Origin of the sequence: Streptomyces sp. I05A-00742, assembly GCF_013055795.1 — a bacterium.
Taxonomy (GTDB): Bacteria; Actinomycetota; Actinomycetes; order Streptomycetales; family Streptomycetaceae; genus Streptomyces.
This window is the reverse complement of sequence record NZ_JABETO010000027.1, coordinates 1-87,160: the sequence shown is the minus strand read 5'-3', so window position 1 is coordinate 87,160 and position 87,160 is coordinate 1. Positions and strand designations below refer to the sequence as shown.

General features: G+C 73.4%; 72 protein-coding genes and 5 pseudogenes. 44 read left to right on the top strand and 33 right to left on the bottom strand.

The annotated features are described in order from the left end of the window. The 16 genes and pseudogenes from HN013_RS23125 to HN013_RS23055 all read left to right on the top strand — a co-directional run. Positions 1 to 1,009: pseudogene (locus tag HN013_RS23125) on the top strand (bifunctional ornithine acetyltransferase/N-acetylglutamate synthase); the annotation flags it as partial. After that, entirely contained in the window at positions 1,006 to 1,950 is a 945-nt protein-coding gene (argB, locus tag HN013_RS23120; protein WP_171169278.1) for an acetylglutamate kinase, read from the top strand. The pseudogene HN013_RS23125 and the gene argB, both read left to right, overlap by 4 nt. Further along, positions 1,947 to 3,137 (top strand): acetylornithine transaminase, encoded by a 1,191-nt coding sequence (locus HN013_RS23115; RefSeq protein ID WP_171169276.1) that lies wholly within the window; start codon positions 1,947 to 1,949, stop codon positions 3,135 to 3,137. The genes argB and HN013_RS23115 overlap by 4 nt, the downstream gene beginning before the upstream one ends. Positions 3,138 to 3,397: 260 nt before the next feature. Next, entirely contained in the window at positions 3,398 to 4,795 is a 1,398-nt protein-coding gene (locus tag HN013_RS23110) for a lysine N(6)-hydroxylase/L-ornithine N(5)-oxygenase family protein (protein ID WP_171169274.1), read from the top strand. A gap of 70 nt (positions 4,796 to 4,865) precedes the next feature. Beyond that, positions 4,866 to 5,105, top strand: coding sequence for a phosphopantetheine-binding protein (locus tag HN013_RS23105; RefSeq protein WP_171169272.1), 240 nt, complete (start codon positions 4,866 to 4,868; stop codon positions 5,103 to 5,105). A 111-nt stretch (positions 5,106 to 5,216) separates the two neighbouring features. Beyond that, entirely contained in the window at positions 5,217 to 6,212 is a 996-nt protein-coding gene (locus HN013_RS23100) for an ABC transporter substrate-binding protein (protein WP_171169270.1), read from the top strand. A 131-nt stretch (positions 6,213 to 6,343) separates the two neighbouring features. Continuing rightward, positions 6,344 to 18,940 carry a non-ribosomal peptide synthetase gene (locus HN013_RS23095; protein WP_171169269.1) on the top strand — a complete coding sequence of 4,199 codons (12,597 nt, stop codon included), beginning with the start codon at positions 6,344 to 6,346 and terminating at the stop codon, positions 18,938 to 18,940. Beyond that, positions 18,937 to 27,033, top strand: coding sequence for a non-ribosomal peptide synthetase (locus HN013_RS23090; protein WP_171169267.1), 8,097 nt, complete (start codon positions 18,937 to 18,939; stop codon positions 27,031 to 27,033). The genes HN013_RS23095 and HN013_RS23090 overlap by 4 nt, the downstream gene beginning before the upstream one ends. After that, a pseudogene (locus HN013_RS23085) lies at positions 27,003 to 28,412 on the top strand (amino acid adenylation domain-containing protein); the annotation flags it as partial. The gene HN013_RS23090 and the pseudogene HN013_RS23085, both read left to right, overlap by 31 nt. 3 nt (positions 28,413 to 28,415) lie before the next feature. Beyond that, positions 28,416 to 28,802 (top strand): phosphopantetheine-binding protein, encoded by a 387-nt coding sequence (locus tag HN013_RS34215; protein WP_398980558.1) that lies wholly within the window; start codon positions 28,416 to 28,418, stop codon positions 28,800 to 28,802. A gap of 77 nt (positions 28,803 to 28,879) precedes the next feature. Beyond that, entirely contained in the window at positions 28,880 to 29,089 is a 210-nt protein-coding gene (locus tag HN013_RS23080; protein ID WP_171169265.1) for an MbtH family protein, read from the top strand. Positions 29,090 to 29,707: 618 nt separating this feature from the next. Then, the gene (locus HN013_RS23075; RefSeq protein ID WP_171169263.1) at positions 29,708 to 31,144 is read left to right on the top strand and encodes an ABC transporter ATP-binding protein; all 1,437 of its coding nucleotides are present in this window, start codon (positions 29,708 to 29,710) and stop codon (positions 31,142 to 31,144) included. After that, positions 31,137 to 32,852, top strand: coding sequence for an ABC transporter ATP-binding protein (locus HN013_RS23070; RefSeq protein WP_171169261.1), 1,716 nt, complete (start codon positions 31,137 to 31,139; stop codon positions 32,850 to 32,852). Before HN013_RS23075 ends, HN013_RS23070 begins: the two co-directional genes overlap by 8 nt. Before the next feature lie 138 nt (positions 32,853 to 32,990). After that, the gene (locus HN013_RS23065) at positions 32,991 to 33,824 is read left to right on the top strand and encodes a siderophore-interacting protein (protein WP_171169259.1); all 834 of its coding nucleotides are present in this window, start codon (positions 32,991 to 32,993) and stop codon (positions 33,822 to 33,824) included. Then, positions 33,821 to 34,897, top strand: a complete 1,077-nt coding sequence (locus HN013_RS23060) for an iron ABC transporter permease (protein WP_171169257.1) — start codon at positions 33,821 to 33,823, stop codon at positions 34,895 to 34,897. The genes HN013_RS23065 and HN013_RS23060 overlap by 4 nt, the downstream gene beginning before the upstream one ends. After that, positions 34,894 to 35,988, top strand: coding sequence for an iron chelate uptake ABC transporter family permease subunit (locus tag HN013_RS23055; RefSeq protein WP_171169255.1), 1,095 nt, complete (start codon positions 34,894 to 34,896; stop codon positions 35,986 to 35,988). Before HN013_RS23060 ends, HN013_RS23055 begins: the two co-directional genes overlap by 4 nt. Here HN013_RS23055 and HN013_RS23050 read toward each other — a convergent pair. After that, positions 35,940 to 36,491, bottom strand: a complete 552-nt coding sequence (locus HN013_RS23050) for a GNAT family N-acetyltransferase (protein ID WP_249375280.1) — start codon at positions 36,489 to 36,491, stop codon at positions 35,940 to 35,942. The genes HN013_RS23055 and HN013_RS23050 overlap by 49 nt on opposite strands. A 271-nt stretch (positions 36,492 to 36,762) precedes the next feature. After that, positions 36,763 to 36,927 carry a hypothetical protein gene (locus HN013_RS23045; RefSeq protein WP_171169253.1) on the bottom strand — a complete coding sequence of 55 codons (165 nt, stop codon included), beginning with the start codon at positions 36,925 to 36,927 and terminating at the stop codon, positions 36,763 to 36,765. A gap of 144 nt (positions 36,928 to 37,071) precedes the next feature. On the opposite strand from HN013_RS23045, the gene HN013_RS23040 reads away from it, so the two are divergent. Next, positions 37,072 to 38,031, top strand: coding sequence for an aminoglycoside phosphotransferase family protein (locus HN013_RS23040; protein WP_171169251.1), 960 nt, complete (start codon positions 37,072 to 37,074; stop codon positions 38,029 to 38,031). Between the two features lie 18 nt (positions 38,032 to 38,049). On the opposite strand, the gene HN013_RS23035 is transcribed toward HN013_RS23040, so the two are convergent. Further along, on the bottom strand, positions 38,050 to 39,099 hold the full coding sequence (locus tag HN013_RS23035) for a chitinase (protein ID WP_171169289.1): 1,050 nt from the start codon (positions 39,097 to 39,099) through the stop codon (positions 38,050 to 38,052). Positions 39,100 to 39,310: 211 nt separating this feature from the next. On the opposite strand from HN013_RS23035, the gene HN013_RS23030 reads away from it, so the two are divergent. After that, positions 39,311 to 40,054: a helix-turn-helix domain-containing protein gene (locus tag HN013_RS23030; protein WP_171169249.1), complete on the top strand. Its 744-nt coding sequence runs from the start codon at positions 39,311 to 39,313 to the stop codon at positions 40,052 to 40,054. Positions 40,055 to 40,091: 37 nt separating this feature from the next. Here HN013_RS23030 and HN013_RS23025 read toward each other — a convergent pair whose 3' ends face one another. After that, positions 40,092 to 41,165 carry an ABC transporter permease gene (locus HN013_RS23025; protein WP_171169247.1) on the bottom strand — a complete coding sequence of 358 codons (1,074 nt, stop codon included), beginning with the start codon at positions 41,163 to 41,165 and terminating at the stop codon, positions 40,092 to 40,094. A gap of 196 nt (positions 41,166 to 41,361) precedes the next feature. Between HN013_RS23025 and HN013_RS23020 the strand changes: the two genes are divergently transcribed. Beyond that, positions 41,362 to 42,168 carry an SDR family oxidoreductase gene (locus HN013_RS23020; protein WP_171169244.1) on the top strand — a complete coding sequence of 269 codons (807 nt, stop codon included), beginning with the start codon at positions 41,362 to 41,364 and terminating at the stop codon, positions 42,166 to 42,168. 49 nt (positions 42,169 to 42,217) lie between these two features. Here the strand turns inward: HN013_RS23020 and HN013_RS23015 are convergent, their stop codons facing one another. The 3 genes from HN013_RS23015 to HN013_RS23005 form a co-directional block, all read right to left on the bottom strand. Then, positions 42,218 to 42,697, bottom strand: coding sequence for a DUF5709 domain-containing protein (locus HN013_RS23015; RefSeq protein ID WP_171169242.1), 480 nt, complete (start codon positions 42,695 to 42,697; stop codon positions 42,218 to 42,220). Between the two features lie 183 nt (positions 42,698 to 42,880). Next, complete coding sequence (locus tag HN013_RS23010) at positions 42,881 to 43,084, bottom strand: hypothetical protein (RefSeq protein ID WP_171169240.1); 204 nt, start codon at positions 43,082 to 43,084, stop codon at positions 42,881 to 42,883. A 251-nt stretch (positions 43,085 to 43,335) separates the two neighbouring features. After that, positions 43,336 to 44,421, bottom strand: a complete 1,086-nt coding sequence (locus tag HN013_RS23005) for a YihY/virulence factor BrkB family protein (RefSeq protein WP_171169238.1) — start codon at positions 44,419 to 44,421, stop codon at positions 43,336 to 43,338. Here HN013_RS23005 and HN013_RS23000 point away from each other — a divergent pair. Continuing rightward, a complete protein-coding gene (locus tag HN013_RS23000; RefSeq protein ID WP_171169236.1) occupies positions 44,420 to 45,298 on the top strand; it encodes a DUF72 domain-containing protein in 879 nt (292 codons plus the stop codon). The genes HN013_RS23005 and HN013_RS23000 overlap by 2 nt on opposite strands. 15 nt (positions 45,299 to 45,313) lie before the next feature. Here HN013_RS23000 and HN013_RS22995 read toward each other — a convergent pair. Beyond that, positions 45,314 to 45,553: pseudogene (locus tag HN013_RS22995) on the bottom strand (LysR family transcriptional regulator); the annotation flags it as partial. Positions 45,554 to 45,557: 4 nt separating this feature from the next. Between HN013_RS22995 and HN013_RS22990 the strand changes: the two are divergent. After that, positions 45,558 to 45,764, top strand: a pseudogene (locus HN013_RS22990) (HEAT repeat domain-containing protein); the annotation flags it as partial. 182 nt (positions 45,765 to 45,946) lie between these two features. Here HN013_RS22990 and HN013_RS22985 read toward each other — a convergent pair. The 4 genes from HN013_RS22985 to HN013_RS22970 all read right to left on the bottom strand — a co-directional run bounded on the left by HN013_RS22985 (position 45,947) and on the right by HN013_RS22970 (position 48,570). Next, positions 45,947 to 46,399, bottom strand: coding sequence for a hypothetical protein (locus tag HN013_RS22985; protein WP_171169235.1), 453 nt, complete (start codon positions 46,397 to 46,399; stop codon positions 45,947 to 45,949). Positions 46,400 to 46,723: 324 nt separating this feature from the next. Beyond that, a complete protein-coding gene (locus HN013_RS22980) occupies positions 46,724 to 47,827 on the bottom strand; it encodes a glycosyltransferase (RefSeq protein WP_312018692.1) in 1,104 nt (367 codons plus the stop codon). Between the two features lie 144 nt (positions 47,828 to 47,971). Then, a complete protein-coding gene (locus tag HN013_RS22975) occupies positions 47,972 to 48,316 on the bottom strand; it encodes a hypothetical protein (protein WP_171169231.1) in 345 nt (114 codons plus the stop codon). A gap of 20 nt (positions 48,317 to 48,336) precedes the next feature. Continuing rightward, positions 48,337 to 48,570 (bottom strand): DUF5133 domain-containing protein, encoded by a 234-nt coding sequence (locus HN013_RS22970; protein WP_171169229.1) that lies wholly within the window; start codon positions 48,568 to 48,570, stop codon positions 48,337 to 48,339. Between the two features lie 321 nt (positions 48,571 to 48,891). Between HN013_RS22970 and HN013_RS32445 the strand changes: the two genes are divergently transcribed. Then, positions 48,892 to 49,038: a hypothetical protein gene (locus HN013_RS32445; RefSeq protein ID WP_212764689.1), complete on the top strand. Its 147-nt coding sequence runs from the start codon at positions 48,892 to 48,894 to the stop codon at positions 49,036 to 49,038. Between the two features lie 169 nt (positions 49,039 to 49,207). Here HN013_RS32445 and HN013_RS22965 read toward each other — a convergent pair whose 3' ends face one another. Both HN013_RS22965 and HN013_RS22960 read right to left on the bottom strand, forming a co-directional pair. Further along, the gene (locus HN013_RS22965; protein ID WP_171169227.1) at positions 49,208 to 49,699 is read right to left on the bottom strand and encodes a hypothetical protein; all 492 of its coding nucleotides are present in this window, start codon (positions 49,697 to 49,699) and stop codon (positions 49,208 to 49,210) included. A 71-nt stretch (positions 49,700 to 49,770) separates the two neighbouring features. After that, positions 49,771 to 50,283: a hypothetical protein gene (locus HN013_RS22960; RefSeq protein WP_171169225.1), complete on the bottom strand. Its 513-nt coding sequence runs from the start codon at positions 50,281 to 50,283 to the stop codon at positions 49,771 to 49,773. A gap of 99 nt (positions 50,284 to 50,382) precedes the next feature. Here HN013_RS22960 and HN013_RS22955 point away from each other — a divergent pair, with 99 nt between their 5' ends. Beyond that, positions 50,383 to 52,641 (top strand): hypothetical protein, encoded by a 2,259-nt coding sequence (locus tag HN013_RS22955; RefSeq protein ID WP_171169223.1) that lies wholly within the window; start codon positions 50,383 to 50,385, stop codon positions 52,639 to 52,641. Further along, entirely contained in the window at positions 52,638 to 53,564 is a 927-nt protein-coding gene (locus tag HN013_RS22950; protein ID WP_171169221.1) for a hypothetical protein, read from the top strand. Before HN013_RS22955 ends, HN013_RS22950 begins: the two co-directional genes overlap by 4 nt. Before the next feature lie 192 nt (positions 53,565 to 53,756). On the opposite strand, the gene HN013_RS22945 is transcribed toward HN013_RS22950, so the two are convergent. After that, positions 53,757 to 54,197: a MerR family transcriptional regulator gene (locus HN013_RS22945; protein ID WP_171169219.1), complete on the bottom strand. Its 441-nt coding sequence runs from the start codon at positions 54,195 to 54,197 to the stop codon at positions 53,757 to 53,759. 54 nt (positions 54,198 to 54,251) lie between these two features. Between HN013_RS22945 and HN013_RS22940 the strand changes: the two genes are divergently transcribed. The 3 genes from HN013_RS22940 (at position 54,252) to HN013_RS22930 (ending at position 57,062) form a co-directional block, all read left to right on the top strand. Next, positions 54,252 to 55,253 (top strand): oxidoreductase, encoded by a 1,002-nt coding sequence (locus tag HN013_RS22940; protein ID WP_171169217.1) that lies wholly within the window; start codon positions 54,252 to 54,254, stop codon positions 55,251 to 55,253. 102 nt (positions 55,254 to 55,355) lie between these two features. Then, positions 55,356 to 56,144: a 3-hydroxybutyrate dehydrogenase gene (locus tag HN013_RS22935; RefSeq protein WP_171169215.1), complete on the top strand. Its 789-nt coding sequence runs from the start codon at positions 55,356 to 55,358 to the stop codon at positions 56,142 to 56,144. 561 nt (positions 56,145 to 56,705) lie between these two features. Next, positions 56,706 to 57,062: a DUF6355 family natural product biosynthesis protein gene (locus HN013_RS22930; protein ID WP_171169213.1), complete on the top strand. Its 357-nt coding sequence runs from the start codon at positions 56,706 to 56,708 to the stop codon at positions 57,060 to 57,062. A gap of 85 nt (positions 57,063 to 57,147) precedes the next feature. Here HN013_RS22930 and HN013_RS22925 read toward each other — a convergent pair whose 3' ends face one another. Then, on the bottom strand, positions 57,148 to 57,339 hold the full coding sequence (locus tag HN013_RS22925) for a TauD/TfdA family dioxygenase (protein ID WP_171169211.1): 192 nt from the start codon (positions 57,337 to 57,339) through the stop codon (positions 57,148 to 57,150). A gap of 163 nt (positions 57,340 to 57,502) precedes the next feature. Between HN013_RS22925 and HN013_RS22920 the strand changes: the two genes are divergently transcribed. From HN013_RS22920 to HN013_RS22900, 5 genes and pseudogenes are all read left to right on the top strand, one after another. After that, positions 57,503 to 58,612: a dispase autolysis-inducing protein gene (locus HN013_RS22920; protein ID WP_171169287.1), complete on the top strand. Its 1,110-nt coding sequence runs from the start codon at positions 57,503 to 57,505 to the stop codon at positions 58,610 to 58,612. A 93-nt stretch (positions 58,613 to 58,705) separates the two neighbouring features. Further along, positions 58,706 to 58,852: pseudogene (locus HN013_RS22915) on the top strand (phosphotransferase); the annotation flags it as partial. Continuing rightward, positions 58,849 to 59,454 (top strand): HD domain-containing protein, encoded by a 606-nt coding sequence (locus HN013_RS22910; protein WP_312018691.1) that lies wholly within the window; start codon positions 58,849 to 58,851, stop codon positions 59,452 to 59,454. The pseudogene HN013_RS22915 and the gene HN013_RS22910, both read left to right, overlap by 4 nt. 93 nt (positions 59,455 to 59,547) lie before the next feature. Continuing rightward, the gene (locus HN013_RS33200) at positions 59,548 to 60,627 is read left to right on the top strand and encodes a hypothetical protein (protein WP_249375276.1); all 1,080 of its coding nucleotides are present in this window, start codon (positions 59,548 to 59,550) and stop codon (positions 60,625 to 60,627) included. Further along, positions 60,624 to 61,274, top strand: coding sequence for an HAD family phosphatase (locus tag HN013_RS22900; protein ID WP_171169209.1), 651 nt, complete (start codon positions 60,624 to 60,626; stop codon positions 61,272 to 61,274). The genes HN013_RS33200 and HN013_RS22900 overlap by 4 nt, the downstream gene beginning before the upstream one ends. 16 nt (positions 61,275 to 61,290) lie before the next feature. On the opposite strand, the gene HN013_RS22895 is transcribed toward HN013_RS22900, so the two are convergent. From HN013_RS22895 to HN013_RS22880, 4 genes are all read right to left on the bottom strand, one after another. After that, entirely contained in the window at positions 61,291 to 61,965 is a 675-nt protein-coding gene (locus tag HN013_RS22895; RefSeq protein WP_171169207.1) for a polysaccharide deacetylase family protein, read from the bottom strand. 55 nt (positions 61,966 to 62,020) lie between these two features. Next, positions 62,021 to 62,233, bottom strand: coding sequence for a DUF4190 domain-containing protein (locus HN013_RS22890; RefSeq protein WP_171169205.1), 213 nt, complete (start codon positions 62,231 to 62,233; stop codon positions 62,021 to 62,023). A gap of 136 nt (positions 62,234 to 62,369) precedes the next feature. Next, on the bottom strand, positions 62,370 to 62,534 hold the full coding sequence (locus tag HN013_RS22885; protein ID WP_171169203.1) for a hypothetical protein: 165 nt from the start codon (positions 62,532 to 62,534) through the stop codon (positions 62,370 to 62,372). 229 nt (positions 62,535 to 62,763) lie between these two features. Further along, on the bottom strand, positions 62,764 to 64,209 hold the full coding sequence (locus tag HN013_RS22880) for an amino acid permease (RefSeq protein WP_171169202.1): 1,446 nt from the start codon (positions 64,207 to 64,209) through the stop codon (positions 62,764 to 62,766). 192 nt (positions 64,210 to 64,401) lie between these two features. Between HN013_RS22880 and HN013_RS22875 the strand changes: the two genes are divergently transcribed. After that, positions 64,402 to 65,502 (top strand): calcium:proton antiporter, encoded by a 1,101-nt coding sequence (locus tag HN013_RS22875; protein WP_171169200.1) that lies wholly within the window; start codon positions 64,402 to 64,404, stop codon positions 65,500 to 65,502. A 36-nt stretch (positions 65,503 to 65,538) separates the two neighbouring features. Here the strand turns inward: HN013_RS22875 and HN013_RS22870 are convergent, their stop codons facing one another. Next, positions 65,539 to 66,903, bottom strand: coding sequence for a PLP-dependent aminotransferase family protein (locus HN013_RS22870; RefSeq protein WP_312018690.1), 1,365 nt, complete (start codon positions 66,901 to 66,903; stop codon positions 65,539 to 65,541). A gap of 85 nt (positions 66,904 to 66,988) precedes the next feature. On the opposite strand from HN013_RS22870, the gene HN013_RS22865 reads away from it, so the two are divergent. Together HN013_RS22865 and HN013_RS22860 are read left to right on the top strand one after the other, a co-directional pair. Beyond that, on the top strand, positions 66,989 to 68,371 hold the full coding sequence (locus HN013_RS22865; RefSeq protein WP_171169196.1) for a pyridoxal-dependent decarboxylase: 1,383 nt from the start codon (positions 66,989 to 66,991) through the stop codon (positions 68,369 to 68,371). A gap of 121 nt (positions 68,372 to 68,492) precedes the next feature. Beyond that, positions 68,493 to 69,374: a universal stress protein gene (locus tag HN013_RS22860; RefSeq protein WP_171169194.1), complete on the top strand. Its 882-nt coding sequence runs from the start codon at positions 68,493 to 68,495 to the stop codon at positions 69,372 to 69,374. A gap of 100 nt (positions 69,375 to 69,474) precedes the next feature. Here HN013_RS22860 and HN013_RS22855 read toward each other — a convergent pair whose 3' ends face one another. The 5 genes from HN013_RS22855 to hpaB all read right to left on the bottom strand — a co-directional run bounded on the left by HN013_RS22855 (position 69,475) and on the right by hpaB (position 75,579). Beyond that, the gene (locus HN013_RS22855) at positions 69,475 to 70,683 is read right to left on the bottom strand and encodes a serine hydrolase (protein ID WP_171169192.1); all 1,209 of its coding nucleotides are present in this window, start codon (positions 70,681 to 70,683) and stop codon (positions 69,475 to 69,477) included. Positions 70,684 to 71,006: 323 nt separating this feature from the next. Then, on the bottom strand, positions 71,007 to 71,315 hold the full coding sequence (locus HN013_RS22850) for a hypothetical protein (RefSeq protein ID WP_171169190.1): 309 nt from the start codon (positions 71,313 to 71,315) through the stop codon (positions 71,007 to 71,009). 273 nt (positions 71,316 to 71,588) lie between these two features. Then, positions 71,589 to 72,599, bottom strand: a complete 1,011-nt coding sequence (gene hpaD, locus HN013_RS22845; protein ID WP_171169188.1) for a 3,4-dihydroxyphenylacetate 2,3-dioxygenase — start codon at positions 72,597 to 72,599, stop codon at positions 71,589 to 71,591. Continuing rightward, entirely contained in the window at positions 72,596 to 74,095 is a 1,500-nt protein-coding gene (locus HN013_RS22840; protein WP_171169186.1) for an aldehyde dehydrogenase, read from the bottom strand. The genes hpaD and HN013_RS22840 overlap by 4 nt, the downstream gene beginning before the upstream one ends. Continuing rightward, complete coding sequence (gene hpaB / locus HN013_RS22835) at positions 74,092 to 75,579, bottom strand: 4-hydroxyphenylacetate 3-monooxygenase, oxygenase component (protein ID WP_171169184.1); 1,488 nt, start codon at positions 75,577 to 75,579, stop codon at positions 74,092 to 74,094. Before hpaB ends, HN013_RS22840 begins: the two co-directional genes overlap by 4 nt. Before the next feature lie 152 nt (positions 75,580 to 75,731). Here hpaB and HN013_RS22830 point away from each other — a divergent pair, with 152 nt between their 5' ends. Together HN013_RS22830 and HN013_RS22825 are read left to right on the top strand one after the other, a co-directional pair. Beyond that, positions 75,732 to 76,547: a phosphotransferase family protein gene (locus HN013_RS22830; RefSeq protein WP_171169181.1), complete on the top strand. Its 816-nt coding sequence runs from the start codon at positions 75,732 to 75,734 to the stop codon at positions 76,545 to 76,547. A gap of 52 nt (positions 76,548 to 76,599) precedes the next feature. Further along, positions 76,600 to 77,079: a macro domain-containing protein gene (locus HN013_RS22825; RefSeq protein WP_171169179.1), complete on the top strand. Its 480-nt coding sequence runs from the start codon at positions 76,600 to 76,602 to the stop codon at positions 77,077 to 77,079. Between the two features lie 156 nt (positions 77,080 to 77,235). Here HN013_RS22825 and HN013_RS22820 read toward each other — a convergent pair whose 3' ends face one another. Together HN013_RS22820 and HN013_RS22815 are read right to left on the bottom strand one after the other, a co-directional pair. Further along, positions 77,236 to 77,811: a TerD family protein gene (locus HN013_RS22820; RefSeq protein ID WP_171169177.1), complete on the bottom strand. Its 576-nt coding sequence runs from the start codon at positions 77,809 to 77,811 to the stop codon at positions 77,236 to 77,238. A gap of 180 nt (positions 77,812 to 77,991) precedes the next feature. Next, positions 77,992 to 78,573, bottom strand: coding sequence for a hypothetical protein (locus HN013_RS22815; protein ID WP_171169175.1), 582 nt, complete (start codon positions 78,571 to 78,573; stop codon positions 77,992 to 77,994). Positions 78,574 to 78,866: 293 nt separating this feature from the next. Between HN013_RS22815 and HN013_RS22810 the strand changes: the two genes are divergently transcribed. From HN013_RS22810 to HN013_RS22800, 3 genes are all read left to right on the top strand, one after another. After that, positions 78,867 to 80,372: an LCP family protein gene (locus tag HN013_RS22810; RefSeq protein ID WP_171169173.1), complete on the top strand. Its 1,506-nt coding sequence runs from the start codon at positions 78,867 to 78,869 to the stop codon at positions 80,370 to 80,372. A gap of 492 nt (positions 80,373 to 80,864) precedes the next feature. Then, positions 80,865 to 81,002, top strand: coding sequence for a hypothetical protein (locus tag HN013_RS22805; RefSeq protein WP_212764687.1), 138 nt, complete (start codon positions 80,865 to 80,867; stop codon positions 81,000 to 81,002). Between the two features lie 73 nt (positions 81,003 to 81,075). Then, positions 81,076 to 82,281 carry a serpin family protein gene (locus tag HN013_RS22800; protein WP_171169171.1) on the top strand — a complete coding sequence of 402 codons (1,206 nt, stop codon included), beginning with the start codon at positions 81,076 to 81,078 and terminating at the stop codon, positions 82,279 to 82,281. A 17-nt stretch (positions 82,282 to 82,298) separates the two neighbouring features. Here the strand turns inward: HN013_RS22800 and HN013_RS22795 are convergent, their stop codons facing one another. Next, the gene (locus tag HN013_RS22795; RefSeq protein WP_171169168.1) at positions 82,299 to 82,910 is read right to left on the bottom strand and encodes a GNAT family N-acetyltransferase; all 612 of its coding nucleotides are present in this window, start codon (positions 82,908 to 82,910) and stop codon (positions 82,299 to 82,301) included. A 218-nt stretch (positions 82,911 to 83,128) separates the two neighbouring features. On the opposite strand from HN013_RS22795, the gene HN013_RS22790 reads away from it, so the two are divergent. Next, positions 83,129 to 83,350, top strand: a complete 222-nt coding sequence (locus tag HN013_RS22790; RefSeq protein WP_171169167.1) for a hypothetical protein — start codon at positions 83,129 to 83,131, stop codon at positions 83,348 to 83,350. Between the two features lie 89 nt (positions 83,351 to 83,439). Then, the gene (locus HN013_RS22785; protein WP_312018689.1) at positions 83,440 to 84,234 is read left to right on the top strand and encodes a 2OG-Fe dioxygenase family protein; all 795 of its coding nucleotides are present in this window, start codon (positions 83,440 to 83,442) and stop codon (positions 84,232 to 84,234) included. A 21-nt stretch (positions 84,235 to 84,255) separates the two neighbouring features. Here the strand turns inward: HN013_RS22785 and HN013_RS22780 are convergent, their stop codons facing one another. Next, positions 84,256 to 84,606 carry a hypothetical protein gene (locus tag HN013_RS22780; RefSeq protein WP_212764686.1) on the bottom strand — a complete coding sequence of 117 codons (351 nt, stop codon included), beginning with the start codon at positions 84,604 to 84,606 and terminating at the stop codon, positions 84,256 to 84,258. Positions 84,607 to 84,772: 166 nt separating this feature from the next. Between HN013_RS22780 and HN013_RS22775 the strand changes: the two genes are divergently transcribed. Beyond that, positions 84,773 to 85,111, top strand: a complete 339-nt coding sequence (locus HN013_RS22775) for a DUF5133 domain-containing protein (RefSeq protein ID WP_171169165.1) — start codon at positions 84,773 to 84,775, stop codon at positions 85,109 to 85,111. 8 nt (positions 85,112 to 85,119) lie between these two features. Here HN013_RS22775 and HN013_RS22770 read toward each other — a convergent pair whose 3' ends face one another. From HN013_RS22770 to HN013_RS22760, 3 genes are read right to left on the bottom strand one after another with little or no spacing between them, the layout of a single operon-like run. Beyond that, entirely contained in the window at positions 85,120 to 85,548 is a 429-nt protein-coding gene (locus tag HN013_RS22770) for a PRC-barrel domain-containing protein (protein WP_171169163.1), read from the bottom strand. Continuing rightward, on the bottom strand, positions 85,548 to 86,174 hold the full coding sequence (locus tag HN013_RS22765; RefSeq protein WP_171169161.1) for a PRC-barrel domain-containing protein: 627 nt from the start codon (positions 86,172 to 86,174) through the stop codon (positions 85,548 to 85,550). The genes HN013_RS22770 and HN013_RS22765 overlap by 1 nt, the downstream gene beginning before the upstream one ends. Continuing rightward, the gene (locus tag HN013_RS22760) at positions 86,171 to 86,317 is read right to left on the bottom strand and encodes a hypothetical protein (protein ID WP_171169159.1); all 147 of its coding nucleotides are present in this window, start codon (positions 86,315 to 86,317) and stop codon (positions 86,171 to 86,173) included. Before HN013_RS22760 ends, HN013_RS22765 begins: the two co-directional genes overlap by 4 nt. Before the next feature lie 332 nt (positions 86,318 to 86,649). Between HN013_RS22760 and HN013_RS34000 the strand changes: the two genes are divergently transcribed. Further along, positions 86,650 to 86,847, top strand: coding sequence for a 4-oxalocrotonate tautomerase family protein (locus HN013_RS34000; RefSeq protein ID WP_171169157.1), 198 nt, complete (start codon positions 86,650 to 86,652; stop codon positions 86,845 to 86,847). The last annotated feature ends 313 nt before the right edge of the window (positions 86,848 to 87,160 follow it).

Below are 87,160 nucleotides of genomic sequence, written 5' to 3'. Positions count from 1 at the left end.
GCGCCGGATGTGGCGCTGGTGGTCAATGAGGGACCATCGCGTGCGGCGGCGGGGGTGTTCACGTCCAACCGGGTCAAGGCCGCCCCTGTGCTGTGGTCGCAGCAGGTCCTGCAATCGGGCCATGTCACGGCGGTGGTTCTCAATTCGGGTGGGGCCAATGCGTGTACGGGGCCGGAGGGGTTCCAGGACACTCACGCGACGGCGGAGAAGGCCGCCGAGGCCCTCGGCTGCGGTGCCGGGGAGATCGCCGTTGCCTCCACCGGGCTGATCGGGGTGCGGCTGCCGATGGACAAGCTCCTGCCCGGCATCGGCCGGGCCGCCGCGGGTCTGTCGGCGCATGGTGGTGAGAAGGCCGCGATCGCGATCAAGACCACCGACACCGTGCACAAGACGGCGGTGGCCGAGGGCGGTGGCTGGGTGGTCGGCGGGATGGCCAAGGGCGCCGGGATGCTGGCCCCGGGGCTGGCGACGATGCTCGTCGTCCTGACCACCGACGCCGACGTCGACGCCCCCGGTCTGGACGAGGCGTTGCGGGCGGCGACGCGCACGACCTTCGACCGCGTCGACTCCGACGGCTGCATGTCCACCAACGACACCGTCCTGCTCCTCGCCTCCGGCGCCTCCGGGATCACACCTGACCCCGACACGTTCGCGGAGGCGGTCCGCGAGGTCTGTGACGACCTGGCCCGTCANGGAGGTGGGCCGTTCCATCGCCCGCAACAACCTCCTCAAGTGCGCGATCCACGGCGAGGACCCGAACTGGGGCCGCGTGCTCTCCGCGATCGGCACGACATCCGCCGCCTTCGACCCGGACCGGCTGAACGTGGCGATCAACGACGTGTGGGTCTGCCGCAACGGCTCGGTCGGCGACGACCGCGACCTCGTCGACATGCGGAACCGGGAGGTGCGGATCACCGCTGATCTGGCGGAGGGCAAGGAGTCCGCCGTCATCCGGTCCAACGACCTCACCGCCGACTACGTCCACGAGAACAGCGCCTACTCCTCATGAACCACATTCACTCCCCCCGGCGGGCCGTCATGCCCAAGGCCCGTACCGTCATCGAGGCGCTGCCGTGGCTGCGGCGCTTCCACGGCAGAACCGTCGTCGTCAAGTTCGGCGGCAACGCCATGGTCGACGACGAGCTGAAGGCCGCCTTCGCCGAGGACATGGTGTCGCTCCGGTACGCCGGGCTGCGGCCTGTCGTCGTGCACGGTGGTGGCCCGCAGATCAGCGCGCAGCTCGAACGGCACGGCATCGCGACCGAGTTCAGGGCCGGGCTGCGGGTCACCACGCCCGAGGCGATGGACGTCGTGCGGATGGTCCTCGCGGGTCAGGTCCAGCGCGAGCTCGTCGGGCTGATCAACCGGCACGGTCCGTTCGCCGTCGGGATGACCGGTGAGGACGCCCACACCATGACCGCCGTCCGGCGGGTGATCGAGGTGGGCGGCGAGGCGGTGGACATCGGTATGGTCGGTGACATCGTCGCCGTCGACCCGGCCACGGTGGAGGCGCTGCTCGACTGCGGCCGGATCCCCGTGGTCTCCCCGATCGCCCGTGGCGCCGACGGTGAGATCTACAACATCAACGCCGATCTGGCGGCCGCCGCGCTCGCCGGGGCGCTGGGTGCCGAGAAGCTGGTCGTCCTGACGGACGTCGAGGGCCTCTACGCGGACTGGCCGAACAGCGAAGACGTGATACGTCATTTGACGGTGAGTCAGCTGGAGGTGCTGCTGCCCGGGCTGGCGAGCGGCATGGTGCCCAAGATGGAGGGCTGTCTCCGGGCGGTCCGGGGCGGTGTGGGCATGGCCCACGTCCTGGACGGCCGGGTGCCGCACTCGCTGCTGCTCGAGGTCTTCACGGACGAGACCGTCGGGACCGCCGTCGTCCCGGATCCGCCGCCCGGGGAGCCCGAGGGCCTTGCTCCGGGGCGTGGGGGAGTACCCGTATGAGCAGCGAGGTGGAGGCCCGTCCGCGCGGGGAGCGGTTGGCGGAGCGGTGGCGGGGTGCCCTGATGGACACCTATGGCACGCCTCCGCTGGCGCTGGTGAGCGGGGAGGGGGTCACGGTCCGGGACGCCGACGGCAGGACGTACACCGACTTCACCGGCGGCATCGCCGTCAACTCCCTCGGCCATGCCCACCCGGCCGTGGTGGAGGCGGTCGGCCGGCAGATCGCCCGGCTCGGGCACGTCTCCAACCTGTACATCGCCGAGCCGCCGGTGGCCCTGGCGGAACGGCTGCTGGAACTGAGCGGCCGGGACGGCAGGGTGTTCCTCTGCAACTCCGGTGCCGAGGCGGTCGAGGCGGCCTTCAAGATCGCCCGGCGGACCGGCCGCCCACACCTGGTCGCCGCGCAGGGCGGCTTCCACGGACGCACCATGGGTGCTCTGGCCCTGACGGGACAGCCCGCGAAACAGGAGCCGTTCCTTCCGTTGCCGGGTGATATCACTCACGTTCCCTACGGGGATGCCGAGGCGCTGCGGGCGGCGGTGACGGAACGGACCGCCGCCGTGGTGCTGGAGCCGGTCCAGGGCGAGAACGGCGTGGTGCCCGCGCCGCCCGGATATCTGCGGGCGGCCCGGGAGATCACGGAGGAGGCCGGCGCCCTGCTGGTGCTGGACGAGGTCCAGACGGGCATCGGGCGCACCGGGCACTGGTTCGCCCACCAGGCGGAGGGCGTGGCGCCCGACGTCATGACGCTGGCGAAGGGGCTCGGGGGAGGGCTGCCGATCGGTGCCACCGTCGCCTTCGGCCGGGCGGCCGGGCTGCTGACGCCCGGTCAGCACGGGTCGACGTTCGGGGGCAGCCCGGTGTCCTGTGCGGCCGCCCTGGCGGTGCTCGACACCCTGGAGAAAGAGGACGTCCTCGCCCATGTCCGGCGCATGGGCGACCGGTTGCGCGCCGGGGCCGAGGCGGCCGGTCATCCGCTGCTGCGCGCGGTGCGCGGTGCGGGACTGCTGCTCGGGCTGGTGCTGGAGCGGCCGGTCGCGGCACGGGTGCAACAGGCGGCGCTGGAGGCCGGGTTCCTGGTGAACGCGGCGGCCCCCGACGTCGTCCGGCTGGCGCCGCCGCTCATCGTCGGAGAGGAGCATGTGGACGCCTTCGTCCGGGCGTTGCCCCAGATGCTGGACGTCTGATCCCCGTAGCGGAACGGGCCGGGCGGAGGGCGCGAGGGCGCCTGCCGCCCGGCCCGTTCGTCATGTCGCGGCCGATTCGCGGTGATTGTTAGGAGTCCAGTGTGACGGGGGATGTGTTGGGTGGACTTGACACCTGACCTGCTGAGAAAGTTAGGTTAGGCATACCTAATCACCATGTACGCGGTTGCCCTTCCCGGCCCATGGTCCGGCCTCGTGGCCGAGGGGGGTCCGGGACCGAGCAGTACAACGAGAGGACGAGCATGTCGGCACGGCGCGGGGACAGCGCGAATTCGGCGGGTGCCCCCATCGAGGATCTGGTCGGCATAGGCTTCGGTCCCGCCAACCTCGCCCTCGCCATCGCGATCGACGAGCACAACCGCCGGGCTCCGGGCAGCGCGATCCGCGCCGGATTCCTGGAGCGCCAGGAGAACTTCGGCTGGCACCGGGGCATGCTCCTCGAAGGCGCCACCATGCAGGTGTCGTTCCTCAAGGACCTGGTCACGATGCGGGACCCGAGCAGCCGCTTCTCCTTCCTGTGCTACCTCCAGGACCGCGGCCGGCTCGCCGACTTCATCAACCAGAAGACCTTCTTCCCCACCCGGATCGAGTTCCACGACTACCTGGAGTGGTGTGCCGCCGAGTTCACCTCCGCGGTCGACTACGGCCGCACGGCGACCGCCGTGCGCGCGGTGGAGGACGGCGGGACCGTGGAGAGCGTGGACGTCGTCTCCCGCGCCGTCCGGAACCCGGCCGACGAGTCCGTCCGGCGGACCCGCAACCTCTCCGTCGGCACCGGGCTCACACCGCGCCTCCCCGAGGGCATCACCCTCGGACCGCACCGGTGGCACAACCGCGACCTGCTGTTCCGCGCCGCCGCCCCGGCGGCCCGCCACCACCGCCGGTTCGTGGTCGTGGGCGCGGGCCAGTCCGCCGCCGAGAGCGCCGAGTACCTGCACCGCACCTTCCCCGACGCCGAGGTCTGCGCGGTCTTCTCCCGTTACGGCTACAGCCCGGCCGACGACAGCCCCTTCGCCAACCGGATCTTCGACCCGGCCGCGGTCGACCACTTCTACGACGCCCCCGAGGACGTCAAGCGGGCGCTGCTGGGCTACCACGGCAACACCAACTACTCCGTGGTCGACGGCGAGCTCATCGAACAGCTCTACCGCACCGCCTACCAGGAGAAGGTCCAGGGGCGCGAGCGGCTGCGGATCCTCAACGCGACCCGGCTCACCGCCGTCGAGGACATCGTGGACGGCGCCCGCGCGGTCGTTCGCTCCCTGACCTCCGGAGAAACGTTCACGCTGGACTGCGACGCCGTGGTGTTCGCGACCGGCTACCACGCGGCCGACCCGCGCGAACTCCTCGGCGACCTGGCCGCCGAGTGCCTCACCGACGCGCAGGGCCGGCTGCGGGTGGACCGGGACCACCGGGTGCTGACCACCGACCGGGTCCGCGTCGGCATCTACCTCCAGGGCGGCACCGAGCACACCCACGGCATCACATCCTCCCTGCTGTCCACCCTGGCCGTCCGCTCCGGCGAGATCTGCGACTCGCTGCTGCTGCGCCGCACCGAGCGGGACGTCCTCGCGGGCCGCGCCAGGAGGCGTGCCGCCGGCTCCGGCGCCGACGACACCATCGCCGCGCCCGTCGGCTGAACCGGCCCGCACCTGCCGGCCACCCCTCACCCTCCCCCCACCCCCCACTGCGTTCTGAAGGAACTTCCGCATGCCCGCGACACCCGTCTCGCTCGACTCCCTCCGGCTCGACGTGGCCGATGTCCTCGGCGAGGACCCCGCAGACCTCCCGGCCGACGAGGACCTGCGCGACCTCGGAGTCGACTCGATCCGGCTGATGACCCTGGTGGAACGCTGGCGGGCCCGCGGGCTGACCGTCGACTTCGCCGAACTCGCCGAGGCCGCGCCCACGCTGGACGACTGGCACGCCCTGCTGGCCGCCCGCGCCTGAACCCCTTCCGCACGTCCGATGCCGGACCGCGCCGCCGCCCCGGCCGCGGCGCGCTCCCGGCACCCCGAGCCATGCCCTTCGGCTCCGTACCGCACCCGCTCAAGGAGAACCATGAACACCCGTGCCGTCCGAGGCGTCCGCAAGGCCGGACGCACCCGCGTCGCGGCCGTCCTTGCCGCCGCCGCACTGCTGACCGTCAGCGCCTGCGGCAGCGACGACAAGTCCGACGACGCCAAGCCCGCGGCCGGTGACGGCAAGGAGCGGGTGATCGAGGCGACCAACGGCAAGATCAAGGTGCCCACCAAGGCCGAACGGATCGTCAGCATCTCGTACGCCACCGGCGCCCTGCTGGACCTCGGCGTCGAGCCGGTCGGCACCACCGCCCTCGACGGGAACAACCCCGTGGAGCTGCTGCCCTCGCAGGCCGCGCAGGCCAAGAAGATCACCTCGATCGGCTCCGGTATCGAGACCAACATCGAGAAGGTCGCGTCGCTCAAGCCCGACCTCATCATCGTCGAGGGCGCCGCCGCCTTCGACTGGAAGGTCGAGCGCCTCAAGGGCATCGCCCCCACGCTGTATTTCGGCATCAAGACCCCGACCGACCTCTCCAACGCCCAGGAGAAGATCGCCCAGGCCGTCGGCAAGGAGGACGCCCTCGCCAAGCTGAAGGCGACCTACAAGGAGAAGGCCGACCGGATCAAGACCACCTACGCGAACAAGCTCAAGTCCGTGAAGTGGTCCCTCGCCTCCTCCTACGGCAACGGCGAGTTCCTGGTCGACACGCGCTCCTCCTGGGTGGGCCGCATCCTGGCCGACGCCGGCGCCACGTTCTCCAAGGCGTCCGAGGACGGCAAGGAGCACGAGGTCACCTACTCGCAGGAGAAGATCAACGTCCTCTCGGACGCCGACGTCATCCTCGTGCCGCGGACGGCCGCCACCGGTGAGGTGACCAAGGAGGTCAAGGAGCTCCAGGACAAGCCCTCCTGGAAGCTGCTGAAGGCCGCGAAGGACGACCACGTGCTGCCGGTCACCTACGCCACCAGCGACCGGTACGGGACCTCGATCGACGTCCTCGACCAGATCGAGAAGATCCTCAAGGGCCTGTAGGCCGTAGGCCCCGGCCCGCCGGTGACACCCCGCGGCGGGCCCGGACGCCCCCTTGGCGTCCCCGCCTCCCCCCGCCGCGCAGGCGGGCCTCCCACCCCCCCACGAACGACCCGGAAGGCGCCATGCCAGAGGTGACCAGCGACGCAGGACGGACCCTGGAGCTCACGCGAGCCCAGGAGGGTGTGCTGTCGGCGCAGCGGATCGACCCGGAGAACCCCGGCTACAACGTCGGCCAGTACGTGGAACTCCGGGGCGAACTCGACGTCGACGCCCTGGAGGAGGCCCTCTGTCGCACCCTCGCCGAGGCCGACGGCCTGCACGTCCGGCTGGTCGAGCGGGACGGCCGCACCGCGCAGGTCCCCGTCCCGTTCGACGCCGCCGCCTGGCACCTGCCCCGGCTGGACACCACGGGCGCCGCCGCCCCGTTCGACGCCGCCGTCGACCTGGTCCGCGCCCAACTCGCCTGCCCGCCCCGGCTGGACGCCCCGGACACCGACGGCGCCCCGGCGCTGACCGGCTCGGTGCTGGTGACCGTCGCCCCCGGTCACCACCTGTGGTTCCAGTACTTCCACCACCTCGTCGTCGACGGCTACGGCGTCGCCCTGTTCACCCGCCGCGTCGCCGCCGTCTACACCGCCCTGGTGCAGGGCCAGTCCGTGCCCGCCTCGCCGTTCGTCTCCGTGGCCCGGCTCGTCGAGGCCGACCGCGACTACCTCGCCTCCGACCGGCCCGCCGCCGACCGCGCCTACTGGACCGGACGGCACGCCGGACGCGGGCGCGTCACCGGTCTCACCGAGCAGACCGCGCAGGCGTCCTTCACCTCGCTGCGGCACCGGGTGAGCCTCGGGGCCGACCGGTCGGCCGCCGTGCTGGCCTGCGCCGACGCCGTCCGCGCCACCTGGGCCGAGGCCGCGACGGCCGCCGTCGCCGGCTACCTGCACCGGATGACCGGCACCACCGACGCCGTCCTCGGCATGCACTTCATGGCCCGCAGCGCGCCCGGCACGCTGCGGGTGCCCGGCATGGCCGTCAACGTGCTGCCCGTCCGGCTCGCCGTCGAGGGCACCGACACCTACCACGACCTGATCCGGCGCGCCGCCGGGGAGCTCAAGGGCGCCCGCCGCCACCAGCACTACCGCGGCGAGGACATCCGGCGCGACCTCGGCCTCGTCGGCAGCGACGAGCGGCTGTACGGGCCGATGCTCAACATCAAGCCCTTCGACCTCGACCTCGACTTCGCCGGCATCCCCGGCCGCACGGTCAACCTCGCCTCCGGGCCCGTCGAGGACCTGTCGGTCTCGGTCACCAAGAGCCCCGACGACGTCCTCCACCTGGAGTTCGACGCCAACCCCGCGCTCTACGACGCCGCCTCGCTCGCCGGCCACGCCGAGCGCTGCGCCGACCTCATGGCCCGGCTCGCCGCCGACCCCGCCCTCGCCCTCGACCGCGCCGAACTCCTCGCCGACGGCGAGCGGGAGGCGGTCCTGCACACCTGGAACGCCACGGCCCGGCCCGTCGCCGCGACCACCCTCGTCGAGCGCGTCGCCGAGCGCACCGCGGCCACCCCCGACGCCACCGCCGTCGTCTTCGAGGACACCACCCTCACCTACCGCGAACTGGACGCCCGCGCCGAGGCCCTGGCCCGCCGGCTCACCGCGGCCGGCGCCGGCCGCGACACGGTCGTCGCCGTCGCCGTGCCGCGCTCGGCCGAGCTGATGGTCGCCCTGCTCGGCGTCCTCAAGTCCGGCGCCGCCTACCTCCCGCTGGACACCGACCACCCCGCCGACCGGCTCGCCGCCATGGCCGAGGACGCCGCCCCGGTCCGCGTCGTCACCCTGCGGACCGTCCTCGGCCGGCTGCCCGCCGCCGTTCAGGACGTCGCGCTGCTGCTGGACGACGCGGCGGACGAGGCACCCGGGGCCGCCGCCCCGGCCGGCCCCGAGCTCGACGACGCCGCGTACGTCATCTACACCTCGGGCTCCACCGGGCGCCCCAAGGGCGTTGTCGTCACCCACCGCGCCATCGGCAACCGCCTCGCCTGGATGCAGCACACCTACCGGCTGCGCCGGGACGACCGGGTGCTCCAGAAGACGCCCGCCGGCTTCGACGTCTCCGTCTGGGAGTTCTTCTGGGCCCTGTGCGAGGGCGCCACTGTCGTCCTCGCCCGCCCCGAGGGCCACAAGGACCCCGCCTACCTCGCCCGGCTGATCGCCGGTCAGCGGATCACCACCCTGCACTTCGTGCCCTCCATGCTCCGCGCCTTCCTGGAGGAGCCGTCCGCCGCATCCTCCTGCGCGGGGCTGCGCCGGGCCTTCTGCTCCGGCGAGGCCCTGCCCGCTGACGTCGTCGAGCGCTGGTACGAGGCGCTGCCCGCGGTGCCGCTGCACAACCTCTACGGGCCGACCGAGGCCGCCGTCGACGTCACCTACCACCGCACCCGGCCGGGCGCGGGTGCCGTCCCGATCGGCCGTCCGGTGTGGAACACCCGGCTGTACGTCCTGGACGCGGCGCTGCGGCCGGTGCCGGTGGGCGTGCCCGGCGAGCTGTACCTCGCCGGTGTCCAGCTGGCGCGCGGCTATCTGAACCGGCCGGGGCTCACGGCGTCCCGTTTTGTCGCCGACCCGTACCGACCGGACGGTACGCGTATGTACCGCACCGGAGACCTCGTCCGGTGGACCGTCGACGGCGACGGCGAGGGCGTCGTCGAATACCTCGGGCGCACCGACGACCAGGTCAAGATCCGCGGCTTCCGCATCGAACCCGGCGAGATCGAGGCCGCGCTGGAGGCCCTGCCGGGCGTCGCCCGGGCCGCCGTCACCGCCCGCGAGCTCACCGCCGGCGGCGCCCGCCGCCTCGTCGGCTACGCCGTGCCCGCCCCCGGGGCGGCCCTGGACCCGGAGGCACTGCGCACCGGCCTGGCCGCCACCCTCCCCGAGCACATGGTCCCGTCCGCGCTGGTCGTCCTCGACGCCCTCCCGCTCAGCCTCAACGGCAAGCTCGACCGCAAGGCCCTTCCGGAGCCCGCCGCGGCGCCGGCGACCGCCTCCCGGGCGCCCCGCACCGACGCCGAGCGCGTGCTCGCCGGCATCGTCACCGACCTCCTCGGCCTGGACGCCGTCGGCGTCGACGACAACTTCTTCTCCCTCGGCGGCGACAGCATCTCCGCCATCCAGCTCGGCAGCCGTGCCCGCCGGGCCGGCTGGGGCATCACCCCCCGGACCGTCTTCGAGCGCAAGACGATCGCCGCCGTGGCCGCCGTCGCGGAACGCCTCGACGGCGACGGCCCGGCCACCGCCGAGGACCCGCGCGAGGACGCCACCGGCCCGCTGCCCGCGACACCCATCACCGAGTGGCTGCGCGAACGCGGCGGCCCGGTGCGGCGTTTCGCCCAGACCACGGTGGTCACCGTGCCGGCCGGGCTCGACCCGGAGCGGCTGGCGTCCGCCCTCGACGAGCTGACGCGTCATCATGACGCGCTGCGGCTGCGGTGGGTGCCGGGTGACGTCACCTCGTCCGGCGGCTACGGCGCCGTCACCGGCACCCCCGGTCCCTCGGCCGCCGCCTGGACCACCGAGATCCGTCCCGCCCACGCCGTCCCCGGCGTCACCCTCCACCGCGTGGACCTCACCCGCACCGCCGACGGCGAGGCGCTCGACGCCGCCGTCGAGCGGGAACGGACCGCCGCCGTCGACCGGCTCGACCCCGCCGCGGGCACCGTCATGGCCGCCACCTGGTGCGACCTCGGCCCCGACACCCCCGGCCGGCTCGTCCTGGCCGTGCACCACCTCGCCGTCGACGGTGTCTCCTGGCGCATCCTGCTGCCCGATCTGCGGGCCGCGTACGAGGGCGAGGAGCTCGCCCCCGCGGGAACGCCGCTGCGGCGCTGGGCGCTCGGTCTGCACACCGCCGCCACCGGCGAGGCCGTCCGGGCCCAACTCCCGCTCTGGCGGGAGGTGCTGGCGCCCGGCGCGGGGCCCCTCCTCGGGGACCGGGCCGTGGACCCGGCCCGGGACACGGCTGCCACCAGCCGCACACTGCGGCTGACCCTGCCCGCCGACCGCACGGCGCCCCTGCTCACGGACGTTCCCGCGGCCCGCCGGGCCGGTGTCGACCACGTCCTGCTCACCGGTCTGGCCCTGGCCGTCGTCGGCCGTCGGCGCGACCGGCAGGGGACGGCGGCCCGCACCGACCTGCTGCTGCGGCTGGAGGGTCACGGCCGGCAGGACCACCTCGTCCCCGGTGCGGACACCGCGCGCACCGTCGGCTGGCTCACCAGCGAGTTCCCGGCCCGGCTCGACCTCGACGGTATCGACCCGGCCGACGCCGCGGCCGGCGGGGAGGCCGCCGGGCGTGCCCTGGGCCTGGTCAAGGAGCAGCTGCGCGCTCTGCCCGACGACGGCACCGGCTACGGCCTGCTGCGTCACCTCGACCCGGAGGCGCGCGCCGAACTGGCGGCCGCCCCGGCGCCGCAACTGCTCTTCAACTACCTCGGCCGGTTCGCGGCCGGTGACGCGCTCTGGAGCCCGGCGGGCGACGCCTTCGCCGCGGCCTGCGACCCGGAGCTGCCCGCCCTCCACGCCCTGGAGATCGGCGCGTTCGTCCACGACCGGGCCGAGGGGCCCGAGCTGACGACCGTGCTGACCTGGCCGGAAGGCGTCCTCACCGAGGAGGCCGTCCACGACCTCGCCGACCGCTGGTTCCGGGCCCTCGACGCCCTCACCGCCTGGGCAAGGACCGGGGACGTCCGCCCGACCCCCTCCGACGTGCCGCTCGCCGGACTCGACCAGGCCGCCCTGGACCGCGTCCTGGACGCCAGGCCCGGCACCGAGGACGTGCTGCCGCTCTCCCCGCTCCAGGACGGGCTGCTCTTCCACGCCCTCTACGAGACCGGCGCCGACGACCTCTACACCTCCGTCACCGGCCTGGACCTGACCGGCCCGTGCGACGAGGCCGCGCTGCGCCGCTCCGTCGAGGCCGTCGTCCACCGCCACCCGGCGCTGCGCGCCGCCTTCGACCACACCGCCGCGGGACGGCCGGTGCAGACCGTCGCGTCCGCGGTCACCGTCCCGTGGACCGTCCACGACCTCACGGACACCCCGGCGGACACCCTCGACACCGCCGTGGAGGCCGTCGAGACCGCCGAGGCCACCACTCCCTTCGACCTGACCCGGCCGCCGCTGCTGCGCTGCGCCCTGCTGCGCCTCGGCGCGGAGCGGCACCGGCTGGTGCTGACCCGTCACCACATCGTCATGGACGGCTGGTCGACCCCCGTCCTGCTGCGCGAGATCGTCGCCGCGTACGCAGCCGGCGGCGACGCCACGGCCCTGCCGCCGGCCGCGTCCTACGCCGACCACCTGGCCTGGCTCGCCGGCCGGGACGGCGCCGCGCACACCGCCGCCTGGCGCACCGCCCTCGACGGCCTGACGGCGCCCACCCTGCTCGCCGACGTCCTCGCCGACGGCGGGGACGGCCCGGCGGACGGCGCGCGGGCGGGCGAGGTGGACCTGCCGCTGCCCGCCACGACCGCCGCGGCGCTCACCGCGCTGGCCCGCAGCCACGGACTGACCCTCAACACCCTGGTGCAGGGCGCCTGGGCGATCCTCCTGAGCCGGCTCACCGGCCGCACGGACGTGGTGTTCGGCGCCACCGTCTCCGGCCGTCCGGCCGACATCCCGGGCGTCGAGTCCATCGTCGGTCTCTTCAGCAACACCATCCCCGTCCGCTTCGCCGTGGACGAGGACGAGACCGTCGCCGACGCCCTGGCCCGCCTCCAGGACCACCAGTCGCGGCTGCTCGACCACCAGTACGCCGGACTCGCCGACATCCAGGCACAGGCCGGGCTCGGCACCCTCTTCGACACCCTGCTGGTCTTCGAGAACTACCCCGTCGACCCGGATGAGTTGACCGCCCCCGACCCGGCGGGACGCCCCGGCGGGCTCCGGGTCACCGGCATCGGCAACCGGGGCGCCACCCACTACCCACTGACCGTCCTCACCCTGCCCGGCGACGCCCCGCGCATCACCGTCGAGTACCGGCCCGACACCTTCTCCGCCGAGCGCGCCGCCGAACTGGGCGGCCGCCTGCTGCGGCTGCTCACCGCCATGGCCGCCCGCCCGGAGGCGCCCGTCGGCAGTCTCGACATCCTCGCCCCGGCCGAGCGCGACACCCTGCTGCACACCTGGAACGCCACCGCGCGCGCCGTCCCGGACGGCACCGTCGTCGACGCCTTCGAGCGGCAGGCCGCCGCCACGCCCGATGTCACCGCCGTGGTCTGCGGCGCACAGCGCCTGACCTACGCGGAACTCGACGCCCGCGCCGACACCGTCGCCCGCCGCCTGGCCGCCCTCGGCGCGGGACCGGACACGGTCGTGGCGCTCGCCCTGCCCCGTTCGGCCGACCTCGTCGCCGCCCTGCTCAGCGTGCTGAAGTCCGGCGCCGCCTACCTGCCCGTCGACCTCGACCACCCGGCCGGGCGCGTCGCCCTCATGCTGGAGGACGCCGCCCCGCTCGCCGTCCTGACGGACCGTCAGGTCGCTGCGCGCCTGCCCGTCCTGGAGCGGGACGGCCGGGCCGTGTTCCTGGAGGACGCCCCCGAGGCCGCCGCGGACGCCGCCCTCCGCCGCCCGCACCCCGACGACCTCGCGTACGTCATCCACACCTCCGGCTCCACCGGCCGCCCCAAGGGCGTCCAGGTGCCGCACCGCGGCCTGGTCAACATGCTCGACCACCACCGCTCCACCGTCTTCGCCCGCGCCGTGGAGGCCGCCGGCGGACGCCGGCTCCGGGCCGCGCACACCGCCTCGTTCTCCTTCGACTCCTCCTGGGAACAGCTCCTCTGGCTCATCTGCGGCCACGAACTGCACGTCTACACCGAGGAATCACGCCGCGACCCGCAGGCCCTGGCGGCCCGGCTGCGCGCCGACCGCATCGACACCCTCGACGTGACCCCGTCCTTCGGCCGCCAGCTCGTCGAGTGGGGCCTGCTCGACGGCGACGGCCACCGCCCGGTGCTGTTCCTGCTCGGCGGCGAGGCCGTCGACGACGCCCTGTGGACCCGGATCCGGGGGACCGACGGCGTCATCGGCCACAACTTCTACGGCCCCACCGAGTACACCGTCGACACCCTCGGCGCCGCCCTCGACGACAGCCCCGCGCCGTCCGTCGGCCGGCCCATCGCCAACACCCGCGTGTACGTGCTCGACGCACGGCTGCGCCCGGTCCCGGCCGGCGTCCCCGGCGAGCTCTACATCGCGGGCCCCGGCCTGGCCCGCGGCTACGGCAACCGGCCCGGTCTCACGGCGTCCCGCTTCGTGGCCGATCCATTCCGGCCGGACGGTACGCGCATGTACCGCACCGGGGACCTCGTCCGGTGGCGCGCCGACGGCTCGCTGGACTACCTCGGCCGCGACGACGACCAGGTGAAGATCCGCGGCTTCCGCGTCGAGACCGGCGAGGTCGAGGCCGCCCTCGGCGACCACCCGGCCGTCGCACAGGCCGCCGTCCTGGCCCGCGCCACCGGCTCCGGCGTCAGGCGGCTCGTCGCCTACGCCGTCCCCGCGCCCGGCGCGACCGCCGACCCGGCCGCCCTGCGCGCCGCGCTCGCCGCCCGGCTGCCCGAGTACATGGTCCCGTCCGCGATCGTCGTCCTCGACGCCCTCCCGCTGAACGTCAACGGCAAGCTCGACCGGCAGGCCCTGCCCGAGCCGGACGCCGACGCCTTCGCCGGGTCCGCCGCCGGCCGGGCGCCGCGCGACGAGCGCGAGGCCCTGGTGTGCGGCGTGTTCGCCGATGTCCTCGGCCTGCCCGCCGTCGGCGCCGACGACGACTTCTTCGCCCTCGGCGGCCACTCCCTGCTCGCCACCCGGCTCATCGGCCGCGTCCGTGCCGCGCTGGGCGTCCCCGTCACCGTCCGCGACCTGTTCGAGGCCCGCACCCCGGCCGCCCTCGCCGGCCGGCTCGACGGCGGCGGCACCGACCGGCCGGGCCCGACCGCCCGGGTCCGCCCCGACGTGATCCCGCTGTCGCCCGCCCAGACCCGGCTGTGGTTCCTCCACCGGCTCCAGGGCCCCGGCACCGCCTACACCATCTCCTGCTCGCTGCGCGTCGACGGCCCGCTCGACGCCGAGGCCCTGCGCGCCGCCTTCGCGGACGTCGTCGCCCGCCACGAGGCCCTGCGTACGGCCTTCCCCGACACCGACGGCCGCCCCCACCAGCGGGTGCTGTCGCCCGAGGAGGCCCGGATCCCGTTCGAGGTGCGGCAGGTGGAGCCGGACCGGCTCGACGAGGCCGTGGCCGAGGCCGGTGCCCGCGCCTTCGACCTGGCCCCCACCCCGCCCGTCCACGCCACGCTGATCAGCGGCGGCCCCGAGACCCACGTCCTGTGCGTGGCCCTGCACCACATCGTCGGCGACGAGTGGTCCGAGGGCGTGCTGCTGCGCGACCTCGACACCGCGTACGCCGCCCGGCGGCGGGGCGCGGCCCCCGCCTGGACACCGCCGCTCCAGTTCGCCGACCACACGCTGTGGCAGCGGGACCTGCTGGACGACACGGCCGACGGCGACCGGCTCACCGCCTACTGGGCGGAGCGCCTGGCCGGGCTCCCCGACGAACTCACCCTGCCCACCGACCGTCCCCGTCCCGCCGAGCCGAGCGGCCGCGGCGGCGTCGTCCGGCTGCGCCTGCCCGACGCCCTGCACCGGGCGCTGCGGGAGTACGCGCACCGCGCCGGTGTCACCCCGTTCATGGTCACCCAGGCGGCCGGCGCGCTGCTGCTGGGCACCCTCGCCGGCAGCACCGACGTTCCCCTCGGCACCCCGGTCGCCGGCCGCGCCGACGAGGCCGTCGAGAACGCCGTCGGGTTCTTCGTCAACACCCTCGTCCTGCGCTACGACCTGACCGCCCCCGAGGGCGCCGCCGCCCCCACCTTCGGCCAGTTGGTCGAGCGGGCCCGGGAGACCGCCCTGGGCGCACTCGCCCACCAGGACCTGCCCTTCGACCGCATGATGGAGATCGTCCGTCCCGAGCGCGTACTCGGCCGGCACCCGCTGTTCCAGGTGATGGTCCAGCACCGCAAGGAGGCCGCAGGACTGGACGCCCTGTTCGGCGCCCGGACCGAACTGCTGCCCGACCCCGTGCACGCCGCCCGCTTCGACCTCGCGTTCACCTTCGTGGAGTCCGCCGACGGCGCGCACACCGACCTGACCGTCATCCACGCCGCCGACCTCTACGACCGCGGGACCGCCGAACTGCTCGCCGACCGCCTGCTGCACGTCCTGGAGCAGGGCCTCGCCGCACCCGGCCGCACCGTGGACCGCCTCACCATGCTGAGCCCGCGGGAGAGCCGGGCCCTGGCGGGGGAGTGGAACGCCACCGGGCGGGCGGTGCCGGACGGCACGCTCGTCACCCGGTTCGCGGAGCACCTGGCCGCGACGCCGGACGCCGTCGCCGTCGTCTTCGAGGACCATGAGCTGACGTACTGTCAACTCAATGCCCGTGCAACCGCGTTGGCCGCCCGCCTGGCCGCCGCCGGCGCCGGGCCCGACCGGATCGTCGCCGTAGCCGTGCCCCGCTCGGCCGAGCTGATGACCGCCCTGCTCGGCGTCCTGAAGGCCGGCGCCGCCTACCTGCCCCTGGACCTCGACCACCCCGCCGAACGCCTGGCGGACATGGTCGCGGACGCCGCGCCGGTGTGCGTGGTGACCGTCGCGTCCGAGCGTGACCGGCTGCCGGACCTGCCCGGCGTGCCCGTCGTCCCCGTAGTCCCCGTAGTTCTCGCGGATGAGACCGCTCCGGTGGCGGACGGCACACCGCTGCCGGTGGCAGTCCCCGCGCAGGCGGCCTACGTCATCTACACCTCCGGCTCCACCGGCCGCCCCAAGGGCGTCGTGGTCACCCACGAGGCGATCGTCAACCGCCTGGACTGGATGCGGGACACCTACGGCATCCGCCCCGGGGACCGGATCCTGCAGAAGACCCCGGCCGGCTTCGACGTCTCCGTCTGGGAGTTCTTCCTCCCGCTGGTCAGCGGTGCCGCCGTGGTCCTCGCCCGGCCCGGCGGACACCGCGAACCCGACTACCTGGCCGGCCTCGCCGCCCGCACCTCGGTCACCACCGCGCACTTCGTCCCCTCCATGCTCACCGCCTTCACCCTGGCGGCCGAGCAGGACGAGGCGATCCGCACCGGCTTCCACGGCGTCCGCCGCGTCTTCTGCTCCGGCGAGGCACTGCCCCCCGCCGCCGTCGACCGGTTCGCCGCGCTGTGGCCGCACATCGAGCTGCACAACCTCTACGGGCCCACCGAGGCAGCCGTCGACGTCACCCACCACCGGACCGAACCCGGCGCCGACACCGTCCCGATCGGCCGTCCGGTCTGGAACACCCGCCTGCACGTCCTGGACGCCGCCCTGCGCCCGGTCCCGGTGGGCGTCCCCGGCGAGCTGTACCTCGCCGGCGTCCAGCTCGCCCGCGGCTACCTGAACCGCCCGGGGCTCACCGCGTCGCGGTTCGTCGCCGACCCGTACGGTCCGGCGGGCGGCCGCCTGTACCGCACCGGCGACCTCGTCCGCCGCCGCGCCGACGGCTCCGTCGAATACCTCGGCCGCACCGACGACCAGGTGAAGATCCGCGGGTTCCGCATCGAACTCGGCGAGATCGAGGCCGCGTTGGAGGCGCTGCCCACCGTCGACCGGGCCGCCGTCGTCGCCCGTCCGCTGGTACCCGGCGGCGCCCGGCAGCTCGTCGGCTACGCCGTCCCGGCCGCCGGCGCCGCACCCGACCCCCAGGAACTGCGCGACGCCCTCGCCGCACGGCTCCCCGAGCACATGGTGCCCGCCGTCATCGGCCTCCTGGACGCGCTGCCGCTGAGCGTCAACGGCAAGCTCGACCGCAAGGCCCTGCCCGAGCCCGGCCGTGCCGCCCGCCCGGCGGCCACCCGTGACCGGCGCGCCCCCGCGGCCGTCATGGCCGGCGTGTTCGCGGAGGTGCTGGGCCTGCCCGAGGTCGGGGAGGACGAGAACTTCTTCGCCCTCGGCGGCGACAGCATCGTCTCCATCCAGCTCGTCGGCGCCGCCCGCAAGGCCGGCTTCACCATCGCCGCCAAGGACGTCTTCCAGCACCCCACCCCTGCCGGCCTCGCCGCCGCGGGCGGAACACCGGAGGCCACCCCCGAGCCGGCCGCGGCCGCCGTCGCCCAGGACGGCGAACTGCCCCTGCTGCCCGTCGTCCACTGGCTGCGCGAACGCGGCGGCCCCGTCGACCGGTTCAACCAGTCGGTGCTGCTCACCGTCCCGGCGGGACTCCGCCCGGAGCCCCTGCGCGAAGCCCTCGCGGACCTCGCCCGCAACCACCCGGCCCTGCGCCTGCGCCTGGACCGCGCCGACGGCCTGTGGACCCAGGAGATCCTGCCCGCGGACACGGCCCCCGCCGTGACGGACCCGGGGACGCTGCGCCACGCCGACATCACCGGCCTGGACGCCGCCGCCCTCCGGGACCTGCTCGTCAAGGAGGCCGACACCTCGGCCGCCGCGCTCGACCCCGCCACCGGCACCGTCCTGCGGGCCGTCCATTGCGACGCCGGCCAGGACACCGACGGACGCCTGCTGCTGACGATCCATCACCTCGCCGTGGACGGCGTCTCCTGGCGCGTCCTGCTCCCCGAACTCACCGACGCCTACGCGGCCCGCGCCGCCGGGCGCGCCCCCGCCCTCGAACCCGAGGCCACCGGACTGCGCGCCTGGACAGCGGAGTTGCTGGCCCACGCCCACACCCGGGCCCGCACCGCCGAGACCGCCCACTGGCGCACCGCGCTCGCCGGACCGCAGGCCCCGCTGTCCCGTACCCCCGCCGACCCGCGCCGCGACACCACGGCCACCCTGCGGACACTCCGCCGCACCCTGCCCGCCGACCGCACCGCACCCCTGCTGACCGCCGTTCCGCAGGCGTTCTCCGCCGGTGTGGACGACGTCCTGCTGACCGGCCTCGCCCTGGCCGCCGCCGACTGGCGCCGGGCCGCGAACCCGGCCCTGCCCGCCGCGTACACCGGCGCCCTCCAGATCGACCTGGAGGGCCACGGCCGCGGCGGCGGTGACGAGGCCGGGCTCACCCCCGACCTGTCCCGTACCGTCGGCTGGTTCACCACCGTCCACCCCGTCCGCCTGGACGTCTCCACGCTCGACGTGGCCGCCGCCCTGGCCGGCGGCAAGGCGGCCGGGACCGCGCTCAAGCAGGTCAAGGAGCAGCTGCGGTCGGCCCCCGACCGCGGCCTCGGCCACGGTCTGCTGCGCCACCTCAACGCCCAGACCGCACCCGTCCTCGCCGCGCTCCCGGCGTCGCAGCTGCTGTTCAACTACCGCGGCCGCACGGACCACCGGGGCGGACCGCGCGACGGCCGCTGGCCGTTCGCCCCCGACGCGGAGCGGGCCGCCGTGGCCGAGGGCGCCGCCCCCGACGCGGGCATGCCGGTGCCGTACCCGCTGGAACTCGACGCCGTCGTACGGCAGGGCGCCGACGGACGGCCCGAACTGGCCGTCGAATGGAGCTGGCCGCAGGCCCTCTTCACCGACGAGCAGGTCGCTGCCCTCGCCGACCGCCTCTTCGACGCCCTCGACGCCCTCGCCCGGCACACCGCCGACCCCGAGGCCGGCGGCATCACCCCCTCGGACGTCCGCCTGGTCTCCCTCGACCAGAAGCGCATCGACCGACTCGAAGCCCGGCTGCGCAGGCGCCGATGACCGGCCCGCAGCCCACCGCCCCCACCGCCCGGACCGAGAGCACCCCCATGACCCACGCCGCCGCACCCCTCCCGGCCGACGACGACCCCGCCGCGGGATCCGCGCTGGAGGACGTCTACCCCCTGTCCTCCCTCCAGGAGGGCCTCCTCTTCCACGCCGTCTACGACGAGGACGCCCGCGACGTCTACGTCGTCCAGTCCCACCTCGACCTCCACGGCCCCCTCGCCACCGCCGACCTCGCCGCCGCCACCGACGCCCTGCTGCGCCGCCACGCCAACCTGCGCGCCGGCTTCTGGTACGACGACGGCGAGGAGCCCGTCCAGTTCGTCCAGCGGCAGGTCGACACCCCGCTGCGGGAACGCGACCTCACCGCCCTGGCCGCCGACCCCGCGGCACAGGACCGGGCCGTCGAGGCCGCCATGGCGGAGGACTGGGACCACCGCTTCGACCTCGCCGAACCCCCGCTGCTGCGGCTGACCCTGCTGCGCCTGGGCGACGGGCGCGGCCGCCTGGTCATCACCTGCCACCACCTGCTCGTCGACGGCTGGTCCATGCCGATCCTCGTGCGGGAACTGCTCACCCTCGTCGGCTCCCGGGGCGACCTCTCCGCCCTGCCGCCCGTCCGCCCCTACCGCGACCACCTCGAACTCCTCGCGTCCCGCGACACCGACGCGGCGCGGCGGGCCTGGGCCGCGGCGCTCGACGGCTTCACGGAAGCGCACCCGGTGGTCCCCGGCGCCACTCCCGGCACACCGGTCGTACCGGCCGACGTCGAGGCCGAAGCTGGACCGGAACTGACCGCGGCCCTCGCCTCCGCGGTCCGCGACCGGGGCCTGACCCTCGGCAACGTCCTGCACACGCTGTGGGGCGTCCTCGTGGGCTCCCTGACCGGAGCCACCGACGTCGTCAGCGGCACCACCGTCTCCGGCCGTCCCGCCGACCTGCCGGGCGCCGACACCATGGTCGGCCTGTTCATCAACACCCTCCCGGTCCGCGTCCGACTCGCCCCCGGCACGACCCTCGCCGCCACCGCCGCGGCCGTCCAGGCCGAACAGGCCGCCCTGATGGACCACCAGCACCTCGGCCTCGGCGGCATCCAGCGCCTCACCCCCGTCGAGGGCCCCCTCTTCGACACCCTGCTGGTCGTCGAGAACTACAGCGGCAGCGGCGACGTCTCCGGCACCCTCGGCGCGGCCGCCGCCGGCAGCGGGCTGCGCGTCACCGGCCTCGGCGCCCGTGACGCCACCCACTACCCGCTGACCCTGCGCGTCCTGCCCGGCGACACCCTGCGCCTGGAACTCGGCTACCGCCCCCACATCTTCGACCGGCAGGCCGCCGAGCGCATCACCGACCGCTTCCTGCACCTGCTCACCCGCTTCGCCGAGGCCCCCGACACCCCGCTGGCCCGGCTCGGCCTGCTGCTCCCCGACGAGAGCCGGGCCCTGGCGGGGGAGTGGAACGCGACCGAACGGCCCGTCGCCGAGGGCACGCTGGTGACCCGGTTCGCGGAACGGCTGGCCGCGGCGCCGGAGGCGACGGCCGTGGTGTACGAGGGCCAGGAGCTGACGTACCGTCAACTTGACGAGCACGCTGAGGCCTTGGCTGCCGATCTGGTGGAGGCGGGTGCCGGGCCGGACCGGATCGTGGCGGTCGCCGTGCCGCGTTCGGCCGAGCTGATGGTCGCGCTGCTGGCCGTGCTGAAGTCCGGTGCCGCCTACCTGCCGCTGGACCTCGACCACCCCGCCGAGCGGCTGTCGGGCATGGTCGCGGACGCCGCGCCCGTGTGCGTGGTGACCGTCGGGGCCGAGCGCGACCGACTGCCCCTGCCCGGTGACGTCCCCGTCGTCCTCGCCGACGGGCCCCGCACGGCCACCTCGCCCCGGCCGCCCGCCGCCGGACCGCACCACACCGCGTACGTGATCTACACCTCGGGCTCGACCGGCCGTCCCAAGGGCGTCGCGGTCACGCACGAGGCGATCGTCAACCGTCTGGAGTGGATGCGGGAGACGTACGGAATCGGTGCGGGGGACCGGATCCTTCAGAAGACCCCCGCGAGCTTCGACGTGTCGGTGTGGGAGTTCTTCCTGCCGCTGATCAGCGGCGCGACCGTGGTGCTCGCCCGGCCCGGCGACCACCGCGAACCCGACCGCCTGGCGGCGGTCGCGGCCGGCGCGGCGGTCACGACGGCGCACTTCGTCCCGTCGATGCTCACCGCCTTCACGGCGGCGGCCGAGCAGGACGAGGCCATCCGCGCGGGCTTCCAGGGCGTCCGCCGGGTCTTCTGCTCCGGCGAGGCGCTGCCGGCGGCGGCGGTGGACCGGTTCGCCGCGCTGTGGCCGCACATCGAGCTGCACAATCTGTACGGGCCGACGGAGGCCGCTGTCGACGTGACGTACCACCGGGCCGTGCCCGGCGAGGACGTCGTCCCGATCGGCCGTCCGGTGTGGAACACCCGCCTGCACGTCCTGGACGCGGCCCTGCGCCCGGTCCCGGTGGGCGTGCCCGGTGAGCTGTACCTGTCCGGCGTCCAGCTGGCGCGCGGCTACCTCAACCGCGCCGGACTGACGTCCTCCCGTTTCGTGGCGGACCCGTTCGGCCCGGCGGGCGGCCGCATGTACCGCACCGGCGACCTGGTCCGCCGCCGCGCCGACGGCTCCGTCGAATACCTCGGCCGCACCGACGACCAGGTCAAGATCCGTGGGTTCCGCATCGAACTCGGCGAGATCGAGGCCGTCCTCGCCGGCCACCCGACGATCGGCCACACCGCCGTCCTCGTCCGTACGACCGCGGCCGGAGCCCAGCGCGTCGTCGCCTACGTCGTCCCCGCCCCCGGCGCCGCCCCGGACGCCGAGGAACTGCGCGCCCTCTGCGGAAACCGGCTGCCCGAATACATGGTCCCGTCGGCGTTCGTCGTCCTGGACGCCCTCCCGCTGAGCGTCAACGGCAAGATCGACCGCAAGGCGCTGCCCGACGACGCCCCGGACCGCGCCGGCACCGCCGGCGACCGGGAACCGGCCACCGAGGCCGAGGCCACGTTGTGCGCCCTCTTCGCGGAAGTGCTCGAACTTCCCGAGGCCGGCGTGCACGACGACTTCTTCCGCCTCGGGGGCGACAGCATCGTCTCCATCCGCCTCGTGGGCGCCGCCCGCGCCGCCGGGCTCGCCCTCAGCCCGCGCGACGTCTTCGAACGGCGCACCCCCGCCGGACTCGCCGAACGAGCCGGCCACGGCGCGCCCGCCGGGGCCGCCACCGCCGGGGCGGTCGACATCCCCGAACTGCCCCTGCCGAGCGAGCGGGACGCCGAGGCCGTCCGCGCCGCCGTCCCCGGCGACCCCGAGATCTGGCCGCTTTCCCCGCTCCAGCAGGGCCTGCTCTTCGAAGCCCTCTACGACGAGGACGCGCTCGACGTCTACACCTCGCGCGATGTCGTCTCGCTGCGCCGGCCGGTCCCCGTGGACGTCCTGCGCACCGCCGTGACCGCGGTCCTGGACCGGCACCCGAACCTGCGGGCCGGCTTCCTCCACGACGGACTCGACCGGCCCGTCCAGTTCGTCCCGGCCACCGCCGAGGTCCCCGTCACCGAGGCCGACCTGCGCCGTCTCGCCCCCGACGCGGCCGCTGCCGAGCTGGAACGGCTGAAGGCCGCCGAGGCCCGCACCCGCTTCGACCTCGCCGACCCGCCCCTGGTGCGCGTGGTCTCCGTCCTCACCCCCGACGGCCGCCAGCACGTCCTGGTCACCCACCACACGCTGCTGTGGGACGGCTGGTCGACCGGGTTGTTCCTCCAGGAGCTCCTGGCCTGCTGCCACGCCCTGGTCACGACGGGCGACCTGCCGCAGGTCGTGACCACCGACGAACGCCCCTTCGCCTACCGGGACTTCCTCGCCTGGCTGCACGCCCAGGACACGGCCGCCGGCGAGGAGGCGTGGCGGAACGCCCTGGCCGGCGTCGACGAGCCGACGCTCATCGCCCCGCACGCCCGCGAGCGCGCCGCCCTGCTGCCGGAGGAGCACGTCACCGAGCTGTCCGACGAGCTCACCTCCCGCGTCACGGCCTACGCCAGGGCCCACGGCCTGACCCTCAACACCGTCCTCTCCGGCGTCTGGGGCCTTCTCCTTGCACACCTGACCGGCCGTCAGGACGTCGTCTTCGGTACGACCGTCTCCGGCCGCCCGGCCGAGCTGACGGGCATCGACCGGACCATCGGCATGTTCCTCAACACCGTCCCGGTCCGCTCCCGCCTCGACCGGAACGAGACGGTCGTCGCCCACCTCACCCGCCTCCAGGAGGAGCAGGCGGCCCTCCTGCCGCACCACCAGCTCAGCCTGGGCACCATCCAGCGCGCCGCCGGAGCGGTACGCCTCTTCGACACCCTCCAGGTCCTGCGCAACACGCCCGTCGACCAGGAGGAGCGCGACCGGATCGGCGAAGGCCTCGGCGTGGACGACGTCACCGACGTGGACGCCACCCACTTCCCGCTGATCTTCGCGACCAACCCCGGGGACCGGCTCGGCTTCGAGTGGAAGTTCCGGCCCGACGCCTTCGACCGCGAGACCGTCGAGGAGCACGCCGACCGCTTCGTCGCCCTCCTTCACCAGATCACCTCCGACCCGGAGGTCCTGATCCGCCGCCTCGACGTGCTGACGGAGCGGGAGCGCGGGACGGTGCTGGGGGAGTGGGCGGACACGGGCCGGGAGGTGCCGGATGCTTCGGTGGCGGATTTGCTCGCCGAGCAGGCGGTGTTGTCGCCGGATGCTGTGGCGTTGGTGGCGGGGGAGCGGGTGTGGTCGTTCGCCGAGCTGGATGCCCGGGTGAATCGTCTGGCCCGTCTTTTCCTGGCGCGGGGTGCGGGTCCGGATCGTGTGGTGGCGTTGGGGTTGCCGCGGTCGTTGGAGATGGTGGCGGCGTTGTTCGCCGTGCTGCGGGCGGGTGCTGCGTATCTGCCGCTGGAGCTGGACTATCCGGTGGACCGTCTCGCGTACATGGTGGAGGAGACCGGACCGGTGGTGCTGGTGACCGACTCCACCGTCCGCAACCGAATGCCGGATTTCGATGCCGTGTTGGAGCTCGACGATCCGGCTGTGGTGGCCGAGTTGGCGGAGCTGCCGGGTGATGCCGTGGACGCGGTGGTGGACTTGGACGCCGCGGCGTATGTCATCTTCACCTCGGGTTCGACAGGCCGTCCGAAGGGTGTGGTGACTCCTTACCGCGGCCTGACGAACATGCAGCTCAATCACCGGGAGGCGATTTTCGAGCCGGTGGTGTCGGCTGCCGGTGGCCGGCGGCTGCGGATCGCGCATACGGTGTCGTTCTCCTTCGACATGTCGTGGGAGGAGCTGCTGTGGCTGGTGGAAGGACATGAGGTTCACGTCCTGGACGAGTCGCTGCGGCGTGACGCGGAGGGATTGGCGGCGTACTGCGCCGAGCACGCCGTCGACGTCGTCAACGTGACGCCGTCCTACGCGCAGGCCTTGGTGGAGTGCGGGCTTCTCGACGACGACCGCCACCGTCCCGTCCTGGTGCTGCTCGGCGGCGAGGCCGTGCCGGAGTCGCTGTGGACGCGGCTGCGGGAGACCCCGGGGCTCCTCGGGTACAACCTGTACGGTCCGACCGAGTACACGATCAACACCCTCGGCGGCGGTACGCGCGACAGCGACACCGCCACCGTCGGCCGGCCGATCTGGAATACCCGCGCTCATGTGCTGGACGCCTGGCTGCGGCCCGTCCCGGTCGGCGTCCCCGGTGAGTTGTACGTGTCGGGTATGGGTCTCGCGCGCGGATATCTGAACCGTCCCGGCCTGACGGCGGGGCGTTTCGTGGCGGACCCGTTCGGTGAGCCGGGTGGCCGGATGTACCGCACGGGTGATGTGGTGCGGTGGCGCCGGGATGGGCTGCTGGACTTCCTGGGCCGCGTGGACGATCAGGTGAAGATCCGGGGGTACCGGGTCGAGCCGGGTGAGATTCAGGACGTCCTGACCGGTGCCCCCGAGGTGGCGCAGGCCGCCGTGGTCGTCCGTGAGGACACTCCGGGCGTCAGGCGTCTCGCCGCCTACCTCGTCCCCGCCGGCGCGCAGGGCGTCGACACCGCCGAGGTGCGGCGGACGCTGGCCGAGTCGCTGCCGGAGTACATGGTCCCGTCCGCGTTCGTCGTCCTCGACGCGCTGCCGCTGACCGTCAACGGCAAGCTCGACCGCAAGGCGCTCCCCGCGCCCGGCCACACCGGGACGGGAGCCGGGCGCGAGCCCCGGAACGCCCGCGAAGCAGTGCTGTGCGCCCTGTTCGGCGAGGTGCTGGGCATCGACTCCGTCGGCCCCGACGACCACTTCCTCGACCTCGGCGGGCACTCCCTGCTGGCCACCCGTCTCGTCAGCCGCATCCGGACGGAGCTCGACGCCGGCCTGGCCATCCGGGACCTCTTCGAGGCGCCGACCCCGGCCGCCCTCGCCGAGCGCACGGCCCGGGGCACCGACGGGCGGCCGGTCCTCGCCCGCCGCGAGCGCCCGGCCGAGCTGCCCCTCTCGCACGCCCAGCGCCGCATGTGGTTCCTGCAGAACCTCGACGCGTCGGGTGCCGCCTACAACGTCCCGCTCGTCGTCCGGCTGACCGGCGCGCTCGACGTCGACGCCCTGCGGCTCGCCGTGGTCGATGTGACCGCCCGCCACGAGAGCCTGCGGACGGTCGTCGCACGGACCGGAGGCGAGGCCGTCCAGCGCGTCCTCGACGCGCCCGACCCGGCCGACGTCCTGCACGCCGCCGTCACCACCGAGGAGACGCTGCAGGCGGACGTCGAGGCGGCCGTGCGGTACGCGTTCGACCTCTCGCGCGAACTGCCCCTGCGCGTCAGCTTGTTGGAGGCGGGGCCCGAGGACCACGTCCTGGTGCTGCTCTTCCACCACATCGCCGGTGACGAGTGGTCGATGCTGCCCTTCGTGGACGACATCACCACGGCGTACACCGGCCGCGCCGCCGGCGGCGCACCCGACTGGCAGCCGCTGCCGGTCCAGTACGCGGACTACACCCTGTGGCAGCGCGACCTGCTGGGCGACGGCGCCGACGAGCACAGCCTGCACAGCCGGCAGGTGGCGTACTGGAAGGCGGCGCTGGAGGGGATCCCCGAGGAGCTCTCCCTGCCCGCCGACCGTCCGCGCACCCGCGCCACCGCCCTCCGCGGCGACACCGTACGGGCCCAGGTGCCCCCGGCCGTCTACCGCGGCCTCCGTGACGTCGCCACGGCCACCGGCACCACCACCTTCATGGTGCTCCAGGCCGCCGTCGCCACGCTGCTGCACCGACTCGGCGCCGGGGACGACATCCCTCTGGGCGCACCCGTCGCGGGCCGTCCGGACGCGGCACTCGACGGCCTCGTCGGCTTCTTCGTCAACACCCTCGTGCTGCGCAACGACCTGTCCGGCGACCCGACGTTCACCGAACTCCTCGGCCGTGTACGGGAGAACGACCTGGCCGCCTTCGCCCACCAGGACCTGCCCTTCGACAGTCTCGTCGAGGCGGTCAACCCGCCTCGCGTGCCCGGCCGTCACCCGTTGTTCCAGGTGATGCTGGGCTACCGCGTGGCCGAGGGCGGAGCCCGCAGGCTGCTCGGCCTGGAGAGCCGCATCCTTCCCTTCGAGCTGGGCGCCGTGAAGTTCGAGCTGGACTTCAACTTCGAGGAGACCCCCTCCGACGAAGAGATCGACATCGCCTTCGAGTACGCGGCCGACCTCTACGACCGGTCCACCGCCGAAGACCTCGTCGAACGCCTTCTCTCCCTCCTCTCCCAGGTCGCCGGGGACCCGGACCGCCGGATCGGCGCACTGGACGTGCTGACGGAGCGGGAGCGCGGGACGGTGCTGGGGGAGTGGGCTGACACGGGCCGGGAGGTGCCGGATGCTTCGGTGGCGGATCTGCTCGCCGAGCAGGCGGGGTTGACGCCGGATGCTGTCGCGCTGGTGGCGGGGGAGCGGGTGTGGACCTTCGCCGAGCTGGATGCCCGGGTGAATCGTCTGGCCCGTCTTTTCCTGGCGCGGGGTGCGGGTCCGGATCGTGTGGTGGCGTTGGGGTTGCCGCGGNTCTGCTCGCCGAGCAGGCGGGGTTGACGCCGGATGCTGTCGCGCTGGTGGCGGGGGAGCGGGTGTGGACCTTCGCCGAGCTGGATGCCCGGGTGAATCGTCTGGCCCGTCTTTTCCTGGCGCGGGGTGCGGGTCCGGATCGTGTGGTGGCGTTGGGGTTGCCGCGGTCGTTGGAGATGGTGGCGGCGTTGTTCGCCGTGCTGCGGGCGGGTGCTGCGTATCTGCCGCTGGAGCTGGACTATCCGGTGGAACGTCTCGCGTACATGGTGGAGGAGACCGGACCGGTGGTGCTGGTGACCGATTCCGGCGTCCGCGACCGGATGCCGGAGTTCCCCAGTGTGCTGGAGCTCGACGATCCGGCTGTGGTGGCCGAGTTGGCGGAGCTGTCGGGTGATGCCGTGGACGCGGTGGTGGACTTGGACGCCGCGGCGTATGTCATCTTCACGTCGGGTTCGACGGGCCGTCCGAAGGGTGTGGTGACGCCCTACCGCGGCCTGACGAACATGCAGGTGAACCACCGCGAGGCCATCTTCCACCCGGTGGTGGAGTCGGCGGGCGGTCGTACGCTGCGGATCGCGCATACGGTGTCGTTCTCCTTCGACATGTCGTGGGAGGAGTTGCTGTGGCTGGTGGAAGGACATGAGGTTCACGTCCTCGACGAGTCGCTGCGGCGTGACGCGGAAGGGCTGGCGGCGTACTGCGCCGAGCACGCCGTCGACGTCATCAACGTCACCCCGTCCTACGCCCAAACCCTCGTGGAATGCGGCCTGTTGGACGACGACCGGCACCGCCCGGCGCTCGTCCTCCTCGGCGGGGAAGCGGTTCCGGAGTCCCTGTGGACGCGGTTGTGCGAGACGCCGGGTGTGATGGGCTACAACCTGTACGGTCCGACCGAGTACACGATCAACACCCTCGGCGGCGGTACGCTCGACAGCGCCACCGCGACCGTCGGCCGGCCGATCCTCAATACCCGTGCCCATGTGCTCGATTCCCGGCTGAGGCCCGTCCCGGTCGGTGTCCCCGGTGAGTTGTACGTGTCGGGCATCGGCCTGGCACGCGGTTACCTGGACCGTCCGGGTCTGACGGCCGGCCGGTTCGTCGCGGACCCGTTCGGTGAGCCGGGCGGTCGGATGTACCGCACGGGTGATGTGGTGCGGTGGCGCCGGGATGGGCTGCTGGACTTCCTGGGCCGCGTCGACGATCAGGTGAAGATCCGGGGGTACCGGGTCGAGCCGGGTGAGATCGAGGACGCCCTGACCTCTGACCCCGAGGTGGCCCAGGCCGCCGTGGTCGTCCGTGAGGACACTCCGGGCGTCAGGCGTCTCGCCGCCTACCTCGTCCCCGCCGGCCCGGACGGTCCGGACACCGCGGCCCTCCGCGGGTCCCTGGCGGCCCGGCTGCCGGAGTACATGGTCCCGTCGGCGTTCGTCGTCCTCGACGCGCTGCCGCTGACCGTCAACGGCAAGCTGGACCGCAAGGCGCTCCCCGCGCCCACCGCGTCCGACCTGGCCGCCGGCGGTTCGGGCCGGGCCCCGCGCGACACCGTGGAGAAGACGCTGTGTAACGTTTTCGCCGACGTGCTCGGACTGCCCGAAGTCGGCATCGACGACGGTTTCTTCGACCTCGGCGGGCACTCGCTGCTGGTGATGTCCCTGCTGCACGGTGTCCGCGAGGCGTTCGGAACGGACCTGGGCGTCGGCGACCTGCTGGCCCGGCCCACGGTCGCCGACCTCGCCGCCTTCCTCACCGAACGGCCCGGCGGGGAACCCCGGGATGCCGAAAGGGCCCCTTCCTGAGCCGCACAAGATCACGAACAATCGATACCGCACGCCTGCACATCCGATTCGCATCCGATTCGCAAAGGAGACCCGGCATGAGCGCCACCAACCCCTTCGAGGACACCGAGGCCCCGTACTACGTCCTCGTCAACGCCGAGAACCAGCACTCCCTGTGGCCGGCCTTCGCCGAGATACCCGAGGGCTGGACCGTCGTCCACGGTGAGGACAGCCTCCAGGGCTGCACCGACTACGTGGACGCCAACTGGACGGACATGCGCCCGGCCAGCCTGGTCGCGCGGACCTGACCGGACCACCCACCGCAGTACCGCCGCGGCCCGGAACCGGACGGGTCCGGGCCGCGGCGGCCGAACCACACTGCCGAAAGCGGAAACCTGACGCCGTGAGCACCCACCCCGACCCGCCGGAGCTCCCCTCCGGCCCCGCCGGCCGGCCGGCCGACGAGCCCGCAGCGGCCCGGAGACCCGCCGACGTCCCGCCTCCCCCCGATCTCTCGGACGAGGAAGTCGGCGAGGACACCGACCCGAAGCAGCTCCCCGCCGATCGCCGGCGGCGGGCCCGCGCCCTGCTGCGCGGCGCGCTGCGTCCGCACCGGGCGACGGTCGGGGCCGCGATGGCCGCCGCCTGTATCCGGCAGCTGGCGCTGCTCGCCGTCCCGTTGTGCGTCCAGAAGGCGCTCGACGACGGCATCAGAGGCCATGACCACCGGGCGCTGCTGCTGTGGGCGGGGGCCACCGCGCTCGCCGCCTGCGTCCAGTTCGCCGGGCTCTACGGCTGGCAGTGGTGGGCGAGCACCGCCGACGCCAGGGTGGGCGCGGACCTGCGGTCACGGCTGCTCGGCCAGCTGTCGGGCCTGGACCGGGCCGCGCTCGCCGACCGCGGCCACGGCGACCTNCGACGCCAGGGTGGGCGCGGACCTGCGGTCACGGCTGCTCGGCCAGCTGTCGGGCCTGGACCGGGCCGCGCTCGCCGACCGCGGCCACGGCGACCTGGCCATGCGCGCCGGCCGGGACACCGACATGGTCAGGGAATGGGTGCACGGCCTGGCCGTCTGGGTGGTGCTCGCCACCACCTTCGTCGTCGTCCTGCCCGGCCTCGCGGTCCTCGACCCGGTCCTCCTCCTGGTGACCGTCGGCATGCTCCCCTTCCTGGTCTGGGTCAACCTGTACTTCCCCCGCCGGTTCGCCGCCGCGAGCGACGAACTCGCCGAAGCGCACGGCACCCGCGCCGAGGCCGTCGCCGACCTGCTCCAGCTGGGGGCCGGGCTGCGCGGCACCGGCGGCCACCGCCCGCTGGTCGACCGGCACGCCACCGCCAGCGCCACCGTCACCGAGCGCACCGTCGAGGCGGCGCGCATCGAGGCGTCCTGGGCGGCCGTCGCGCCGTTCGTGCCCCGGCTCGCCGTGGCCGTCGGGGTGGGCGTCGGCGGGCTGTCCGTCCTCGACGGGCGGCTGACCATCGGCGGACTCGTCGCCTTCACCTCGTGGATGGCCACCCTCACCCTGGCCACCCGGGTCCTGGTGCAGCGGCTGCTGGAACGCGGCCAGGCGGACGTGGCGGCCGCCCGGATCGACGAGGCGCTGTCCATCGGCGCCACCGTCACCGACCCGGCCGAGCCCGTGGCCCTCTCCTCCGGCGGGGACCTGGAACTGACCGGTGTGAGCGCGGTGCGCGACGGCGTAACGGTGCTCGCCCCGCTCGACCTCACGGTCCGGCACGGCGAGTTCGTGGCCGTCCGGGGTGCGACCGGCTCCGGCAAGAGCACCCTCCTGCGGCTGCCCGCGCGCCTGGACGACCCGGCGACCGGCACCGTCCGCTACGGCGGCACCGACCTGCGGGACGCGGCGCTGGACGACGTGCGCCGCCGCATCGGCCACGTGGCCCAGCGGCCGCTGCTGCTGACCGGGACCGTGGCCGAGAACCTGCGGTGCGGCCGTGACCTGACGGACGAGGAGCTGCGCGCCGCCTGCGGGACGGCGGGCATCCACGACCAGATCGCCGCGATGCCCGACGGCTACGACACCGAACTCGGCGAGAGCGGCACGGCCCTGTCCGGGGGCCAGATCCAGCGGCTGGCCCTCGCCCGCGGCCTGCTCGGCGACCCCGAGGTGCTGGTGCTGGACGACTGCACCTCCGCGCTGGACACCACCACCGAACGCCTGGTGCTGGAGAGGCTGAAGGCATGGGCCGCCGGCCGTACGGTGATCTTCGCGACGCACCGCACCGCCGTCCTGGACGCCGCCGACCGCGTCGTCACGCTCGCGGGACACCACGACACCCCGCCGGAGCCGGCCAACGTCGTGGCCGGTTCCGCCCCGATCCTGGAGGCCGACCGTGGCTGAGCCGGTCCTGCTCGACGACCGGCCCGACGAGCGCCGTGTGCTCCGCCGGGCCGCCCCCTACCTGCGCCCCCACCGCAGGGCCCTGATCGTCGCCCTCGCCGTGGGCCTCGCCGACTCCGCCGCCCTGGTGGCCGTCGCCCCGCTCGTCGGCAGGGCCACGGACGCGCTGCTCGCCGAGGACCGCGGCGGACTGCTCGTCGCCGCCGGGGCCCTGGTGGCGCTGGCCGTCGTCCAGCTCGGGCTGGCCCGGGCCGGTGAACTGCTGCTGGCCAAGGCCGGCGAGAGCGTCGTCCGGAGTCTGCGGGAGCGGTGCGTGGAGAACCTGGCGGCGGCGCCCCTGCGGTTCCTGGAGTCGCACCGCACCGGCGACCTGCTGCGCCGTACCACCGGCGAGGTGGCCGCGCTGGCGTCGTTCGTCCGTATGCACCTGCGCAACCTGGTGTCCGCCACGGCCACCCTGGTCTTCACGCTGGTGGTGCTCTTCGGGTACTCGTGGCAGCTGGCCCTCGTTCAGCTCGCCGTGTTCGTACCGCCCGCCGTGCTGGTCATGCGCTGGTTCCAGCGGGACGCCCCCGGGGCGTTCGGCGGGAAGGCGACCGCCGAGGCCGCGGTGGCGGCCACGTTCAGCGAGACCCTGAACGTGCGCGAGGCGCTGCAGAGCGCTCGCGGACTCCCGGGCTGGATGCGCCGCTTCCACCGGGAGAACGACGTGGCGGTCGGTGCCGCGCGCCGGGCCGTCCGGGTGGAGAACCGTATCGACCTGGTGAGCCTCATCGAGGGGCTGGCCATGGTGGCGCTGCTGCTGTTCGGCGGCTGGTCCGTCGCGCGCGGCTCGATCGGCGTGGGCACGGTCGTCGTCTTCGTCCTCGCCGGCCGCAACCTCTTCGACTCCTTCTCCGACATCTCGCAGCTCGTCGGGCACGTACAGACCGCGCGCACCGGCCTGGCCCGCCTGCTGGACCTGCTCTCCGCCACCGACCGCGCGCAGCGCGAGGAGGCGGGGGACGCGGAGGGGGCCGCGTCCGCGCCGCCCCGGCGGGGCGAACTCAGCTGCGAGGGCGTGGGGTACGCGTACCACGACGGCAGCCAGGTGCTGTCCGACGTCTCGCTGGAGTTCCCCGTCGGCGACCGCACCGGCATCGTCGGCGAGACCGGCTCCGGCAAGACCACGCTCTCCAAGGTGCTCTGCGGGCTCTACGCCCCCGACCGGGGGACCGTGCGCTTCGCCGGCGTGGACCTCCGGGAGATACCGGAGTCCGAACTGCGCCGCCGCGTCGTGCTGGTGCCGCAGGAGGTCCGCATGGTGACCGGGACGATCGCCCGCAACCTGGAGCTGGTGCGCAGCGCCCCGGACCGCGCCGCCATGGAACGGGCGGTCCGGGAGCTGGGGCTGGAGGACTGGATCCGAGACCTGGGCGGCCTGGACGCCGAGGTGGGCGTGCGGGGCGGCCGGCTGTCGGCGGGGGAGCGGCAGATCGTCGGGCTGCTCCGGGCGGCGCTGGCCGATCCGTCGGTGCTGGTCCTGGACGAGGCCACCGCCGACATCGACCCGGTGACGGCGAGCCGGCTGGAGCACGCCCTGGACGGGATGAGCGAGGACCGCACCCTCATCGTCATCGCCCACCGCCCGGCCACCATCGCCCGGCTGCCGCGCGTGATTTCGCTGGACAGGGGCCGGGTGATCAAGCAGATGGCGCATACATCATGATCTGAGTTAGGGTAGCCTAACCTCGGTCGGGGCTCATTCTCCGGCCGTCCAGGCGAGCCGGAGTGGCCCCTCGCGCGTCCGCGCCGGGGGCCACTGCGGCACCGGCCCCGCGCACGCCCGACCGGATTGGGATGATCGATGACCACCGACACGCTGCTACCGCGCACGCGCATCGTCCGCCACCCCCTCAAGTACCGCTTGCTGGAGGTGCGGAGGGTCGACCGGATCACTCCCTCCACCGTACGGGTCACCTTCGGCGGCCCCGCCCTCGAAGGGTTCTGCGAGCAGGCGCCGACCGACCACGTGAAGCTCTGCTTCGCCCAGGACGGCGACGAACTGCCCGTCGAGCCGGTCGTCGTGAACGACACCTGGATCGACGCCCCGGTGGAGCCGATCACCCGCGACTACACGGTCCGTCACTACCGCCGCGACACCCACGAGCTGGACATCGACATGGTCCTGCACGGCCATGGCGTCGCCTCCGCCTGGGCCGCGCGGGCCGAACCCGGCATGCGGCTCGGCATCCTCGGCCCCCGGGGCTCCGAGATCCTGCCCATGGTCCACGACTGGTACCTGCTGGCAGCCGAGGAGACCGCCCTGCCCGCCCTCGCCCGCTGGCTGGAGATGCTGCCCGCCGGGGTCCGCGTCCTCGCCTTCGCCGAGGTGCCGGGACCGCGGGACGAGCAGGACCTCCGCACCGCGGCCGACCTCTCGATGACCTGGCTGCACCGCGGCTCCGCCCCGGCCGGCAGCACCGACCTCCTGGAACGCGCCGTCCGCGCCGCCGAACTCCCCGCCGAGGGCCTCGGCTACGCCTGGATCGCCGGCGAGGCCACCAGCCTCAAGCCCATCCGCCGCTACCTGCGCCGCGAGCTCGGCCTGGCCAAGGAGCAGGTGGACGTGGACGGTTACTGGAAGCGCGGCGTGGAGAACCACGACCACCACGAGGACGAAGAGCACGAGCACGCGTGAGCACGACCGCCCCTGCCGTCACCGGCCCACCCGCACCCGCCCCCACCCCCGCACGGCCCCGGGCCGGACGTGCCTGGCACGCCCGGAGGGCCGCCGGACTGCTGGCCTGCGCCGCCCTCGTGGTGGTGCTCGCCGTGCTCGGCATCGGCATCGGCGCCAAGAACATCGCGCCCGGCGACGTCGTCCACGCGCTGCTGACCCGGGACCCGCGGAGCGACGACTGGATCGTCGTGCGCACCTCCAGGCTGCCCCGCAGCCTGCTCGGCATCGCCGTCGGCGCCGCCCTCGGCCTCGCCGGGGCCCTGATGCAGGCGCTCACCCGCAACCCGCTCGCCGACCCCGGACTGCTCGGCGTCAACGCGGGCGCGGCCGCCGCCGTCGCGTCGGCGACCGCCCTGCTCGACCTCGGCAGCTTCTCCGCCTTCGTCTGGGCGGCCCTGCTCGGCGCAGCCGTCGCCGCGGCCGCCGTCTACTTTCTCGGCACCCGCGGCCGCGGCCGGGCCACCCCGGTCCGGCTCGCCCTGGCCGGCACCGCCGTCTCCGCCGTGCTCACCGCGGTCGTCAACGGACTGATCCTGCTGGACCCGCTGGCCCTCAACCGGTTCCGGTTCTGGCAGATCGGCACCCTGGCCGGCGGCAGCGGCTCGCTCCTCGTCCAGGTGCTGCCCTTCCTGGGCGCCGGCGCCCTGCTGGCCGTGCTGCTCGCCCGGCCGCTCAACGCCCTGGCCCTCGGCGACGACACCGCCCGCTCGCTCGGCGCCCACCCCGGACGCACCCAGTTCGCGACCATGGCGGCGATCACCCTGCTCTGCGGCGCGGCCACCGCGGCCGTCGGACCGATCGCCTTCGTCGGACTGGCCGTTCCGCACATGGCACGCCTCATGACCGGCCCCGACCAGCGCTGGCTGCTGCCGTACAGCGCCGTCCTCGCCGCGGCCCTGCTGCTCGCCGCCGACATCCTCGGCCGCGTCGTGCTGCGCCCCGAGGAACTGGAGGCCGGCGTCGTCACCGCGTTCCTCGGCGCCCCCCTGTTCATCGCCCTCGTCCGCCGCAAGAGGATCGCCCAACTGTGACCAGCCGCACCACGTCCGCAGGTCCTGCCGCCGTACCGGCGCCGCGGACCCGCCCGCGCGCCCTGCGCCTGCCAGGGCCCGGCCGGACCCTGTCGGTGCGCTGGGACCCCCGCGCCACCGCCGTCGGCCTGCTCCTCGCCCTGGCCGCGGCCGTCGTCGGCGTCTGGTCCCTGACCACCGGCGACTTCCACGTCCCCGTGCCCGACGTCCTGAAGGTCCTCGCGGGCGACGGCCCGCCCGCCGCCGACTACATCGTCGGCGAACTCCGGCTGCCCCGGCTGCTGACGGCCCTCCTGGTCGGCGCCGCGCTCGGGCTGTCCGGCGCGCTCTTCCAGACCGTCGCCCGCAACCCGCTGGGCAGCCCCGACGTCATCGGCTTCACCGTCGGCTCCGCCACCGGCGCCCTCGTCACCATCCTGGTGCTGGGCGCGGGCGCGGCCTCCGTCGCCGTCGGGTCCGTCATCGGCTGCGCGATCACCAGCGCCGCCGTCTACCTGCTCGCGTGGCGGGGCGGCGCGGCCGGCTACCGGCTGATCCTCGTGGGCATCGGCGTGAGCTCCCTGCTCACCGCGGCCAACGCCTACCTGATCGCCCGGGCGTCCTTCAACGACGCGCAGAGCGCCCAGGTCTGGCTCACCGGCAGCCTCAACGGCCGCGGCTGGGAACACGTGTGGACGATCGTGGCCACGCTGGCCGTCCTCGGCCCGGCGGCGGTGGCGCTCGGACGGCCGCTGCGGATGCTGGAGATGGGCGAGGACACCGCGGCGGCCCTCGGGGTGCCCGTGGAGCGCGTCACGTCCGGTGCCCTGGTCGTCGGCGTCGGGCTCACGGCGCTGTCCACGGCCGTCGCCGGGCCCGTCCCGTTCGTCGCCCTGGTCGCCCCCCAGGTCGTCCGGCGCCTCACCCGGGCCACCGGCCCCAACCTGCTCGCCGCCACGGTCATGGGCGCCCTGCTGCTGGCCGTCAGCGACCTCGCCGCACAGCGGATGCTGGCCCCCACCCAACTGCCCGTCGGTGTCCTCACCGGTGTCGTCGGCGGCTGCTACCTGGTCTGGGTGCTGGCCCGCCAGTGGCGGACCGGCCGCGGCTGAGCCGGTCCTGCCACCGGCCGGACGAAGATCCGCGAGCCGCGTGCCGGGTCCAGCGCCGCGACCCAGGTACGCGGCGCCCGGGCGGCGTCGGTCTCCCGGAAGCCGCCGCGCACGAACGACTCCCCGCCGCCGGTCGTCGCCGCGAACACCTCGCTCACCGAGCGCGCGGCGGCCTCGGCCAGCAGGGCGGCCAGCAGCCGCGCCCCGACGCCGCGCCGCTGACGGTCGGGCCGCACACAGAAGTTGTGGAGCACGGCGGCCGGTTCGTCCGGATAGGTACGCAGGGCCACACAGCCCTCCAGTTCCCCCTCCGCGTCCTCGGCGACGAAGAACTGCCGTGCCGTCACCGCGTACAGCCGGGGAGCCCTCCGGCGCAGCGCGCCCGAGCGCATGAACGGCTCGGACAGGGCGTGGAGCGCGGCGGCGTCGGCTGGACCTGCGATCCGTACGCGGCCGGGCGCGAGGGCACGGGAGCGGACCTCCTGGCGGGACGCCGTGGTCAACGGTGGCACCTTTCCTGGTTCCTGTTCACTGCCGTTCCGGCCGTCCGTGAGACGTCCGGAATATTAGGCAAGCCTAACCTAAGTTGACCTTGGCTTTCCGGCCGGTCCCGCAGGTGGCGGGGCAGGGTGAACCGGACCGTCCCCTTCCCTCTTCCTCTTGGTACCAGGACCGTTGGGGTACTACGTTGTGATCATGACAACGCCGGTACTCCGCACCCTCCCCAAGGACGGGTCCGCGGCGGGGCCGGAAGGGAAGAGGGGGACCCGTGAGTCAGAACGCCACCGACGCCGAGAATGCCGGGGATGTGGACGGGACGGCCGGAGCGCCGCCCGCGGCCGAACGCCGCCCGGGGCTCCTGCGCGACGCGTCGGTGTCCGCCGTGCCGGCCGGGTTCGTCGCCGTCGTGGTGTCCTGCTCGGGCCCCCTGGTCGGCATGGGCGCGCACCTGCTCCTGACCCGGCGCAGGGCGCGGTGTCCTGACCCGGCGGGGCCGCTCAGGGGGTGCCAAGCCCGGCGGCGAACCGTCAACAGGTTAAAAGTCGTCGACAGCCGGGTGTCCTACCGTGGAAGATCATCTGTATGGCGAATCCGGAAGTCCCCGACACCCACCTCAGCGCCCGCGCCGAACGCGCCGTGGCCCTCGCGACCAGGGCCGGCCGCCGGCTCGGTCTGCGGGCGGACGAACCCCGCGTCCTGCACGACGTCTTCAACGTCCTCGTGCACCTGGCGCCGGACCCCGTGGTGGTCCGCGTACCGTCCCTGGCCCTCATGACCGCCGAGGAGCAGGTGGCCAAGCAGCGGCGGGAACTGGCGGTGGCCGGCTGGCTGGCCGACGCCGGCGCACCGGTGGTGGGCCCCAGCCCGCTGGTGCCCCGCGAGCCCGTCGAGATCGACGGAACCTCGCTCACCTTCTGGGAGTTCGTCACCGAGACGGACCCCCTGCGCGACCTCCCGCAGGACGACACGCGGGCGATGGAGGACCGCTTCGCCGAACAGACCGGCTGGTCGGCCGAGTTGCACCGGCTCCTGGCCGGCTACCCGGGCGACCTGCCCGTCCTCTCCCCGCTCGTACCGGCGATCGGCACGTCGCTCGCGGCCCTGCGGAAGGACCCGCAGACGCTCACGACGGCCGACCTCGACCGGGCCGAGCAGGAGTACGCGGCCCTCGAAGCCCTCGTGCGGGACTTCCCCGCCCGCTTCCCCGGCGCCCGCCTCCAGGCGCTGCACGGCGACTCCCCGGCGTACAACGTCCTGCGCACCGCCGACGGCCACCTGTTCAGCGACTTCGAGGACGTCACCCGCGGCCCCGTCGAGTGGGACCTGACCCTCGTCGGCCCGCGCGGCATCGAGGCGTACGAGCGCGCGGGCGGCACCCCGGTCGACCGCGCGCTGCTGGAGGTCATGGAGGGGGCGCGGCTGCTCCAGATGGTGTCGGCCCTGAGCGTCGTCCCGCTGATGCCCGCGCTGGGGCAGATGCTCGAACCGTCCGTGGCCATGTGGCGGGCGCGCACCCCGCTGACGACGGAGTCCGGCGGCTGACCCGCCCGGGGGTGGGCCTCAGCGCCCTTGCAGCGCCTTGACGTTGTCGCCGAAGGTCCACCCCCGCGACCCGTCCCAGTTGACCGACCAGGTCATCAGACCCTTCAGCCGGCCGCCGTAGTGCTGCCACGCCCGCGACACCAGGCTCGGCGCCATATAGCCGCCCCCGGCGCCCGGCTGCGAAGGCAGGCCCGGGACCTGCTTGTCGTACGGCACCCTGATGGTGGTCCCCTGGACGACCAGCCCCCGGTCGAGGCAGTCCGTCTGCGCGGTGAACCCCTCGACCGTGCCCGCGGAGTAGGAGTCGCCGGAACAGCCGTACATATTGCCGTTGTAGTACTGCATGTTGAGCCACCAGAGGCGCCCGTTGTCCGCGTACCTCTTCACGATCGGCAGGTAGGCGCCCCAGATCGAGCCGTACGTCACGCTGCCCCCGGTCACGTACGCCGTCTCCGGCGCCATGGTCAGGCCGAAGCCCTCGGGCATCCGTGCCAGGACGCCGTCGATGATGCGCACCAGGTTGGCCTGCGACGTGGACAGCCTGGTGATGTCCCCGCTGCCGGTGAGGCCGGTCTCGATGTCGATGTCGATGCCGTCGAAGTTGTACTTCTTCAGGATGGGCACCACCGTCTCCACGAACCGGTCGGCGACCGCGGCCGACCCGAGGTCGATGCCCGCCGCCGCCCCGCCGATGGACATCAGGACCGTCGTCCCGGCCGCCTTGGCGCGGCACATCTCCGCCGGGGTCGGGACCTTCACCGTCGTGTCCATCCCGTCCTCCCACAGCACCGTGCCGTCGGACCGGATGACGGGGAACGCCGCGTTGACGACGTTGTATCCGTGACCCCGGATCCGGTCGTCGGTCACCGGGATCCATCCGAGCGGCGGGTGCACACCGTTGGCCGCGCCGTCCCAGTTCTCCCAGTAGCCCTGGAGAACCTTGCCCGTGGGCTTCGGCTTGACGGCACAGACCTCTTCCGCCGGCGTCCGCGACGCCGCGACGGCCGGTAATTGCAGCGCACACACCATGGCCAGGCCGATGCCCAGCAGACGTGCTGTTCTCCGGATCACGTTCGCTCCCTGACGTGGGGGGTGGGAGTGGGGTGTCAGGGAAGGTAGGAGCGGGTGCCGCGCCCGTCAATAGGTCTGGACCATCCTCTCCTTGTCTCTCCTTGCCTCTCCTTGCCGACCGGCCGGGCAGGACCCGGGGGAGGAGCGGGATGGAAGATGATGGGAGGGAGGACCCACAGGGGCCGGGACCGAGGAAGGGCGGACGAGGGTGCGGATCCGGCACACTCCACGGGCGGCGACCGGGCTCCGGCCCCTGCCCGCGGGCGCCGGGGTCGACGCCCACCGGCACGACGAGCACCAGATCGCCTACGCCGGACGGGGAGTGCTGTCGGTCACGACGGACGCAGGCGTCTGGATCGCCCCCGGCAACCGGGCCATCTGGATCCCCGCGGGAACCGTCCACGAGCACCGGGCGTACGGCGACACCGACCTCCACCTGGTCGGGCTGCCGGTGGAGGACAACCCGCTGTCCCTGGACCGTCCCGCGGTCATCGGCGTCGGACCGCTGCTGCGCGAGCTGATCATCGCCTACACCCGGGGGCCCGCCGACCCCACCGACGAACGCCGCCGCCTGCGGGCGGTGCTCCTCGACCAGCTCCGGCACTCCGCCGAACAGCCCCTCCACGTACCCACGCCCAAGGACCCGCGGCTGGCCGCGGTGTGCGACGTCCTCCGGGAGAACCCGGCGGACCCCCGCACCCTCGCCCAGCTCGGAGCGGCGGCAGGGGTCAGCGACCGCACCCTGACCCGGCTCTGCAGGGCTGAACTCGGCATGAGCTTCCCCCAGTGGCGCACCCAGGTGCGCCTTCATCACGCGCTGCGCCTGCTGGCCGAGGGTGCCCCGGTCACCAGCGTCGCCCACCGGTGCGGCTGGGCGTCGAGCAGCGCCTTCATCGACGTCTTCCGCCGGGCCTTCGGCCATACGCCCGGCGCGCACCGCACCCGTTTCTGACCGCGCCCGCCGTGCTTGCCTCCGACCCCGCCCGCCGTCACGCGGACGGCGACCCGGGCTCCGGCTCCTCCACGAGCCGGTCCCCCAGCTCCCGGCCGCCGGGATGCCGGTGGCGCCACACCCAGAACACCGTGGTGGACACCGCCGCCCACACCGCCAGCACGGCGAAGGGGAAGAGCTGCTGGTGACCCCGGAAGTACACCGCCGCGTGCTGGGCGTTGACCGAGGCGCCGGGCGGCAGCCAGCGGCCGATCTCACCGAGGGGCGAGGGCAGCAGCGGCCAGGAGACGGCACCGCCCGACGACGGGTTGCCCAGCAGCACCATGAGCCCCCACGTCGGCAGCATCGCCCAGCGGCCGAACAGGGTGTTGAACATGGTGAAGACCATGCCGCTGGTGAACATGGTCAGCCCCAGGATGAACCACGACTCGCCGAAGGGGAGCCGGAGCGCCCCCAGCCCCCAGTCGACGACGGCCGCGATGGCGAAGCTGCCGAGCGCCGAGAAGGCGACGGTGAAGGCGACCCGTTCCGCGGGATCGAGCGAGCGGGCGTGGACGCTGAGCTGGATGGCGCCGACGAAGCCGAGGATCACCGCCGCGAGGGTGATGTAGAAGAGGGCGAGCCCGCGCGGATCCCCGGGTTGCAGCGGGTTGATGTCGGTGACCGTGACCCGCACCCCGATCGCGTCACCGACCTTCGGCGCGGTCTCGCCGAGCAGCTGGGCGACGGTGGCCCCGGAGGCCCCCGAGACGTCCAGCGCCGCACCGTGCGGCGGCACCGGCCGCAGGATGGCGTACACCTTCTGCTCCTCCACGGCCTCGCGGGCCTCGGCGTCGCTGTCGTAGTGGTGCAGTTCCAGCGACGCGTCGAGGGCCCGCTCCATGCCCTGGACGAACTCCACCCGCTTGATCTCCGACGTGGGCACCCCGGTCACGGCGGTGGGGATGCGGTGCGGGGTGGGATTGGCCATGGCGTAGGTGTACGAACCGGCGAAGAGCCCGGCCGCCGCCGACACGATGAGGACGAGCACGGTGGCCGGCAGGAAGGGCGATCGCCGGAACCGCTCCCACGGACCCGGCTCCTCTTGCGGACTCCGGTCTTCCGTTCCCATGACCGCCACCCTACGAGGCGGGTGATCGAACGGCTCCGCGGGGTCCCGGCGGCTCCGCCGTGCGGGTGATCCTCCGGCACCGGCTCATCGCGGTGCGCGCCGCGGGTACCCGGCGGCGCCTACCGGGCCGGCGTGCGGCGCCGCGAGCCGGGTACCCGCCCCGCGGAACACGGCGGGACGAGAGGAGAACCCGGCGATGAGCACGCACCCGGACGCCCCCCGCGTCGCGGTCGTCACCGGCGCGGACTCCGGCATCGGCCGCGCCACGGCCGTACGCCTGGCCCAGGAGGGCCTGGACATCGGCATCACCTGGCACAGCGACCGGGAGGGCGCCGAGCGGACGGCCGACGAGGTACGGGCCCTGGGGCGCCGCGCGGCGCTCGCCCGGATGGACCTGACCCTGCTCCCCGATGCCGCCGACGCCGTCGACCGGCTGGCGGACGAACTCGGCCGGATCGACGTCCTGGTCAACAACGCGGGCACCGGAGTGGTGACCGCCTTCCTCGACACCCCCCACGAGACGGTCCGCCAAGTGATCGACGTCGACCTCGTCGGCCCGTTCCTGTGCGGACAGCGCGCCGCCCGGCGGATGATCCGGCAGGGGGACGGCGGCAGGATCGTCAACGTGACCAGCGTCCACGAGCACCAGCCGCGCGTGGGCGCGGCACCCTACTGCGCCGCGAAGGGCGGACTGGGCCTGCTCACCCAGGTCATGGCCCTGGAACTGGCCGAACACGGCATCAACGTCAACGCCGTCGCGCCCGGCGAGATCGCCACCCCCATGACAGGCCAGGAGGACGTCGACGTCCACCGGGTGCGGCGGCCCGGGGTGCCGGTCGGCCGGCCGGGCGACGCCCGCGAGGTGGCCGCGGTGATCGCCTTCCTCAGCGGACCGGACGCGAGCTACGTCACGGGCGCCTCGTGGAGCGTGGACGGCGGGATGCTGCGCATGGGGCCGCAGGCGGGATCGCACCTGAGGGACGATTCCTGGCGCCGGGCGTGACACCGGAGCCGCGGGCACCGGAATCACCGCTACCGAGCGTACCGGTGCCTCACTCCTCGAAGTCGTCGGGCAGCCCGGCGGGCTCCTCGGGCACCACGTGCATCGCCGCCTCCTCGGCGGACGCCGCCCCTCCGTTGACGCCGACGTCCCGCGCGTAGATGTCGTTCGCCCGGGGCGGCATCAGATCGATCGTGGCCGTGAGCCTGCCGGCGCGCTCGTCACCGGCCTCCTCGTCCACGGGCTCCCCGTCACGGGGCTGGTCCCCGATGCCGTCACCGTCGGGGACGGCGACCTCGGGCAGCTCCTCGGCGAGCCGCTGTTCCAGGCTCTCGCGGTCGTGCTGCTCACGGGCCGTGGTGCCGTGGCGGGTCACGGCCAGGGGCCTCTCCGGCGGCGAATAGCCCTCGTCGAGCATCTCGTCGAGGCCGTCGCCGTCGAGCGCGTTCTCCAGGTCCAGGTCGGACGGGTTGTCCCGGGTATCGGAACGCACCGGCTGGTAGACCTCGTCACCCATCGCGTCGTCGGACATGCTGCGCTCTCCTTCCTCCTGCGCGGCCCCGCAGCGACGTCACCTCCAGTCTCCTCCGTGCGGCTGCCCGGCGCTCCTCGGGCGGAAACGCCCGGGAAACCGCGGGGCGGGGGAGGGCCGCGTGCCGTCCGCCCCGCCCGGGTGAGACCGCCCGGCGGTCGGTGCCCGTAGCGGGGCCGCCGCTCAGTGACCGCGCCGGGCCGGGCCCTCGTGCTTCCTCCGCCGCCGACCGTGCTGGACGGAATCCTGCGCCCCCGTGTTCGGCGTCATGGCGTCGGCCGCGTCGCGCTCGTGCCGCTCGTCCGGCCGCGCGATGACGTCCTCGATCTCCTCGATCGCCTCGTCGGCAGCCGTCCGGGGGTGCTTCTTGTCGTCCGTGTCCTTCATGCGCGCTCCTCCGCCTGGTCGTCCGGGGGCCGACGGCCGCATGGCCGCGTGGCCGCCGCGGTCGGGGTGATCCGGGCCGGTCACCGGCCCACCGTCCCGGGTGCCCGGCCTGCCGCCCGGCATGCGCGCGCGGCGGTGCCGCTTGTGCGGGCGGTCCTTCTCCGTCCGCCCGCGGCCCGATCCGGACCGGGAATCGCCAGGCCGTCCGAGCCGGGCGGCGGCGGGGGGAGAGGCGGACGGACCGGGGCCCGTCACCCCGCTCCGTCGCTGCCGGCCGGCCAGGTACTGGTGTCGCGCGGGGGCACATACGGTTCCTCGCCCGCGGGATGGCCGCCGAGGATCGCGCGCTCCCGGGCCAGTTCGGCGTCGAACTCCAGGCCCAGCAGGATCGCGAGGTTGGTGAACCACAGCCACATCAGGAAGATGACCAGTCCGGCGAATGTGCCGTAGGTCTTGTTGTACGAGGCGAAATGCGCGACGTACAGCGCGAAGCCGGCGGAGACCGCCATCCAGAGGAGCAGGGCCACGAAACTGCCCGGCGTCACCCAGCGGAAACCGCGCCCCCGCACATTCGGCGACGCCCAGTACAGCGTGGCGATCATGACGATCACCAGCAGGACCAGGACGGGCCATTTGACGATCGACCACACCGCCAGCGCCCCGTCCCCGACACCCAGCGCCGTCCCCGCCTGCCGGGCGAGGCCCCCGGTGAACACCACGATCAGCGCGCTCGCCGTCGCCAGCAGCATCAGCACCACGGTCACCGCGAGACGCAGCGGAGTCAGCTTCCAGACCGGGCGGCCCTCCCTGATGTCGTAGACCGCGTTCGAGGCGCGGATGAACGCCGCCACATAGCTCGACGCCGACCACAGGGCGCCCAGCAGGCCGACCACCGCCAGCACGGAACCGGTGCCACCGCTCGCACTCGCCTGGCGCACGGCGCCGGTGAGGATGTCGTGCACCGGACCGGGGGCGATGTGCTCCATGTTGGAAAGGACCTTCTCCGCCGCGGCCCTCCCGGCGACACCCAGCAGGGACACCAGCACCAGCAGCGCAGGGAACAGGGAGAGCATCGTGTAATAGGTCAACGCGGCCGCACGGTCCGCCAGTTCGTCGTCACCGAACTCCTTCACCGTGCGCCGCAGCACCGACCACCAGGACCGGCGGCGCAACTGCGTCGGCTCGTCCGGTGCCCTCCGCTCCACGCCCGGTCCGGGCCCGGCCCTGTCCTGTGGCTCTGTCGCTGTCACGCACAACGGATAACCGGTAACGGGGAGTTCAACCGCACCGACGGGACGTGCGGCCCGGCGGCCCCGACGGGGTAGCCGCCTCCGCATGGAGAAGTACCTCGTGGGCACCTGTTCCTGGACGGATCCCGCACTGCGGGGCAGCGGCTGGTACCCGCCGGCCGCACGCGACGATCCCGGGGAGCGGCTGCGGCACTACGCGACCCGGTTCCCCGTCGTGGAGGTCGACGCGACGTACTACGGGCTGCCCAGCGTGCGCAACAGCCGGCTCTGGGCGGAGCGCACACCGGACGGATTCGTCTTCGACGTCAAGGCGTTCGCCGTGCTGACCGGTCACTCCACCCGCCTCGGCGCACTGCCGCCCGACCTCCGTCCGGCGGGCCCCGCGCAGCGCCGGGTGGCGCCCGCCCAGCTCCCGCACGGGGTGACGGACGAGCTCTGGCAACGGTTCACCGGCGCCCTGCGGCCGTTGTGGGAGGCGGGGCGGCTGGGCGCGGTGCTGCTCCAGTTCCCGCCATGGGTACGGGCCGGGGAACGGGCGCACGCCTTCCTGGCCGAGTGCCGCAGGCGCGCCGGCCGGCTCCCGCTCGCCGTCGAGTTCCGGCACCCGGGCTGGCTCGGGCCCGGCGAACGCCACCGCACGCTGCGGGTCCTGCGGGCCCACCGGATGTCCCTGGTGGCCGTGGACACCGCCCAGGACGTGCCGGACGCCATGCCGCCCGTGGCCGCCGTCACCCGGCCCGAACTGGCGGTCGTCCGGTTCCACGGACGGTCCGCCGCCTGGGGCACGGGCGGGAAGGAGGAACGGTACCGGCACGCGTACACGGCAGCGGAGCTGGCTCCCTGGTCGGCCAGGATCCACCGGCTGGCGGGGGAGGCCGAGCAGGTCCACGTCCTGTTCAACAACTGCTGCGGTGACGCGGCGGTGCGTTCGGCGGCGGTGATGCGGGAGCTGCTGGAGCGGTGAGGGGTGCGGTGGCGCTCAGTCGTGGTACGCGGCGATCGCGATCCGTACGAACGAGCGGATCAGCGAGTTCGTGTCACCCGCCGGCCACGCCACCACCAGCCGGCTCGGCGGCATGTCGAGCAGCGGCACCACGGTGAGCCCCTTCGCCGGCTCGTGATCCAGCAGACTCACGCCGACCGTGCCGTTCCAGAGAACGGCTTGCCGGCATTCCTGAACGGCCCGCACCACCGGCCCCTCACGACGCTCCTCACCGTTCCGACTGCACTGGTTCGGACTGCGCCGGCGGGGCCCGCTCGCCCAGTTGGGCCGCCTCGCCGCCCACCCCGACCCCGGGGTGCGGGAGGACCTGGTGCGGGCGGTTGCCCGCTGGTCCACCCCTGGGGTCACCGAGCTGCTGGACGGCCTTGCCGACGACCCGCACCCGGACGTCCGGGAGGCAGTGGAGCCGGCCCGCGCTTCGCAGTGACCACCACCCCCTTGGACCCTTGGATCGATTCTCGTCGATGCCTCTGCGGGCGATGCGGCGGCAGACCCTGCTCACGCAGCCGTCAGCCGGCTCACCCGTAAGCCCGCGCCCATACGCACCGTCCGGCCCCCGGGCAGAGCCGGTTCGGACGGCGCGGGAGCGAATGGCGTCAGGACGAGCCGTCAGGTTGTCGACAACCGGTCTCCGAGCCGGTCCAGCCCTTTCTTGATCATTTGCCCGTATCCGTCATCACCGAGTGCACCAATCGCAGCACGTCCGCGCGCGAGGTGATCGCGCGCACGATCGAGGTCGCCGAGCCTTCGGTAGACGTCTCCGAGATTGAGGTGCAGGGACGGGTAGAAACCGGCCACGGAGCCGGCGACGCCTGCTTGCTGCATCCGCTCGTCCGTGATCAGGTCCGCAGCCTCCAGCGCCCGCAGGTCCCAGACCAGTTCTTCATGCGGATCGTCTTGGACATCGGCCATTGAGTGGGCGAGTACACAGCGATGGAGCGCATCGCCGGTAGCGCCGATCACATCCCAGAGGCCGGAGAACAGGCGGCCGGCGGCTTCCCGCTCGCCGCTGTGGCTCAGCTCGATGCCACGGCCGATCTCCGCCAACATCGGGTCGGTCATCTGGTCTCCTCAATCCGGGCGGACAACAGTGATCGCCGAGGGTAGAGCCGGCCACTGACATTGACGCGGGAGGCGGCCGTATGACTGTCGAGGCGCGAGGCCGCATCCCGCGAATCCGCGTTACGGGACCGGCGTGGTCATCAGGGTAAGCCGCAGGCCGGGGCCGGGCCGAGGCGCGAACTGGCCCTCATCGACCGGATCCTGGTGACCGTGGTCCGCCTGCGGTTCCAGCCCCCGCATCCCGCGCTCGTCGATCATCACCTGGGCCATCGGAGAGATCCGCCGCGCCACAAACCGAAGGGCGACGCGTCGAGCGCAACCTCGTCAAAGGCTGTCCCGTAGTTCCGCGAGGTCGAGCGGTGGCAGCTGTGACAGCTCGGCCTCGGCGGCGCTCATGGCGGTGCCGTAGTGCGAGGAGCCGAGGAGGGCCGTCATGGCGTCGGCGATCTCGCCGCGCGTCGCGGTGAGGTCCAGCGCACGGCCGAGGCCGCGCCGGGCGAACGTGGCGGCGTTGGCGGGCTGGTCGAGAAGAACGCCCATGCCCAGGAGGGGCGTTGAGCCCTGCACCGCGTCGAGCAGGGATGCTCTGCCTCCGTGCGTCACGAACAGGTCGGCGCGGCGCAGGAGCGCGGGCTGCGGGACGTGCTCGACGACCCTGATGCGAGGGTCCGCGCTCGGCAGGTGCGCTGCGAGGTCGCCCGCGGACACGATCGCGTCGCAGTCGATTCCGGAGAGTGCGGCCATGATCTCCCGGTAGACGTTCCCGACGACGGTACGGAGATCGGGCATCGCGGTGGTCGAGGTACCGAGGCTCACGTAGACGAGCGGGCGGAGGGGGACGGAGCGTTCCAGCCACTCGGGGAGGGCGGTCCGGAATTCCGCGACCGTGCGCCGGACCGCGCGCGCCGAAGGCGGGGGCGTCCCGTAGAACCACTGAACCGGCGCGGGGGTGAGCATCGGGGGGAGTGTGGGAGTGTCCTGCTCGTACTGTTTGCAGAGGGGAAACAGCGCGGGCGGGACGTCGGTGTCCCAGAGGTCGAGCAGCACCGGGCCGAGGCCGTTGTCCGCTGCGAGCAGGGGCAGTTCCAAGATTCTGGCCGCGAGGTGCGCGCCGGGATCGCTGCACTCGGCGATCACCAGATCGGGCCGCTCCCGTGTCCACGCGGCGAGCAGGTCAGGGACCTTCGCCTCGGCCTGTGCCGGCCAGAGGTGACCGAAGACGTACCGGTTGAAGGGGCCGTTTCCGGATCCCTTCCAGATCTCGCTCGCCGCCTGCTGAACGACGGGATCACAGGTCCAGTTCGTTCCGGCGCTGTGGAACTCCAACCCGCGCTGCCTGGCTTGGCGGCGGAACATGTGGGAGGCGTGGAGCGCGACATGGTGGCCCTGCTCAAGGGCCGGGGAGATGACGTAATCCAGGGCGGACACATGCGAAGGTATCGGCTCAGCGGTGATCGCTATCCGTAAAGGCACGGATACTCCAAGGGATTTCATCGGTGCGGGACGTGGTGACCCGATCGCTCCCAGTATCCCGAGTCAGGCATTTAGTCCGTATTCGCGCGGCGACCGCCCTCAGGGAAGTCCACGTCCCATGCTCGCCGACCCGCGGTTACGGCCCTTGGTATCCCACCACTCCTCCAACAGGGTGTGGACCACGTGCACGAGCTGCCGCAGCCGATCGTGGTCGGGAGAAGGGGAGACGAAGACGTCCGCGAAGGACTTGTCGGCCCATGGCAGGGTGAAAATCCAGCGCTCGCCCGGGTGGTCTCGACGTATCACGGTGAGCTGGTAGGTCAGTGTGACCGTGCGGTCAGGGTGGTAGTCAACCGCCAGGTCGGAGACGTCGAAGGTGAGCTGTCCGTCTCCTGTGGTGTAGGAGTTCGCCAGAGCACGCTCGGCCGGTGTCTGTGCGGACATCCACACCACGAATTCCTCTCTCATTCACCTGCTGCGAGCAGGGAATCGTCCCGCACCCGGGCACCCGGCAACCGGTAGCGCGCGGCGATCAGCGCCGCGTCGACGTCTCCGGTGCCGGTCGCCAGGCAGAGCAGATAGGCGACGTCGTCCAGGCGTTGCCGGGCCTCCGGGTCACCCGATTCCGCGTGCAGCAGGTCGAGCGTCGTGTACTGCTCCACGAGATTCTCCAGAACAGCCGGGTGAGCCATCAACACGGCCACTACTTCCTTTCACCGATTTTCCCTGTGGGGTATCCACGTCCGCGTCCGCGGTGATCGAGCTGCTACCCGGGACCGTGCGCCTCATGCGACAACGGTGGCGATTGCGACGTACGACGCACCGGCGGGATCCGGCGCGCGGCGACACCGGGCCGTGCTCCAAAGCGCCCCGCCCCCGGCGCCGACGGACGGTGTTCCTGGAGGCCGCGGCTGCCATGCTGGACTACGGTGGGCGCGATCTGTCACACCGGCCCGGCGACCACCATCGACCTCCTGCTGTGCCTCGATCGAGCACGGCGGGAGCCACGATGAGGGGAAGTGAGGGAAACCATGGAGATCGAGGTCCTGGAACTTCAGGAGCTGCCCGAGACCGACGAGCAGAGCCTGGATCCGATGATGTGCTGCGACACCATTTTCACCACCGACCGGACGGACGGGTGCACGGAGCCGCCCCGCTGTAACTAGAGGGACGGGAAGAGCGCGACGGGTCGCCCCGGTTCTCCGTGGCTGGCTGGCTGGCTGGCTGGCTGGTCGTTCGGCACGCACACCGGCCGCGGAGAGTCGGCGGAGAGCCGCGGGAAACACACGTCACCCCGGCCGACGGCGGCCACGGACCACGAACCGACGAGTGGCGTCAGCCGCCGGTCCTGAACGCGCCGGCGGGCCACACGACATCGACGGCCAGCCCGGCCGAGCGGGCGGCGGCCACGGTGTCCGCCGTACCGCCGCCGCGGCCCGTGGGAGCGCTGCCGTCCCAGACGGCTACCAGACGGTCCGCGCCCCGGAGGAGGCGGTGGTTGGCCGCTTCGTAGGCGGCGCGGCCCGCGTGCTCGTACGGCATGACGAGCACGTCGGCGGCGGAGCCGCGGAGGGCGTCGAACGCGGCGAGGTCGGCGGGATGGACGACCGCGTCCCGGTAGTCGCGGGAGGGGATGATCACCGACAGGCGGCCGCCGAGGGAGAGGACCTCCTCGGCGAAGAGGGTGTCGGCGCCGCGGGCCAGACAGGAGCGCCCCACCAGGGCGTCGTCCCGCAGGCCGGCCAACAGCTCGCGGAGAGCGGCGCGCACCGGTCCGGCCGCCTCGGCGGCCAGGTCCATGTGGCCGGTGACGGCGATCGTGACCACGCGGCAATCCCCTTCCGGCCCCGGCGATGTGCCCACCACCCTATCGGTGCGGGCATGACGGGCGGCGGCGGTCACAGCAGGACGCCGACGAACCCCAGGACGTAGGCCACGACGAAGAGGAGCGGGATCCATCGCTCGACGCGGCTGAGCGGCAGGTAGACGCGCCAGTCGCGGCCCTCGCCCAGGGCGCGCCACTCGGCGGCCACGAAGGCGCGGGCCGGCAACCGCTCCTCGAAGGCCCCTATCACCGCGAACTTGCCCCTGTTCAGCTGCTGGTAGGACCTGACGGTGAACCACCAGGTGGCGCACATGCCCAGCAGGACCAGCAGCGCCGCGAGGGCCAGGACGACCGGGACCTCGCGGTGGCGTTCCGGGGACAGCCAGACGCCGAGGAAGGCGAGCAGACCGCTGTGGAGGGTCAGGAAGAAGGTGTTGGCGAGATTGCGGCGGGCGCTGACCCGGTCGGCCATTTCCACGCACAGCTTGTACTGCTCGAAGACCGCGGCGTGATACGTCGCGGTCGCGCCCTGGTAGTCGTTCGCATCAATGCCTTCGTTCCACAACGAGTCGCCAATTCCGGCCATGGTGGTATCTCCCCGCGGTTACACTCGCCGAATCTTCGGAAAAGGTACGCGCGTTGACGTGATGTTATGGCCTGACGGGCCGGTGAGGGAGGCGAGCTCGTGCGCCGGAGCGGGGCGGATCCGGACACCGGCTATCCGGGTGATCCGGGCGATCCGGGTGAACCGGGCGACGACGCCGAGGCGCTGATGTCGGTCCCTCCGGAGAGAATTCGAAGGCAGCCGCGGCTGCTGTACGCCCGGCGGGCGGACGAGGTGCCCGCCAAGGCACTCGCGTACGCGCGGGACGGGACGACCCGGACGTACGACGACATCGCGTACCGCTATCTGTGCGCCTGCCCGCAGGTTCCCTTCCTGGGCGTCGAGACCCTGGCGGGGCTCGCGGTGCGCGAACGACGGGAGCGGCGGATGAGGCCGCCGGACGACGTGACCCGGCTCGCCGAGCAGCGCGACTACCTGGCGCACCGCCACCTCGTTCCTCCCGACGGAACGGGCCGGGTCGCCGTCGAGCGGGGGCTGCTGTACGTCATGGCGGAACCCGGGGGAGAGATCGTGGGCAGGTTCCCGCCGGCCGTCCCCAACCGCACGCTGGACGATATCGCCCAACCGGCGGACGTACGTCCCCAGCCCGCCGGACGGCTCTCCCGGCACCTGGCCGACTCGCGGTGGCTTCCCCTGGACGCGCTCATCGGGTACGGGCGCTTCCCGGCGATGCGCGAGGCGGGACCACGGCTGGCGCGGGGTATCGGCCCGGGCTGTCATCACGTGTTCGTATCGCACCGCTGGATGGACGCCGAACGGCCCGACCCGGACGGGATACAGGCCCGGCTGATCGCCTGGCACCTCGTCGCCGCGCTGTGCGAGGCCGTGCGCGTCGCCCACCGGCGAGGCCTGCACACTCCCCGCCGGTGGGCGCGTGCCCCGATGAACATGCCGGTCGGGACGGCCGGTTCGGACCTGGCGGAGAGCCTGCTCGTCGGCGTCCTGAGGGAGAACCTGGACGAGGCGTCCCTGGAGCCGGTGGCCCGGGAGGTCGAGCGGGTCGACGTGGACGAGATCGGGACCGGGGCGGCCCGGGCGGCCGACGACGCCGGCCCGGACCGCCTGCGCGCCCTGCTCGACACCGTGCCCGCGTTGCGGCCGCTGCTGCGGCGGATCCGGCTCTGGTACGACTACAGCTGCGTTCCGCAGGCCCCGCACACCCCCGAAGAGCAGGTCCTCTTCCGGCGGACCCTCGCCTCGTTGCCCCTGTTACAGGCGGCCGGGCGCACGCTGATCCTGCTGGACGACGTCGCCGACTACCTGGGCCGCGCCTGGTGCGGCCTGGAGGCGGCGACGTCGCTGAAGCAGACGGTGGGCGAACGTCCCGACGTCCTGTTCGTCGCCGGAGCGGCGCGGCAGCCGGGCCCCGTCACGGACTCCGAGTCCTTGAGGAACCTGGTGCTGGACCGGCAACTCGTCGTCTGGCGCGGGTTGCTGGACACCGAGCTGTTCCGGTCGCAGACACGCGAGGAGTGTCTGCGACGGCTCGGGCTGTCCATGACGGACCCCCGCGACCTTCCCCACATCTACGACCGGATGCTGTCTGTGTCCGTGCCGAACGGCCGTATGAGCCGGCAGGCCCTGGTCACGGGCGTCGTACCGCTGCCGGACCTGGGCGGGGGCCGGATGCTGATACCGGCGCCCGACTACCAGGACAGCCAACCGGTCGACGGCCGACGGCCGTTGCGGGTGATCGGCTCCCTCGACTGGTGGGGCGGCCTGGACCTCAGGCGCTTCACACAGGAGAGGCGCGCCGACGCCGGACCTCCCGACGTACCGCCGTACTGGAGCCTCCCGAACCCGGACCCGAATCCGGACCCGCATCCGAACGCGAACCGGAAGGGCGGCCCGCCCCGCTGCCACGTCGCGGTCGTGGCCGAATGCGAGGGGGAGGCCGCACTCATCTCCTCCTGGGTACGACAGCAGCGCGCGGACCTGGAGAAGCTGCTGCATGTCACGGTCGTCTCGGGGAGCTGGACGGCGGTGGACCCCGTCCCCGTGGGGCACCTGCCCCACGGGCGGCTGCGGGCCCGGCCGGTCCGGGCCGACGTGTGGGTGGTGGTGGGAAAGTCCGGCCCGGTGTCGAACGGTGTCGGCCAGGCGCTGTGCAGGGTGGCGCACGAGGCGCGCCTTCCGACCGTCACCGTGTCCCTGGACCTGTCCGCGGAGAACGTGGCGCAGGTCGTCGGCGACGTGGCACCCGGCGCGCCGCACAGTGCCGTCCTGTCCGGGTGGACGGACGGCCACGAGCACCGGGCCGGGCTGCTGTACATGCACCTGTACCGCCATCTCCTGCAGTGGGGAGCCCCGGTCCGATGAAGATGAAGGTGCCGCACGTCGGGGACCACATCGACGGGGAGCTCGGGCGGATCCTGTGGGCCCTCAGCGTGGCCGACCGGACCGGTGACGACGCCGGGTTCCGCGCGCTGTGCCGGCGGCACGCCGCCGAGCTGGACGCCCGTTGCGACGCGTGGCTGCGGGCTCCAGGGGAGCTCCTGGACGCCATGCGCCGGGACATGGACGCCATGCGTCCCTACCTGCGCACCGTCCGGCGGATCGCGTCCGAGCTCGACCTCCTGGGCCGTCCCGGCGCCGAGCGCCGTATGGCGGGAGCCGACGCGCCGGGGAACCCCCTGGAGCGGATCCACGAGGCGGACGTCCTTTTCGAGGAAGGGGAGTTCGAGGCCGGCGAGGCACTGCTCCGCGACGTGCTCGACGGGATCGTGGCCGAAAGCGCCCTGGCCTCCGGTATCCACAGCCGCCTCGCCGACTACGCGCTCGCCCGGGACGACCTGGAGACGGCCGCCGAGCACGCCCGCCGCGCCCACGGCCTGGCGCTGCGGGCGGGGGAGGGGCGCGCGGAGGCGACCGCCGCGGTGCTGGACGACCTGCTCACCGCCCGCGAGCTGCGGCGCGGCACACCCGACGCACAGCAACTCGGGGCCTGTCGGGAGACACTGACGTCGGCTCAGAAACTCAGCGACCGGGCATGGTTCGCCGAGAGCAACCGCGTCCTGCGAGGGCTCCTCGCCGAGCTGGACACCCTGCCCCGGGAGGCGTCCGGCCGCCGCTTCCTCGGCAAGCTCTACGGCTTGATGGGACTGAACCACTTCCACGAGGGCGACCGCGACCGGGCCAGGAGGTGGACGCGCAGGGCCCTGAACGAGTGCCGTCGGCGCCGGGACCGCGTCGGCGTGGAGGTCTACACGGCCAACCTGAAGGAGATCGGCCGTGGAGGGTAGCCGGGCGGGCGGTGTTTCCGTCCGGCTTGCCCAGGCCGCGGCACGCGCCGCGACCAGGGACATTCGACGCTTACCCGTACGTTGCAATGCCCCGCGGGCCTTTCACCGACGGGATCCCTTGGTCCGGGCCGCACCGTTCGGGCGCCCGGACGGATCAGATGGCAGGGGAGGGGTATCCGGGGACGGCCGAGGTCAGGGGACGGTCGGGGGAGTCGGCGCGGACGGCACGGGTGACCAGAGGCCGGCGGCCGTACCCGCCCGCACGTGCTCCTCGTAGGTGACGACCTTCCCGTGGATGATCTCCAAGTCGGCCTGCAGGGCGGCGATCCGGGCGCGCACCTCCCGCTCGTGCTCCCGGAGCAGCGCCAGCCGCTCGTCCTCGTTCCCCGGGCCCGAACGCACCAGGTCCGCGAAGCGCCTGACGGTCGCGACGGGCATGCCGGACGCGCGGAGCCGGCCGCAGAGGAGCAGCCAGTCCACGTCCGCCTGTTCGTACACCCGCTGCCCGCCGGAGGTGCGGTGCACGGGCCGCAGGAACAGCCCCTCGCGTTCGAAGAACCGCAGGGCGTGCACGCTCATCCCGGTGGCTTCGGCGACCTTGCCGATGGACAGGTTCCCCGCACTCTCGTTCATGCCGCCGAAGCGTAGCTTGACCTCGCCTGCACTCCAGCTTTTAGCGTCATGGTCATGAACACACCGCACAATGTGACGGACCGGTGGCGGCTGCAGCGCCCGATCGGGTCCGGATTCGGAGCCGCCAGCACCGCCGACGACGTGCTCGCGGACCTCGACCTCACGGGCATGACCGCTCTGGTCACCGGCGGCGCCTCGGGCCTCGGCCTGGAGACGACGCGCGCCCTCGCCCGGGCGGGCGCCCGGGTGCTCGTCGCCGTCCGCCGGCCGGCCGCCGCGGAGGACGCCGTGCGTGCCGCGCTCCCGGCCGGTCTCCACACGTCCGTCGAACTTCACGGACTCGACCTGGCGGACCAGGGCGACATCCGGACGTTCGCCGACGGGATCCTCGCCGCGGGCCGCACTCTCGACATCCTCATCGCCAACGCCGGCATCATGGCCTGCCCCGAAACGCGGACCGGCCCCGGCTGGGAGGCCCACTTCGCCGTCAACCACCTGGGCCACCACAGCCTCGTCAACCGCCTCCGCCCGGCACTGAACCCCGCCGGGTCCCGAGTGGTGACGGTGGCCTCGTCCGGGCACTTCCTCTCCGACATCCGCTGGCACGACCCGCACTTCCACGAGGGGTACGACGGATGGCTGGCCTACGCCCAGTCGAAGACCGCCAACGCCCTCTTCGCCCTCCACCTGGACACCCTGGGCGCGGACAGCGGACTCCGGGCGTACTCGGTGCACCCCGGCAGCATTCTCACCTCGTTGCAGCGGCATGTCCCCCGCGACCAACAGATCGGCCAGGGCTGGATGTCCGAGGACGGAGTGCCGGCAGCAGGCTTCAAGTCCCCCGCGCAGGGCGCGGCGACGGCCGTGTGGGCGGCGACCTCGCCCCTGCTGCTGGAGCGCGGCGGCGCGTACTGCCAGGACTGCGATGTCGCCGGGCCCGCCACCGGTGACGACATGCTCGTCGGCGGTGTGAAGCCGTGGGCGGCCGACCCGGAGGCGGCGGCTCGGCTGTGGGAGCTCTCCGCCGGTCTCACGGGGGTGGACGCCTTCGCCTGACCCTGCCCGGGGGCAGCACGGGCGCCATTTTCCATGCGTCCTGCCGCAGTTGGGGCGGGCGGTACATCGACCGGCCACGCCCCTCCTGCCTACGCTGCCCCCATGACCTCACCGCCCACCACCCCACCGGACCGGGCCCTCCACGGCCGTACCGCCCTCGTCACCGGAGCAGCGAGCGGCATCGGCGCGGCCTGCGCCCTGCGGCTCGCCGCGGCGGGAGCCCGCGTCCGCGCCCTGGACCGCGACGCCCCGGGGCTCACAGTGCTCGCCGCGCGCGCGGAGCGACTTCCCGGAACGGTCGGGACCGTCGTCCTCGACCTCACGGACCTCGACGCGGCCGAGGACGCCGCGGCCGGGGCCGACATCCTCGTGAACAACGCGGGGATACAGACGGTGCGCCCCCTCCACGAGTTCCCGCCGGAGGCGTTCCACACCGTCCTCACGGTCATGCTGGAGGCTCCCTTCCGGCTGATCAGGGGCGCGCTGCCGGGGATGTACGAGCGGGGCTGGGGGCGTGTCGTCAACATCTCGTCCGTCCACGGCCTGCGGGCCTCCGCGTTCAAGTCGGCCTACGTCGCCGCCAAGCACGGGCTGGAGGGCCTGTCCAAGGTCACGGCACTCGAAGGGGCGCCGCACGGAGTGACGTCCAACTGTGTGAGTCCCGGATACGTCCGGACCCCACTGGTCGAGCGGCAGCTCGCGGACCAGGCCGCCGCGCACTCCGTCCCCGTGGAGCGCGTGCTGACCGACGTCCTGCTGGCGGACTCGGCGCTGAAGCGGCTCATCGAACCGGAGGAGGTGGCCGAGGCCGTCGCCTACCTCTGCGGCCCGTTCACCTCGTCGGTCACGGGCACGACGCTGGTCCTGGACGGTGGCTGGACCGCCCACTGACCCGGGCACGGCGTGATCACCGCGCCCTCGCGCCGGGTGCCCCGGCGCGTCAGGACGACGGTGACGGACCGGCGCGCACCGGCCCGCGGCGCCGGCAGCAGCACAGCGGAACAGGAGGGACCCATGAGCCGTTCCGCCCCCTCCGCCGAGGCGTTCCCCCTCTTCCTCGCCCGGCTCGACGCCGCCGCCCATGCCGCCGGCTATCCGTTCGCGGCGGCGAACGCCTACGCCCTGGCGCTCGCCGGACAGGACACGGCGTTCGGCCGGGAGGAGCGGCGCCGGGCGGCCTGCGGCCGGCTCGCCAGGGGCCGGCCGGGAGCCTGGAGCGGGCCGCCGCGTGACGCGTCGGACGGCCGGGAACAGGGGAACGGGAGTTCGGGACCGGCAATGTCGTTCCGTCCCTTTCGACCCTCTTCGAAGCGGCTGGTGACACGGTCCCCGACAGGCCACTCTGGCGTCGTCCGAGGCAGAGTCCAGAGGCGGGGCGAGGGCACCCAGAGGGCACTCGAAGGGCACTCAAGGGCCTTCCCCCGCACGCCTCCCCCACGAAGGAGACGACGCATGAAACTCCGTGCATCACGTGCCGCCACGACGACCCGCCGCGGCGCCCGGCTCGGCCTTGCGGCGGCCGCGCTGGCCGGCGCCCTCGCCTGCGCGACAGTCGCCCCGGCCACGGCCGCCCCCGAGCGGATCCAGGGCTGCGGCTGGAACGAGAGCCGCGGCGGCGAGCGGGCCTACTACGAGCACTGCGCCACGAACACCAACGTCTGGATCCAGGTCAAGCGGTGGCCCCGGTCCAACTACCACCGCTGCGTTGGGCCGGGCCGCACCAACCTGGACGCCGACGCGACCGGCGCCTGGTACGACAGCAACTACCGCGGCGGACTCTGCTCCCACCCCGGGGACACCGGACCCTGACGGATCTCCCGCCGTCATGGCCGGTGACGGAGGGCCGTTCACCCTTCTGCGGGTGAACGGCCCTCCGCGTCTTTCCGATGATGCGTCAAGTCTCGTGCCGCTGCCCGTCGATGGCGATCATCCGGCCGTGGCGGCCGTTCGGGAAGCACTCCCGGACCGCGTGGTGCTGCACACAGCGGTTGTCCCAGAACACCAGCGCGTTCGGCGTCCAGCGGACCCGGCAGGAGAGCAGCGGGATGTGGGCGATGGACCACCGACGTCGCGGCGCACGGCCCATGCCGTCCGGACAGGACCACAGACGGTAAACCTTCCGTCAAGCGCCTTTCTGGACAGGAAGAATGGCGCTCAATCATGTTCTGCCCCGAAGGTCCGCGCCGATAGAACGTGATCGTCAGCAACACCTCGTGTCTGTGCCCCACAAGGGAGAGATCGTGAAGCGGATGGGATGGGCCGTCACCGCGGCCGTCGCCACCTTCGTCCTCGCTCAGTCGCCCGTCGCCCAGGCGGCAGGCCCCGCCGGCGGCTGGACGGCCCCGTCGTGCACCCGGGTCACCGGTGACGGATCCGTCACCTTCACCGCCGACGACGGCGCCACCGTCGCGCCGACCACCGGCACCCTCAAGTCCGTCAGCTACACCCACGGACTGGTCGCGCTGGACACCCCGAACACGCTCCTCGCCACCCACAACAGCGAGTTGCAGCGCTCGACCGACGCGGGCTGCACCTGGACGCGGATCGCCACCCTGGACAGCGGCTCCACCTGGCTGACCGCCGCGCCCGGCGGCCGGGCCTACGCCTGGGAGAAGAGCGGCCGCTACCTCGCCCGCGTCGACGGCGGGAACGTCACCAAGCTCACCTCGCCCACCGGCGACATCATCGGCGTGGGCACCGACAAGGCGCGCCCCGGACACCTCCGGCTCGCCGGCAGCGACGGGCAGCTGTTCGACTCGACGGACGCCGGTGCGAGCTGGAAGCCGGTCGGCAAGCTCGCCTTCGGCGAGGAGGCGAGCGTCTACTCCGTGACGTTCGACCCCACCGACCTGAACCACGCCGTCGCGGGCGGCATGGCGACCGGCGGCGCGGTGACCACCGACGGCGGAGCCACGTGGATCCCGTCCACCGGTCTCTCCGCCACCCCGGGCGGCAACGCGAACCTCTTCTCGGCGGTCCTCTCCCCGGCCGACCCCTCCGTGGTCTACGCCCTCGGCATCGACCTCGTCGAGGCCGCTCCCAGCTCGGGCGCCGAGGGCCGCCACCTGTACCGGTCCACCGACGGCGGCCGGACCTACACCCGGATCGTCGACGACACCCGGGACACCGAGCTGACCAACAGCACACTGCTCGCCCCGAGCCCTGTGGACCCGAACGTGCTCTACTTCGAGTACGGCACCTACTTCCAGGGCTACGGGACCGACCTGTACCGGTACGACGCGCGGACCGGCAAGGTCACCAAGTCCCACAACGCCTTCGACGGCATCTCGGCCATCGCCTTCAACCCGGCCCAGCCGAAGGTGATGTACCTGGGCCTGGAGGAGGTCCGGGTCGACTGACCCGGCGCCCCGCCCGCCCCGTCCGTCCCCGCACCACCCCGGCGGGGCGGACGGCGTACGGCCCCCGGAAATCGGTCCGCTCTCCCGGGGGCGCCGAAGGCGCTCAACCACGGCGACTTCTGCACCCCCAACACCCTGTGGCACGACGGCGAGGTCACCGCGCTGCTCGACTTCGAGTTCGCCCCCGTAGCCTCCGTCTCCGTCCGTCCCGCGAAGCGCGTCCCTACACTGACGCGGTGAAGCGATCCGACGCCCTGTCCCGAGCCCTGCACGCCCCCGCCGACCCATCGTTGCCGCCGCTTCCGTCCGCGGTGGGGGACCTGCTCCACGCGCTCGACGCCCCGCCACGGCTGGCCGCCCACCTGCGTGCCGTTCACGACGTGGCGTGCCAACTCCTCGCGTGGCTGGAGGACCGCCACCCGGACGTCGTCGTCGACCGCGAGGCCGTTCTCTTCGGAGCGGCGACCCACGACATCGGCAAGACGGTGCACGTCACCGAACTGACCGGTCCTGGATCGGCACACGAAGAGGCCGGACGGGAACTGCTGCTGGCCCACGGGTTCGCCCCGGAACGGGCCCGCTTTGCCGGCACCCACGCCTCCTGGACGGATCCCGGCACGACGCTGGAAGACCTGCTGGTGAGCACGGCCGACAAGGTCTGGAAGAACAAACGCGTCCCGGAACTCGAAGACCTCCTGATATCGCGGCTGGCCGGGGCGACGGGCCGAGAGCACTGGGAGGAATACCTCGCGCTCGACGAACTGCTCGGCCGTATCGGCGAGGGAGCCGACGACCGGCTCGCCTTCCAGTCGTCCTTCCCGGTCCACGTGCCACGGACGTGATACCGGGGGCGGCCCGGCCGGTCCGCCGCCGGGCGGAGGCGGACCATCCGTGCGGCCGACGTCTCCGCCCGGTGCGGGTGCGAAGTTGAGCGCATGTCTGACGTTGCATACCCGACGAAAAGGTTCGCCTGGGGAGAACGGTGGTCCGCGGACCCCCGCCGTCCCGGCCGGGCCACCTTGTACTGGGCCGTGGCGCACGGCGGCTTCGCCCTCGCCTCCGCGCTGGACGCGCCGCTCTCCGGGCTCAACGGCGGCCGGGGGCCGGTGGGGCTGGGGTGGTTCGCCTTCGGGGCGGCCGTACTGGCGGGCGCGGGGGCCGTGGCCGTGCTGCGGGGAGACGGACGGCCCGCTGTGCGGGTGGTGCTCCGGGTGGCCTGCGGACTGTCCGTGCTCACGGCGTTCGCCCTGCTGATGGACGTGGTGACGCTGCTGTTCGGACAGGGCGTCGACGATCCTCCCGTCACCGTCCTGCGCGTGCTGGGAGCGCTGGGCGCGGTCCTGCTCGCCGCCACCGCCCACGCGCACCGGGCCGTCGCCCATGGTTCCCGCCGCCGGGCCGGAGCATTGACCAGGCCCCGGCCGTCGCCGGCGTCGCGCCGCGTCCACCTGGCGGCGTACGGCGGGACGGCGGCCTTCCTCCCGTACGCGGCGATGAAGCTCACGTGGGTGCTGGGCGGCACGTTCGCCGGGACCAGCGGCGCGGAGATGCACGCCGCCGCCGAGCGCAACGGGGCCTCCGGGCTCTGGCTCACCCTGGAGTCCTGGGGCGTGGACGGCACCGTGCTGCTCGCCGCGATCGGCGTGTTCCTGCTCTTCGGGCTCGTCCGGCCCTGGGGACAGGTCTTCCCCCGCTGGACGCTCGTCCTGAGCGGCCGGAGGGTGCCGCGCTGGCTGCCGCTCACCCCGGCCGTCCTCGGCGCGGCCACCCTGGTGCCCTACGGGATCGCCGGGATCGGCTATCTGACCCTCGCCACCGCCGGCGCGGTGGACATCCGGCGCGGCGACTTCGCCTCTTCGGCCGATGCCCTGCAGGTGGGGTGGATCGGATTCGGCGCCTTCGCCGGCTACGGCGTCGCCCTGCTGATCGCCGCCCGCTCGTACTGGACGCGCACGCGTCCCGTCCCGGCCTCCGGAGCCGACGGGGGGCGGGTGCGCGCTGGCCTGACGCGATGATCGATCCCATAGGCCTTGTCATCTTCGACTGCGACGGTGTCCTGGTGGACAGCGAACCCCTCGCCGTCCGCGTGAACGTCGCCCTCGGGGCGGAGCTCGGCTGGCCGTTGACCCCCGCCGAGGTGATCGAGAGGTTCGTCGGACGGTCCCACACGTCCATCGCCGAGCAGATCGCCCTCCGGCTCGGCGCCGAGGGGGCCGCGGTGTGGACGGAACGCTTCGCGGAGCTCCTCCGGGAGGCCATTGACCGGGACATCACCCCCGTCGAGGGCATCGTGGGAGCACTGGACCAGATCACCCTGCCGACGTGCGTCGCCTCCAGCGGCACCCACGAGAAGATGCGCCACACGCTGGGACGCACCGGCCTCCACGACCGGTTCGCGGGGCGCGTCCACAGCGCGCCCGAGGTCGCCCGGGGCAAGCCCGCGCCCGACCTCTTCCTGCACGCCGCGGCACGGATGGGGGTCGACCCCGGCGCCTGCGTCGTCGTTGAGGACAGCAAGTACGGCGTCCGGGCCGCCCGCGCGGCCGGCATGCGCGCCGTCGGCTACGCCGGCGGTCTCACACCGGCCGCCTGGCTCGAGGGCCCGGACACGGTGGTCATCGAGGACATGCGCAAACTCCCGGCTGTGCTCGCGGAGTTCTGATGTGTCGGGCCGCCTCCTACCGCACGTACCTCCCGAGCGGGGCGGGTGTGAGGCCTGCCTCCCGTGCGGCGTCGAGGGCGCGGGTGAGGTCCGCGGCCAGGGTCGGTGTGAAGTGCAGCAGGACGATGTCCCCCCGCCGGAGCCGGGGCACCGGCGGGGGAGTGTCGGTCCAGGTCGTGAAGTCGTGCGTCCAGGTGACCAGGGCGCGGACGCCGCACCGGCGCGCGGCGGCCCGGGTGGTGTCGTCGTGGTGGCCGAAGGGCGGGCGCAGCAGGCCGGGCGCCCGTCCGAAGACGGGGGCCAACCGGTCGCGGGCCGCGCAGATTTCCTGCCGCTGGGCCGCGGCATCGAGGGTCGGCAGGTCGGGGTGGCCGACGGTGTGGTTCCCGACGGCGGACCGGCGGCCCCCGGTCAGCTCGCGGAAGTATCCGGGGTCCTGGTCGACCGCGCCGGGGAGCGGGAACAGCGTGACCGGTACCCGGCGGTCGCGCAGGATCCCGGCCGCCGCCGGATCGCGGTACCAGCCGTCGTCGACGGTGAGGAAGACGACCCTGTCGTGGGTCGGCACCCGGGAGACGACGGGCGGCAGCGGCCGCCCGGCACCGTGGGCGGCGGCGGAGCCGAACGGCCCCGCGAGCACCACGAGGAGCAGGAGGGGGAGAAGGCGGGCGAGTGCGCGGCGTCCTGACATGACCGCATGGTTGGTTCAGACCAACAAGGTGTCAACCATGCGCCCACCGGCGGCCTCAGAACGCCCAGCTGGGTGTGCCCTCCGCCACCGAGAGCACCACGAACACCACCAGACCGACGACGCCCAACGTCATGCCCAGCCAGGCCCGGAATCGACGGGTGGTGCCCCGGGCCAGGGCGGCGGCGCCCAGCGCGATGGCGCACGGGCCGAAGACGACATTGGCGATGAGCAGTCCGAGCAGGCCCGTCACGAACGACGTGACGGCCATGAAGTCGGCGTTCCGTCGCCGACTGCTCCGGTCGGGGCGGCTTGCGCGGTCCGCACGGCCGGTTCGGGGCTCCGCGGCGGTACGCGTGCGGTCACGGGTGTCGACGGGCGAGAAGAGGTTCATGATGTGGGCCCCCTCACCGGTTCCGCCGGTGCGCCCGGCGTTCCCGTTCCCGTACCGCGAAGACGCCCAGCCAGGCGAGGATCGCCGCTGCGGAGACGAGGGTCACGGGCAGCGGCACATGGGCGGCCGTCCCGGTCAGGACGCCGAGCAGAAAGAGGGCCAGGACAAGGAAGAACATGTCGGTCCTTTCTCTCGTGCTGTCGAAGGATGGGCCCGCGGGGTGACGACGTGGTGCGTGGCGCGTCCGATGCGTCGTCACGAATCGATCTCTGGAGGGGCGGCTGCCCGGAGGTCCGCCCGCTATTCCTGTGACGTGCCCTACGCGGGGCCGCCGGGCGCCGCGCGCGGACGCCGGAGGCCGGTCCCCGCTGCGGGCGGGAACCGGCCTCCGGCGGAAGGACGGGCGGTCAGCGCCTCCCGGTGCGCTGCCGCAGCCGGCCGACGACGGCCAGGGCCAGCGCCAGGCCGCCCGTGAAGTACAACTGCACCCGGGTGCCGGCGTCGAGGGTCATGAGGACCAGCACCCCGGCCACCCCGGCCAGCGTCACCCAGGTCAGGTACGGGAAGCCCCACATCCGGACCACCAGCTTCTCCGGGGCCTCGCGCTCCAGCCGGCGGCGCAGCACGAGCTGGGAGACGGCGATGAAGCCCCACACGACCAGCACGACCCCGCCGACCATGTTGAGCAGCCAGGCGAAGACCGTGGTGGGCCACCAGAAGGAGAGGAGGACGGCGAAGAACCCGAACGCGGACGACGCGAGCACCGCGCGGCGCGGGATCCCGCCGGAGACCTTGCCCAGGAACGCCGGGCCCTGCCCCCGCGAGACCAGCGAGTAGGCCATGCGCGAGGAACCGTAGATGTTGGCGTTCATCGCCGACAGCAGCGCGACGAGGACGACCGCGTTCATGATCTGGCCGCCGCCGGGGACCCCGAGCCGCTCCAGCACGGCCGCGTACGGGCCGTGCTCGGTGACGGCCCCGTCGTTCCAGGGGATCAGCGTGACGATCACCAGCATCGAGCCGACGTAGACGATGCCGATCCGCCACATCGTCGTCCGGACGGCCTTGGCCACCCCGCGCACGGGGTTCTCGGACTCGGCGGCGGCGATGGTGACCGTCTCCAGACCGCCGTAGGCGGCGACCGAGGCGAGGAGCCCGATCATCAGTCCGTCCATGCCGTTGGGCAGGAATCCGCCGTCGTGCAGGAGGTGCGCGGTGCCGGGGGAGTCGCTGCCGGGCAGGACGCCCAGGACGGCGAGTACGCCGAGGCCCAGGAAGAGCGCGATGGCTCCGATCTTCAGGGCGGCGAACCAGAACTCGAACTCGCCGAAGCGCGAGACGGAGCCCAGGTTGGAGCCGCAGAACACGGCCATCAGGGTCAGCACCCACAGCCAGGACGGAGTGCCCGGGAACCAGCCCTGGAGGATGTGGGCCGCGCCGATCGCCTCGATCGCCACGCCCACCACCAGCAGCGTCCAGAACATCCAGCCCGCGGTGAAGCCCGCCCACGGACCGATCGCACGGTCGGCGTGGACGGAGAACGAGCCGGAGGCGGGGTTCGCGGCGGACATCTCGCCGAGCATGCGCATCACAAACATCACGAGCAGGCCGGAAACGGCGTACGCGAGCACGATCGAGGGCCCGGCGGCGGCGATGCCCGCGCCGGAGCCGACGAAGAGGCCCGCGCCGATGACCCCGCCGAGAGCGATCATCGACAGGTGCCGCTGCTTGAGGCCGTTCGACAGCGGGGAGCCCTGCTGCCGCGGGCCGTCGGCCGGCCCGCTGCCGGTGGACCGGCTGCCCGCGGGCGGGCTGTCGGAGGGCGGGGAAGGGGGTGTCAGTGTCCGGCTCATGGTCGCGCCTGTCCAGTATGCGAGATCGGGAGGTCTCGATTATGGGCAAACGGGTGAAGGGGTGAGTCGGGCGTCCGATATGCGGACGATCGCTTCACGCGCTGTGATCGTCACGCGGCGGAGTCGGCGAAGGAGGGAGAGGGGACGGGAGGGAAAAAGTGCGCAAACAGGGCAATCTGCGAAGATCGGCCCATGAGCGCTCGGTTCCGCTCCCTCGCGGCGCACTGGCCGGCGGCCGCCCCGGTCCTGGCCGCCGCCGTCCTGGCGGTGACGTGGGGACGGTCGCTGTCCGCCGGGCTCGTGGCCCTCGTGAGCTGCTGCCTGGCCGCCGCGGTGCTCTCCGCCGTGCACCACGCGGAGGTGGTCGCCCACCGGGTCGGGGAGCCCTTCGGGTCGCTGGTCCTGGCCCTGGCCGTGACGGTCATCGAGGTGGCCCTCATCGTCACGCTGATGGCCGACGGCGGCGACAAGAGCAGTTCCCTGGCCCGCGACACCGTCTTCGCGGCCGTGATGATCACCTGCAACGGCATCGTCGGCCTGTCCCTGCTGGTGGGCGCGCTCCGGCGGCGGGTGGCGGTGTTCAACGCCGAGGGCACCGCCGCGGCGTTCGGGACCGTCGCGACCCTGGCGGGCCTCAGCCTCGCCCTGCCGACGTTCACCACCAGCACCCCCGGGCCGCGGTTCTCCGCGGCCCAGCTGATCTTCGCCGCCCTCGCGGCGCTGATCCTCTACGGCCTGTTCGTGGCGACCCAGACCGTGCGGCACCGCGACTACTTCCTGCCCGTGACCGCCGCGGGCGAGGTCATCGACACCGACGACCACGCCGACCCGCCCTCGGCCCGGACCGCCCTGACCAGCCTCGGCCTGATGGCCGTCGCCCTGGTCTCGGTGGTCGGCCTGGCCAAGGGGGTCTCCCCGGTCATCGAGTCCGCCGTGGCCGCCGCCGGACTGCCGGCCTCGGTCGTCGGGGTCGTCATCGCCCTCCTCGTGCTCCTGCCGGAGACCATCGCGGCCGTCCGCGCCGCCCGCCGCGACCGCGTCCAGACCAGCCTCAACCTCGGCCTGGGCTCGGCCATGGCCAGCATCGGCCTCACTATCCCGGCCGTCGCGGTGGCCTCCGTCTGGCTGGAGGGCCCCCTCGTCCTCGGCCTCGGCGCCACCCACCTGGTCCTGCTCGCCCTCACCGTCGCCGTCGGCACCCTCACGGTGATCCCGGGCCGCGCCACTCCCCTCCAGGGAGGCGTTCACCTGTCCCTGCTGGCGGCGTACGTGGTGCTGGCGGTCAGCCCCTGAGCGTCATGGGCGTTCAGCCGCTGACGTCACTGGCGTTCAGTGCCCGCAGGCGTCGTCCAGGACGGCGGCGATCCGGTCGAGTACGTGGCGGGGCGGGGTGTAGGGCACGCGCAGATGGTGGATGAGGGTGCCGTCGGCCGCGAAGCGCGGGCCCGCCGCGAGGGCGACCCCGTTCCGGCCGGCCCGTTCCACGACGGTGTCGGCGAGGGCGGTCGTCAGCCGCAGCCACAGGGCGAGTCCGCCGGAGGGCAGGGTGAAGTGCCAACGGCCGTCGCCGGCGAGCAGGTTGGCGATGTGGTCGCGCTGCTGCCGCAGCTCGTGCCGGCGCCGTTCGAGCACCGGTTCCAGGTCGGCGAGCACTTCGGCGGCGACGAGCTGCTGCATCGGGGGCGCGGACAGCGGCCCGGCCAGAGGATGCTCCCGCAGCTCCCTGACGAGCGAGGCGGGGGCCCGGATCCAGCCGATGCGCAGGCCGCCCCAGACGGACTTGCTGGTCGAGCCGATCAGCAGCGCGCCGCGCACCCGGGGCTCGGGGTCCGGCCGGTCGCGCAGGTCGAGGTCGCGCATGGTCTCGTCCACGATCAGGGTCACCTGATGCTCGGCGGCGAGCCGGGCCACGGTCCGGCGGATGTGCGGGGGCATCAGCGCGCCCGTCGGGTTGTGGAAGTCGGGCACCAGATACGCGAGGTGGCCGCGCGCGGCGGCGAAGGCGTCCCGGAGCTGGTCCGGGTCCCAGCCGTCGGTGGTGACGCCGCAGCCCACCAGCCGCGTCCCGGGAGCACGCAGCGCCCGGAGCGCGTCGAAGAAGGTGGGGATCTCCACCACCGCCACGCGCGGCCGGAAGTGTGCCGCGAGGAGGGTCAGCGCGGCCCGGGCGCCGCTGGTGACGAGGATCTGCCCGGGCCGTGTCGCGGTGCCCTCGCGGCTGTACCGGGCGGCGATCGCGGCACGCAACTCCGGGATGCCGGGACCCGGTTCGCCGTGCTCGGCCAGCAAGGGGCCCGCCCGCTCGACGGCTCGTCTCATCGCCTCCAGATAGAGCTCCTGCGGCGCGGCCGGAACGGCCCGGCGCAGGTCGACCAGGGGGCCGGCCTCTCCGGTCGCCGACAGGGGGGCGATCCGTTCCGCGGCGGCCTCGGGGAGCCGCACCGTGCTGGCGCTGCCGTGCCGGGTGCGGACCCATCCGGTATCCCGCAGCCGGTCCAGGGCGGCCGTCACCGTGCCGCGGCTCACCCCCAGGGCGGCGGCCAGACGGCGCTCGGCGGGCAGCTCGCTCCCGGCGCGGATACGGCCGTCGACCAGGGCCTCCCGCACCGCACGGGCCAGCGCCGCGCTGAGCGACGCCTCGGCGTTCCGCCACGGCCCGAGGGCCTGCACCAGCTGCTCGTCCCCTATCCGCACTGGTCCAGTTTCCCACGATTGGCCCAGGCGCCGGGCCGGCGGGCTCCGTACGGTCGTGATCACACGACACGAACGGAGACTGGCCATGCACCCGCGGCTCACCACGGACCGTGACGGACTGCCGCACCTGTTGGAGGCCGTCCAGCAGCACGCCACCGGCGTGCTCGCCCAGGTCTCCGAGCGGGAGGTCGTCCCCGCGGTGGCACTGCCGGAACCGGAGCCGCTGCCCGCCCAGGGGGCGGGGCTGCAGACGGCGCTGGACGAATTCGCCGCCCGCTGGGAGCCGGTGCTTTCGGCCAGCGCCGGACCGCGCTACCTCGGATTCGTCACCGGAGGGGCGACGCCGGCCGCACTGGCCGGCGACTGGCTGACCTCGACCTGGGACCAGAACGTCATGTCGTCCCTGGACGGGGCGGGACAGCACCTGGAGCGCGAGACGGTCGGCTGGCTGCGGACCCTGTTCGGCCTGTCCGGACAGCAGCACGGGACCTTCGTCAGCGGCGCCACCATGTCCAACACCGTCGGCCTCGCCATCGCCCGCGAATGGCTCGGAGAGCAGCGGGGCGTCTCGCCGGCCGAGCACGGAGCGGGCGCGCTCGGCACGGTACGGGTGCTCTCGGGGGCCGCGCATTCGAGCATCGCCAAGGGGCTGTCGATGCTCGGCCTGGGACGCCGGGCCCTGGTCCGGGTGCCTACCCTCCCCGGGCGGGAAGCCGTCGACCCGGCCGCGCTGGAACAGGCGCTGGCCGAGGCCGACGGCCCGTGCGTCGTGGTCGTCAACGCGGGCACCGTCAACACCGTCGACTTCGACGACCTGAGCGCCATCGTCGCGCTGCGCGAGCGCTACCCCTTCTGGCTGCACGTGGACGCCGCCTTCGGCGCCTTCGCCGCCCTGTCCCCCGAGCACGCGCACCTGGTCGACGGCCTCGACCAGGCCGACTCGATCTGCGTCGACCTGCACAAATGGCTGAACGTCCCCTACGACAGCGCCGTGCAGTTCACCCGCCGCCCCGACCTGCAGACGCGCGTCTTCCAGAACGCGGCGGCCTACCTCGGCCCGCTCGGCGACACCCCCGACATGGCCCATCTCACCCCGGAGAACTCCCGTCGCCTGCGCGCCCTCGCCGCCTGGTTCACCCTGCGGGCCTACGGGCAGGACGGCCACCGCGAGATCACCGAACGGTGCGTCGCCTGCGCACGCGCCCTCGGCGACGCCGTCGACAGCACCCCCGGCCTGCGGCTCCTGGCACCGGTCCGCCTGAACGTCGTCTGCTTCACCCTCGCCGACAACCCCACCGCCGAACGGATCACCGCACTCGCCGACCAGCTGGCCGCCGAGGCGTTCCTCACCCCCACGGTCCTCGACGGCGTGCCCGCGCTGCGAGCGGCCTTCAGCAACTGGCAGACCACCGAGGACGACACCCGCCGGGTGGCCGCGGCGCTGCGAGCCGCGGTGCACAAGGTGTGAGCCGGCCGCCGGCGGTGGGCCGTCCGGCCGGGGCGAGGGACCTTCGGCCCCTCGGCGGGCGGCCGTCGCCGCCCCAGGCTGGGGCGTGGCAGCCGTTCCGCCCACGTCACCAGGAGGGCCCATGCCCGGCACCATCACCGTCGGAGTCGACGGAACCGACCACAGCCTCGCCGCCGCCGACTGGGCGGCGGCCGAGGCGTCGCGCCGCGGTACGGGCCTCTGCCTGGCGCACGCCGCGGTCCGCCGCCCCCGGCACGTGGTTCCCGCCGGGGAGGCCGCGGCACGGGAACGCCGGACGGCCGACGTCCTGCGCGACGCCGGGGAGAGGGTGGCCAAGGACTTCCCCGAACTGACCGTCACCACCCGGCTGCTGCCCGCCGAGCCGATACCGGCCCTCATCGCCGAGGCGGCCGGGGCCGACCTGCTCGTCCTCGGCTCACGGGGCCACGGCACCGTCGTCGGCCACCTGCTCGGATCCGTCGGCCTGCACGTGCTGCGCCACGCGACCGGCCCGGTCGTCGTAGTCCGCGGCCCGCACGGGGACGGGCGGGCGGCGGGACCCGGGCCCGCGGGCGATGTGGTCGTGGGCGTGCAGGACCTGGAGGAACGCGGCGCCGCGGTCCTGGACTTCGCGTTCGCCGCCGCGGCCCGGCGGGGCGCGCGGCTGCGGGCCGTACGGGCCTGGACGGTTCCCCCGGTCTTCGCCTGGAGCCCCGGCTCCTACCAACTCGCCGACGAGGACGGGGGAATGGGCGGACGCGAGGAGCAGGGCCTCGGCGACGCGCTGCGCCCGTGGCGCGAGCGCCACCCGCGGGTCGAGGTCGTCGAGCACGTCGACATGGGCAGTGCGGCGCAGGTGCTGCTCGCGCACAGCGCCGGGGCGGAACTCGTGGTCGTCGGACGCCGGCTGCCCGGCGGCCACGGAGTCCACCGCCTCGGCCCTGTCGCCCTCGCCGCCCTGCACCACGCGTCCTGCCCGGTGGCGGTGGTGCCGCATCCGTGAGGCCGGTGTGGGCGGGGCCGCCCGCACCCGTCGACGCTCCGGCAGGCCGATTCGACGGGCGGGACGGCCGCTCTGCTGCGGGGCATCGGCCCCACCGGCGTCAGCGCAGCGAGGTCAACCGGTCGATCGCCCCGCGGGCCGCCGCCGACGGCTGTGCCTTGCCGCAGTATTCGGCCTCGACGAGGGCGGCCAGGTCGCCCGCCCAGTCGCCGTTGAGGTTGAACGCGGCGGTGTGCCGTCCGTCGGGCGAGGAGACGGCCAGCGACGTGGAGCCGTGGATGCCGCCGCTGTGCAGCCAGACGGGCGCGCCGCACGAGAGGGTGGCCCGGGAGATGCCCAGTCCGTACCCGGAACCGTCGGCGTCGCCGCCGGTCGGCACGGTGGTCAGCAGTTCCCGCTGCTGCCGTTCGGGCAGGAGCCTGCCGCCCAGCAGGGCGCCGTAGAAGCGGTTGAGGTCCCCCGTGGTGGAGATGATCTCGCCGGCGGCCCAGGCCCAGGACGGATTGAGCTCGGTGGTGTCGTAGATCTTCGCGTCGGGATCGTCGGAGAGCCTGCTGTAGCCCCGGCCGTGCGGGGCGGGCATCCGGGCGGAGGTGCCCGGCAGCGTGGTGGCGCGCAGCCCCAGCGGCTTCAGGACGCGGCGCTCGATCTCGCTCGCGTAGGAGTGGCCGGTCACCTTCTCGATGACCATTCCGGCCAGGACGTAGTTGGTGTTGGAGTAGTTCCAGCCCTCGCCCGGACGGAAGTCGGGCCGGTGGGCCAGGGCGGTGCGCAGGAGCTCGGCCGGTTTCCGGGTCTCGAAGCGGTGCTTGAAGAAGTCCGTGGTGAGGGTCTTCTGGAAGGCGGGATCGTCGGTGTAGTTGAAGATGCCGCTGGTGTGGTTGAGCACCTGCCGGAGGGTGACGCGGCTGCCGTCGTTCCCGTTGCCCCGGACGGTGCCCGGCAGTCTGCGCTCCAGCGTGTCGTCGAGGCTGAGCTTGCCCTCCGCCTCCAGCTGGAGCAGCACGACCGAGCTGAACACCTTGCTGATGCTGCCGACCCGGAAGCGGTCCCCGGGCAGCCGCTTCCGGTGCGTGTCGCGGTCGGCGACCCCCGCGGAGCCGTACCACTTCCCGTCCCGGTCCCGCGCCTCCCCGAGCACGCCGGGAACTCCGGCCTCCACCTGGGCCTCCAGCGCGGCCTGCGTCGCCCCGTGCGGCCCGCGCCCGCCGCCCGGCGAAGCGGCGGCGGCCGACGTGACGGCGGTCGCGGCCAGGGTGGCGGCGGCTGCCAGGGCGGCCAGGGTCCTGTGCACTGTCCTTGCGGTCATCTGTCTCTCCGTTCAGGAGCGATGTTCCGGTGCGTACAGATGACAGGACTTCGTCGACAGGCCCTCCCGTTGAGCGGAATCCGGAACGGAGTGGTGGGGAGGGGGAAAACCGGCCATGGAGGTCATGGGGGCCGTGGAGTGCGGGGTGGTGCGGGCGGGGCGCGAGGAGCGCGGCCGGCGACCTGCCGTCCGCGTCCGCCGTGCCGTGCGCCGGGCATGCAAAAGCGGTGGATCAGGGCGCCTTCGGCAGCGTTTTCAGGCCGAAAACCGCCCCGATCCACCGGAGCCCCCGCCCAGAGCGCGGCAGGGTACCCGTCCGTCCTTCAACGGCGGTAGTACAGGTGCCACTGGTAGTCGTGGCGGCCGTGGTGCCTTTCCTCGTACTTGCAGCGGTAGTCGCGCCACTTGCCCTGGCGCTTGCCCTTCTTGCCGGCGTCGCGGCACGAGTGCTCACTGCGGTACCAGCCGTCCGCCCTCCACGAGGCCTGCGCCTCCTCGATCACCGCGCTGCTCGTCGCGCTCGCGGACTTCACCGACGGGGCCGCGACAGCCGTCCCCGCCGTGCCGACGAACAGCAGTCCCGCGGTGACCACCGCCGCCGCCGGGGCGAGGCGGAAGTTCCTCAGTTTCACGGGTCGCTCTCTCTCGTTCTCGATCCGGGCCTTTGCGCTGATAGTGGGCGCGGAACGGCGTCACAGGAAGCCGCTGCCCCGGGCGCGTTGGGGTGCGGTCCTCCGTACGTCCCGCGCGGGCGGGTTCGCGTGTCACGCGGCGTGAGGAGCCGTGGTCACGACGTGGAACCCTCCGCTTCCGAGACCGGTACCGCCGCGTTGTCAGGCCGTCATGGCTGCGGTCGACGCGCAGATGTCGCGCTGATTCCGGGCCGTTCCGGGCCGTCCTGTCCGTCAGCCCAGCCCGTCCGCGCCCACGCGGGCGGAGGACTCGTCCCGCGCCCCTTCCGAGACCGGCCGGACCGCCCCGTCCAGATCGCGCACCGGGGACGCCTCCTTGTACCAGGACTCGATGACGGCGTTGCCCCAGAAGTCGCGGCGGCGGTCGTCGTGGACGTTCCAGCGGTGGGTCTCGTGGTCCGGGTCGCCGGTGTAGTAGTCGGAGGTGTAGATCTCGGCGCGGTGGCCGTCGGGGTCGCGGAGGTAGAGGTAGAAGGCGTTGGACACGCCGTGGCGCCCCGGGCCGCGTTCGATGCGGTGTTCCTGGCGGAGGGCGCCGAGGATGTCGGCGGCGCGCAGGATCCGGTGGGATTCGTGGGTCGCGAGGCCCAGGTGGTGGAGGCGGGGTCCGGCTCCCGAGGTGAAGGCGACGTCATGGACGGTCGGTTTCCGGTACATCCACGCCGCGTACAGCTCGTCGTCGTCGCCCTCGATGGTTTCCGAGCAGCGGAAGCCGAGGGACGCGTAGTGCGCGTACGCCGCGGGAACGTCGGGGGTGCAGATGTTGAAGTGGTCCAGCCGGGCTACCTCGGCCCCGCGCCTCAAGTCGTAGCGCTGGATGAGGCGTTCGGCGCGCTCGATGTCGTGGAAGAACTCGACGGGGAAGCCGAGCGGGTCGATGACACGGACGGCCTCGCCGACGCCGGGCGTGCCGCCACCCGCCGGCACGCGCGAGGTCGGGCAGCCGAGCGCGGCGAAGAACCGTTCCGCCCTGTGCACGTCCTCCGGGGTACGCACGCGGTAGGCGAGGTGGTCCAGGGCGGCGACGTCGCCCAGCCGGAGGACCACGGAGTGGTGGGTCAGTTCGTCCGTGCCGCGCAGGCAGAGCGTGTCGCCGTCCTCGTACTGCACATGGAGACCGAGCAGGTCGGCCCAGAACCAGCGGGCCCCGGCCAGGTCGGTGACCGTGAGCTGGGCATAGGCGGCGCGGACGATGTCGGGAGCCTGGGGGTGACGGATGGTCATGCTGTTCCTCCGAACCGCGGTGGACGCGCGTCGTCGATCGCGACGTGAACGGCCTTGGTCTCGGTGTGGAAGTCGATGCCGCGGGCGCCGCCCTCGCGGCCGACGCCGGACGCCTTGATGCCGCCGAAGGGGGAGCGCAGGTCGCGCACGTTGTGGGAGTTGATCCAGACCATGCCGGCGTCGATGGCGTGGGCGAGGCGGTGGCCGCGCCGGAGGCCCGAGGTCCAGACATAGGCGGCCAGGCCGTAGCGGGTGGCGTTGGCCAGGTCGACGGCCTCGTCCTCGTCGTCGAAGGCGGTCACCGTGAGGACGGGCCCGAAGATCTCCTCCTGGAAGACGCGCGCCTCGCGCGGTACGTCGGCGAAGACGGTCGGCCGGAGGTAGTTGCCCTCGGGGAGGTGGACCGGCCGCTCGCCGCCGACCAGGAGGCGCGCCTCCTCGCGGCCGCTCCGGACGTACTCCAGGACGCGGCGGTAGTGGTCGGCGTGGACGAGCGGCCCGACCTCGGTGGCCGCGTCGGAGGGCGGACCGACGCGTACGCGTGCCGCGCGGTCGGCGAGGCGGCGGACGAACTCGTCGTACAGCGGGCGCTCGACGAGCAGCCGTGAACCCGCCGTGCAGCGCTCGCCGTTGAGGGAGAAGACGCCGAAGACGACGGCGTCCAGGGCCGCTTCCGTGTCGGCGTCGGCGAAGACGACGACGGGGGACTTGCCGCCCAGTTCCATGGAGGTGGCCTTGAAGTGGTCAGCGCAGGACCGCAGGACGCGGCGGCCGGTGGCCGTCGAGCCGGTGAAGGAGATCAGCGGGACCCCGGGGTGGTCCACGAGCGCCTGGCCGGCCTCCGGGCCGGTGCCGTGCACGATGTTCACGACGCCCGCCGGTACGCCCGCCGCGGTGAGGATCTCCGGCCACAGCGAGGCCGACAGCGGCGTCCACTCGGCGGGTTTGAGGACGACGGCGCACCCTGCCGCGAGGGCCGGCGCGAGCTTCCAGCTCTGCAGCATGAAGGGCGTGTTCCACGGTGTGATCAGGCCCGCGACCCCGGCGGGACGGCGGACCACGTAGCTCAGCTGTTCAGCACCTGCCCCGCCCTGCCGGAAGGCGTCCTCGCCGAGCGCGGTGATCACGCCGGCGAAGTGGCGGAAGTTCTCGGCGGCGCGGTGAGCCTGGCGCCGGGCCTGGCCGATCGGGAGGCCGGAGTCGTACGACTCGACGACGGCGAGCCGGTCGTGACGCTCCTCGACGGCGTCGGCGACGCGGTGCAGGGCGCGGGCACGCTCCTGGGGCGAGGTCGCCGCCCAGGCGGGGAAGGCGGCGCGGGCGGCGTCCACGGCCCGGGCGACATCGGCGGACCCGCCCCTGACCACCTGGGTGTACACCCTGTTCGAGGCCGGGTCCGTCACGTCGAGGGCGCGGCCGTCGACGGCCGCGGCCGGTTCCCCTCCGATCCAGTGCGTGATGACGGAAGGCGCCGGGGGAGCGGTGGGCCCGCTCATTCCGGCCCCCGCCCGGGCCGGGCCTCCGCGGCCGCGTAGCCGTCGAGGAAGGAACGCACGCGGGCCTTGTACGGCTCCCGGTCGTATGAGGCGACGTACGCGGCGGCCATGCGGACCGGATCGCCGAAGAAGTAGTACTCGTACAGGGCCTGCCGGCCGGAGAAGGCCGAGACGCAGGTGTCCCACACCAGCCGGAACAGCTTCACGCGCTCGGCCCCCGTCAGCGTCGCCGCTTGCAGATAGGCGTCGATGTCCGCGGCGGCCGGCCCCGTGACGTCCAGGGCGGTGGGGGTGGCCATCAGCCCGGAGGCACCGAGCTTCCGCAGGATCTGCGGAAACCGCTGGTAGAGCTTGGGGTAGAGGTTGCGGGCGGCGTTCAGCGGGGCCCAAGCGGGGGTGAGCACCCCGAACTCGTTGACGGCGGCGTCGGCCTCGGCCGCGCGCAGGAACGCCCGCAGCGTCTCCAGAGCGATGATCACCTCGGCCACGTCCTCCTGGACGTGCTGGTACCCGTCGATGCCGATCGCCTCGGTCAGCAGCGAGACCAGGCCCAGGATGTACTCGGTCTTCGCCACCGTGCGGACGACGACCTGGTGCGACATGTGCGCCACGGCCGACGTCCGGGTGAACAGCTCGTTGCACCGCTCGACGTCCCCCAGCAGGAAGCACCGCTCGTACGGCACGTGCACGTCGTCGAAGACGACGACGCAGTCCGGCTCGTCGAAGCGCGAGGCCAGGGGGTGGTCATGCCGCGGCAGCCCCGGGTCGAGCGGTTCGCGGGCGACGCACCGCAGCCCCTCGGCGTCCATCGGAACGGCGAAGGCGTAGGAGTACGGCCTGTCCTCCGGCGTGCCGCGCAGCACGGTCGAGGGGAGGACGAGGAGGTCGTCCGCGAAGGGCGCGATGGTGGCCAGCATCCGGGCACCCCGGACCACCACGCCGTTGTCGTCCTCCCGCACGATGCGCGCCGCGACACCCCCGCCGGCCTGCCGAGGACCTGGCAAGGCCCGGTTGACCTGCGGCGGGATGAGCGTGTGGCTCAGCAGCAGATCCTGCTCGCGGGCCCGTACGTAATAGCGGCGGACGTTCTCGCCGAAGGCCGGGTCCGCCCCGGCGAACCAGTCCGCGGCGGTGGCCATGGCCATCAGCGCACTGTTGAGGTAGTCGCCGGTGCGCCCGAGCATGCCGTTGCTGTGCTCGGCCCGGACGGTGAACGCCTCGCGGCGCTTGCGGAGTTCGCCCGGGGTGGTGGGGACGAGGAAGGAGGTCGCGACGGGTTCGCCGGAGGTGGGGGAGGTGTAGGTGAGGACGTCCCTGTGCGCGTCGGAGTGCTGTAGGTCGTACAACTCGGCGTAGCTGCGGACGACGTTGCGGAACGCGGGGTGGTCGTGGACCCCTCCGGTCAGGGTCTCGCCCTGGACGTGCACGGTGGGGCGCGAGCGGGTGAGCCGGTCGAGAAAGTCCTTGCCGGTGCGTGCTGCCACACGGGCTCCTCGAAGTTGTCCGATGACGACCGGGCTCCCCTGCGCGTCGGTACTCGGCCCGCTCGCGGTGCCCGACCGACTCTGCCGTACTCCGGCCGCCCCGGACATCCGGAAAACCGGCCCAATGCCGACCTGCCGGTAGCCTGATCGGCATGACATCTGAGGCCGGGGCGGCACAGGGCGAAGCATTGAACGGCGGCATGGTGAACGCGGGCGCGGTCTTCCGTCGAGGTTCCCTCGTGGAACGCCCGGCGCCGCCTGCCGCGCGCGCCCTGCACGGCCACCTCCGCGCGCTCGAGGAGCACGGCTTCGACGCGGCTCCGACCCCGGTCCGGCTCACCGCGGACGGCCGCGAGCAGCTGACCTACATCCCCGGCGACGTCGCTCTGCCGCCGTTTCCCCGCTGGGTGATGACGGAGGACGCTCTGCGTTCGGTGGGAAGCCTGCTACGGCGCCTGCACGACGCCAACTCGGCCATCACCGTGGACCCCCGCGCCGCGTGGTCCCAGGCTCTGGCCGACCCGGAGGGAGGAACGATGCTGTGCCACAACGACGTGTGCCCGGACAATGTCGTCTTCCGCGACGGTCGTGCCGCGGCCCTGATCGATTTCGACCTGGCGGCGCCCGGGCGACCACTGTGGGATCTCGCCATGACCGCCCGCTACTGGGCCCCTATGCTCGATCCCGAGTCCGCGGCAGCCCTCTACCCGGCCGGGCTGGATGTCCCGAGGCGACTGCGACTCCTCGCCGACAGCTACGGCCTCTCCCCGCAGCAGCGCGCTGAACTGCCCGGGGTCATTGAACAGGCCACCGCGTCCTGCCGGGCCTTCGTCGCCGACCGCGTGGCCGACGGTGACCCTGTCTACACACAGGCGCTGTCCGAGCACGGTGGTTGGCAACGGTGGGACCGCATTCAGGAGTGGCTCGTGGCCCACCGCGAGGTGTTCATGACCACCTTGCTGGACTGACCGGCCCGGAGGCCGAAGGACAGGCTCAGAGGCACCGCCTACGGTGGATCGCATGGGAACAGAGATCGCATATGTACGGGGCGACGCGACAACACCGCTGGGCAAAGGACCCAAAGTGATCGCGCACGTCTGCAACGACCTGGGCGGCTGGGGCAAGGGCTTCGTCCTGGCCCTGTCGCGGCGCTGGCCGGAACCGGAACAGGCGTACCGGCGCTGGCACCGCGAACGCGCGGGGAACGACTTCGGCCTCGGCGCCGCACAACTGGTCCGGGTGGAGCCGCATATATGGATCGCCAACATGGTGGGCCAGCACGGGATACGCACCGGCAGCAAGGGCGTTCCCGTGCGCTACGAGGCGATCGACGCCGCCCTGGAGAAGGTCGCCGAGCAGGCGGCCCGGATCGGCGCCTCGGTCCATATGCCCCGCATCGGCTGCGGCCTGGCCGGCGGACACTGGGAGCGCGTGGAGCCCCTGATCCGGACGCGGCTGGCGGACCGCGGTATCGCGGTGACGGTGTACGACCACGGCTGAGCCCGCTGAGAGGCATGATCTCAGCCTGTCGCGACCGCGTCGCCTTCCTCGAACGACTTCGCCCGCCCCACGCCCATGCCCGAGCGTGGGACGCGCGCGTCGTCGAACCCGGCCGGAGCCCAGGCAGGAGCCCAGGCCGCGGGATCGGGGGCCGGCTCAGACCTTGACCCCGAAGTCCTGGGCTATGCCCGCCAGTCCGGAGGCGTAGCCCTGGCCGATGGCCCGGAACTTCCACTCCTCGCCGTGCCGGTAGAGCTCGCCGAAGACCATGGCGGTCTCCGTGGAGGCGTCCTCGGTCAGGTCGTACCGGGCGAGCTCACGGCCGTCGGCGCGGTTGACGACGCGGATGAACGCGTTGCGGACCTGGCCGAAGCTCTGGCCGCGCTGGGCGGCGTCGTAGATGGAGACCGGGAAGACGACCTTGTCGACGTCGGCCGGCACCGCGGCCAGGTCGACCTGGATCTGCTCGTCGTCCCCGTCGCCGCCCCCGGTGAGGTTGTCGCCGGAGTGCACCACCGAACCCTCGGGGCTGCGGAGGTTGTTGAAGAAGACGAAGTGCTGGTCGGACGGCACCTTGCCGAGGACGTCGCACAGCAGGGCGGAGGCGTCCAGGTCGTAGTCGGCACCGGTCGTGGTACGGACGTCCCAGCCGAGGCCGACGGTGACGGCGGTGAGGCCGGGCGCCTCCTTGCTCAGCGAGACGTTGCCGCCCTTGGCCAGGGTCACTGCCATGAACTTCCTCCAGATGATCGGGTCTACGGGGCTGTCGTCGCGGACAACGCCGGACGGGACTCTATGGTTCCCGAGTTGCGCAAGCAAGAAAGTGTTGCCCGGGGTGATCCTATGCGCACGGCCGGGCCTCGGGTGTCGGCGGTGCCCGTACGTCTCGTCGGCGCGCGCCTTCAGGGGGCGTCAGTCCGGGCGTCCCCTCGCCTCGATGCGGTGACGGAGGAACGGCAGCACTCCGCGTTCCAGCAGGGCCTGCTGCCAGGCCGCCCGGGCCTGCGCGAGCGCTTCACCGCCGGCCGCGGGTCGCCTGGAGCGTTTCCGGACCGCGGTGAACAGCACGGCGGCGACCCCGGCCACGACCGCCGCGGCGGCGACCGCCGCCGCCGTCCAGCCGGCGGTCCGCAGCCCGTGCGCGAGCCGGGCCTGCACGCCGAGCAGCATGAACCCGTAGCCGAGGCAGAGGAAGGCGAGTGCCGCCGCGGCCGCGAGGGCCGGGATCATCACGGCCAGCGCCCCCAGCCCGTTCCCCAGGCGCGACGGCGCGCGGTGGCGGCCCGAGCGGAGGTCGAGATAGGCGCGGTACTCGGGGGCCGCTGCGGCGGCGATGGCGGCGCGTGCGTCGAGGGCCTGGGCGCGCAGCGCCTCGGGGGAGGGGGCGCCGGCGGTCCGCAGTGCCTCGGTGATCCGAGGCGAACTCAGGCCCTGGTCCAGGATGTGCTCGAAGTCGGCTCGGTCTTCGATCCGTGTGGGGTCGACGCTCGGCATGGACGGTCCTCGGTCGTCGCGACGGGCGGTTGCTGCGCGGCTCCGGATCGGCCTCCGGTGCGGAGCCGCCGAGGCTCCGAGAGCGTCAGGGGCCGAACGGAGCGGCGGGGGCGGCGGGCACGGGGTCTTCCCTCCGGAATAGGGCTGGTTGGGCAGTCCGCCCGAAAAATCCATACCCACGCACACACCTCCTGAAGTGCGGCGGACGCACCACCCTGGGGGGCGCGCGAAGCTCACCCCGATCAATAGTTGCTATATTGCGCAACCATGAAATTGTGGAGGAAGGGGTACGCATGACGCGCTCAGGGGAGGCCGGGCGTCATGGCCGCCGGCGGACCGGCCGGACGAGGCGCCGCCGCCGCGGCCGCATACGCGTCCTGGGCGCGTCGGCCGCCGCCTTCGCCCTGCTGCTCGTCGCGGGAGCCGCGTGGCTCTACTGCCGGCTCGACGGCAACATCGAGAGCTTCGACGCCGGAGGGCTGTCCAAGAACCGCCCCGAGGCAGGGCACGGCGGCCGGAACGTCCTGGTCATCGGCTCGGACTCGCGCTCCGGGGCCAACAGCGGGCTCGGCGGCGGCGAAGGGGACGTCGGGCGTTCCGACACCGCGTTCCTCCTGCACGTCTACGCGGACCGCAGGCACGCGGTGGCGGTGTCGATCCCGCGGGACACCCTGGTCGACATCCCGCCCTGCCGCCTGCCGGACGGCAGTTGGACGAAGCCGAGGTCCGGGGCCATGTTCAACTCGGCGTTCTCCGTGGGGGACACGGCCAAGGGCAACCCCGCCTGCACCCAGAACACGGTCGAGAAACTCACCGGCCTGCGCGTCGACCACACCGTCGTCGTCGACTTCGCGGGCTTCGCGAAGATGACCTCGGCCGTCGGCGGGGTCCGGGTGTGCCTGCCCAACGATGTCTACGCGGGCGACCTCAACCCCCACCTCGGGTCGCGCGGCGAGCGCATCTTCGCCAAGGGGCCGCAGACCGTGTCCGGGCAGAAGGCCCTGGACTACGTGCGTCTGCGGCACGGCATGGGCGACGGCTCCGACATCGGCCGCATCCGCCGCCAACAGGCCTTCGTCGGCGCCCTCATCAAGAAGGTCAAGGGCGAGGGCTTCGACCCCACCACACTGCTGCCGCTCGCGGACGCCGCCACCCGCTCCCTGACCGTCGACCCCGGTCTCGACTCGGCCCGGAAACTGCTCTCCTTCGCCATGTCCCTCAAGGACGTCGACCTGCACGACACCAAGTTCGCCACCCTCCCCTGGCGTTACCAGGGCAACCGGGTGGCGATCGTCCGGCCCGACGCCGACGCCCTGTGGGACGCGCTGCGGCACGACCGCACCCTCGACGGCAAGAACGCCGGCGGCGAACGGCCCGCCCCCTCCCCGTCGCGCACCGCCGGTACCGGTGCCGCCGCCGGGGTCCGCGTCAGCGTTCACAACGGCACCTCGGTCCCCGGCCTGGCGGCCAGGGCCGCCGGAGCGCTGCGGGCCGAGGGCTTCACGGTCACCGGCACCGGAGACGCCCCGGCACGGGAGGGGGCGTCCGTCGTCACTTACGGGCCGGGCCAGCGGGACCGGGCACGGACCGTCGCCGACCGCTTCCCGGGCGCGGAACTGCGGCCCGCCTCCACCCCGGGGATCGACGTCACGCTGGGCACGTCCTACGCCGCCGCGCCGCCCACCTCGTCGTCCTCCTCACCGGCACCTTCAACGTCACCCACCGAAGTGCCCTCCCGGGTGGCCGACGAGGCCCGCTCGGCCGACGACGACATCTGTTCCCGCATCTCCTACGGCTGACGGGAAGTCCGGCGCACAGGAGGCGGACGGAAACCGCTTCCCCTCCGCCTGCGGGCCGGGCACACTGGGAGCGGCACCGGACCGCCCGTGTCCCGAACCGCCCCTGAGGCGGCCACGATCGCGGCGGCCACGCACGACGCCGGTAGCCGGGGGATGGTGCCGGACGTCGGTGACCTCGGCGTACGCGAAGGAGTACGGCGCGCGGTCCGGCATCGGTGACGCGCGCCGGCCCTGCCGTGTACGACTTCGTGACGCACGATCTGTTCGGCAACCTGCTGTCCGGGCTGCTCCTCGCGGCCGGCGGCCTGACCGTCAGGAAGGCACGGGACGCCGTGGCGACCCGTCGCCGACGGCGCAGGCCGTGACCGGTCCTCGCGGCCGCGGAGGACCACCCCGCCGGGGACGGCGGACAGCGGACGCCTCCGGACACCCCTTAGAGTGCCGCGGTGTGACCAGTGGGACGACCTCCGCGCACCGGAACGCCCTCGCCGTATGTTCCCCGTCACGGCCGACGAGACGTCCGCCCCGGCCCGCCGGTGTGGACTGGACGTCGTCCATCTCACGCAGTCCGGCGATCCGTTGGGACGGGCGGAGGTGACGTGGAGCCACCTGGGCTTCGAACGGCCGTGACGGGGCGACCGGCAGAGGACACCGGCAAAGCGGCGGTGACAGTCCGTCGCACGACGAGAGGAGAAGCGATCCCGTGCTGACCGGTGCGGAGGAATCGATACGTTCCGTCAATGCCCTGACGTCCGCCTGGGCGCGCGTCGCCGTCGGCCCGGGCGCGGGCAGGGGGACCGCGTTCTCGGCGGCCACCGTCCAGCCGCTGCTCGCGCTGCTGGCGGCGGGCGCCGACGGTGCGGCCCGTGACGAACTCCGCGGCGCCCTGGGCCTTCCGGGAAGCGCCGACGCGGGAGAAGAGGGACGCCGGATCGTCGAGGCGCTGCGTGCGGCGGACGGTGTCGACGCGGCCGTCGGGCTGTGGACGCGGCAGGACCTGCCCCTCCACCGGGGGTGGGAGGCGGGGCTGCCGGACGGGGTGCGGGGCGCGCTCACCGGGGACCCCGAGCGGGACCGCCGGGAGCTGGACGCGTGGGCCTCGCGGCACACGCGGGGCGCCGTCCCCACCATGCCCGCACCGGCCGGCCCGGATCTCATGATGGTCCTGGCCGGTGCCCTGCTGGTGCGCACCGAGTGGACCATGCCGTTCTCGGAGAGCCGGCTCATCCCCGAGACCGGCCCCTGGGAGGGGGAACGGCTGGTCGGGCTGTACCGCGCCGGCCATGACCTCGACACGCTGCGCGTCGCGCCGGACACCCCCGCCGGGCCGCTGACCCTCGCGGAGGTCGCGGGGAACAACGGGCTGGACGTGCACCTGCTGCTGGGCGACGAAGGGGTCGCGGCCGCGGATGTCCTCGCCGCGGGACCGGCGGTGCTCGCCGGGGACTACGCGACCGTCCCCGGATCCGCCCTGCCGTACGGCACACCGGGCCCGGGGGTCACCGTCGCCGACGCCGTCGGCTGGGACACCCTGCCGAAGCTGCGGCTCTCCACGGCTCGGTTCACCGTCCGCGCCGAGCACGACCTGCTCGCCCACCCGGAACCGTTCGGCCTGCGCACGGCCACCGACCGCTCCTCCGGGCACTTCCCGGGCATCAGCCCCTTCCCGCTGGCCGTCTCCTCCGCGTGTCAGGGCATGACGGCGGCGTTCAGCGCCCGCGGGTTCGAGGCGGCGGCCGTCACCGCGTTCGGCATGGCCGCCGCGGGCGTACCTGCGCAACGGTCACGGCACGTGTCGGCCCGCTTCGACCGGCCCTTCGGATTCCTGGCCGTGCACCGCGCCTCCGGCCTGGTCCTGGCCGCCGGCTGGGTCACCGAGCCGGACGAGGCGCCGGACCGCCCCTGGTGAACCGGCCCCCCGGGCGGTCACGGCGTTCCGCCGGAGCCGCTTGGGGGCGCCCCGTCGAGGTCCAGGCGCCAGATGTTGCTGCGCATGAACGAGCCCTTCGGGTACTCGACGTCGTACTCCCCGAGCAGGGAGAAGCCGTTGCTCCGGCAGACCGCGTTGGAAGGGACGTTGTCCACGGACGGGAACGCGTCCAGGAACCGGTGTCCACGGGCGGCCCGGGCCTCGGCGACCACCGCCGCGACGGCCGCCGAGGCGAGGCCCCGGCCCTGGTACGCGGGGAGGATGCCCCAGCCGGTCTCGTACGCCGTCTCCTCGCCCCGCGAACTCTCCCAGTAGCCCGTGGTGCCGACGGCAGTGCCGTCCGTCTCCAGCACGACGCGGTACATCCGCCCCGCGCTCTCGCCGGGCATGGACGCGTACCGCCGGTGACGTGCGACGAGCTGCTCCTCGCTCTCCGGACCGCCCAAGTGCGCCGTCATCTCCGGGGCGTTGCACAGACGCAGCAGCTCCAGCCCGGACGGGGCGTCCGTCCAGGGCTCCAGCCGTATCGACGGGCGACGGGCCCGTCCCGGCGCGCCGTTCAGATCGTGCGTACCGCTCTCTTCACCCGACGGGCTCGTTCCGTGCATGACTGCCCCTTGGACGCGCTGGATGGCCGTGGTGGCAGGCGGAGCCACCGCCGGTGATCATCACATCGGAAGGGGCCGGCCGTCCTCTCCTTTAAACCCCGCCTTCCCTACCTCCCCGGCACGACCGATGCCTCCCCGGCCCGAGATGCATCCGGGAGGGGGCGCGTGCAGGCTGGAAAGGACGGTCTCGGCATCCCCGACGAAAGTGGTGAACAAACATGATCGTCCAGAAGCTGCACGAAGCCGGCCTGAAGAGCGAACACGCCTACTGCATGGCCTTCGGCTCCATCGCCCTGACAGTGGTGGCCTGGGCGGGATCCCTGAAGGCGGAGACCGCGGGCACCGCCCGGGCCGACCGCTGGGGGATCTTCGTCGGGGAATGGGCACCGACCTTCTTCGGCCTGGGCATCGCCCTGTCCCGCTACGAGGACCGGGACTGAGGCACCCGGAACCGGGGCAGTTCAAGGCCACCGGGAGCCGCCCGCCCCAGCGCGGGCGGCCACCCGCCGGCCGAAGGAGGCGATCACCCGTGGACCGAGTGTCCGACGACCCCGTACGCCAGGGCTCCGCCGCGACCCCGGCATCCCCCGCACCGAAGACGCCCACCGACCCGGTCCTGACCGCACGGCACGCCCTGACCACCGACGGAGTGTGCCTGCTCCCCGCCCCCGAGGTCAGGGCGTACCTCGAAGCCCGGGAAACCGACGACGGCCGGTGGACGGCGTTCGCCTCCCACTGGGACCACCTGGCCCCCGACCCCTACGCGGCCGCCCGCGGCACCCGACGGCTGCGCCGCTACGGCCAGTTCGCCCTCGCCCCCGCGACCGGCGGACTACGACCGCTGGACCACATCCCGTTCGTCCAGCCGGACGACACCAACCCGCTCTACGTCGACGTGGACCGCCACTTCGAGCCGCTGACCGCGGAGTTCGCCGCCGACCCCGTCCTGCTGGGCATCCTGCGCCTGCTGGGCCGGGTCGCCACGGCCCTGGACACCGCCACCGAGTGGAACGCCAAGGTCCACCCGTTCCGCGTCCTCGCCACGGCGGACGGGGAAGGACAGCCCACCCCCGAGGGCCGGCACCGCGACGGCGTCACGCTCGTGTCCTCCCTCGCCGTCGCCCGGCACAACGCCACCGGCGGCGAGAGCTCGGTCCACACCCCCGACGGCAGCCCGCTGCTCTCCGTCACCCTCACCGCCCCCGGCAGCCTCCTCCTCGGCGACGACCGCACCACCCTCCACGAGGTCTCGCCCGTACGCCCCGTCGACCCGGCACGGCCCGCCGTCCGGGACGTCCTGGTGACCACGCTCACGGCGGTCTGAGCCTGCGGGCACTGCGTCCGGTCAGGGACGGTCGTCGCTGATCCCGCAGATCCAGGCCAGGGCGTCGTGCACGCCCTGGGTGTGGCGGGCGGCGTCGGGAGGCAGCGCCGGATCGTCGAGCTGGACGACAGCGGCGTCGACTTCGGCCATGAGGGTCTCCATGTCCACGGCACCGTGGACGGTGGCGCCGGTGACCGGGGCGCCGCCGGGGGCGCCGAGCGCCCAGCGGTACCCGGCGGCGGCGCCGCGGGCGTACGGACCGTCACGGACGGGCTCGTCACCGGCCCGTAGCCGTCGGTAGGCACGGATCACCTGGCGGCGCGTGCGGGCCCCGGTCAACAGTTCTTCCACGGCGGCGAGTTCCCCGGTCATACCGGTACGTGTATCCGCGCGGCGGGAACTGATGCCCGGAGCGGATGCTGTCCGGAGGGCGGGGGAGAGGGAAGGGACGGAGACGGGAAAACGGAATGGGAGGTGGGATCCGGGGCAGGCGCGTGCTGGTCGGTACGCCTGTCCACACCCCTTCCGGGAGGAATCCATGCTGCTCGCCCACCCCGCTGTGCTCCGCGACCTCGTCGAGCGCTACACGGCACTTGAGCGTGCCGCGGCCGCACGGCCGGCGGACCCGGCGACCGGGCAGGGACTCGCGGATGTCACGTACACCCTGTGCGTCACGACGGGGACGCGCGACGTCGCCGCCGCGCTGCGCGCCGCCCGTCGCCGGCTGCGCGACACCCCGGACGCGGCCCCGGGCCCGGACGCCGTCGACGCGGTCCTGCCGCGCCCGGTGCGCCCGTCGACGGGCCGTCCGACGCGCCGGACGGCGGACCGGACGAACAGGCCCGCGGGTCAGCCCGCGGGCCAGGCGGCCGTTTAGCCGGCCGTTCAGTCGGCCCGGACCACGAGGGCGTAGTCGCCCAGCCCGAGCAACCGGTGACCCGGCACGGGTCCCAGCGTGGTGTGCACGGTCCCGATCCGCCCGGTCGTGGGATCGAAGGCGACGTCCTTCACGGTGCCGTACTCGTCACCCCCGTCGGTGAGGACCCGGCTGCCCAGGATCTCGTGGTGGTCCGGCTCCTCCGCGACGACCGGCTCGGCGGCCGAGCGGACGATGACCGCGTCCGGACCCGCCGCCCGCACCAGGCTCCACGGCAGCCAGTGCCGGCCCTTGCCCCGGGCCGGCCCTCCGGTCAGCCGCAGGTGGCCGACCAGGCCCAGCAGCGGCTCGACGGCCAGCGCCTCCACGGTGCCCAGCTCGACGGCCTCGTCCGCCGTCACGACGGGCAGGCCCTTGGTCCCGGAGAACAGCATCATCACAGGTGCTCCTTGTTTCCTGCCGTGGGCCCGGCGGGGTCCGCGGACCGCGCCCGCTGCCCGGAGGCCGCCCTGCCGCTGAAGATCTCGACCTGGGTGGTGAAGCTGGGCAGGTCGTCCGCCACGAAGTGGCACGCGTCGGCCGGGACGACGAGCGCCCGGCCCGATACGGCCAGGGCCTCGCCCCGGGGCACGAAGACGGTGCGCCGCCGGTGGTCCCGGTGGCCGAGGGCCTCGGTCGCGGAGATCCGGAAGCCGACCACCCGGCCGTCCGGAGCGACGACCACGTCCAGCACGCTGCCCGCCTCGACGCCCTCGTCCGTCAGCACCTTCGCCCCCGGCACCGCACCGTGCGCGGCCTCGCCCGAGGCCACGACGGCGGCGGGCTCGGCCAGCGACTCCCTCCCGGGGATCATCACGGCGTGCCGGCCCAGCGCGTGCACCGAGGACCACGGCAGGCTCTGCTTGAGCGGGCCGGCCAGCAGCCCGCGTCCGTTGAGCGTGAACCCGGTGATCTGCCCGGCCGAGGCGTCGAAGACGGTGTCCTTCACCTCCGCGACGGCCTCTCCACCCAGGGTCACCACCGGCCGCTTGGCCAGCTCCGAGGCGAGCATCAGCGCGTTCATCGCGTGCCTCCCTTGCCCGCCCGGCGCCCACGCCGGACCACGATCACCGTCCCGGCCCGCCTGCGCGCCTGGACGCCCGCCAGGGCGCCGGCCACGACGAGCAGACCCACGGCCACAATGATCAGCCACCCCCACCAGAGCATCGCTCACCTCCCGGTCCATGCCATCCGTACCGTCCATGCCGTGCACCGGCTCCGTTCCGCCGGTGGGCATCGGACCGCATGCCCGCTCCACCCCCGCCGATGCGCCGCAACCGGCGCGGTGGGTCGGGAAGTTGGCGCACTCGCGGGGTGCGCGCCGTGAAGCGGGGGCGCTGGGCGCCGGGCGGACGGCCGGGCCGCGCCGATCGCGATCGGTGATTACTGTCAGCTCGGATCGGCCCTTGGGCGGACCGGCCGACGCTGATGGACTTGATCCATCGGGGCCGGGCAGACCGCCCGGCCCGTTCCGCCCACGCAGACAAAGGAGCACGGCCGTGCCTCTCATCCAGGTGAAGCAGACCCCCGGCAAGACCGCCGAGGAGAAGAGCGAGCTGGTCCGCGAGCTGACCGACGCCTACGTACGGGTCACCGGCGGCAAGCCGGAGGGCGTCTGGGTGACGGTCGAGGAGATCGCCACCGACAGCTGGGCGGTCGGCGGGGACACGCTCGCCGCCCGCGCCGCCAGGAGCTGACGCCCCGCACCGGCCGATCCGTCCCCCCTGTGGCGGTCCGCGATCCGTAGCGCATGGTCACTGTGCGCCGAGATTGCGGGCCGCCGCTTGTGAGCCCGGGCATAGGGCGTGGATCACTTACGGCGTTGTTTAGTGATGTGTGGCCGGGGGGTGCGGGGAATGGGCGGGGGTGGTTGTGGTGGTGAACGGCCTTGGGTAGTAGGTCACATGATTGCCAGGGGTTTTCGGGGCCGCTAACAATTACTGGGTCGCAGGGCGCCGTGATCGGAACGGCGCTTCTTTCGTGCCGGTTCCGGTGCGATGCGGCTTTCCC

Coding starts and splice junctions, on each gene's coding strand:
- HN013_RS22890 (WP_171169205.1), bottom strand. CDS start 62,233: ATGGCCGTCACGTCGTTCGTGACGGGCCTGCTCGGACTGCTCATCGCC.
- HN013_RS22950 (WP_171169221.1), top strand. CDS start 52,638: ATGAAGATGAAGGTGCCGCACGTCGGGGACCACATCGACGGGGAGCTC.
- HN013_RS22860 (WP_171169194.1), top strand. CDS start 68,493: ATGCCCGGCACCATCACCGTCGGAGTCGACGGAACCGACCACAGCCTC.
- HN013_RS22825 (WP_171169179.1), top strand. CDS start 76,600: ATGGGAACAGAGATCGCATATGTACGGGGCGACGCGACAACACCGCTG.
- HN013_RS23010 (WP_171169240.1), bottom strand. CDS start 43,084: ATGAAGGACACGGACGACAAGAAGCACCCCCGGACGGCTGCCGACGAG.
- HN013_RS23040 (WP_171169251.1), top strand. CDS start 37,072: ATGGCGAATCCGGAAGTCCCCGACACCCACCTCAGCGCCCGCGCCGAA.
- HN013_RS22925 (WP_171169211.1), bottom strand. CDS start 57,339: ATGGGCCGTGCGCCGCGACGTCGGTGGTCCATCGCCCACATCCCGCTG.
- HN013_RS22885 (WP_171169203.1), bottom strand. CDS start 62,534: ATGTTCTTCCTTGTCCTGGCCCTCTTTCTGCTCGGCGTCCTGACCGGG.
- HN013_RS22765 (WP_171169161.1), bottom strand. CDS start 86,174: ATGAACGCGCTGATGCTCGCCTCGGAGCTGGCCAAGCGGCCGGTGGTG.
- HN013_RS23045 (WP_171169253.1), bottom strand. CDS start 36,927: ATGCCGACCAGGGGGCCCGAGCAGGACACCACGACGGCGACGAACCCG.
- HN013_RS22780 (WP_212764686.1), bottom strand. CDS start 84,606: ATGACCGGGGAACTCGCCGCCGTGGAAGAACTGTTGACCGGGGCCCGC.
- HN013_RS23115 (WP_171169276.1), top strand. CDS start 1,947: ATGAGCAGCGAGGTGGAGGCCCGTCCGCGCGGGGAGCGGTTGGCGGAG.
- HN013_RS23015 (WP_171169242.1), bottom strand. CDS start 42,697: ATGTCCGACGACGCGATGGGTGACGAGGTCTACCAGCCGGTGCGTTCC.
- HN013_RS22930 (WP_171169213.1), top strand. CDS start 56,706: ATGAAACTCCGTGCATCACGTGCCGCCACGACGACCCGCCGCGGCGCC.
- HN013_RS23000 (WP_171169236.1), top strand. CDS start 44,420: ATGGAGAAGTACCTCGTGGGCACCTGTTCCTGGACGGATCCCGCACTG.
- HN013_RS22805 (WP_212764687.1), top strand. CDS start 80,865: ATGTTCCCCGTCACGGCCGACGAGACGTCCGCCCCGGCCCGCCGGTGT.
- HN013_RS22875 (WP_171169200.1), top strand. CDS start 64,402: ATGAGCGCTCGGTTCCGCTCCCTCGCGGCGCACTGGCCGGCGGCCGCC.
- HN013_RS22810 (WP_171169173.1), top strand. CDS start 78,867: ATGACGCGCTCAGGGGAGGCCGGGCGTCATGGCCGCCGGCGGACCGGC.
- HN013_RS22960 (WP_171169225.1), bottom strand. CDS start 50,283: ATGGCCGGAATTGGCGACTCGTTGTGGAACGAAGGCATTGATGCGAAC.
- argB (WP_171169278.1), top strand. CDS start 1,006: ATGAACCACATTCACTCCCCCCGGCGGGCCGTCATGCCCAAGGCCCGT.
- HN013_RS22775 (WP_171169165.1), top strand. CDS start 84,773: ATGCTGCTCGCCCACCCCGCTGTGCTCCGCGACCTCGTCGAGCGCTAC.
- HN013_RS22865 (WP_171169196.1), top strand. CDS start 66,989: ATGCACCCGCGGCTCACCACGGACCGTGACGGACTGCCGCACCTGTTG.
- HN013_RS22820 (WP_171169177.1), bottom strand. CDS start 77,811: ATGGCAGTGACCCTGGCCAAGGGCGGCAACGTCTCGCTGAGCAAGGAG.
- HN013_RS22880 (WP_171169202.1), bottom strand. CDS start 64,209: ATGAGCCGGACACTGACACCCCCTTCCCCGCCCTCCGACAGCCCGCCC.
- HN013_RS22975 (WP_171169231.1), bottom strand. CDS start 48,316: ATGTCCGCACAGACACCGGCCGAGCGTGCTCTGGCGAACTCCTACACC.
- HN013_RS22790 (WP_171169167.1), top strand. CDS start 83,129: ATGATCGTCCAGAAGCTGCACGAAGCCGGCCTGAAGAGCGAACACGCC.
- HN013_RS34215 (WP_398980558.1), top strand. CDS start 28,416: ATGGTCCCGTCGGCGTTCGTCGTCCTCGACGCGCTGCCGCTGACCGTC.
- HN013_RS22770 (WP_171169163.1), bottom strand. CDS start 85,548: ATGATGCTGTTCTCCGGGACCAAGGGCCTGCCCGTCGTGACGGCGGAC.
- HN013_RS22830 (WP_171169181.1), top strand. CDS start 75,732: ATGACATCTGAGGCCGGGGCGGCACAGGGCGAAGCATTGAACGGCGGC.
- HN013_RS22855 (WP_171169192.1), bottom strand. CDS start 70,683: ATGACCGCAAGGACAGTGCACAGGACCCTGGCCGCCCTGGCAGCCGCC.
- HN013_RS22920 (WP_171169287.1), top strand. CDS start 57,503: ATGGGATGGGCCGTCACCGCGGCCGTCGCCACCTTCGTCCTCGCTCAG.
- HN013_RS22935 (WP_171169215.1), top strand. CDS start 55,356: ATGACCTCACCGCCCACCACCCCACCGGACCGGGCCCTCCACGGCCGT.
- HN013_RS22840 (WP_171169186.1), bottom strand. CDS start 74,095: ATGAGCGGGCCCACCGCTCCCCCGGCGCCTTCCGTCATCACGCACTGG.
- HN013_RS23110 (WP_171169274.1), top strand. CDS start 3,398: ATGTCGGCACGGCGCGGGGACAGCGCGAATTCGGCGGGTGCCCCCATC.
- HN013_RS22900 (WP_171169209.1), top strand. CDS start 60,624: ATGATCGATCCCATAGGCCTTGTCATCTTCGACTGCGACGGTGTCCTG.
- HN013_RS22895 (WP_171169207.1), bottom strand. CDS start 61,965: ATGTCAGGACGCCGCGCACTCGCCCGCCTTCTCCCCCTCCTGCTCCTC.
- hpaD (WP_171169188.1), bottom strand. CDS start 72,599: ATGACCATCCGTCACCCCCAGGCTCCCGACATCGTCCGCGCCGCCTAT.
- HN013_RS23005 (WP_171169238.1), bottom strand. CDS start 44,421: ATGCGGAGGCGGCTACCCCGTCGGGGCCGCCGGGCCGCACGTCCCGTC.
- HN013_RS22795 (WP_171169168.1), bottom strand. CDS start 82,910: ATGCACGGAACGAGCCCGTCGGGTGAAGAGAGCGGTACGCACGATCTG.
- HN013_RS22940 (WP_171169217.1), top strand. CDS start 54,252: ATGAACACACCGCACAATGTGACGGACCGGTGGCGGCTGCAGCGCCCG.
- HN013_RS22815 (WP_171169175.1), bottom strand. CDS start 78,573: ATGCCGAGCGTCGACCCCACACGGATCGAAGACCGAGCCGACTTCGAG.
- HN013_RS23065 (WP_171169259.1), top strand. CDS start 32,991: ATGACCACCGACACGCTGCTACCGCGCACGCGCATCGTCCGCCACCCC.
- HN013_RS22760 (WP_171169159.1), bottom strand. CDS start 86,317: ATGCTCTGGTGGGGGTGGCTGATCATTGTGGCCGTGGGTCTGCTCGTC.
- HN013_RS23105 (WP_171169272.1), top strand. CDS start 4,866: ATGCCCGCGACACCCGTCTCGCTCGACTCCCTCCGGCTCGACGTGGCC.
- HN013_RS23100 (WP_171169270.1), top strand. CDS start 5,217: ATGAACACCCGTGCCGTCCGAGGCGTCCGCAAGGCCGGACGCACCCGC.
- HN013_RS33200 (WP_249375276.1), top strand. CDS start 59,548: ATGTCTGACGTTGCATACCCGACGAAAAGGTTCGCCTGGGGAGAACGG.
- HN013_RS23020 (WP_171169244.1), top strand. CDS start 41,362: ATGAGCACGCACCCGGACGCCCCCCGCGTCGCGGTCGTCACCGGCGCG.
- HN013_RS23080 (WP_171169265.1), top strand. CDS start 28,880: ATGAGCGCCACCAACCCCTTCGAGGACACCGAGGCCCCGTACTACGTC.
- HN013_RS23025 (WP_171169247.1), bottom strand. CDS start 41,165: ATGGGAACGGAAGACCGGAGTCCGCAAGAGGAGCCGGGTCCGTGGGAG.
- HN013_RS22945 (WP_171169219.1), bottom strand. CDS start 54,197: ATGAACGAGAGTGCGGGGAACCTGTCCATCGGCAAGGTCGCCGAAGCC.
- HN013_RS22985 (WP_171169235.1), bottom strand. CDS start 46,399: ATGACCGACCCGATGTTGGCGGAGATCGGCCGTGGCATCGAGCTGAGC.